Source organism: Pandoraea cepalis, assembly GCF_902459665.1.
GTDB classification, from domain to species: Bacteria; Pseudomonadota; Gammaproteobacteria; order Burkholderiales; family Burkholderiaceae; genus Pandoraea; species Pandoraea cepalis.
This window is the reverse complement of sequence record NZ_CABPSL010000006.1, coordinates 1-115343: the sequence shown is the minus strand read 5'-3', so window position 1 is coordinate 115343 and position 115343 is coordinate 1. Positions and strand designations below refer to the sequence as shown.

The 115343-nt window shown below is 64.1% G+C and carries 105 protein-coding genes and 1 tRNA gene (1 of these 106 running past the window's edge); 73 read left to right on the top strand and 33 right to left on the bottom strand.

Going from position 1 to position 115343, the window contains the following annotated elements:
* Positions 1-1660, bottom strand: the 5' portion of a protein-coding gene (gene edd, locus PCE31106_RS10195; RefSeq protein WP_150563182.1) for a phosphogluconate dehydratase. Its footprint begins 188 nt before the window's first position; 1660 of the gene's 1848 nt are visible here — the first part of the coding sequence; the start codon lies at positions 1658-1660; its stop codon lies beyond the left edge, outside the window.
* Positions 1661-1892: 232 nt separating this feature from the next.
* On the opposite strand from edd, the gene zwf reads away from it, so the two are divergent.
* From zwf to PCE31106_RS10175, 4 genes are all read left to right on the top strand, one after another.
* Positions 1893-3380 (top strand): glucose-6-phosphate dehydrogenase, encoded by a 1488-nt coding sequence (gene zwf, locus PCE31106_RS10190; protein WP_150563181.1) that lies wholly within the window; start codon positions 1893-1895, stop codon positions 3378-3380.
* A gap of 64 nt (positions 3381-3444) precedes the next feature.
* Positions 3445-4122, top strand: coding sequence for a 6-phosphogluconolactonase (gene pgl, locus PCE31106_RS10185; protein ID WP_017235311.1), 678 nt, complete (start codon positions 3445-3447; stop codon positions 4120-4122).
* A complete protein-coding gene (locus PCE31106_RS10180; RefSeq protein WP_174975086.1) occupies positions 4100-5998 on the top strand; it encodes a bifunctional transcriptional regulator/glucokinase in 1899 nt (632 codons plus the stop codon). The genes pgl and PCE31106_RS10180 overlap by 23 nt, the downstream gene beginning before the upstream one ends.
* A gap of 22 nt (positions 5999-6020) precedes the next feature.
* Positions 6021-7520: an AMP nucleosidase gene (locus PCE31106_RS10175; protein WP_017235313.1), complete on the top strand. Its 1500-nt coding sequence runs from the start codon at positions 6021-6023 to the stop codon at positions 7518-7520.
* Positions 7521-7537: 17 nt separating this feature from the next.
* Here PCE31106_RS10175 and PCE31106_RS10170 read toward each other — a convergent pair whose 3' ends face one another.
* The 3 genes from PCE31106_RS10170 to PCE31106_RS10160 form a co-directional block, all read right to left on the bottom strand.
* Complete coding sequence (locus PCE31106_RS10170) at positions 7538-8791, bottom strand: Hsp70 family protein (protein WP_017235314.1); 1254 nt, start codon at positions 8789-8791, stop codon at positions 7538-7540.
* A gap of 100 nt (positions 8792-8891) precedes the next feature.
* Positions 8892-10280 (bottom strand): MFS transporter, encoded by a 1389-nt coding sequence (locus tag PCE31106_RS10165; RefSeq protein WP_130025141.1) that lies wholly within the window; start codon positions 10278-10280, stop codon positions 8892-8894.
* 213 nt (positions 10281-10493) lie between these two features.
* Positions 10494-11723 (bottom strand): cytochrome P450 family protein, encoded by a 1230-nt coding sequence (locus tag PCE31106_RS10160; RefSeq protein WP_150563180.1) that lies wholly within the window; start codon positions 11721-11723, stop codon positions 10494-10496.
* A 213-nt stretch (positions 11724-11936) separates the two neighbouring features.
* Here PCE31106_RS10160 and PCE31106_RS10155 point away from each other — a divergent pair, with 213 nt between their 5' ends.
* Positions 11937-12569 carry an ArsR/SmtB family transcription factor gene (locus tag PCE31106_RS10155; protein WP_174975104.1) on the top strand — a complete coding sequence of 211 codons (633 nt, stop codon included), beginning with the start codon at positions 11937-11939 and terminating at the stop codon, positions 12567-12569.
* A 31-nt stretch (positions 12570-12600) separates the two neighbouring features.
* On the opposite strand, the gene PCE31106_RS10150 is transcribed toward PCE31106_RS10155, so the two are convergent.
* Both PCE31106_RS10150 and PCE31106_RS10145 read right to left on the bottom strand, forming a co-directional pair.
* Positions 12601-13446: an IclR family transcriptional regulator gene (locus PCE31106_RS10150; RefSeq protein ID WP_150563178.1), complete on the bottom strand. Its 846-nt coding sequence runs from the start codon at positions 13444-13446 to the stop codon at positions 12601-12603.
* Between the two features lie 82 nt (positions 13447-13528).
* A complete protein-coding gene (locus PCE31106_RS10145; protein WP_150563177.1) occupies positions 13529-14686 on the bottom strand; it encodes an FAD-dependent monooxygenase in 1158 nt (385 codons plus the stop codon).
* Positions 14687-15178: 492 nt separating this feature from the next.
* On the opposite strand from PCE31106_RS10145, the gene PCE31106_RS10140 reads away from it, so the two are divergent.
* The 18 genes from PCE31106_RS10140 (at position 15179) to PCE31106_RS10055 (ending at position 31643) form a co-directional block, all read left to right on the top strand.
* Positions 15179-16255 carry a porin gene (locus PCE31106_RS10140; protein WP_174975102.1) on the top strand — a complete coding sequence of 359 codons (1077 nt, stop codon included), beginning with the start codon at positions 15179-15181 and terminating at the stop codon, positions 16253-16255.
* Positions 16256-16568: 313 nt separating this feature from the next.
* Positions 16569-17438: an ABC transporter ATP-binding protein gene (locus tag PCE31106_RS10135; RefSeq protein ID WP_017235321.1), complete on the top strand. Its 870-nt coding sequence runs from the start codon at positions 16569-16571 to the stop codon at positions 17436-17438.
* Between the two features lie 39 nt (positions 17439-17477).
* Entirely contained in the window at positions 17478-18260 is a 783-nt protein-coding gene (locus tag PCE31106_RS10130) for an ABC transporter permease (RefSeq protein ID WP_150563175.1), read from the top strand.
* A gap of 18 nt (positions 18261-18278) precedes the next feature.
* Entirely contained in the window at positions 18279-19070 is a 792-nt protein-coding gene (locus PCE31106_RS10125) for an SDR family oxidoreductase (protein WP_150563174.1), read from the top strand.
* 40 nt (positions 19071-19110) lie between these two features.
* Positions 19111-19668 (top strand): cupin domain-containing protein, encoded by a 558-nt coding sequence (locus tag PCE31106_RS10120; RefSeq protein ID WP_017235324.1) that lies wholly within the window; start codon positions 19111-19113, stop codon positions 19666-19668.
* A 101-nt stretch (positions 19669-19769) separates the two neighbouring features.
* Positions 19770-20678, top strand: coding sequence for an alpha/beta fold hydrolase (locus PCE31106_RS10115; RefSeq protein WP_150563173.1), 909 nt, complete (start codon positions 19770-19772; stop codon positions 20676-20678).
* Between the two features lie 79 nt (positions 20679-20757).
* Positions 20758-21627 (top strand): IclR family transcriptional regulator, encoded by an 870-nt coding sequence (locus PCE31106_RS10110; protein ID WP_150563265.1) that lies wholly within the window; start codon positions 20758-20760, stop codon positions 21625-21627.
* Positions 21624-22430, top strand: coding sequence for an SDR family oxidoreductase (locus tag PCE31106_RS10105; protein WP_017235327.1), 807 nt, complete (start codon positions 21624-21626; stop codon positions 22428-22430). The genes PCE31106_RS10110 and PCE31106_RS10105 overlap by 4 nt, the downstream gene beginning before the upstream one ends.
* Positions 22423-24075 carry a thiamine pyrophosphate-binding protein gene (locus PCE31106_RS10100; RefSeq protein WP_017235328.1) on the top strand — a complete coding sequence of 551 codons (1653 nt, stop codon included), beginning with the start codon at positions 22423-22425 and terminating at the stop codon, positions 24073-24075. Before PCE31106_RS10105 ends, PCE31106_RS10100 begins: the two co-directional genes overlap by 8 nt.
* A complete protein-coding gene (locus PCE31106_RS10095) occupies positions 24068-24886 on the top strand; it encodes an aspartate dehydrogenase (protein ID WP_150563172.1) in 819 nt (272 codons plus the stop codon). The genes PCE31106_RS10100 and PCE31106_RS10095 overlap by 8 nt, the downstream gene beginning before the upstream one ends.
* A gap of 13 nt (positions 24887-24899) precedes the next feature.
* Positions 24900-26396, top strand: a complete 1497-nt coding sequence (locus tag PCE31106_RS10090) for an aldehyde dehydrogenase (protein WP_150563171.1) — start codon at positions 24900-24902, stop codon at positions 26394-26396.
* A gap of 74 nt (positions 26397-26470) precedes the next feature.
* A complete protein-coding gene (locus PCE31106_RS10085) occupies positions 26471-27481 on the top strand; it encodes an ABC transporter substrate-binding protein (protein WP_017235331.1) in 1011 nt (336 codons plus the stop codon).
* A gap of 13 nt (positions 27482-27494) precedes the next feature.
* Entirely contained in the window at positions 27495-27848 is a 354-nt protein-coding gene (locus PCE31106_RS10080; protein ID WP_150563170.1) for a hypothetical protein, read from the top strand.
* On the top strand, positions 27848-28066 hold the full coding sequence (locus PCE31106_RS10075) for a recombinase-like helix-turn-helix domain-containing protein (protein ID WP_017235333.1): 219 nt from the start codon (positions 27848-27850) through the stop codon (positions 28064-28066). The genes PCE31106_RS10080 and PCE31106_RS10075 overlap by 1 nt, the downstream gene beginning before the upstream one ends.
* 65 nt (positions 28067-28131) lie before the next feature.
* A complete protein-coding gene (locus PCE31106_RS10070) occupies positions 28132-29163 on the top strand; it encodes a Rieske 2Fe-2S domain-containing protein (protein ID WP_017235334.1) in 1032 nt (343 codons plus the stop codon).
* A 17-nt stretch (positions 29164-29180) separates the two neighbouring features.
* Positions 29181-29627 (top strand): RidA family protein, encoded by a 447-nt coding sequence (locus PCE31106_RS10065; RefSeq protein ID WP_150563169.1) that lies wholly within the window; start codon positions 29181-29183, stop codon positions 29625-29627.
* 44 nt (positions 29628-29671) lie between these two features.
* Positions 29672-30637 carry a PDR/VanB family oxidoreductase gene (locus tag PCE31106_RS10060; protein ID WP_150563168.1) on the top strand — a complete coding sequence of 322 codons (966 nt, stop codon included), beginning with the start codon at positions 29672-29674 and terminating at the stop codon, positions 30635-30637.
* A 34-nt stretch (positions 30638-30671) separates the two neighbouring features.
* Positions 30672-31643, top strand: coding sequence for a VOC family protein (locus PCE31106_RS10055; RefSeq protein WP_017235337.1), 972 nt, complete (start codon positions 30672-30674; stop codon positions 31641-31643).
* A gap of 228 nt (positions 31644-31871) precedes the next feature.
* Here PCE31106_RS10055 and PCE31106_RS10050 read toward each other — a convergent pair whose 3' ends face one another.
* Positions 31872-32417 carry a glutathione peroxidase gene (locus PCE31106_RS10050; RefSeq protein ID WP_017235338.1) on the bottom strand — a complete coding sequence of 182 codons (546 nt, stop codon included), beginning with the start codon at positions 32415-32417 and terminating at the stop codon, positions 31872-31874.
* Between the two features lie 434 nt (positions 32418-32851).
* On the opposite strand from PCE31106_RS10050, the gene PCE31106_RS10045 reads away from it, so the two are divergent.
* The 4 genes from PCE31106_RS10045 (at position 32852) to PCE31106_RS10030 (ending at position 38727) form a co-directional block, all read left to right on the top strand.
* A complete protein-coding gene (locus tag PCE31106_RS10045; RefSeq protein ID WP_150563167.1) occupies positions 32852-34120 on the top strand; it encodes an ESPR-type extended signal peptide-containing protein in 1269 nt (422 codons plus the stop codon).
* An 11-nt stretch (positions 34121-34131) separates the two neighbouring features.
* Positions 34132-35592 (top strand): autotransporter outer membrane beta-barrel domain-containing protein, encoded by a 1461-nt coding sequence (locus tag PCE31106_RS10040; protein ID WP_174975084.1) that lies wholly within the window; start codon positions 34132-34134, stop codon positions 35590-35592.
* 140 nt (positions 35593-35732) lie between these two features.
* The gene (locus tag PCE31106_RS10035) at positions 35733-37835 is read left to right on the top strand and encodes a tetratricopeptide repeat protein (protein ID WP_150563165.1); all 2103 of its coding nucleotides are present in this window, start codon (positions 35733-35735) and stop codon (positions 37833-37835) included.
* A 22-nt stretch (positions 37836-37857) separates the two neighbouring features.
* Positions 37858-38727: an alpha/beta fold hydrolase gene (locus PCE31106_RS10030; RefSeq protein WP_150563164.1), complete on the top strand. Its 870-nt coding sequence runs from the start codon at positions 37858-37860 to the stop codon at positions 38725-38727.
* A gap of 34 nt (positions 38728-38761) precedes the next feature.
* Here PCE31106_RS10030 and PCE31106_RS10025 read toward each other — a convergent pair whose 3' ends face one another.
* The 7 genes from PCE31106_RS10025 to PCE31106_RS09995 form a co-directional block, all read right to left on the bottom strand.
* Positions 38762-39625, bottom strand: a complete 864-nt coding sequence (locus tag PCE31106_RS10025) for an NAD(P)H-binding protein (protein WP_150563163.1) — start codon at positions 39623-39625, stop codon at positions 38762-38764.
* A gap of 108 nt (positions 39626-39733) precedes the next feature.
* A complete protein-coding gene (locus PCE31106_RS10020) occupies positions 39734-40054 on the bottom strand; it encodes a hypothetical protein (RefSeq protein ID WP_017235342.1) in 321 nt (106 codons plus the stop codon).
* A 172-nt stretch (positions 40055-40226) separates the two neighbouring features.
* On the bottom strand, positions 40227-42401 hold the full coding sequence (locus PCE31106_RS10015) for a TonB-dependent siderophore receptor (protein ID WP_150563162.1): 2175 nt from the start codon (positions 42399-42401) through the stop codon (positions 40227-40229).
* A gap of 188 nt (positions 42402-42589) precedes the next feature.
* On the bottom strand, positions 42590-43834 hold the full coding sequence (locus PCE31106_RS10010; RefSeq protein ID WP_150563161.1) for a citrate synthase: 1245 nt from the start codon (positions 43832-43834) through the stop codon (positions 42590-42592).
* Positions 43835-43933: 99 nt separating this feature from the next.
* Entirely contained in the window at positions 43934-44326 is a 393-nt protein-coding gene (locus PCE31106_RS10005) for a VOC family protein (protein ID WP_150563160.1), read from the bottom strand.
* A gap of 26 nt (positions 44327-44352) precedes the next feature.
* Complete coding sequence (locus tag PCE31106_RS10000) at positions 44353-45675, bottom strand: MFS transporter (protein ID WP_017235346.1); 1323 nt, start codon at positions 45673-45675, stop codon at positions 44353-44355.
* 57 nt (positions 45676-45732) lie between these two features.
* Entirely contained in the window at positions 45733-46491 is a 759-nt protein-coding gene (locus PCE31106_RS09995) for an SDR family oxidoreductase (protein ID WP_150563159.1), read from the bottom strand.
* 274 nt (positions 46492-46765) lie between these two features.
* Between PCE31106_RS09995 and PCE31106_RS09990 the strand changes: the two genes are divergently transcribed.
* Positions 46766-47728, top strand: a complete 963-nt coding sequence (locus PCE31106_RS09990) for a 2-hydroxyacid dehydrogenase (RefSeq protein ID WP_150563158.1) — start codon at positions 46766-46768, stop codon at positions 47726-47728.
* Positions 47729-48028: 300 nt separating this feature from the next.
* Here the strand turns inward: PCE31106_RS09990 and PCE31106_RS09985 are convergent, their stop codons facing one another.
* Positions 48029-48538, bottom strand: a complete 510-nt coding sequence (locus PCE31106_RS09985; protein WP_150563157.1) for a DUF2726 domain-containing protein — start codon at positions 48536-48538, stop codon at positions 48029-48031.
* A 414-nt stretch (positions 48539-48952) separates the two neighbouring features.
* Between PCE31106_RS09985 and PCE31106_RS09980 the strand changes: the two genes are divergently transcribed.
* Together PCE31106_RS09980 and PCE31106_RS09975 are read left to right on the top strand one after the other, a co-directional pair.
* The gene (locus PCE31106_RS09980) at positions 48953-49261 is read left to right on the top strand and encodes a hypothetical protein (RefSeq protein WP_150563156.1); all 309 of its coding nucleotides are present in this window, start codon (positions 48953-48955) and stop codon (positions 49259-49261) included.
* Positions 49262-49286: 25 nt separating this feature from the next.
* A complete protein-coding gene (locus PCE31106_RS09975) occupies positions 49287-49448 on the top strand; it encodes an integrase core domain-containing protein (RefSeq protein WP_254440974.1) in 162 nt (53 codons plus the stop codon).
* 140 nt (positions 49449-49588) lie between these two features.
* Here PCE31106_RS09975 and PCE31106_RS09970 read toward each other — a convergent pair.
* From PCE31106_RS09970 to PCE31106_RS09955, 4 genes are all read right to left on the bottom strand, one after another.
* Positions 49589-49673 (bottom strand) — tRNA-Leu (locus PCE31106_RS09970).
* 120 nt (positions 49674-49793) lie between these two features.
* Positions 49794-50678, bottom strand: coding sequence for an NAD(P)-dependent oxidoreductase (locus tag PCE31106_RS09965; RefSeq protein ID WP_150563155.1), 885 nt, complete (start codon positions 50676-50678; stop codon positions 49794-49796).
* A 7-nt stretch (positions 50679-50685) separates the two neighbouring features.
* Positions 50686-51855 (bottom strand): ABC transporter substrate-binding protein, encoded by a 1170-nt coding sequence (locus PCE31106_RS09960; protein WP_150563154.1) that lies wholly within the window; start codon positions 51853-51855, stop codon positions 50686-50688.
* A gap of 155 nt (positions 51856-52010) precedes the next feature.
* Positions 52011-52952: a CysB family HTH-type transcriptional regulator gene (locus PCE31106_RS09955; protein ID WP_017235589.1), complete on the bottom strand. Its 942-nt coding sequence runs from the start codon at positions 52950-52952 to the stop codon at positions 52011-52013.
* A 132-nt stretch (positions 52953-53084) separates the two neighbouring features.
* Here PCE31106_RS09955 and PCE31106_RS09950 point away from each other — a divergent pair, with 132 nt between their 5' ends.
* The 5 genes from PCE31106_RS09950 to cobA all read left to right on the top strand — a co-directional run bounded on the left by PCE31106_RS09950 (position 53085) and on the right by cobA (position 58032).
* Positions 53085-53861, top strand: a complete 777-nt coding sequence (locus tag PCE31106_RS09950) for a sulfite exporter TauE/SafE family protein (protein WP_150563153.1) — start codon at positions 53085-53087, stop codon at positions 53859-53861.
* A gap of 103 nt (positions 53862-53964) precedes the next feature.
* The gene (locus tag PCE31106_RS09945; protein WP_150563262.1) at positions 53965-54681 is read left to right on the top strand and encodes a phosphoadenylyl-sulfate reductase; all 717 of its coding nucleotides are present in this window, start codon (positions 53965-53967) and stop codon (positions 54679-54681) included.
* A gap of 129 nt (positions 54682-54810) precedes the next feature.
* Entirely contained in the window at positions 54811-55758 is a 948-nt protein-coding gene (gene cysD, locus PCE31106_RS09940) for a sulfate adenylyltransferase subunit CysD (RefSeq protein WP_017235586.1), read from the top strand.
* Between the two features lie 99 nt (positions 55759-55857).
* Positions 55858-57159, top strand: a complete 1302-nt coding sequence (locus PCE31106_RS09935; RefSeq protein ID WP_150563152.1) for a sulfate adenylyltransferase subunit 1 — start codon at positions 55858-55860, stop codon at positions 57157-57159.
* Between the two features lie 84 nt (positions 57160-57243).
* Positions 57244-58032: a uroporphyrinogen-III C-methyltransferase gene (cobA, locus tag PCE31106_RS09930; protein WP_150563151.1), complete on the top strand. Its 789-nt coding sequence runs from the start codon at positions 57244-57246 to the stop codon at positions 58030-58032.
* Positions 58033-58163: 131 nt separating this feature from the next.
* On the opposite strand, the gene PCE31106_RS09925 is transcribed toward cobA, so the two are convergent.
* Genes PCE31106_RS09925 through lptF form a run of 3 tightly spaced genes read right to left on the bottom strand, consistent with a single transcriptional unit; the run spans position 58164 to position 60821 of the window.
* Positions 58164-58544: a sirohydrochlorin chelatase gene (locus PCE31106_RS09925; protein ID WP_150563150.1), complete on the bottom strand. Its 381-nt coding sequence runs from the start codon at positions 58542-58544 to the stop codon at positions 58164-58166.
* 10 nt (positions 58545-58554) lie between these two features.
* Positions 58555-59694 carry an LPS export ABC transporter permease LptG gene (gene lptG / locus PCE31106_RS09920; protein ID WP_150563149.1) on the bottom strand — a complete coding sequence of 380 codons (1140 nt, stop codon included), beginning with the start codon at positions 59692-59694 and terminating at the stop codon, positions 58555-58557.
* Entirely contained in the window at positions 59694-60821 is a 1128-nt protein-coding gene (lptF, locus tag PCE31106_RS09915; RefSeq protein ID WP_017235581.1) for an LPS export ABC transporter permease LptF, read from the bottom strand. Before lptF ends, lptG begins: the two co-directional genes overlap by 1 nt.
* A 91-nt stretch (positions 60822-60912) precedes the next feature.
* Here lptF and PCE31106_RS09910 point away from each other — a divergent pair, with 91 nt between their 5' ends.
* Genes PCE31106_RS09910 through PCE31106_RS09900 form a run of 3 tightly spaced genes read left to right on the top strand, consistent with a single transcriptional unit; the run spans position 60913 to position 63193 of the window.
* The gene (locus tag PCE31106_RS09910; RefSeq protein WP_150563148.1) at positions 60913-62424 is read left to right on the top strand and encodes a leucyl aminopeptidase; all 1512 of its coding nucleotides are present in this window, start codon (positions 60913-60915) and stop codon (positions 62422-62424) included.
* A complete protein-coding gene (locus PCE31106_RS09905; protein WP_017235579.1) occupies positions 62421-62843 on the top strand; it encodes a DNA polymerase III subunit chi in 423 nt (140 codons plus the stop codon). The genes PCE31106_RS09910 and PCE31106_RS09905 overlap by 4 nt, the downstream gene beginning before the upstream one ends.
* Positions 62840-63193 carry a DUF2486 family protein gene (locus tag PCE31106_RS09900; RefSeq protein WP_174975082.1) on the top strand — a complete coding sequence of 118 codons (354 nt, stop codon included), beginning with the start codon at positions 62840-62842 and terminating at the stop codon, positions 63191-63193. Before PCE31106_RS09905 ends, PCE31106_RS09900 begins: the two co-directional genes overlap by 4 nt.
* Positions 63194-63282: 89 nt before the next feature.
* Here PCE31106_RS09900 and PCE31106_RS24625 read toward each other — a convergent pair whose 3' ends face one another.
* From PCE31106_RS24625 to ilvD (PCE31106_RS09885), 3 genes are all read right to left on the bottom strand, one after another.
* Positions 63283-63531, bottom strand: coding sequence for a c-type cytochrome (locus PCE31106_RS24625; protein WP_437343806.1), 249 nt, complete (start codon positions 63529-63531; stop codon positions 63283-63285).
* A gap of 338 nt (positions 63532-63869) precedes the next feature.
* Complete coding sequence (ilvD, locus tag PCE31106_RS09890) at positions 63870-65543, bottom strand: dihydroxy-acid dehydratase (RefSeq protein WP_150563146.1); 1674 nt, start codon at positions 65541-65543, stop codon at positions 63870-63872.
* 257 nt (positions 65544-65800) lie between these two features.
* Positions 65801-67669, bottom strand: coding sequence for a dihydroxy-acid dehydratase (gene ilvD, locus PCE31106_RS09885; RefSeq protein ID WP_026132292.1), 1869 nt, complete (start codon positions 67667-67669; stop codon positions 65801-65803).
* Positions 67670-67889: 220 nt separating this feature from the next.
* Between ilvD (PCE31106_RS09885) and PCE31106_RS09880 the strand changes: the two genes are divergently transcribed.
* Positions 67890-68837: a LysR family transcriptional regulator gene (locus PCE31106_RS09880; protein ID WP_017235574.1), complete on the top strand. Its 948-nt coding sequence runs from the start codon at positions 67890-67892 to the stop codon at positions 68835-68837.
* Between the two features lie 201 nt (positions 68838-69038).
* Positions 69039-69929 (top strand): prolipoprotein diacylglyceryl transferase, encoded by an 891-nt coding sequence (gene lgt, locus PCE31106_RS09875; RefSeq protein WP_017235573.1) that lies wholly within the window; start codon positions 69039-69041, stop codon positions 69927-69929.
* Between the two features lie 89 nt (positions 69930-70018).
* Here the strand turns inward: lgt and PCE31106_RS09870 are convergent, their stop codons facing one another.
* Positions 70019-70690: a GntR family transcriptional regulator gene (locus PCE31106_RS09870; protein WP_150563145.1), complete on the bottom strand. Its 672-nt coding sequence runs from the start codon at positions 70688-70690 to the stop codon at positions 70019-70021.
* 340 nt (positions 70691-71030) lie between these two features.
* Here PCE31106_RS09870 and dctP point away from each other — a divergent pair, with 340 nt between their 5' ends.
* Genes dctP through PCE31106_RS09855 form a run of 3 tightly spaced genes read left to right on the top strand, consistent with a single transcriptional unit; the run spans position 71031 to position 74004 of the window.
* On the top strand, positions 71031-72077 hold the full coding sequence (dctP, locus tag PCE31106_RS09865) for a TRAP transporter substrate-binding protein DctP (RefSeq protein WP_017235571.1): 1047 nt from the start codon (positions 71031-71033) through the stop codon (positions 72075-72077).
* Entirely contained in the window at positions 72074-72664 is a 591-nt protein-coding gene (locus PCE31106_RS09860; RefSeq protein WP_017235570.1) for a TRAP transporter small permease, read from the top strand. The genes dctP and PCE31106_RS09860 overlap by 4 nt, the downstream gene beginning before the upstream one ends.
* Positions 72661-74004, top strand: coding sequence for a TRAP transporter large permease (locus tag PCE31106_RS09855; protein WP_017235569.1), 1344 nt, complete (start codon positions 72661-72663; stop codon positions 74002-74004). Before PCE31106_RS09860 ends, PCE31106_RS09855 begins: the two co-directional genes overlap by 4 nt.
* Positions 74005-74089: 85 nt before the next feature.
* On the opposite strand, the gene PCE31106_RS23985 is transcribed toward PCE31106_RS09855, so the two are convergent.
* On the bottom strand, positions 74090-74290 hold the full coding sequence (locus PCE31106_RS23985; RefSeq protein WP_174975078.1) for a hypothetical protein: 201 nt from the start codon (positions 74288-74290) through the stop codon (positions 74090-74092).
* Between PCE31106_RS23985 and PCE31106_RS09850 the strand changes: the two genes are divergently transcribed.
* The 3 genes from PCE31106_RS09850 to PCE31106_RS09840 all read left to right on the top strand — a co-directional run bounded on the left by PCE31106_RS09850 (position 74265) and on the right by PCE31106_RS09840 (position 78145).
* Positions 74265-75695 (top strand): malonyl-CoA decarboxylase domain-containing protein, encoded by a 1431-nt coding sequence (locus PCE31106_RS09850; RefSeq protein WP_254440972.1) that lies wholly within the window; start codon positions 74265-74267, stop codon positions 75693-75695. The genes PCE31106_RS23985 and PCE31106_RS09850 overlap by 26 nt on opposite strands.
* Positions 75696-75744: 49 nt before the next feature.
* Positions 75745-76545, top strand: coding sequence for an enoyl-CoA hydratase/isomerase family protein (locus tag PCE31106_RS09845; RefSeq protein WP_017232109.1), 801 nt, complete (start codon positions 75745-75747; stop codon positions 76543-76545).
* Between the two features lie 67 nt (positions 76546-76612).
* Positions 76613-78145: a malonate--CoA ligase gene (locus PCE31106_RS09840; RefSeq protein WP_150563144.1), complete on the top strand. Its 1533-nt coding sequence runs from the start codon at positions 76613-76615 to the stop codon at positions 78143-78145.
* 107 nt (positions 78146-78252) lie between these two features.
* Here the strand turns inward: PCE31106_RS09840 and PCE31106_RS09835 are convergent, their stop codons facing one another.
* Positions 78253-78960, bottom strand: a complete 708-nt coding sequence (locus PCE31106_RS09835) for an SIMPL domain-containing protein (protein ID WP_017232107.1) — start codon at positions 78958-78960, stop codon at positions 78253-78255.
* 186 nt (positions 78961-79146) lie between these two features.
* Complete coding sequence (locus PCE31106_RS09830) at positions 79147-79617, bottom strand: EVE domain-containing protein (RefSeq protein ID WP_017232106.1); 471 nt, start codon at positions 79615-79617, stop codon at positions 79147-79149.
* A 286-nt stretch (positions 79618-79903) separates the two neighbouring features.
* Between PCE31106_RS09830 and PCE31106_RS09825 the strand changes: the two genes are divergently transcribed.
* A complete protein-coding gene (locus tag PCE31106_RS09825) occupies positions 79904-80692 on the top strand; it encodes a hypothetical protein (protein WP_017232105.1) in 789 nt (262 codons plus the stop codon).
* A 109-nt stretch (positions 80693-80801) separates the two neighbouring features.
* Here the strand turns inward: PCE31106_RS09825 and ompA are convergent, their stop codons facing one another.
* On the bottom strand, positions 80802-81467 hold the full coding sequence (gene ompA / locus PCE31106_RS09820; RefSeq protein ID WP_017232104.1) for an outer membrane protein OmpA: 666 nt from the start codon (positions 81465-81467) through the stop codon (positions 80802-80804).
* A 411-nt stretch (positions 81468-81878) separates the two neighbouring features.
* Between ompA and gyrA the strand changes: the two genes are divergently transcribed.
* From gyrA to cysM, 23 genes are all read left to right on the top strand, one after another.
* The gene (gene gyrA / locus PCE31106_RS09815) at positions 81879-84506 is read left to right on the top strand and encodes a DNA gyrase subunit A (protein ID WP_150563143.1); all 2628 of its coding nucleotides are present in this window, start codon (positions 81879-81881) and stop codon (positions 84504-84506) included.
* Positions 84507-84645: 139 nt separating this feature from the next.
* Entirely contained in the window at positions 84646-85233 is a 588-nt protein-coding gene (locus PCE31106_RS09810; RefSeq protein ID WP_017232102.1) for a DUF2059 domain-containing protein, read from the top strand.
* Positions 85234-85515: 282 nt separating this feature from the next.
* Positions 85516-86628: a 3-phosphoserine/phosphohydroxythreonine transaminase gene (gene serC, locus PCE31106_RS09805; protein WP_150563142.1), complete on the top strand. Its 1113-nt coding sequence runs from the start codon at positions 85516-85518 to the stop codon at positions 86626-86628.
* 110 nt (positions 86629-86738) lie between these two features.
* A complete protein-coding gene (gene pheA / locus PCE31106_RS09800) occupies positions 86739-87821 on the top strand; it encodes a prephenate dehydratase (protein ID WP_017232100.1) in 1083 nt (360 codons plus the stop codon).
* Positions 87822-87842: 21 nt separating this feature from the next.
* Positions 87843-88715, top strand: coding sequence for a prephenate dehydrogenase (locus PCE31106_RS09795; protein WP_150563141.1), 873 nt, complete (start codon positions 87843-87845; stop codon positions 88713-88715).
* Positions 88715-90037 carry a 3-phosphoshikimate 1-carboxyvinyltransferase gene (gene aroA, locus PCE31106_RS09790; protein ID WP_150563140.1) on the top strand — a complete coding sequence of 441 codons (1323 nt, stop codon included), beginning with the start codon at positions 88715-88717 and terminating at the stop codon, positions 90035-90037. Before PCE31106_RS09795 ends, aroA begins: the two co-directional genes overlap by 1 nt.
* Before the next feature lie 749 nt (positions 90038-90786).
* Positions 90787-92046 (top strand): amino acid ABC transporter substrate-binding protein, encoded by a 1260-nt coding sequence (locus PCE31106_RS09785; RefSeq protein ID WP_017232096.1) that lies wholly within the window; start codon positions 90787-90789, stop codon positions 92044-92046.
* A gap of 85 nt (positions 92047-92131) precedes the next feature.
* The gene (locus PCE31106_RS09780; protein WP_026131626.1) at positions 92132-93013 is read left to right on the top strand and encodes a branched-chain amino acid ABC transporter permease; all 882 of its coding nucleotides are present in this window, start codon (positions 92132-92134) and stop codon (positions 93011-93013) included.
* Positions 93006-93962, top strand: coding sequence for a branched-chain amino acid ABC transporter permease (locus PCE31106_RS09775; protein ID WP_254440971.1), 957 nt, complete (start codon positions 93006-93008; stop codon positions 93960-93962). Before PCE31106_RS09780 ends, PCE31106_RS09775 begins: the two co-directional genes overlap by 8 nt.
* Positions 93952-94659: an ABC transporter ATP-binding protein gene (locus PCE31106_RS09770; RefSeq protein ID WP_017232093.1), complete on the top strand. Its 708-nt coding sequence runs from the start codon at positions 93952-93954 to the stop codon at positions 94657-94659. The genes PCE31106_RS09775 and PCE31106_RS09770 overlap by 11 nt, the downstream gene beginning before the upstream one ends.
* Positions 94656-95363: an ABC transporter ATP-binding protein gene (locus PCE31106_RS09765; protein WP_254440970.1), complete on the top strand. Its 708-nt coding sequence runs from the start codon at positions 94656-94658 to the stop codon at positions 95361-95363. The genes PCE31106_RS09770 and PCE31106_RS09765 overlap by 4 nt, the downstream gene beginning before the upstream one ends.
* 253 nt (positions 95364-95616) lie before the next feature.
* Positions 95617-97512 (top strand): sensor histidine kinase, encoded by a 1896-nt coding sequence (locus PCE31106_RS09760; protein WP_174975080.1) that lies wholly within the window; start codon positions 95617-95619, stop codon positions 97510-97512.
* Entirely contained in the window at positions 97509-98849 is a 1341-nt protein-coding gene (locus PCE31106_RS09755) for a sigma-54-dependent transcriptional regulator (RefSeq protein WP_150563138.1), read from the top strand. Before PCE31106_RS09760 ends, PCE31106_RS09755 begins: the two co-directional genes overlap by 4 nt.
* Before the next feature lie 506 nt (positions 98850-99355).
* Positions 99356-100051 carry a (d)CMP kinase gene (gene cmk / locus PCE31106_RS09750; RefSeq protein ID WP_017232089.1) on the top strand — a complete coding sequence of 232 codons (696 nt, stop codon included), beginning with the start codon at positions 99356-99358 and terminating at the stop codon, positions 100049-100051.
* Positions 100052-100165: 114 nt separating this feature from the next.
* Positions 100166-101869, top strand: coding sequence for a 30S ribosomal protein S1 (rpsA, locus tag PCE31106_RS09745; RefSeq protein ID WP_017232088.1), 1704 nt, complete (start codon positions 100166-100168; stop codon positions 101867-101869).
* Between the two features lie 12 nt (positions 101870-101881).
* Positions 101882-102175 (top strand): integration host factor subunit beta, encoded by a 294-nt coding sequence (locus PCE31106_RS09740; RefSeq protein ID WP_017232087.1) that lies wholly within the window; start codon positions 101882-101884, stop codon positions 102173-102175.
* A 240-nt stretch (positions 102176-102415) separates the two neighbouring features.
* Positions 102416-102709, top strand: coding sequence for a LapA family protein (locus PCE31106_RS09735; RefSeq protein WP_017232086.1), 294 nt, complete (start codon positions 102416-102418; stop codon positions 102707-102709).
* 64 nt (positions 102710-102773) lie between these two features.
* Entirely contained in the window at positions 102774-103949 is a 1176-nt protein-coding gene (gene lapB / locus PCE31106_RS09730; RefSeq protein ID WP_150563137.1) for a lipopolysaccharide assembly protein LapB, read from the top strand.
* Positions 103950-103970: 21 nt separating this feature from the next.
* Positions 103971-105344, top strand: a complete 1374-nt coding sequence (locus PCE31106_RS09725; protein ID WP_150563136.1) for a UDP-glucose dehydrogenase family protein — start codon at positions 103971-103973, stop codon at positions 105342-105344.
* A gap of 17 nt (positions 105345-105361) precedes the next feature.
* Positions 105362-106351 (top strand): D-glycero-beta-D-manno-heptose-7-phosphate kinase, encoded by a 990-nt coding sequence (gene rfaE1, locus PCE31106_RS09720; RefSeq protein WP_150563135.1) that lies wholly within the window; start codon positions 105362-105364, stop codon positions 106349-106351.
* The gene (rfaD, locus tag PCE31106_RS09715) at positions 106348-107352 is read left to right on the top strand and encodes an ADP-glyceromanno-heptose 6-epimerase (RefSeq protein ID WP_150563134.1); all 1005 of its coding nucleotides are present in this window, start codon (positions 106348-106350) and stop codon (positions 107350-107352) included. The genes rfaE1 and rfaD overlap by 4 nt, the downstream gene beginning before the upstream one ends.
* A 175-nt stretch (positions 107353-107527) precedes the next feature.
* The gene (locus tag PCE31106_RS09710; protein ID WP_150563133.1) at positions 107528-108235 is read left to right on the top strand and encodes a ComEA family DNA-binding protein; all 708 of its coding nucleotides are present in this window, start codon (positions 107528-107530) and stop codon (positions 108233-108235) included.
* Positions 108236-108353: 118 nt separating this feature from the next.
* Positions 108354-109256, top strand: a complete 903-nt coding sequence (gene cysM, locus PCE31106_RS09705) for a cysteine synthase CysM (RefSeq protein WP_130025203.1) — start codon at positions 108354-108356, stop codon at positions 109254-109256.
* A 106-nt stretch (positions 109257-109362) separates the two neighbouring features.
* Here cysM and mltB read toward each other — a convergent pair whose 3' ends face one another.
* Positions 109363-110592, bottom strand: coding sequence for a lytic murein transglycosylase B (mltB, locus tag PCE31106_RS09700; protein ID WP_254440969.1), 1230 nt, complete (start codon positions 110590-110592; stop codon positions 109363-109365).
* A 430-nt stretch (positions 110593-111022) separates the two neighbouring features.
* On the opposite strand from mltB, the gene PCE31106_RS09695 reads away from it, so the two are divergent.
* Positions 111023-111946, top strand: coding sequence for a histone deacetylase family protein (locus PCE31106_RS09695; RefSeq protein WP_017232007.1), 924 nt, complete (start codon positions 111023-111025; stop codon positions 111944-111946).
* 60 nt (positions 111947-112006) lie between these two features.
* Positions 112007-112840, top strand: coding sequence for an enoyl-CoA hydratase (locus PCE31106_RS09690; protein WP_150563132.1), 834 nt, complete (start codon positions 112007-112009; stop codon positions 112838-112840).
* Positions 112841-112918: 78 nt separating this feature from the next.
* On the opposite strand, the gene PCE31106_RS09685 is transcribed toward PCE31106_RS09690, so the two are convergent.
* Together PCE31106_RS09685 and PCE31106_RS09680 are read right to left on the bottom strand one after the other, a co-directional pair.
* Complete coding sequence (locus tag PCE31106_RS09685) at positions 112919-113701, bottom strand: ferredoxin--NADP reductase (protein ID WP_150563131.1); 783 nt, start codon at positions 113699-113701, stop codon at positions 112919-112921.
* 122 nt (positions 113702-113823) lie between these two features.
* On the bottom strand, positions 113824-114729 hold the full coding sequence (locus tag PCE31106_RS09680; RefSeq protein ID WP_150563130.1) for an alpha/beta hydrolase: 906 nt from the start codon (positions 114727-114729) through the stop codon (positions 113824-113826).
* Between the two features lie 369 nt (positions 114730-115098).
* On the opposite strand from PCE31106_RS09680, the gene PCE31106_RS09675 reads away from it, so the two are divergent.
* Positions 115099-115343, top strand: a 245-nt coding sequence (locus tag PCE31106_RS09675; protein WP_437343805.1) for an electron transfer flavoprotein subunit beta/FixA family protein, incomplete at its 3' end; no start/stop codon positions are given.

The window sequence follows — 115343 nt, the reverse complement described above, 5'->3', positions numbered from 1 at the left end:
AATCGATCGTGATGATGTCGCCATCCTGCACGCGCGCGAGCAGGCCGCCTTGCTCCGCTTCCGGCGACAGGTGAATGGCGGCGGGCACTTTGCCCGACGCACCGGACATTCGCCCGTCAGTCACGAGCGCCACATGATGGCCTTCGTCCTGCAGGAGGCCGAGCATCGGCATGAGCTTGTGCAACTCCGGCATGCCGTTGGCCTGCGGGCCCTGGAAACGCACCACGACGACGACATCGCGCGTCAGTTCTCCCGCCTTGAACGCCGCTTGCGCACTTTCCTGATCGGAGAACACGCGTGCCGGAGCGCGAACCGTCTGATGTTCCGGCTTGACGGCGGATGACTTGATGACCGCGCGCCCCAGGTTGCCCGCGAGCATGCGCAACCCGCCTTCGCGCGCAAACGGCCGCGATGCCGGGCGCACGATGCCCTCGTCGAGACTGTTGTTGGGGGCGTCCTGCCAGGAGAGCACGTCGTCGTGCAGCACGGCTTCCTGCGTGTATGGGCGCAGACCGTGCCCCATGACGGTGGTCACGTCATCTTGCAGGAATCCGGCGTCGAGCAACTCGCGAATCAGGAAGTTCAGGCCACCCGCCGCATGGAACTGGTTCACATCCGCCTTGCCGTTCGGATAGACGTGAGCGAGCAGCGGTGTAACGTCCGACAGTTCGGCGAAGTCCTGCCAGTCCAACAGAATGCCGCCCGCATGTGCCATCGCCACCAGATGCAGCGTGTGGTTGGTCGAGCCGCCCGTGGCCAGCAGGCCGACGACGCCGTTGATGAACGCTCGCTCATCGAGGATATGCGACGTGTTGATACCGGTCTTCGCCAGCGCCACGGCGCGCGCCGTGGCCGCCTGCGTGAGCGCATGACGCAGCGGCGTATGCGGATTGACGAACGACGCGCCGGGCAAGTGCAGCCCCATGAATTCCATGAGCATCTGATTGCTGTTGGCGGTACCGTAGAACGTGCAGGTGCCTTCGGTGTGGTACGCGGCGAGTTCGGAGTCGAGCAGCGCCGCGCGCGTGACGCGGCCCGCCGCATACTCCTGCCGGATGCGCGATTTCTCGTCGTTGGGCAGCCCGGAGGGCATCGGGCCCGCCGGGGTGAAAACGGCGGGCAGATGGCCGAACGCCTGGGCGGCGATGACCAGTCCCGGCACGATCTTGTCACACACGCCGAGGAACATGGCGGCGTCGAACATCTGGTGAGAGAGCGCCACGACCGAGGCCATCGCGATCACATCGCGCGAGAACAGCGAGAGTTCCATGCCCGCATAACCCTGCGTGACGCCATCGCACATTGCGGGCACGCCACCGGCCACCTGTGCGCTGGCACCATGCGCCCGTGCTGCGGACTTGATGACGTCGGGGAACTCAACGAACGGGGCGTGCGCCGACAACATGTCGTTGTAGGCCGTGACGATGCCGATATTCGGCGTGCGCTCGGTGCGGATCTTGATGCGGTCGTCGGCGGGGGCGGCGGCCAGCGCGTGCGCGAGATTGGCGCAGCCGATCGACTCGCGACCGGGCTGCCCCTGCGTGGCGCGGGCCACGCCCTCCAGATAGGCCTGGCGGCTTGAACGGCTGCGCTCGATCAGTCGCTGGGTCACGCGCTCAACCACCGGATGCAGCGGTACATTTTGCGAAGACTGGGTCATGGAGTGTCCGGAACGTTGTGGGTCGCTCGACGTGGGTGATGTAGTCAAAGAACGAAACTTAGTTGATTAAAAGTGTAGTTAAACTACAATGCAGTGTCAAAGTTGCGCTTCTTCGGTGACATTCGGACATTTGCCGTGTCCGGCGGCCCATTCGCCGCTTGCTGGCTCGCCAGTTGGCGCGCCGAGCGGAGCCTGGGAGAAGCGTTCGGCCGCACGGGAGTCCACGCTGTCTATGACCACGCCTTCACCCTATACCTTTGTCTTGTTCGGCGCCACCGGCGATTTGTCACTGCGCAAGGTGCTGCCCGCGCTGTTCCGGGCGTTCCGCACGGGGCAATTGGGCGCCGATGCCGACGCTGGCGCCGGTGCGAGTACCGGCCGCATTTTGGCGATTGCCCGCAAGCCGATGGAGGCCGCCGCGTATCACAAGTGGTGCGAGGAACACGTGCGCGGGCACATCAAGTCCGATGTCTGGGACGAGGGCGCATGGTCGCGGTTTCTCGCCACCATCGACTACATGCCGCTCGATCTCGGGCGTGAAGCCGAATTCGGCGTACTGGCCGAGCGCCTCGCCCAACGGCAGGGCGTGCGCATCTTCTATCTGGCCACCGGCCCGTCGCTGTTCATCCCCATCTGCGAAGGGTTGCGCAGCGCCAAACTCAACGAGAACAGCCGGATCGTGCTGGAAAAGCCGCTCGGGCACGATCTGGCTTCGTCGGAGGCGATCAACGATGCGGTGGGCGCGAGTTTTCGCGAAGACCAGATTTACCGCATCGACCACTACCTCGGGAAAGAGGCGGTACAAAACCTGCTGGCGCTGCGCTTCGGCAACGCGATCTTCGAGCCGTTGTGGCGACGCGAGTTGATCGACAGCATTCAGATCACGATTGCCGAGGAAATCGGCGTCGAAGGGCGTGGCGAGTTCTACGAACAGACTGGCGCGCTGCGCGACATGGTGCAAAACCATCTGCTGCAACTGCTCGCCATCGTCGCGATGGAGCCGCCGCTGTCGATGGACGCCGACGCCGTGCGCGACGAGAAGCTGCGTGTGTTGCGCTCGCTGCGTCAGCTCGACGACGACACGGTCGCGCGCAACGTGGTGCGGGGCCAATACGGCGGTGGCGCGATCGGCAAGTCGGCGGTGCCGGCCTATGTCGACGAGCCGGGCGTGCCGCCGTCCAGCCAGACGGAGACGTTCGTGGCCCTCAAGGCCGAGATCGACAACTGGCGCTGGGCCGGCGTGCCGTTCTACCTGCGCACGGGCAAGCGGCTGGGCGAGCGCGTGGCGGAGATCGTTGTCAACTACCGCGCAACGCCCTATCCGTTGCTCGGCGAAGCCACGGCGCAGGCCGGCGCCAATCGTCTCGTCATCCGTTTGCAACCGAACGAATCGATCCGCCTCTACTGTCTTGCGAAGCAGCCGGGCGACGGCATGACCCTGCAAACCGTTCACCTCGACCTGGCGTTCGACCAGTTCTTCAAGGGACACCGGATGGATGCGTACGAGCGCCTGCTGCTCGATGTCATCAACGGGCGTCTCGCGCTCTTTGTCCGTCGAGACGAGCAAGAGGCGGCCTGGCGCTGGGTCGCGCCGATCCAGGCGTACTGGTCGCGTCAGCACAAAGGGCCAAAGCGTTACGCCGCCGGCACCTGGGGGCCGCCCGCCGCAAGCGCGCTGCTGGCACAGTCCGGTACGAGCTGGGTCGAAGAAGACAACTGAGGCGGATCGCCGGGCGAGGCCCGGCGCGTCGGTCCGACGTCATGTCAACCGGAGGCAAACACCCATGATCCACTGGCGCACCTTCCCCACCCGGCAGACACAGGCGCTGGCGCTCGCCAACGCCGTCGTTGCACGGCTCGACGAAGCCTTGACGATTCGTCCGCGCGCGTTGCTGGCTGTATCGGGCGGCACGAGTCCGAAGGCATTTCTCTTGCAACTGGCCCGGCTTCCCGTGGCGTGGCGCGACATTGACATCACGCTCGTGGACGATCGCTGGCTGCCGCCCACGCACGCCGAGAGCAATGCCCGGCTGGTGGCCGAGACACTGCTGCCCGGTGCGACGGGTGCGCACTGGTTGCCGCTGGTGGACACCGCGACGTCCGCCGCGCTGCAGGTGAGAACGCTCAACGACACGTGGAGGCATGGCGTGCCGCAAGTGGCCGTGCTCGGCATGGGCGAGGACGGCCATACGGCGTCGCTCTTCGCCGACGCGGCGCAATGGCACGACGCCATCGCCACACACGACAAATTCGTGCTCGTGCAGCCGCAGCACGCGCCGCACCTGCGCGTGTCATGGTCGCTCGCCGCGCTCGCGTCCTGCGAGCGCCTCTTGCTGCAAATTCAAGGCCCGGCCAAACGCGCCGTCTTCGAAGCGGCGCAGGCCGAGGTGCAGGACAACGCCATCTCCCGGCTGATCCACTGTGAAGGAGTGAACATCGATGTCTTCTGGAGTGAGGAATAATCCTCCACACGTAAGCGGTCCCCGACTGCTGGCCGACATCGGCGGTACCAACGCCCGGTTCGCGCTGGAAGTCGCACCCGGCGATCTCGTCGAGATCCGCGACTATGCTTGCGACGATTTCTCCGGCGTTCCCGAAGTCATCCGTGCGTATCTTGACGAGGCCGATCACGCTGAGCCGGTGCGGCATGCCGCGATCGCGATTGCGAATCCGATTGCCGGTGACGAGGTGCGCATGACGAATCGCGACTGGCACTTCTCGATTGAAGCGACACGCCGTGCGCTGCGCTTCGAGACGCTGCTGGTCGTCAACGATTTCACCGCACTGGCGATGGCGCTGCCTTACCTGTCCGAGGCACAGCGGCGTCAGGTGGGCGGCGGCGAACCGCAGCCGGGCGGTGTGATCGGCTTGCTCGGTCCGGGCACCGGCGTTGGGGTGTCCGGCCTGATTCCGGCGGCAGACCGCTGGATCGCGCTCGGCAGCGAAGGCGGGCACACGACGTTCGCGCCGGCGGACGAGCGCGAAATCGAGGTGCTGCGCTACGCATGGAAGCAGTTCCCGCATGTGTCGTTCGAGCGTCTGGTGGCCGGTCCCGGCATGGCGCTCGTCTATCAAGCCTTGGCGGCGCGAGACGGCCGCCCGGCGCCATCGCTGGAGACGCCTGCCATCGTAAAGCTCGCCCAGGCGGGCGATCCGCTCGCGCGTGAGACCGTCGATTGCTTTTGCGCGATGCTGGGCACGCTCGCGGGCAATGTCGCGGTGTCGCTGGGCGCGGTGGGCGGCGTGTACTTGGGGGGCGGCGTGATTCCGAAGCTCGGCACGTTGTTCGAGGACTCACCGTTTCGTCAGCGTTTCGAGGCGAAGGGGCGATTCGAGGCGTATTTGAAGGCGATTCCGACTTACGTCATTACGGCCGACCATCCGGCGTTCCTGGGCACGTCCGCCATCCTTGCCGAACAGCTCGGCACGCATGCGGCGGGCGCGGGCGCGCTGATCGACCGTCTGCATCGGTTGCGTGACCGGTTGAGCCCGGCCGAGCAGCGCGTGGCCGAACTCGCGCTCAAGCAACCGCGTGCGCTGCTCGCGGAGCCGGTGTCGGAAATCGCGCGTCTGGCGCGGGTGAGCCAGCCCACGGTCATTCGCTTTTGCCGCAAGCTCGGCTGTCAGGGACTGTCGGACTTCAAACTCAAACTCGCGAGTGCGCTGACCGGCACGCTGCCGGTGCGTCATGGACAGGTGCACGTGGGCGACTCGGCGGCGGAATTCAGCGCCAAGGTGCTCGACAACACCGTGTCGTCGATTCTGCAGATGCGCGAGCATCTCGACGCGCGCACGCTCGAGGCGGCCGTCACCTTGCTCGATGGTGCCCGCCGCATCGAGTTCTACGGGCTGGGCAACTCCGGCGTGATCGCGCAGGACGCGCACTACAAGTTCTTCCGCTTCGGCATGCCGACCATCGCGTACGGCGACCCGTATCTGTTGCAGGCGTCGGCAGCGCTGTTGGGAGACGGCGATGTGGTGGTCGCCATTTCCGCGTCGGGCCGCTCGGCGGATCTGAACCGCGCGGTCGACATCGCCGTGGCGCGCGGTGCGAAAGTGATTGCGCTAACGGCGCGCAACTCGCCGCTGGCGCGCAAGGCGACGCTCGTGCTGCCCAACGATCACGTCGAGACGATGGGCGCTCACGTGACGATGATCGCGAGAATTCTGCACCTCGCGGCGATCGACGTGCTCGCCGTGGGCGTGGCGATACGGCGCGCCGGGCCAGGGGCGGAGACGGCCGGCGAGGGCGCGCTCGACTGGCTTGGCCACGGCAGCGGACGGGACGCGGAGACGCCTGCCGGTCGTGTCACAATGGGCGCATACTCCCCCTCATGATTAAGACAGAAGAGGTTTGCGCATGTCCGAACAAGAACCGGTCCATGCCACCCGATCGATCGCGGATCCGGTGGAAGCCGTCGCCTACCTGAAGACGATTTACGATGCCAACACGGCGTACCTCCGCGCCGCTTTCGACCGCTTCGCCACGCAGAAGGAGGCGGCGCGGCGCGTGAGTGCGCACTATCCGTTCATTCGCATCACCACCGAAGACATTACCCAGTTGGACAAGCGCCTGTCCTATGGCTTTGTATCGGGGCCGGGCAGCTATCAGACGACGGTCACGCGACCGGATCTGTTCGAAAACTACTACGTCGAGCAGCTTCGCCGTCTGGCGCACAATCACGGCGTGGCCTTCGAAGTGGGCGTCTCCGACGAGCCGATCCCTGTGCACTTCGCCTATCAGGACGGCGTGTACCTCGAAGGCGATCTCGATCAGACACACCTGCGCGCCATGCGCACCGCGTTCGACGTGCCCGATCTGGCAACGATGGACGACAGCATCGTGAACGGCACGCGCGATCCCATGCCCGGCGAGATCTTGCCGCTCGCTCTGTTCACGGCGCCGCGCGTGGATTATTCGCTGCATCGCCTGCGCCATTACACAGCGACCTCGCCCGAAAATTTTCAGAACTACGTGCTCTTCACGAACTACCAGTTCTATATCGACGAGTTCGTCGAACTGGGACGCGAGCTGATGAGCGCGACCGACGATCCGGCCTTGCGCGAATACCGCAGTCAGTACACGGCGTTCGTCGAACCGGGCAACGTCACGCACTGGAACCAGAACATTGCCGCGCTCGACGCGCGGGGCACGCCGCCGCCGCGCCTGCCACAGATGCCGGCATATCACCTCGTGCGCCCGGACAACACGGGCATCACGATGGTCAATATCGGCGTGGGGCCTTCCAACGCGAAGACCATCACCGATCACATCGCCGTGCTGCGCCCGCATGCCTGGGTCATGCTGGGTCACTGCGCAGGGCTGCGCAACTCGCAGCGCTTGGGCGACTACTGCCTGGCGCACGGGTACGTGCGCGAGGATCACGTGCTCGACGACGATCTGCCGCTATGGGTGCCGGTGCCGCCGCTGGCCGAGGTGCAGGTCGCGCTTGAGCGTGCCGTGGCCGACGTCACGCAACTCGACGACTTTGAACTCAAGCGCGTGATGCGCACGGGCACGGTCGTCACTGTCGACAATCGCAACTGGGAATTGCGCGATCACCGCGAGCCGGTGCAGCGCATGAGTCAAAGCCGGGCGATTGCGCTCGACATGGAGAGTGCGACGATTGCGGCGAACGGCTTCCGTTTCCGGGTGCCGTATGGCACCTTGCTCTGCGTGAGCGACAAGCCGCTGCACGGGGAGCTGAAGCTGCCCGGCATGGCGGACCGGTTCTATCGCGAGCGCGTCGACCAGCATCTGAAGATCGGCGTGAAGGCGATGGAACTGCTGCGCAATAACGGTCTGGATCGTCTGCACAGTCGCAAGCTGCGCAGTTTCAACGAAGTCGCGTTTCAGTAACGGACGCCGGCGACCGCTCAGGAAAACACGCGCCTGGCGTGAATGCCCAGACCCAGCGCCACGCTGGCGAGACGGTCGCCGAATACCGGTGTTGCTTTCGGAAAGGCCGCGCACATGGCACCGGAAAGGCTGCGCAGCCCCGTGGAGCCGCCGGTGAAGTAGAGCGCATCGACATCCTCGGCGCGCAGGCCGGCCAACGCCGCCGTATGCACGGCGCCTGCCGTGATGCTCGCGATTTCGTCGCTGACCGCTTCCACCAGGCCCGCTTCCGAGAACGCGACCGCGAGATCGCGTTCGATCACCGACAGATCGATGCGCGTCTCGCCGCCTGAGGCGACGTTGATCTTCGCGTCTTCGGCATGACCGACGAGCGCGTGTCCAAGGCGTTGCTCGACCGTGCGCATCAGGCGCCGGTGATGGGCAGGGTCGGCGTACAGATGCGCCGTGAGCGCCAGTTCGCCAACGCGCTTCGGCGTGTAGACCGTGTTGATCAGATGCCAGGTTGCCAGATCGAAATAGATCCGGTTCGGCACTTCCTTGCCGTCGGGACCGAGCGCCTTGTAACCGAGTTCGCGCAGGATCGTGGCCAACTCGATGCGGCGGTCGAAGTCCGTGCCGGCGATATGCACGCCGTGGTGGGCAAGCACGTCGTCCTTGCGATCGAGATGGCGTGCCCGTTCCGGTCCGACACGCACCAGCGAGAAGTCCGAGGTGCCGCCGCCAATATCGATGACGAGCACCTGCTGTTCATCGCTCAGACGCGATTCGTAATCGAACGCGGCTGCAATCGGCTCGAACTGGAAATGCACGTCATGGAACCCTACGTCGCGTGCGCTTTGTTCGAGCGAGCGTTGCGCGGCTGCGTCGGCGCGCGGATCGTCGTCGACGAAAAACACGGGGCGACCCATGACCACATGACGCAGATCGCCGCCGCTGGCCTTCAGCGCGTGCGTGCGCAGATGGCGCAGGAACGTGGCGATGATGTCGATATAGCGCATCGCCGACCCGTTACCGAGGTCGGTCGTGCTTTCGATCAGGGAGGAGCCGAGCAGGCTTTTGAGCGAGCGCATGAGGCGCCCGTCGTAACCATCGACGTAATCGGCGACGGCTTGACGGCCAAACGACACGCGGCCACCTTCATCGGCGTTGAAGAATACGGCGGTCGGCAGCGTGCCGTAGCCGGCTTCCAGCTCGACCAGACGCATGGCGGCGCCGTCTTGCACGGCGACGGCAGAATTCGAAGTGCCGAAATCGATGGCGCAGAAGCTCATGGCATTTGCGGCCCGCACAGGCGAGCCGTAAAAGGTCGGCAGTGTAGCACGGCCGGACGGTCGGCCGGATGGAGGCGCTCGGGCGAGCGCTGCACGACGCTCATCCGCGTGCCGAATTCGCGTCGGGCTGGGCCGCGGGCAGCGTACGCAGGCTGCTCACCACGGCCGCGACTGCAGCGAACGCCGCCGCGACATAGAGCGAGGCGCGCGTGCCGAAGCCCGACGGGGCGACGCTGAAGATGAGGGCCACGAGCGCCGCACCCGTCGTCTGCCCGGTCAGGCGCGCAGTGCCCAGCATGCCACTCGCGCCGCCGCTGCGATGGGCGGGCGCGGCCATGAGCATCGCGTAGTTGTTGGGCGACTGGAACAGTCCGAAGCCGAAGCCGCACAGGGCCATGCGCCAGACGATGTCGGCCGATTGCGGGTGCGCGGGCAGCAGGCCGAGCGCGAGCAGGCCGAGGGCGAACGCCGCCAGACCAATCGCACCGAGCAGGCCGGGCTTGTAATACTCCAGCAGGCGCCCGGCCAGCGGCGCGACGACAACGATGGTGAGCGGCCAGGCCGTCATCAGCAAGCCGGTCTGCACACGATCAAAGCCCAGCGAATCCTGCAGGAAGAAGGGCAGCGCGACATACGCGAGCATTTGCGCGCAGAACGACGCCATCGACGTGCAGATCGACAGCCCGAAAATCGGAATGCGGAGCAGGTCCAGCGGCAACAGTGGCACCGGCTGGGTGCGTTGGCGTCGCACGAAGACCGTGCCGATGACGATCGCGGCGGCGACTTCGAGCGCCACCAGCCAGCGTGCCTGACCATGCCCGAAGGCGTCGATGCCGGAGATGAGCAAGCCGAAGGTGAGCGCACTCAACAGGGCCCCAGTCCAGTCGAAGGGGTGCGAGGCGCGGGCCGTGTCGGGCAGCGAGCGCACGGCGATGACAAAGGCGACGACGCCGAGCGGCACGTTGATGGCAAAGAGCCACGGCCAGTGCGCGATGGACAGCACGCCGGCGGCAATCGTCGGGCCCGCAGCGGATGAGATGGCAACGATGAGCGCGTTGAGCGAGACGCCGCGCCCGAGCCAGCGCGACGGGTAGATGGCTTTCACCAGCGCGGTGTTCACACTCATGATGCCTGCCGCCCCGAAGCCCTGCACCACGCGTGCGAGCGTGAGCGTGACGAGCGAATCCGAGAGCGCGCAGCCAAGCGAGGCGACGGTGAACAGCGCGAGCCCGACGGTATAGACGCGGCGGTAACTCACAATCTCGCCGAGTGCGGCGAGCGGCAGCAGCGAGATGGTGATGGCGAGCTGGTAAGCGTTGACGATCCAGATCGACGTGGCGGGACTGGCGTTGAGGTCGCGCGCGATCGTGGGGAGCGCGACATTGGCAATCGCCCCATCGAGCACCGCGAGCGAGATCGCGAGCATGACGGTCGCAACGGCCCATACCCGGGCGGGCATGGGCATACCGTCGGTGTGTGTGTCGGACATGTGGGCAGCGGAAGACGGGACGGGCGCGCACCGGGACGCCACGGCGGGCGGTACGCACAACGAAAGCGTCATCCTGCCCGAAATTCCTGGACCACGCGGGGCCCTGGTGCAGAGCCTTATGTTTACAAGGGTTTCATTTGCCTCACTGTGTTTTGTAGGGTGGAATCCATGTTCCGCTGGTTAAAACGAGTTCGCCGAAAGCAGTCACTTGCCTCAAGCCATCTTGGCGCCATCGTGGAAGCGCGCGATCCGGATGTTGCCGAGCGGGTGATACGTCGAGCCGGTCGCGATGGCGGCGAGATCGGCATCGCTGTCGAGTATCGTCTGGACCCCGATGGCGGCGATCGTGCTGGCCGGCGAGCGTCCCGGGCAGGTGTGGGCGCCGTGCCCGAAGGTCCAGGCCACGTCGTCCGGTGCGGCGCCGGCGGGCGCGGCGGCAAGCACCACCAGGATGGCATCGCCGCGTGCGAGCGTTCGTTCATGGATGATGGCGGGCGCGTGCAGGAATCGACGGGTGTTTTGCACGGGGGGATCCTGACGGATCACCTCGCCGATGGCGGTGATGGCGACGGCAAGGTTGGCCGGTAGTGATTGAGCACCGTTGACGGCGGGCTCAGCGCCGCGCGACGCGTGCTGCGCGAGCCGGCGCAGGCTGTTGGCCACGAGTCCGGCGCAGGCGTCATGCGTTTGCGTAAAGAGGCCCACGACATTGGCCGTGAGCGCCCCGTAGTCGACGGCCTCGTCGCGTGCCGCGCTTCGGGCCGTGTCGCGCAACCAAGATCCTGGGGCGGCGTCGTGGTCGAGCCAGCGCATGGCGCGATGGCGAAGCGTCGTGGCGGCGCTGTGTCCGCGTGCGAGCCTCTCGGCGCGCGGAGACGACTGGGTGGACTCGGCCATCGCCGCGACCAGCGTGCGGACGTCGTCGTACACGTCGACCCACTGTGAGGGAGGAACGCCCAGCCACGCCGCGAGGGCATAGATCGGCTGACGGAAGACAAAGTCGTCGAGGCGCGCGCAGGGCGTCTCCCCTTGGGCGAGATAGGCGTCTGCACAGGCGGCCTGGCTGGCGTTGCGCAGCCTGTCGAGGGTGGCGCCGTCGGCATGCAGCGTGGCGAGTCGAGTCTTGAGCCAGGGCTTCATTGCCGCATGCGCGGCGCCGTCGTTCATCCTGACGAGTGTGCCGAACCAGTCGCCGGCGGCGCCATTGGCCAATGCCGCGGGGACGGTCGCGCCAGCCGGCCGAACACCGCACGCCGGATGACGCAGCACGGCGGCCATGGCTTGCGGGCTGGCGGCGACCCACATACCGAGCGAGGCATCGAAATCGAACGGGCGTCGCGCGGCGAGCGACTGGTAGTACGGATACGGGTTGGGGTGCACGACGGCGGCCAGCGCACTGGCGGGCGGCGGCACGGTGAGGAGATCGGCGGTGGCGGCAAGCATGGCGGGCATCTCGATTTGAGGGGAACGGGACTCATCATGGCGCATCGGCCGACCGGCACGTTTCATCCCATGCTGAAGTGTTGAACGCATCCCCCAGCCTATACTGCCGATGCTGTGCTTCATCATCCTTACAGGAGTCCTGCTGTGGACATCGCAAGAGATCACGCCCCCGGCGTCAGTTCACTCGCCGCGTTGCTCGCCGATGCTGGGCGCATGACCATGCTGTGGGCGTTGATGGACGGTTCCGCCCGTCCGGCGGGGGAGTTGGCGTTGGTGGCCGGGCTGTCGCCGTCCAGTGCAAGCGGCCATCTGGCCCGACTGGTCGACGGCGGCGTGCTGGCGCAGGAAGCACGCGGACGCCATCGTTATTTCCGCATCGCCACGCCCGAGACCGCGGCGGCCATCGAAGCGCTTGCCAGCGCCGTGCTTGCCACGCGCGACCTGCGGCCGCGCTCTGTCCCTGTCAGTCGTTCCACGCCGATACCGCTTCGCCACGCGCGGACCTGTTACGACCATCTCGCTGGGGAAGTTGCGGTCGATCTCTTCTCGCGGATGCATGCGCACCGTTGGCTTCGGATCGACGGTAGCGACGTGGTGCTCACCGATATGGGCGTGGAGGGACTCACGGCCGTTGGCGTCAACCTCGCCACGGCTCGCGCCCATCGACGCCGCTTCGCCTGCACCTGCCCCGACTGGAGCGAGCGCAAGCCGCATCTGGGGGGCGCGTTGGGGGCGGCGCTGCTCAGCACCTGCCTCGACGCCAAGTGGCTCGAACCCACCCGGGCGCCGCGCGCGTTGCGCGTCACGCCGCTCGGGGAACGCAAGCTCGCGGCCATCGCCCTCTGAAGCGAGGTGATGGCGGTGCAGTCGCGAAGGCTCAGCCGCGTTCGGCAGCGGCGAGAAACGCGGGTGCGTCGGCCAGCAGGATGGCGAGATCGGCCGCGCCCGACTTCACCACGCGCGCGGTGCGCTCGCGCGTCAATGTATCGGTGCCCACCAGCGAGCGCGGACCGGCAACGCTCAGGGCTGCCAACGGTCTGCCGCGAGCGTCCAGCACAGCGGCGGCGCAGGCGTCGATGCCCGCTTCGAAGCCGTCCTGACTCCAGGCGCATCCGGCGTCGCGATCACGTTCGAGCTGGGCGTCGAGCGCAGCATGCGTTCGTGCGCTTTGTGCCGTGGCGGCAGCGAGCGGTTCCGGCCCGAGCAACGCACGGCGGCGCTCGGTGCTCAGATGCGCGAGCAGCGACCGGCCCGGTGCCGTCAAATGCGCCGTGACACGACTGCCCGCGCGGATATTGCTGACGAGCGGTAACGCCGGCGTTTCGCACAGCAGATAGCGAACCTGGGCGCCGTCGAGCACGGTGAGATAGCTTGATAGTCCGGTCTCGGTCGTCACGCGCGTGAGTACGCGCCGCGCTGTCGCCAGGTGATCCTCGCCGGCGAGTGCGCTGGCCGCCAGCGTCAGGAAATTCAAGCCGAGCCGATGGCCACCCTGCGGCAACGGCTCCAGCACGCCCTCGAATTGGAGCGTCTCGATCAAACGCATGACGGTCACCCGATTTACCCCAATGCGGCGGCCGACGTCGCTGACATTGGCCGTCGACCCGCCGTCCGCCACGAAGCGCAGCAGCTTGAGCGCACGTATGACCGGCGTCACCAGGCCCGCTTGTCCGGTGTCTTGCGCGTCGGTCGTGGACTCAATGTCTTGCGTAGCTTTGTTCATGCGGTCGATTCCAGTCATCGGGGGCATCGGGAGCATCGGTATAGGGCGGCGCAGCGATCGCACTTGCGCCGCCGCAGGTCACTCAGGCCGCGAGCGGGACTTGCCACGCGTCGTACTCGTAGACCCAGTCGGCATTGCCGCCTTCCTTGAGCCACTGGTTGCCGCGCGAGCCGATCTGCACGCGTGCCGTGCGTTCGCGTCGCGATACCTCGTAGCGCGCGAGCGCGGCGGCGAGCGTGGAAAGCTCGGCGCTCGGGCCCACGGCCGCCAAGTGGCGAGACAGTACCACAGCATCTTCGATCGCCATGCCGGCGCCCTGTGCCATGAACGGCATCATCGGATGGCTCGCATCGCCCAGCAGCGACACCCGATCGCGCGACCATTGCGGTAACGGATCGCGCACATACAGCGCCGACTTCAGCACGCTGTCGCACGCGTCGAGCAGGGCGCGCGCTTCGGGGTGATAGTCGGCGTACATCGCGCGCAACTCGTGCACGTCGCCGGGTGCCGTCCACGATTCCAGCGTCCAGCTGTCCTGCGGCGTCGTGGCGAAGACAAAGATGTCGCGGCCGAGATTGAGCGGGAACGTCACGATCTGGCTCGACGGGTTCGGTCCCCACCACTTCGTGAACGCGCCGAGATTCGGCACGCCGTCGAGTCTGTCCGCGGGCACGACCGCGCGATACGCCACCACGCCGGTGAACTCCGGCGATTCCGGCCCGAACAGGCCGGTTCGCACGACCGAGTGGATGCCGTCCGCGCCGATGAGCACATCGACGTCGTCGTGCGTGCCGTCCGCGAACGCCAGTCGAATGGGGCCGGGCTGCGCGTTGCCCGGCGCTTCGAACGATACGAGTTTCTTGCCCAGCGCAATCGATGTCGCGGGCACGGCCCGCTCCAACGCCTGCAACAGGTCGGCGCGGTGCATCGTGAGTTGCGGCGCGCCGTATTTCGTCTGCGCCGTGCGGGCCATCTCCAGCCGCGAGGTCTCCTCGCCCGAATCCCAGGTGCGGCTGATGCGATGACTCGGTTGCGCGGCCGATTGGCGCAAGGCGTCGCCGACCCCGAGGCCGTCGAGCGCGCGCACGGCGTTGGGTGTCAGGTTGATGTCCGCGCCGACCCGGGCGAACTGCGCTGCCTGCTCATACACGCGCACACGGAAACCTGCGCGCAGTAAGCCGATGGCGGCGGCCAGACCGCCGATGCCGGCACCGTTGATGCCGATGAGAGGAGCTTGCATGGGAACATCCTTTGACGAAAGTGACGACGAACCAGAAAAATAATAAGTTCAAATATGAACATAATGTTCAAATATTATTGTTTTTGATTCGATCAAAGGCAAGGCATCCTCGGGTAAATCCCGAGGAAACGGACAGGCCCTGACGGGAGGCGAGCCAGGACGCCCGGCAGCGCTCGCGGGACGAACGGTGCCGCTCGCTGCGCAGCTGGGGCGGAGATCTTCGTCGCTGTACCGGCGCGTTAGCACGCCAATTTATTCTTATCAATTCGTGAATCTCCGCTGCGGGACTCATGCGTCACCTGGCCTAAGCTTCGCTCAGTTGGTTTCATAAGTAATCCAACGTTTCATAGGTGGAACGTCGAAAAAGCAAATGCGGGACGAGGCGACTGGCTTGGGTTGCCGCGCATCGCATCCGGCGTCGTCACCGTTCTCGAATCATCGAACGACAGGAGTACACAGATGAAGCGGTTTCCGATGGGGCGGATCCCTGGCATGACGGCGCTGGCGGCGGCAATGCTGCTGGCGGCGGGGGTGCCGGTCGCTGCGCAGGCGCAGAGCAACGTCACGATCTACGGCAGCCTGGATGCCGGCATGGCGTACGTGAACAATCAGGGCGGCAACGCTAACTGGATCGCCCAGCAGGGCGCGACGCAGCCGGATCGCTGGGGCTTTCGCGGGGTCGAGGATCTGGGCGGTGGCAATCGTGCCATCTTCCAGCTGGAAAACGGCTTCTCGACGCTCTCGGGCAACACGGTCAAGGCGGGCGCGATGTTCAACCGCCAGTCGTGGGTTGGCCTGCAGTCGGACAAGATGGGCACGTTGACCATCGGTCACATGACCACGTTCAACTTCGACTGGCTCGGGCCGATGAGCACGGCCTACCTGGGCATGAACTGGTACATGTTCCACCCGGGTAACCTCGACGAGCTGGCGAACACGTCCGTCGTGCAGGTCGACAACTCCGTGCGCTACGTCACGCCGGACTTTGCCGGCTTCAAGGCGGGCAGCATGATCTCGTTCGGCAACAACACGAACTTCGCCAACGGGCGCAAGTGGAGTGTGGCCGCGAACTATACGAACGGCGGCTTCAAGGCGTCGGCAGTCTACTCGAACGAGAACAACCGCACGCCGAACGTTGCCGTGCTCGGCGGCGCGACCTTCCAGGGACAGGCGGTTGGCAGCTATGCGGCGTCGAACGTCGAGAACATGGGCGCCGGCGTGTCGTATGGCTTCGGGCCGTGGCTGCTGCATGCGTTGTATACGCGCGTGAAACTGCAATCGCCGGGCTTCAGCGACACTTACCAGTCGTTCGACGGCGGTGCCAACTATGCGACGGGCGTGGCCAACACGATCACCTTCGGCGCGGCCACGACTTCGCTGACGGGCAAGCGCTGGACGCAGGTCAGCCTGGGCGACGTCTACGCGTTCTCCAAGCGCACGCAGGTGTATCTGAGCGGTGTGTATCAACACGCGAGCGGCAATGGGGCGGTGACGGCCATCAACACGATCGGCGCGTCGTCGACGGGCAATCAGTTCATCATCCTGTCGGGCGTGCACCACTCGTTCTGACGCCTCGCAACGCCAACGCATTGCGAGACGCCCCTGGTGGTCTCACTTCCCACGCCGGCCGGCCTTTGCCCGCCGGCGTTTTTTTCGTCCCGGCTGTTGTGTTGGCTGTACAACGCCTGCGGGTGCGGGTTTCCCCTAGTCAAAAAACAATTTTGAACGGGCAAATCCCTCCCTATAATTGATCCATAAGTAAATCAACGTTTCACATATGAAACGTATCCCGCAAGGGAAGACAGGTGGCAAGCCATGCAGGCGAAACGACGCGGCAGGCTGCCCGAGGCAAGTTGAACATCCAGAAACACGGTGGTTTCCCATGCTCAGGTCGATTCAATTGAAGGACGCGAACGTAGCCGAGGCGAATGCCGAGGCACGTCAGGCGCAGCCGGCGGCGGCACCCCTGCCGTTCGCCATCGAATACCGCGGCGTCACGCGTCGGTTCAAAAATCGCCAGGGCAAGGGCGAGATGACGGCCGTCTCGGACGTCTCCATCGGCATCAAGGCCGGTGAGTTCGTCTCGCTGATCGGCCCGAGCGGCTGCGGCAAGAGCACGCTGCTCAACATGGGCGCCGGTCTCTACGCGCCGAGCGAAGGGCAGGTGACGCTCGCGGGCAAGCCGGTGCGCGGCCCGTCGCAGCAAGTCGCGTTCATGTTGCAGAAAGACCTGCTCATGCCGTGGCGCTCGATTCAGAAGAACGTCGAGCTGGGCATGCAGATCCGTGGGCGCAGCAAGGCCGAGCGGGCGGAAGTGGCCAAGGCGCTGCTCGCGCGTTGCCACCTGAAGGGTTTCGAGAATCACTATCCGCACCAGCTCTCGGGCGGCATGCGTCAGCGCGCCGCGCTGGCCCGCACGCTGGCCGTCGAGCCGGACGTGCTGCTCATGGACGAGCCGTTCTCGGCGCTCGATGCGCAGACCAAGATGGTGCTCCAGCAGGATCTCGCGCAGATGCTCGCCGACGAGGGCAAGACCGCGCTGATGATCACCCACGACCTCGCCGAAGCCATTGCGCTCTCGGATCGCGTGTTCGTGATGAGCGAGCGCCCGGGCACGATCATCGAGGAGATCACGATCGATCTGCCGCATCGCGACAACCCGATCGAGCGCCGCAAGCAGGCGGGCATGAACGAATACGTGGCCCATCTGATGGAACTGCTCAAGGTGGGTCGCGACGACCACCTTGGTTGATCCTCGTCCCCGACACTGCAAGACACTGGAATCCTCGCTATGAAATCCCTTTCCAAAACGCAACTGACCGTTGGCAGCTTCATGTTGCTGCTGATCTTCGCGGCCATCTGGCAATGGGGCCCGACGGCGTTCGGCGTACCCGAGTTCGTGCTGCCCAAGCTGTCGTCGACCGTGATCGAAGGCGCCCGCATGTTCCAGGTCGAGAACCTGTGGCTGCACATCGGCGTGACGGCCATCGAAGTGATCGCGGGCTTCGTGATCGGCTCGGCGCTGGGCGTGGTGATCGGCGTGGTCCTCGGTTTGTCGCCGTCGACCGAAGCCATGCTCTCGCCGTACATCCTCGCGCTGCAGATTGCGCCGAAGGTCGCGTTTGCGCCGCTGTTCGTCATGTGGATGGGCTACACGATCTACCCGAAGATTCTCGTGGCCGTGCTGATCGTCTTCTTCCCCGTGATGATCAATGTGCTCGGCGCCGTGCGCGCCGTCGACCCGGACATGGTCAACCTGGTGCGCGCCCTGTGCGGCCGCCGCTGGCAGATCTTCCGCTTCGTTGAATTCCCGTCGGCCATGCAGGCGCTCTTCGCGGGCTTGCGTATCGCGTCGACGCTGGCCGTGATCGGCGTGACCGTGGGTGAGCTGGTCGGTGGCGACCGTGGCCTGGGCTATCTGCTGGTGTATGGCGAAGGTCAGGGCAACACCGCGATGGTGTTCGTCTCCATCGCCGGGCTCACCGTCATCGGTATCGCGGCGTACGCCGCCGTGGTCTGGCTGGAACGCCGCGCGTTGCATTACGTGCCGCGTGCCGCCATGAACATCGCCTGAACGACGAGGAATTTCACCGTGAACGAACTGCCCATCCCCCCGCTCGACGCCAACACGCTGGCGCCGCTCGACGGCAAGAAGCTGCTGATCACCGGTGGCGCGCGTGGCCTTGGCGAAGGGTTCGTCCGTGCCGCCGTGACACGCGGCGCGCAAGTGACGATTGCCGATATCGCGTCGCAGGACGGCGAGGCCCTCGCGGCCGAACTGAGCGGTGCGGGACATGCCGTGTCGTTCGTGCGTGTCGACCTGTCCGATCCGGCCTCGGTGGACGCGGCCGCCAAGGGGGCTGCCGAGCGCATGGGCGGCATCGACGGGCTGGTCAACAACGGCGCGATCACCAACTCGGGCGGCAAGCTGGCCGCCGAGCTGAGCATCGAGACGTGGGACGCGGTCATGAACGTCAACGTGCGTGGCACCTGGCTCATGACGATGGCGGCGCTGCCGTTTCTGCGTGCATCGGGGCAGGGGCGCGTCGTGAACATCGCGTCGGATACCGCGCTGTGGGGCGCGCCGCGCCTGCTCGCTTACACCGCCAGCAAGGGCGCCGTCATGGCGATGACACGTTCGCTCGCCCGCGAACTCGGCCCGGACGGCATCACCGTCAACGCGATCGCGCCGGGACTCGTCGAGGTGGAAGCCACGGCCTACGTGCCTGCCGAGCGTCATCGTCATTACCTGGAGGGACGTGCGCTGCCGCGCGCCCAGGTGCCCGACGACGTGATCGGCCCCGTGCTGTTCCTGCTCTCCGATGGTTCCCGTTTCGTGACCGGGCAGGTGCTGCCGGTCAACGGCGGCTTCGTGATGCCCTGACGAGCCGTTCTTATTCGCAACGCCTTCAAGGAGTTAGACCATGGCGCAAGCCGACGCTAAAAACACCGCGACGCCACAGGCCGTCGAGAGCTGGACGCAGGCCGAAGGCCAGGCGTTCGGCGACTGGCTGGACACGCGCGTAGCCCGTTTCTCGACGCGCAAGTACGACTGGGACGCGCTGAAGTTCCAGGCCGACTACGACCCGAAGTACCGCCGCGCGCAAATGCGCTACGTCGGCACCGGCGGCACGGGCGTGGCCAAGGATGTCAACACGGTCCCTGCCGGTCACTTCACGTTCTCGACGATGGTAATCCCGGCCGGCAACATCGGCCCGAGCCACATCCATATGGATGTCGAAGAGATCTTCTTCGTGATGCGCGGCAAGATGAAGGTGATCTGCGAGCGCGATGGCGAAACCTGGGAAGCCATTCTCGGTGAGCGCGACCTGATCTCGGTGCCGCCTGGCGTGTATCGAACGGAAATCAACATTGGTGACGAAGACGCGCTCATGTGCGTGATGCTCGGCTCGCAAAAGCCGGTCACGCCGACGTACCCGCCGGATTCGCCGCTCGCGCAGATCAAGCGCGACCTGAAGTAAGCCTGCCGGGGGCCGTTGTCCCGGAAAGTCCGGTGAGGGGCTTGCCCGTCGCAAGCACCACACCGGCAGGAATTCACAAAGCAAGACATTCAGTCCAAGCCATGCAAGCCGAAGCCTTTCAGTCCGAAGTACCCGAAGATGCCGCCGTCGCGCCGCTATGCGCGCGTCTGGACGCCTTCCCGTACCGCACCGTCGCCACGCGCGCGGGCACCGTGGGCTATCGCAGCGCTGGAACGCAAGCCGAAGGTGCCATGCCGGTCGTGATGCTGCACGGCATCGGGTCCGGTGCGGCGTCATGGCTCGCGCAATTCGAAGCCACGAACCTGCATGCCGCGCTTTACGCATGGGACGCGCCGGGTTACGGGCAGACGACGAATGTCGCCGACGCCGAGCCGCACGCCGACGCCTATGCCGATGCGCTCGCGGCGTGGCTCGATGCGCTGGGGCTGACACGCGTCGCGCTCGTCGGTCATTCGCTGGGCGCGATCATGGCAACCCAGTTCGCGAGCCGTGCGCCGCAGCGCGTGAGCGGGCTCTTTCTCTGCTCGCCGGCCGGCGGTTACGGCAAGGCCGATGCGCAGGTGCGTCTGAGCAAGCGCGACGGTCGTCTGGCGATGCTCGACAAGCTCGGCCCGACCGGCATGGCGCGCGAGCGCAGCGACAACCTCGTCGCCCCGAACGCGGCGGCCCTGCCGCGCGCGTGGGTGAAATGGAACATGGCACGCGTGCTGCCCGCGGGCTATCGTCAGGCAACGCATCTGCTCTCGAATGGCGACGCCGCCGGCGCGCTGGCGCAATACGTGGCGGCGAATGCGGGCCCGGTCGCGGTGGCGGTCGGCGCACAGGATGCCGTGACGCCCCCGGCGGCTTGCCAAGCGATCGCCGAGGCGGCCGGTGTGCCGCTGCAAATCATCGAAGGCGCTGGGCACGCGTCATATATCGAAACGCCAGACGTTCTGAATGCCGCGCTCGCCGCGTGGCTCGAACGTATCGAGGCAGGAGAACGTTGAGATGGCATCCGTAACGCCCAAGCGCATGACGGCAATGGCCGGGGCGCTCACCGAAGACGACACGCTGCGCGAGTCCGCGATGCAAGGCGAGGGCGAGAGCGACGATCTCGTCGACGGCGCGGCCACCGAGACGCGCTACCTGGTGCCGGGCCTTGAGCGCGGCCTGCGCATCCTCACGCAATTCTCGCCGCGCGAGCCCGTGTTCAGCGCACCGGAGCTCTCGCAGCGACTGGGGATTCCGCGCACCACGGTCTTCCGCTTGTTGCAAACGCTCGAAGCGATGGGTTTCCTGGAGCGTGCGGGCGGTGAAAAGAATTTCCGTCTGGGTGTGGCCGTGCTGCGTCTGGGCTTCGAATACCTCAGCTCGCTGGAGCTGACCGATCTGGGCATCCCGATCATCGAGCGGCTGCGCGACGCCACGCAGCTCACGTCGCACATCGTGATCCGCGACGGGCGCGACATCGTGTTCGTGGCGAAGGCGCAGAGCGTGGCGAGCGTGTTCAACTCGATCAAGGTCAACGTCGGCACGCGCCTGCCGGCGCATGCGACCGTACACGGCCATGTGCTGATGGGCGACCTGACGCTGGCCGAGCTTCGCGCGCTGTACCCCGAAAAGACGCTCGAAAAATACACGCCGCAGACACCCGAAACGATCACCGAGCTGTTCGAGCGCGTGCGCGAAGACGCCGAGCGCGGCTACGCCGTGTCGGCCTCGTCGTTCGAGCGCGGCATCAGCGTGGTGAGCGCGCCGGTGCGCAACGACGCGGGACGCATCTGCGCCGCGATCACCGTCACCATTCCGCGCGCCACGCTCGACGCTTCGGTGCTCGACGCGGGGCTGATCGCACAGGTGCGCGAGGCGGCCGACGCGCTGTCGCACCGCCTGAACTACCGGCCGGGCAGCGACGACCGGGCCACCCCCTACATGAAGTCACTGGGATTGAAATGATCAAGATCGACCTCACCCAACGCGCGGCGCTGGTCACAGGCGGCTCGTCCGGCATCGGCCTCGCCACGGCCGAACGCCTGCTCGACGCCGGTGCCGCTGTCGCGATCTGCGGCCGCAACCCCGAGCGCTTGGCGCAAGCCGAAGCCCGTCTGCGCGAGCGTCATGCCGAGGCGCGCGTGATTGCCGCACAGTGCGACGTGCTCGATGCCAACGATGTCGCCGCGCTGGCCGAGCGCATTCGTGGCGAGTTCGGGCGTCTCGACATGCTGGTCAACAACGCGGGCCAGGGCCGCGTGTCGACGTTTGCCGACACGACCGACGACGCCTGGCGCGAAGAGTTGGAGCTGAAGTATTTCAGCGTCATTCGCACCACGCGCGCCTGCCTGCCGATGCTGCGCGAAGCCGCCCGCGAGACCGGGGACGCCGCCATCGTCTGCGTCAACTCGCTGCTCGCGCTCCAACCGGAGCCGCACATGGTGGCGACGTCGTCGGCGCGCGCGGGGATCCAGAGCCTGGTGCGTTCGATGGCGAGCGAATTCGCGCCCGACGGCGTGCGCGTCAACAGCATTCTGATCGGACTGGTGGAGTCGGGCCAGTGGCGCCGTCGCTTTGCCGCGCAAGGCGAAGGCAAGACCTGGGAGGAATGGACCGGCGAGTTGGCCCGCAAGAAGCAAATTCAGTTGCAACGTCTGGGCAGGCCTGAAGAGGCGGCCGCAGCGATCTTTTTCCTGGCAAGCCCGCAGTCGTCCTATACGACGGGCAGCCACATCGATGTTTCCGGAGGCTTGGCAAGACATGTCTAACACAACCACCGTCGGCGAAGTCATCGCGGCGTTTCTCGAGCAGTGCGGTGTGAAGACCGCATTCGGCGTGATCTCGATTCACAACATGCCAATCCTCGACGCCATCGCGCGTCGCGAAAAGATCCGTTACGTCGGCGCGCGCGGCGAAGCCGGTGCGCTGAACATGGCCGATGGCCTTGCCCGTGTTTCGGGTGGTCTCGGCGTGGCCTTCACGAGCACGGGCACCGCCGCGGGCAATGCGGCCGGCGCCATGGTCGAAGCCCTCACCGCCGGCACGCCGGTGCTGCACATTACCGGCCAGATCGAAACCGAGTTCCTCGATCGCGATCTCGCGTATATCCACGAAGCGCCCGATCAGCTCAGCATGCTGCACGCGATCTCGAAGGCCGCCTATCGTGTGCGTTGCGTCGACACCGCGCTCTCGACCGTGCGCGAAGCCGTGCGCGCCGCGCTCACGGCGCCGGCCGGCCCGGTGAGCGTCGAGATTCCCATCGACATCCAGGCGGCGGAAATTGAATGGCCCGCGGATCTGGCCGCGCCGCACATCACGGTGCCGACGCACGACGACGCCCGCGTGGCCGAACTCGCCGACAAGCTGGCCGCCGCGCATCGTCCGATGCTGTGGCTGGGCGGTGGGGCGCGCGGGGCGGAAGCCGCCGTCAAGCGTCTGGTCGACATGGGCTTCGGCGTGGTCACCAGTGTGCAGGGTCGCGGCATCGTGCCGGAAGATCATGCCGCCACGCTCGGTGCGTTCAACATCCACCCGACGGTCGAGACGTTCTACAAGTCGTGCGACGCCGTGCTCGTGGTCGGCTCGCGTCTGCGTGGCAACGAAACGCTGAAGTACAAGCTCGCGCTGCCGCGCCCGCTCTATCGCGTCGACGCCGATGGCCTGGCGGACGGCCGTGGCTACCGCAACGACCTGTTCATCCAGGGCGACGCCGCACGCGTGCTGAACGCGCTGGCTGACCGTCTGCAAGGGCGCCTGTCGATCGATCCGGCGTTCCACGCCGATCTTGCGGCCGCTCGCGAGGTGGCCGTCAAGCAGGTCGCGGAAGGTCTCGGCCCGTACCGTCAACTCGTCTCCGCACTGCAAAGTGCGCTGGGCCGCGACTTCAACTGGGTGCGCGACGTCACGATCTCGAACAGCACGTGGGGCAACCGTCTGCTGAAGCTCTTCTCGCCGCGCGCCGGTGTGCACGCGCTGGGGGGCGGGATCGGTCAGGGCATGCAGATGGGTATCGGCGCGGCGCTCGCGGGCAACGCGAAGAAGACCGTGGCGCTGTGCGGCGACGGCGGCCTGATGGTCAACGTGGGCGAACTCGCCACCGCCGTGCAGGAAAAGGCGCCGGTCGTGATCCTGCTGATGAACGATCAGTGCTACGGCGTGATCCGCAACATTCAGGATGCGCAGTACGGCGGTCGCCGTCACTACGTGCAACTGCACCAACCGGACTTCGCCGCCTTCTGCGCGAGCCTGCAGCTCAAGCACGAGCGCATCACGGCCATCGATCAGGCGGAGGCGGCGGTCGCACGCGCCGTGGCGCACGACGGCCCGGTGCTGCTCGAAGTGGACATGCTGTCGGTCGGCAGCTTCGCTTCGCACTTTGCCGGTCCGCCGGTCCGGGAGCCTGCGAATGCATGAATTGAACCACCGTCCCGTTGACGTCGCGCTGATCGGCTTCGGCGCGATCGGCTCGAAGGTCTATGAGGCGTGCGCGAGCGATCCGTATCTGCGCGTGGGCCACGTGATCGTGCCGGAAGACGCCGCCGCCCGCGTGCGCGAGAGCGTGCGCGCCGACACCGAAGTGGTGTGTTCGGCGCAGGCGCTCTCCCGCCGCCCGGACTTCGTGCTCGAGTGCGCGGGTCACAGCGCGCTGTCGGGGCACGTGGTGCCGCTGCTCAAGTCGGGGGTGGATTGCGCGGTGGCATCGATCGGTGCGCTGTCCGATACCGATCTGCTCGCTGCACTGGAACAAGCCGCCAAGGACGGCGCGTCGACGGTTACGTTGCTCTCGGGTGCCATCGGCGGTATCGATGCGATTTCCGCGGCGCGCGAAGGCGGTCTGGACGAAGTGCTGTACACCGGTCGCAAGCCGCCGACGGGCTGGCTCGGCACGCCGGCCGAGCAGGTCTGCGATCTGGCAACGCTTACCACCGCGACCGTGATCTTCGAGGGCAGCGCCCGCGACGCGGCGCGTCTGTATCCGAAGAATGCGAACGTGGCGGCGACCGTGGCCATCGCCGGTCTGGGGCTCGACGCGACGCGCGTGCGCCTGATCGCTGACCCGACGAGCACACGCAACGTGCATCACATCATCGCCCGCGGGGCGTTCGGCGAGATGTCGCTGGAGATGTGCGGCAAGCCGCTGCCGGACAACCCCAAGACGTCGGCACTGACCGCGTATTCGGCCATTCGCGCGCTACGCAATCGCGTTGCGAACTGTGTGATTTAGCAGGAAGAGCATCATGAGCCATCAAGATTTGCTGCAAGGGTTTTCGAGCGACATTCTGGTCGGCGGCGAATGGCGCGCCGGCACCGGCAAGCGCTATCAGAGCCTGTATCCGGCCGACGAGAGCGTGAATGCCGAGATCGCGGCGGCGGGCGCCGAAGATGCGATCGACGCCGTCGAGGCGGCCGATGCGGCCTGGCGTCGCGCGGACTGGGCGGGCTTGAAGCCGCATCAACGCGCCGCCGTGCTGCATCGCGTGGCCGACGGCATCACGCAACGCGCCGAAGCGCTGGCCCATCTGCAGCGGCGCGACAACGGCAAGCCGATCAGCGAGACGCGCGCGCTCGTCGCGAGCGCATCGAGCACGTTCCGCTACTTCGCCTCGTGCCTCGAGACGCTGGAGGAAACGCTGACGCCGTCGCGCGGTGATTACCTGACGATGAGCGTGCACGAGCCGCTTGGCGTCGTTGCCGCCATCACGCCGTGGAATTCGCCGATTGCCTCGGACGCGCAGAAGCTGGCCCCGGCGCTTGCCGCCGGTAACGCCGTGGTGCTCAAGCCGGCGGAAGTCACGCCGCTCGCCTCGCTCGAACTGGGCCGCATCTGCGAAGCGGCCGGTGTGCCGCGCGGCGTGCTCTCGGTGTTGCCGGGCAAGGGCTCGGTCATCGGCGACATCCTGGTGCGCCATCCCAAGGTCAAGAAAGTCGCCTTCACCGGCGGTACCGAAGTCGGTCGTGGCATTGCGCGGCTGGCGGCGGAAAAGCTCATGCCGGTCTCGCTCGAACTCGGCGGCAAGTCGCCGACCGTCGTGTTCGAAGACGCCGACATCGATCATGCGGTGGCCGGTGTGCTCTACGGCATCTTCAGTTCGTCGGGCGAATCGTGCATCGCGGGCTCGCGTCTTTTCGTGCACAAGGCCATCTTCGACACCTTCGTCGAGCGGCTGGTGGCCGGCGCGAAGCAACTTCGCGTGGGCGATCCGCTGCGCGAAGACACGCAGATGGGGCCGCTGGTGACGTCATCGCATCGCGAGTCGATCGAGCGCTATGTCGCCATCGGGCTGGAAGAGGGCGGCCGCCTGTTGTGCGGCGGCGAGCGTCCGGCGGGCGATGGCCGCGAGAAGGGCTACTTCTATCAGCCGACCATTATCGCGGGCCTGACGAACCAGGCACGCATGGTGCAGGAAGAAATCTTCGGCCCGGTGCTGGCGGTCTTGCCATTCGAGAACGAAGACGACCTGCTGGCCGAGGCCAACGACAGCGTCTACGGTCTCGCGGCCGGGATCTGGACACGCGACTTCAAGCGCGCCTGGCGCATCGGGCGTGCGCTCGAGACCGGCACAGTCTGGATCAACACCTACAAGCAGTTTTCGATCTCGACGCCGTTCGGCGGCTGGAAAGAGAGTGGCATGGGGCGTGAGAAGGGGCGTCTGGGGTTGCTGGAGTACACGAACCAGAAGAGTCTCTATTGGGGCATCAACGACAGCCCGCTCGCGTGGGCGGGCAAGGTCTGAACGTCAGTCAGTGGCAGAACACGCCGCAATGCACAGGGTATTGCGGTCATCCGATACTTGAGCGAGGCAGAGATATGTTGTCGATTTTCCGTGGATCGTTGGCGCGCCGCGCGCGTCGTGCTGTTGGCCTGTGCGCCGTGGCGGGACTCACGAGCCTGGCGGCGCCGGTGATGGCGCAGCCGGCTACCCAGCAGATTACCTATCTGCTCCCGGCGCCGGCCAACCTGCCGGCCTTCGCGCCGCTGATGCTGGCCGAGAAGAAGGGCTACTACGCGGCGGAAGGGTTGTCGGTGCGCTGGCTGACCGTGCAAGGCGGTGCCGACGTCGGCAAGCAGCTCGCCTCCGGGAATGGCGATCTGGGCGGCGGCCTGGGCGACACCCCGATCGTGCTGCGTCCGAACGGCATTCCCATCAAGGGCGTGGCGCTGCTGGGCGGGCGCACGCTGCACCAGTTGGTCGTGCGCAACGATGCGAACATCAAATCGCCGGCCGACCTGAAGGGCAAGACGATCACGGTGTTGTCGTATCAAGACACCGGCTTCTATGCGACGCTGGGTCTGCTCGCCTCCGCGGGTCTCACGCGGACCGACGCGCGCATCCAGGGCGCTGGCCCGGCGGGCGTGTGGCAGCAGGTCGCCACGGGCAAGGCCGACGCGATGGTGGGCACGCCGGAGTGGGCGCAGAATATTGAAGATGCCGGCGTGAAGGTCACGATGACCTCGACCGACAAGTACTTCCCGGGCATGGCGCAAGCGGTTCTGGCGTCGGACAAGACCATTGCCGAGAAGCCGGAGATGGTCCGCAAGTTCGTTCGTGCCACGATCAAGTCGGTGGCCGAGATCATGCGCGACCCGGCGGCCGCGGCCAAGGAATACTGCGCGACCGTGCCCGGCTACAAGGGCAAGGAAGCCGAGATCGAGAAGATCCTGACGTATTACGCCCGCAACGTGTATCCGGGCCAGGAGCGTCTCGGTGCGTTCGATCCGGCGCGTGTGACGAAGCTGCAGGATTTCTATATGCAGGAGAAGATCATTCGCGAAAAGTCGAACCTGGCCGACCTGTTCACCAACCAGTTCGTGCAATAACGCGAGACGACACATGAACGAAGATGCCCCGGGCGCCGCTGCGGCCACTCAGCCCGACACGATGTTGCTGACGGTGTTCCTGCGTCACGATCAGTCGAACAATCTCGACGATTTTCAGGAGCGCCTGAAGGCAGCCGAATGGTGGGAGCGTTTCCCGCCGGCCGGTGTGAGGGTGGTGTCGTGGACGGTGGCGATGGGCTTTGGCCAGATCGTCACGCTCGAACTGCCACCGCACCTGCTGCCTGCGGTCAACGTCGAGCTGGAGCGCTCGGCCTGGGGTGTGTTTCGCACCGAATGCTATCCGACTTACGATTTTGTACCCGTGCACGCGCGCATTCGCGAACGGGTTCGCCATGGAGGGAAATGATGGACCGCTATCTCGAACCGCACCAAGCGCGTCGCCATGAGCCGACGCAATACGAAAGCCTGCTGGGCGACGCCATCGAGCGCGCCTATGCCGCCGGCACACACGATCTGGCTGGGCTGGTGGCCTATCTGAATCGCACGGGCCCCGGCCCGCAAGCGGGCGACGTGTGGACCGAAGCGGTGTACACCGCGCAGATCGCCCGAATGGCCGAAGAGTAACAACATCACAGAGTTCGATCGCTGCGCGCCGCGGGTGCGTAGCGATCGCGATGGAGACGTCCCCCATGACTACGCAACAGCCTATCCTCACTGCCGACGCGATCCTCGAGCGCGGCCTGAAGAACCTCTGGTATCCGATTTGCCCGTCGCACATGGTTGGCCGCGAGCCGGTCTCGCTGCGCCGCCTGGGCAAGAAGCTGGTGTTCTGGCGCGACCAGGACAACCAGGTGCATGCCCTCGATGATCATTGCCCGCACCGTGGTGCCCCGCTGTCCAAGGGCATCGTGATGGGCGATCGCATCGCCTGCGGCTATCACGGCGTGCAAGTGCGCTGCGACGGCACCGTGATGCGTGTGCCGGGCAGCCCGGGCTGCAAGCTCGAAGGTTCGCGTCCGACGCAGGCGTACCACATTGTCGAGCGCAACGACGCGATCTGGCTGTACAACGCCACAGAGAACATCGACACGCCGCCGCCGCTCGTGTTGCCCGAGGAACTCGATGCCGACGGCGAGTACTCGTCGTTCCTGTGCTACACCGAGTGGAAGGGCGACTACCGGTACGTGCTCGACAACGTGATGGATCCGATGCACGGCACGTATCTGCACAAGCAGTCGCACTCGATGGCCGAGGGTGACAACACGGCGGCCTTCCGCATTCGCGACACCGACCGTGGCTTTGTCTTCGAGAAGGAAGGCCAGCGTGACGTGAACTTCGACTGGACCGAGTGGGCCGATACCGGCACGCACTGGATGCGTCTGGAGATTCCGTACCCGAAGACGGGCGGCCCCGGCGGCAACTTCGTGATCGTGGGCAGCTACACGCCGGTCTCCCCGACGCTGGCCGCCGTGTTCCACTGGCGCTGCCGCAAGCTCGACGGCTGGCAACGCGATACGTGGCGCTTCCTGTATCGCAACCGTCTAGAAGCGCGCCACTGGGCGGTGCTCGAACAGGATCGCGTCATGCTCGAAGACATGGAGCCGGATGCCAACCAGAGCGAGCATCTGTATCAACATGACATGGGTATCGTGCGTCTGCGTCGCCATCTGAAGAACCTGGCGAAGGCGGAACTCGAGCGCATTGCGCAGGGCAAGGCGTAAGCCGCGCGAGACGCTTCATGCCCATCGACCCACCTCTCAAGGCCGAGCGGATCCGTGCCCAGGCCGTGCCCGATCTGGGCGCGGCGACCTGGAGCAACGGCATTCGCGTCGGCAACGACATCGTGCTCTCGGGCATGACCGCGCACCCAGCCACGCGCGCCGCCGTCGAGCCGCTCACGACTTACGAGCAGACGCGGGTGGTGCTGGGCAAGATCCGCGCGCTGGTCGAGGCGGGTGGCGGGCGTCTGGCCAACATCTACAAGCTCGTGGTGTACGTGACCGACATTGCCGACAAGGACGAGGTCGGCCGGGCCCGGCGAGAGTTTTTTGCGGACGTGGCGGCGAACGGCGGGGCGTATCCGTGTTCGACGCTCGTGGAAGTGAGCGGCCTGGTGTTTCCGGAGCTGCGCGTGGAGATCGAGGCGTTCGCGCGTCTCGACATCGATTTGTCCGCCGCGGGCTGAGCCGGCGGACGTCAAGAGTATCAGCAACATCTGAGAGCGGCGTTATGAGCAAGTCAACTCTGTCGGCCATGGTGCGCACGCTTCGCTTCGAAGCGGCGGGCATCATGAGCATCGAACTCGTGCCGGTGGCGGGCAGCGGCACCCCGTTTCCCGACTTCACGCCGGGCGCGCACATCGATCTGCATCTGCCGAGCGGGCTGGTGCGCAGCTATTCGCTCGTCAATGCGCCGGGCGAGCCGAACCGCTACGTGCTCGGCATTCTTGCAGATCCGAAGAGCCGCGGCGGCTCGCGCTTCATCCACGACAATTTCCGCGTGGGGATGACGCTGGAGATTTCCGCGCCGCGCAATCACTTCGAACTTGACGACGCCGCCGAGCACACGGTGCTCGTCGCCGGCGGGATCGGCGTGACGCCGATTCTCTGCATGTATCGACGCCTGCGTGCGCTCGGTCGCCACGTCAAGCTGATGTATTGCGCGCGCACGGCGCCGCAAGCCGCTTTCGTCGACGAGCTGAACGCGCTGGGCGGCGACATTACCTATCACTTCGACGACCAGCACGGCGGCAAGCCGGCGTCGCTCACGGCGTTTCTGTCCGGGCAGCCGGCGGGCACGCACGCATACTGCTGCGGACCCGGCGTGATGCTCGACGCCTTTGAAGCGGCGTGCGCCGAGGCTGGCATCGCCAACGTGCACATCGAGCGCTTCGCTGCGGCGCCGGATGCGCCGCCGCCCGCGACGTCCGAGGGCTATGTCGTGAAGCTCGCGAAGTCCGGCAAGGAGCTGAGCGTGCCGGCCGGGGCGACGCTGCTCGAGACGTTGCTCGCCGCGGGTATCGACGCGGAGCATAGCTGCATGGAAGGTGTTTGCGGCGCTTGCGAGACACGTGTGCTCGAAGGCTGTCCCGATCACCGTGATTCGGTGCTGAGCGCGGCTGAGCGCGCCGGGAACAAGGTCATGATGATTTGCGTGTCCGGTTGCAAGGGCGACCGTCTGACGCTGGATCTGTGACCGCGCCCACTTTGAACCCCTACCCGAGACTGTCATGACGATTCTGGGCATCGAACAAATTACCTACGGGGTCACCGACCTCGACACCTGCCGTCGCTTTCTGGGCGACTGGGGCCTGACCGAGGTGTCCGTCGACGCAAACGGCGCGCGCTTCGAAACGCTGAACGGTTGCCGTGTGCTGGCCGTGCGTCACGACGATCCGTCGCTGCCGCCGGCGATGGAAGATGGACCGACGCTGCGCGAAGTGACGTGGGGCGTGACGACGGCCGAAGAAGTGGCCGCCATCGCCGACCGCTTCGCTGACCAGCCGGGCTATTACTTCAAGGACGGTGCGACAGGTTGCGTTGACCCCAACGGTCTGGCCGTGCGAGTGGAAGTGACTGCCAAGCGGGCCGTGGACGTGAAGGGCGCATTGAGCAATCCGTGGGGGATCGCGGCGCAGCGCGTGAACACGCCGAGCCCGGTGTATGAGCGTGCCCAGCCGATCGAAGTGGGGCATGTCGTGTTCTTCACCAACGCGCTCGCGGCCACGCAGACGTTCTATGAAACGAAGCTCGGCTTCGAGCTGTCGGATCGCTATCCGGATCGTGGCGCGTTCATGCGCTGCGCGCCGCACGGCGGGCATCACGATCTGTTCCTGCTGGCGTTGCCGAACGGCAAGCGCGGGCTGAACCATGTGGCGTTCACCGTGCGAGATATCCACGAAGTATTCGGCGGCGGCATGCATATCGACCGCTGCGGATGGGAAACCCAGTTGGGCCCGGGCCGTCACCCGATTTCGTCGGCGTATTTCTGGTACTTCAAGAATCCGTGCGGCGCGCTCATCGAGTATTACGCCGACGAGGACATCCTTACGCCGGAATGGCAGCCGCGCGACTTCGAGCCGGGGCCGACGGTATTTGCCGAATGGGCGGTGGACGGCGGACTCGACGGCAACACGCGCCGTCAGAAAAAGGGGAGCGAAGCGCCAACCGGCAAGTTCATGACTGACACGGCCAAGCGCTGAGTCGAGTCATCGCGGAAGCGTCAATCCCAGGGGGGATGACGCGCCGCATTTCACGAGTTGTCGCGAGAAGCGGGAACCGGCGCGCGATGTGGCGTCATGAGGCCCGGATCGACCTTGCCAGACGTGAGGTCGTTTCGGAAGGCGTTCATGGCGCGCCGGCAACCGTCCTGCCGACGCTTGTGGCACGAGGGGGCACGCGTTTGCGCTGCCCCTTTTTGCATGGTGCGATTACTTCGCCAACTCCGCGTCGATGGCGGCGACCAGCCGCGGGTCGTCGGCCTTGACGTCCGGTGAGAAGCGGGCCACGACCTGCCCGTTGCGTCCGATCAGAAACTTCTCGAAATTCCACAACACGTCGGCCGGGTTCTCGCGGACTACGCCGAAGCCTTTGAGACGCTCGCGGAACGGGCCTTCGCCGATCGCTGCGGGCTGTGCTTCGACAAGCGCCGTGTAGAGCGGGTGACGGTCGTCGCCCAGTGCCGAGAGCTTGGCGAACAGCGGGAACGTGACGTTGTATTGCGTGGTGCAGAAGTCGAGGATCTCGGCATCGGTGCCCGGCTCCTGACCCTTGAAATTGTTGGCGGGGAAGGCGAGGACTTCGAGGCCGGCGGCGCGCTTTTCTTCGTACAGGCGTTCAAGGCCCTCGTACTGCGGTGTGAGGCCGCACTTCGACGCGACGTTGACCACCAGACGCACGCGTCCCGTATAGTCGCCCAAGGTTGCGGCGCCGCCGTCGTTGCGCGTCACCGCGATGTTTTCGATAGGGGTGCTCATGCGTATTTCCTTTCTTGGTTCGGTCAGCCGAGTGTAGCGCAAGCCTGTGGGCGCCTGCCGACCGGCGAAAAAAATGCCGATTGACAGTCGGTAAATGGTATGGAAGGATTCGCCGAACAAAAAATGACGAGCGCTGTCAAGCGCGTCGTACAGGTGAACAAACACGGGGTCGTTCGAATGTTTCATGCCGCTTCTCGCACCATCGGTGATCCTGCCCCAGAGGCAGGCCACGTCATCGCCTTGAATCAGACCGCGCTCATGCCGTAGCGAGCGTGTGCCGCGACGCTCACGCATCCCATCCTTCTGACCGATACGGCCGGACTTCCCTGCCATGACGGAGGTCTTGCGCCTACGTGTCGGTCGCTGCGCGCGAGCCCGTTCTGAATCCACGAGTCAACGCGTTGTAATAAGAAAGCCGTATTCCGGGAAATCGAATGAATCGCATCTATCGTGTGGTATGGAGCGCCAGTCTGGGCATGCATCAGGTCGCGTCCGAAGTGGCCGGCGGTCATGGCGGAACGTCGCGCGCGGCGGACCACCGCCGTGTCCGCAAAGCGGCGGTCGCCGCCGTCGTTGCGGCGGCTTCGCTGAACACAGGACCGGTGTGGGCATTCCCGCCGGCGGCCGCCATCATGGACGGCCGCCGGCTTCTCTTTGTCGGTCTGGCCGACACCGCCTCGTCGACGAATTGGCGCTATGACGGTACGACCCTGTCGATCACGGGCGCGACCTTCGCCCAAATCGTGAACACGTTCGGGACAATTTCGAACGCTGGCACGCTGGTCGGCAATATCGCATTGCAGATTTCGTTGCGGGGCAGTGTGGCGCGTCTCGAGAACAGCGGGTTGATTTTCTCGCCGAGCAACGCGGGCATCGACAACGCCGGCACACTGACGTCTGCATCCAATTCCGGCTCGATCTCCGCCGCCAACGGGTATGGTGTGGAGAACACGTCGTATCTCGGTCAGTTGACCAACACGGGGACTATCTCGGGCCGTTATGGCGTGGCCTCGTTCAAGAGCAGTGCACCGACGCAGTTGGGCACGCTGACGAACAGCGGCACCATTACGGGCACGCAAAGCGCGGTGATGAACCGAAGCGCGACCCTCACGACGATCGACAACCTGCCCCTTGGCCTGATCGATGGCACCAGTGGGCTCGGCTCCGGCACCGGCATCGACAACCGCGGTACCGTGGTCGGTGGCACGACCTATCACGGCATCATTGGCACGATCAACAACGCTGGAACGATTTCGGGCGGGAGCTACGGTATTTACAACGAGGACTCGATCGGTACCCTCAACAATCTCGCGGGCGGGCTCATTTCCAGCGCCGGCGAGGCCATCGCGAATGCCTCCGCAGCGGCCACGATCGGACAGATCAATAACGCCGGCATCATTGCGGGCAACATTTCCCATTCCGGCACGCACGCCTTGTCCATCGCGGGGGCGTCAGGCGCAGCGCAGGGCACCCTCACGGGTTTCGGCAGTGCTATCCCCGGAACCCTTTCAAGCTCGCTCGCCGATATACACTTCAACGGCGGCAATCTCCTGCTTAACGACGACCTGAACCTCGCTGGCACACGAACGGCGTTCAACGACGCGTCGGTATTGCAAGTCAACAATGCCATCCAGGTCTCCGGGGATTACGCGCAGGCGGCAGGCGCCACGCTTCAGATCGGTGTTGTGCGGGCAATGCGGTGACGACCGGCGACTTGACGACCGACAGCGGCTACGGACGCCTGGTTGTGAGCGGCAACACGACACTGGCCGCGGGTTCGAGCATCGCCTTGCAGTCGCTCGGCTATTCGTTTGCGGCGGGTCAGCGCTATGTCGTGATCGACACGGCAGGCTCGGCCACCTACAACGAAGGTTCGCTGGTTTATCGCGTCAACGGTTCGTCGACGCTCGGCGCGACCGGCGCCACGGTCGCTAACGGCAGTCGGCAGGATCTGGTCGTGACGTTGATTTCGGATACGAATGCCGGTTCCGACAACGGCGGCGGCACCGGTACGACACCGCCCGCCGACCCTCGCACCAACGCCTTGCTTGCGTCGGCACCCAACGCGCAGTCGTCGCTGCGGGGCTTGCTGGGCTACACCGGCGTGAGCGACGCCCAACTGCTGAATCTGTACAACGCGGCACTCGGGTCGCTGAGCGGCGGTTCGACGGACTCGGCCAATCGGGTCGGCAAGCAACTCGCCCCGGCGCAGAATACGCGTGCCGCCGGCGCGGCCACCTTCGAATCGCTGGGCGTGGTCGGTGCGCACGTCAACAGCCTGCGCGTAGCGCAGGCCGGGGGCACCGGGATTGCGACGGGCGACAGCGCAGCCAACTGGGGCGTCTGGGGACAGGCCTTCGGCGGTCACGCCAGCCAGTCGGTGCGTAACGACGTCGACGGCTACAGCGCCAACTACGGTGGACTGGTCGTCGGTGCAGACAGAGCGTTCGGCGAGCGCTGGCGTGCGGGGGGAGCGATCCAGTTCTCGCGCACGGCGATCGACAATGACGGTAGCACGTCGGGCAATACGACCGGCGTGAACGGGTATGGCCTCATTGGGTACGCCGCGTACACCGGCGAGCCGTGGTACGTGAACCTGTCAGGCTCGGCGGTGCTGCAACACTACGATACGACGCGATCGGTGTCGATGCCGGGATTCAACGGCGTGGCCCATGGCAACTTCAACGGTCAACAATTCGTGTTCGGCGCCGAATTCGGCTGGCCACTGGCGCTGGGACGTGCCATCGTCACGCCGCTGGCGGGCGTCACATATGGCTATCTGAACCAGAACGGCTATACCGAAACGGGTGGCAATGGCTCGGCGCTTACGGTCGGCAGTGTCGGCGCTAGTTCGGTGCGTAGCGCGCTGGGGGCGAAGGTCGCCTTGCCATTCGAAACGGCGAGGGGGATGTGGGTGCCCGAACTGAGCGTGCGTTGGCTGCATGAGTACAACCGTACGCGTCAAACGACGGGCGCGAGCTTCGCTGCGGATCCGTCCGGCCAGACGGCGTTCACGACCGTGGGCGCTACGCCGGTGTCGGACCTGGCCGATATCTCGCTGGGCCTGACCCTGATGAAAGCGAACAACCTGAGTGCCTCGATTCGCTACGACCTGCAAGCGGGGGCGGGCTTTGTGTCGCACACGGGGATTGTGCGCGTACAACAGCGTTTCTGAGCGTCGCGCGTGTTCGGAAACGTTCGTACGCGTCCGGCGGTCGCAACGATTGACATGGCAGCGACCGCCGTGGAAGTATCGCGCAGTGCCTACCGTCTCCCGACCGCCTCTCGATGTCTGCCGCTGCTTCGACTCCCGGAATGCTGACCTTCGCTCAGGCGATTGCGTTAGCCCATTCGCATTGGCAGGCGGGACAGGCGCCCCAGGCAGAAGTCCTGTGCCGGCGCGTGCTGGAAGCGTCGCCCGAGCACCCGGACGCGCATTATCTCCTCGGCCTCATGGCCCATGCCTATGGCAAGCGCGACATGGCGATCGACCATCTGCGCACCGCCTGCCGGGCGCCCGGTGCGCTGGCGTCCAGTTGGTCCGATCTGGCCGAGATGTGCCGACAGGCGGGCCGGCTCGATGAGGCGCTGGCGGCGGCGCGCCGGTCCGTCAAAATCGATCCGGCGTTTGCTGCCGGGTGGAACAACCTCGGAATAGTGTTGCAGGAGGTCGGACAGCTCGATCAGAGCTTGGCATGCCTCACCCGCGTGAGCGAACTGCTGCCCGCGTCGGCCGATGCGCACAACAATCTCGGGAATACCGCGCGTCTGCTGGGGCGTCAGGAGTCTGCCGAGACGCACTATCTCCGGGCCCTTGAAATCGACCCGCTACGCGCGGACGTGCACAGCAATCTGGCGTCGCTGCTGAGCGCACAGCAGCGCTTTACCGAAGCGCGAACTCTGGCGCGCCGCGCCATTGAGCTGGATCCGTCGTTCGTCGACGCCTACCGTAATCTTGCCGACATTGAAGTTTCCAGTGGAGACGTGGCGGCGGGGTTGCAGGTCGTGGAGATCATGTCGGCGTTCGCCCCCCAGCATTTCTCCACGCTCGTGACTCGTGCCCGGATTCTGCCGCTGGTGGGACGGTTGGACGAGGCACTCGATTGTGCTCGCGATGCGCTCGCCCTCCACCCGGAGAGTCACGATGCGCGGGCTGCGCTTGCGCTTGTCGAGGCGCAGAGGGTGACGCGCCATCGCCCGGCACTCGTCGACGGTGTCCCGCCCTCGGTGCCGCAGTTGCTCGCCACACCGCCGGATATGACCTCGGTTCACGACGCCATCGTGGCGTGCGTCCATGCGCAGGCGTACGAAAGGGCTGAGTCGATGCTGCGCGAGGTCGTGGGCGCCGAGACCGCGCCCGTGGTGATGTGGCGATTGCTTGCGATGGTCTTGCGCGCGCAAGGCAAGGTGCACGAGGCACGAGACATACTCGACAGGCTTGCCCGTCAGGTGCCTGGCGACCTGTCCAACCGCTTCGATCTCGCCGAGACGTTGCTCCTGCTCGGCGACTTCGAGCGTGGTTGGCGCGAGTATCGCCACCGCTACCGCCTCGAACATACGCAGTCCATTGAGCGCAAGGTGCAACGCCCGCGTTGGGACGGCAGACCGATTCCCGGCCAGACGCTCCTCATCCACGACGAGCAGGGCTACGGAGACACGTTCCAGTTCCTGCGCATGGCGCGCTGGGCGCGTGAGCGCAGTCAGGCGCGCGTGATCCTGGAGATCAATCCGGAAGCATTGCCGATCGCCAGGCGCATGTGGGGCGATGACGATATCGTCGCTCGCGGCACGTTGCCGGTGACGTTCGATCAGCATTGCGAACTGATGAGCCTGCCAATGGCGATGGGCTTGACGCTCGCCGATCTGCCGGGCGACGTATCGTACCTGAGCGCCGACCCCGAGCGCGTCGCCCATTGGCGCGAAAAATTGGCCGACGTGCCGCGCCCGTGGGTCGCCGTGGTGTGGGCGGGGCGCCCGGAACACGTCAACGACGGCAACCGGTCCATGTCGCTCGCACAACTCGGCCCGTTGGGGGCGAGTGGCGCGACATTCCTTTCGATTCAGAAGGGGCCGGCGGCCCCGCAGGCAAGCACGCCTCCCGACGGCATGTCGATGGTGTCGCTCAGCGACGGGATTCGCGATTTCGAGGACACTGCGGCGATTTTGCATCTCGCGGATTTGTTGGTGTCGGTCGATTCGTCGCCCGTTCATCTGGCAGGCGCGATGGGACGTCCGGTATGGGTGCTGTTGCCGTTTGTTCCCGATTGGCGCTGGCTGCTCGATCGCGACGACTCGCCCTGGTATCCGGGGATGCGTCTGTTTCGCCAGGAGGCCCGCGCACACTGGCAACCTGTGGTCGAACGCATGGCGCAGGCACTCAAGCACTTCGTGGTGGAGTGGCGTGATGGCGCAATTTGACCGAAGGGCGCGGCGCAGCGCCATGAACGCCATGCTTGCAGGGTGGCAGCGCGGGAAGCGTTGCGTTGCCGCACTGGCTGCCCTATTGCTGGCGACCGGGTGTGCCAGTGTGGATCGCGACGCGCATGCCGATGCGTTGGCCGGACCGGCGGGACTGCACCGGGAAGTGCTGACGGCGGGCGATTTCCGCCTTACCGTGTTCTCGCGCATTACCCGCCCTGACAAGCCTCTGCGCATCTACATCGAAGGCGATGGATTGGCCTGGGTTTCGCGCAGTGAGCCATCGCTGGACCCCACGCCGGTCGCGGCAACGGGGCTGGCGCTCGCTGCCGCAGATTCGTCCGCGAAGGCTGCCGACAACGTCGCCTATCTGGCGCGACCCTGCCAATTTACGCCGATGCAGGACAATCCCCGTTGCGCCGTCGCGTATTGGACCGGCAAGCGGTTCGCCCCCGAAGTGATCGATTCAATGAACGCGGCAGTCGATCAACTCGTGGCCCGTACCCCTGGGCAGCCCGTGGAGCTTGTCGGCTACTCGGGCGGTGGCGCCATTGCCGTGCTGATCGCTGCGCGCCGCCACGACGTCGCCGCGCTGCGCACGGTCGCGGGCAACCTCGACACCGAGTACATCAATCGGCTGCATCACGTCTCGCCGATGCCGGCGTCTCGTAATCCTATCGACGTGGCGCGGCGAATCGCAGGCATTGCGCAGATCCATTTCAGCAGCGCGCAGGATACGATCGTGCCGCCGGACGTCGCGCGTCGCTTCGCGGCGGCGGCGGGGGGATCCTGTGTGACGACGGTCACGGTGCGCGGGGTCGCGCACGATGGCGATTGGGCGCAACATTGGCGTGAACTGCTCGCACAAGTGCCGGTTTGCAGAGACCGCTAGCGGATTGGGGATGGCCTGACGCCCGTCACCGGTGTCAGCTTTCGCGCACCAATGCGGCGATTGCCTCGACGAGTGTGACGCCGCCACGCAGCGCGTGTTTGCCGTCGTCGCGGAAGCGGAAGTCGCCGTTGTTGAATCCGTCGAGCATCTGGATACGTGGCAGCGGATTGCGCATGCCTTGCGCGCGAAAAAGGGGATCCCAGCCCGCTCGGGGCACCGCCTCGGCGCAGACGTCGCGAACGAGCGCACGGGCGAGTGCGGCGGCGATGTCGTCGGGCGAGTAACGCTCGGGGCCTTCGATTTCCCAGATTGGGTTGTCGCTGAACGGCGCCTGCATGGCGCGCGCCGCGAAATGGGCGACGTCGCTCACCGAGACCATCGGAAGCGCCCGATCCACCGGCTGCAAATAGCTCGGCAGCTCCCCGCGTTCGCGAGCGGGCTCGATGTCCCACGCGAAGTTCTCCATCAGCCAGGCCGGGCGCAGGAACGTCACCGGCAGCGATAACGACAGCATCGCCGCCTCGAACAAGCGCAGCGCGGTGAGCAGGCTGGGCATTTCGCAGTCGGCGCCGATGCTCGACAGGCACACCACGCGTTTCGGGCGAGTGGCGGCCAGCGCTTGCCGAATCGCGTCGATCAGGTGCCGCGCATGCGAGAAGTCCGGCTCGGGGTCTGCGTTCGGTGGGAGCATCACGAACACGGCTTCGCTGCCGCGAAACGCGTGGGTGAGGGCGTCGACATCGTTGTTTTCCGCGACGGCAATCTCACCGCCCAGTGCGGCCCATCGGCTCGATTTGACGGCATCGGGGACGACGACCCGCAACGGTAGACCTGCCGCGAGAAGGTCGTGCCCCAGCACGCTGCCCACTCGCCCCGTGATGCCCATTACGGTGTACATGGTCACACCTCACACGCAGTAACGTTGCCGTAAAAGTAACACGGGAACCGGCGGCGCATAAATCGCAAGCGTGACGGCCCGACAACGGTGACGGACCGTCACGTTGTTCTAGGGCATAAGCTTGGGTCGTTTGCCGGGCCCGGGGGAATGGATCACCCGACAGGGGCTGATGAACTTGTCGCTGGCGACGGCCGCCTGCGCAAAGGTCTCGAAGTAGATCGCGTGGTCGGCATTTGCCACGTGCGCTCGTTCAATTTCTTCCGCCGACGCGTTCCATGCGAGTCCCAGATACTCGCCATGGTCGTGGAACCAGACGACATAGCCCTTTCTCGACAGCGGTTTCGGCAGGTCCGGTGCTCCGCTCGTCCCGAATCGCCTCGTCATGCCTGCACCTCGGGATTTCACGTTCTCATCGTTCGAATCGCGCATGGGTTGCTCCCAGAAGTTGCCCCCACCGATGTGGGGGACGTTTCCATCATCCCAGCCGTGAAGTCACTTGAGTTTCAGCAACGTCCGAATTGTCGGCTCGGGACGTCGCCATGCGAAAGCCTCGACGTATTTCCCAAATCGATGCGTGGGGGCGGTTGGCGCTTCGCAAGCCTCAATAGCGGTATCCCAGTGTGAGCATCACCGAGCGATCGTCGCTCAGTGCCACGGCGTTGCTCAGGCCTCCTGTGTAGTAATGCTTGTTGAAGATGTTCTTCAGATTCAGCGCGGCGTGCCAGCTCGGTGCCGTGTAGCGCACGCCCACGTCGCTGACCACGAAGCCCGGAATCGTGTAGCCATACGCATAGAGGTTGCTCTGACCACGTACACCCCCGTTGATCTCCCAGCGCCGCAGTTCGCCCGGCAACTGGTAGCGCGCGAACACATTGAAACTGTGCCGTGGCACGTTGTTGATGCGCACGCCATTGGTCGACGGTGCCTGGCCGCCATCGTCGGCGATCACGGCCGACGTGTAGGCGTAGCCGCCGGTCACGCTCAACTGATTCGTCGGCGCGGTGTTGAAGCTGAATTCGACGCCGCGCGAATGCTCTTCGCCCACGGCAATGCTGTAGCCGTCGTTGTTCGGATCGCTCTCCAGCACGTTGCGGCGGCGCAGGTCGAATGCCGCGAGCGTCACACTCGTGTGGCCCTTCTGGAGGTCGAACTTCACCCCCGCTTCCCACTGCTTGCCGGTTTCCGGATCGAAGGCGTTGCCGCTCACGTCCGCGCCGCTGTTCGGGTAGAACGAGGTCGCGTAGCTCACATAAGGGCGCACGCCGGGGAACAGTTCGTACATCAGCGCAAGCGAGCCCGTGGTGGCGTTCGACGGGTTGCCGCTCGTGGTGTCGGTCAGCTTGTTGAGTACGTTGCTCGACGCACTGTCGTAGCGCATGCCCGCCAGCACGCGCCAGCGTTGGCCGAGTGCGATCTGATCGCGCGCGTAGACGCCCAGATCGCGGATCGTAGTGTACGCGCGCGTTCGTGGTGTGGATGGGCATGTGATCGCACCCGTGTAGACCGGGGCGTACATGTTGATCGAACCGACCGAGCACGTGGTGGTGGTGACGTCCTCGCGCCCGCGCATGTAGTCCATGCCGACGGTGATCTCGTGGCGGCCGAACGCGGTGTCAAAGGTCTTCTGCGCGTTATTGTCCAGCGAGAGCGTGTCGCCGGACCATTGCGAATCGGTGGCCGTGCGGCTCAGCGTGTAGCCGTTCGAGGCGACCTTTCCATTGGCGACGAGCTGACCGCCCAGCGCGAACTGTTGCCAGCGAGCATTCTGGTTCACGGTCCAGCCCGAGTCGAAATGGTGGGCGAAGCGGTAGCCGATACGTGCCTCGTGCCCCGAGTAGGGCCGCTCACCGGGCTCGCCCGTGAAGGTACTGCGCGACAGGCTGCCGTTCTTGTTCGGGATCAGCGTGCCGGACCACGGCAGGCCTTGCTGGCGGAGGTAGTTGCGTTCCTGATAGCTCGTCAGGATCGTCAATTCCGTGCGCGGACCGAGATCAAGCGATAGCGACGGCGCGATATAACGATTGCGCGACCAGACATAGTCGGTGGCGTCGTGGCTGTTCGTCGCCAGGGCGTTGATGCGAAATGCGGCCTTGCCGTTCTCCGAGAGCGGCGTACCCATGTCGACGGTGCTCTGGTAGAAGCCGTGACTGCCCACGGTGGCATCGACGTTGGCGAACGTGTCGGCTTCCGGCCGCTTGCTGACCATGTTGACCATGCCGCCCGGCAGCACGAGTCCGGAAAGCAACGTAGCCGGTCCCTTGATCACTTCGATCTGTTGCAGGCCGAAGGTTTCTTCGGCGAAGCGGTTGTTGATGGCCGTGCGCAGGCCGTCGAGATACACGGAATCCGACGCCGTTTGGCCGCGAATGATGAAGTCGTCCCAGCCCCGTCTGCCGTACGTGCCCGAGATCACCCCAGGCACGTCGTGCAGCGCGTCGTTGAGCGTCTGGACCTGTTGCGCGTCCATCAAATCGCGCGTGACGACGCTGATCGATTGCGGCGTCTCGCTCAAAGGCACCGACGACTTCGTGACCTGAGCGGCGGCGGGCGCGTCGAACGCGGTGCGGGGCGCGCCGCTCGCACTGACAGACACTGCGGGCAGCGCAACGGTGCCAGATGCACTCATCGGCGTGGCGTCGGGCGTGGCGGTGTAGGCGTTCGTTGCGCTCACGGCAGCCGAACTCGCCACGTCAGTCGACGTGGCCTGCGCGAAGGCGAGCGGCGACGCCGCGATGAAGACCAGCGGCAGTGCAGCGTAATTCTGGAGGCGGCGCATCGAGGATAATGAAAATAGAAATGAGAATTATTATTAATTAAGTTGCGTATGCTACTACGGGTCGTCCTCGGTAATCAATGCGCGCTGAAATATGGCCCATGTCCCGAGTGCTGGCGCGGGGTGGGTTCATCCAACCGAGTGTGAGACCGTATCCGCCAATACGACAGGGGGAACCAGCGGGATCTCAGCTAGCGGATGATCGTCTTGAATACGCGATTTCGGTCGACGGTCGCCGCGTCAGGCAGGCCATTGCCATCGTCGTTGGGGGGCACCGAATCCACATCCTCGAGAACGGGGCCGGTGTAACGTCCGCGGGGTCGGATCACCTTTCCGACCTTGAGCTGCTCCATGCTATGCGCAAGCAGGCCGACACTTCGTGCGGTGGCGAATAGGGCGAAGGAGGCGTCGCGAGGAAGCTTGAGTTGAGAAGCCAGAACGGCAAGCGCGACATCGATGTTCGGTTGAAGCCCCGTCAAACGGGTCACCTCCCCGATAAATGACGCCAGTTCATCGGGGGGATCGAGGCGTTCCAGCAACGCCTGGGCGCGCGGGTCGCCTTCGGGATAGAGATGATGGCTGAACCCAGGGATCGGGAGGGCCGACCGCAAGTGATGGGCCACCACACTTTCCGCCCCTACTCGCTCTACATGATCGAACACGGCACGGACACGACCTGAAGCGTCGCCGTGCAACGGGCCTGAGAAGGCCGCCAGCCCGGTGAGCAGGCATCCCGGCAGCGATGCGCCGGTGGATGCCGTGATTCTTGCGGCAAAGGCGGAACTGGTTAGCTCGTGGTCGGCAACGAGTACCAGGGCTCTGCGAATGAGGTCGGTGCCTTCGCTTCCTTGCCCCCATCCAAGCGCCAGTCGTTCATGCGTGAGCGTCGCCTTTTCGCTGCATTTCGCACCAAACGCTTGGGAGACGAGCGCGACCAGATGGCCCGCCTCGGTGTGCAGTGCTCGGTCGGTTCGGCCGTGTGTCGAGTGACCATTCGCGGCAAGCGCGGCCAAGGACATGAAAGCGCACTGTCTGCCGCGCTCTTCCCACTGCAGCGGGGTTCGGTCAATGTCGAAGGCAATTGGCGATCGTGCGTTCCACAGGATGGCGGCAACGTCTTCGAGCGTCGATGCCTGTGACAGGCGAATGCTATCGCGCCCGCGGTAGTACGCGCGCCCTTTGGAAAACGTAGTGATTGCGCTGTGGATGCAAGGCTCGGCGCCGAATATCGTGCCCGCGGCAAGGGCGGCGCGTTTGCGGCCGACCTGCTTCTTTCGGCAAAGGATCGCGACGTCCTCTGCGCGATACAAGCTCTTGCGCGGGTCGGCGGGGTCCGGCATGACGGCGATGTTGCCTCGGCTGACGTAGGCGTAGATCGTCTGCGCTTGCACGCCCAACTGTCGGGCCGCTTCGGTCAACGTGATCCAGGTTCGCATGGAATAGACGTTCGCTATAGGGCAGGGCGCTCAAAACGGGCAGCGGGACTCACTCGTTTCGAGTGAGTCCCGAGCCGGTGGCTCAATATTGACGTCTCTTCAAGTAAAAGTCATCTCGCTGGGCTTGCGCTCAAGGACTTCAATGAGGATCTCGCCCGGCGACTTCACAAAAAGTGCCCGGACGCCGGCACGGACCGACTTGATCGGCTCGACGATGTCGGCTTCGCAGGCCTTGAGGTGATTGAAGGCGGCATCGAGATCATCGACGGTCACGCCGAAATGATCGATGCCTTGCGTGCGCGTGCCACCTGAGATTTCGGTCGTATGCGCGCCGGACAGTTGGGTGATGAATAAGTTGATGGACCCGATGCGAAGATCCACACGCCCCGGACGTCGAACGACTTCCGCATTCAGGCACCGGGCAAACCACGCTGCCGTGGCTTCAGCGTCTGCCGAGCATAGCTGAAGGTGATCCCATTTGAATTCAATCATGTCGTTCGTGCGATAGGTGGGGGCGTTCAAAGCTCGATTCTGGAGAGCTTGCCGAGGAGAACGGAATACGAGAACGTACCGAGCAGGCAGATAGCGCCCATCAGATTCAGTGCCCAGTAAAACTGTCCCGTGCGTTGTATGACGTAACCGATCATCAGCGGCGTCGTCACGGCAGCAATGTTGGCGGCGAGGCTCGTGATACTGCTGGTGAGACCGACATACTGGCGCGGCGCGATCTCGGAGACGGCGGCCCAGGACATCGAGCCGACACCTTGCGCGAAGAAGGCGATGGTCAGAATGGCGATGACCATCGCGTTGGATTCGACAAAGTTCACCAGGACGATGGACGAGCCGAGCAGCGTTCCGATGACCAGCGGCGCTTTGCGTGCGGCGGAGAGGGAGACGCCACGGCGAATGAAGAAGTCCGAGAGACAACCGGCGACGAGAATGCCGAGCGTCGCGCCCAGGAAGGGGAGTGCCTGAAAGATTCCAACCTTGATCATCGACATATGGCGCGCCTCGGCCAGATACGTCATGAACCACGTGGTGAAAAAGACCAGAATCGTGTTGTTGCAGAACTTGCCGAGGCAAATGGCCAGGATCTGGCGATACCCGAGCAGTTTGAGTGCCATGCGCCAGTTGAATTTTTCCCGCGACTTCTGCGCGGACGGGGTGCGCGATTCGTTGATGTAGTCGAGTTCGGCCTTGTTCACCCAGCGATGTCGCGAGGGATCCCGGTAGGCACAGAACCAGATCACGCTGAAAAGAATGCCGAAGCCGCCCGTCACGAAGAACACGGAACGCCATCCCGCGGCGGCCGAGATCCACAGCAGAAGGCCCGTAAAAATGGGCGTTCCGATGTACTGTCCCATGACGTAGACGCTGGTCGCGAATCCGCGCTCCTGCGTGGGAAACCAAAGCGTCACCGCGCGTGCATTCGATGGAAACGCGGGGGCCTCGAGCGCACCCATCGTCAGGCGAGAGCCAAGCAACATGTGATAGCCATTGGCCAGCCCCTGCGTGAGCGTCGCGAGCGACCATCCCACCAGCGACAGCGCATAGGCGATGCGTGAGCCGAGCACGTCGGCAAGGATGCCGCTGGGTAGCAAGGCGAGGGAGTACGCGAGACCGAATGCGGCGAACAGCTCGCCCATCTGCATCTTGTTCAATGCGAGGTCTTTCGAAAGGCTTGGGGCGACGATGCCGAGGGCGGATCGGTCGACGTAGTTAAGAATCGTCGCGATCAGCAACATCGACAGCACGACGTATCTGACCTTCGATGGTCTTGCCGTGATATCGCGTGATGCCGTATCGAGTGCTGACAGGTGTTGTTCCTCTGCAAATTTCATCGATGTCTCCTGATCGGTGGCCTGCCCGTTGCTTTTTATGTGGGGCGGGCGAGGGGGTTATCCGCGGCCTACGAAAGGCATGGTGGTGGCCATGAGGGTCATGTTGAGGACGTTGGCTTCGAGCGGGAGGCTGGCGATGTGAACGACAGCGTTCGCGACATGAGCGACGTCGATTCGAGCTTCCGGGGCCATGCTGCCGTCGGCCTGAAGCACGCCACGTGTCATTCGCTCCGTGAGCGACGTTGCCGCATTGCCGATATCGATCTGGCTGCAGGCGATGCGATAGGGGCGCCCGTCCAGCGCCAACGATTTGGTGATGCCCGACACGGCGTGCTTGGTGGCGGTGTAGGCGATGGTGTTGGGGCGGGGGGAGTGCGCCGAGATGGATCCGTTGTTGATGATTCGACCGCCTTGCGGCGTTTGGTTCTTCATGATGCGCCAGGCCGCTCTCGCACACAGGAACACACCCGTCAGGTTGGTGGCGACGACGTCGTTCCAGAAGTCGAGCGGGTATTCGTCCAGCGGCACGGCGCCGGCGTTGCGTCCGGCGTTGTTGAAGAGGACGTCCAGACGTCCGAATTCGCGAAGGATTTGCGCAAATGCCGCGTCCACGGAGCGTTCATCGGCGACATCGGCCGCCGCGACATACGCGTTGCCGCCTGCGTCATCGATGGCCGCTTGGGTTTCCTGAAGGGGCGCATCCCGGCGTCCGATCAGCGCGACGGTGAATCCGGATGCGGCAAACGCGATGGCGGCCGCTCGACCGATGCCGGAACCGGCACCCGTGACGGCGGCGAACTGCTTCGAGGTCGACATGACATTACCTTTTCTCAGTGGGTCACGAACCGAGAATGGCATCGGCCGCGTCGGCCGGGCAATCTTGATTCGTTCAATCAACATCTGGAAGCGCACCCAGTCGGTGGCGTGTCAGGGTTTTCCTGATGAGCGAAAGGTGGAGGGCATCCCATGGTGGGATGCGACCGAAGGGCGCGCGTGGACGGCGGTCATAGGTTGATTGATTCAATCAACATTGACCTTGGGCTGGCGGGTTTCGTAGTCTTTGTGCGACCGTCTACTTGGAGAAAAGATCATGTCGGAAAGCACGCGCACCCAACTGTTGATCGCGCGAAAAGTGCCGCAAGCCGTGGCGAGCCGCGCAGTGTCGGAATTCAACGCCTACGTGACCGAATCGGATATGGATGCATGGGCGGTGGTGGAATTCTGCAAGGCGCGCGAGGTGCCAGCCGTTCTGGTCGGGAAGAAATCCGGCTTGCAGGAAGCGCACATTGCGGCGTTGCCATCCACGGTGAAGATCATTGCCAATGCCAGCGCGGGCGTTGATCACATGAACGTGGCGTTCGCCCGCGAGCGAGGCATTGTCGTGACGAACGCGCCCGATGCCTTGACCGAATGCACGGCGGACTTCACGATGTTGCTGGTGCTGGCGGCCAGTCGGCGTGCGGCGGAATACGAAAAAATCATGCGCGCCGGTTGGGGGAAATCGTTCGGCATGACGGACATGCTGGGCACGCGCGTCAACGGGAAAACGATTGGCATCGTGGGTTTCGGACGTATCGGGCGAGCGGTCGCAAAGCGCGCGCAGGCATTTGGCATGAAGGTGGCCTACACCGACATTCAGCGGGCATCGCCGGCGCTGGAGAACGGGGCGGTGTTTTATCCAAGCCTCACGGAACTGCTTCCGCATTGCCAGGTGCTCTCGCTGCATGTTCCCGGTGGCGGATCGCCGCTCATGACGAAGGCGCAGTTCGATCTCATGCCGAAGGGGGCCGTATTTGTGAATGCGGCGCGTGGCGATCTGGTAGATGAAGATGCGCTTTACGGCGCATTGACGTCGGGGCACCTTTTCGGCGCGGGTCTCGACGTGTATCGAAATGAGCCCAATGTCGATGCCCGCTTCGCATCGCTGGACAACGTATTTCTTACGCCTCACATGGCGAGCGCGACGAAAGAGACGCGCGACCAGATGGGGTTCACCGCGTTGGACAATGTGGCGGCTGTGCTAGCGGGGCGTAGCGTACTAAACCCGGTCTGATGGGGTTTGCCTTCGCAAGACGCTCATATGGCGTTTGCCCCGACGTGTGGCGGCGAAGCGGCGTAGCGGCGTAGCGGCGTAGCAGGGATGACGCCTGGCATTTTCAACGCCGCGGCAGGCCGGTGACGGTGAACTGACCCCGTAAAGTTGGACGGGGAAGTGATGGCGGTAAGGGCCGGGTTCTGTACCGCACGGAACTTAGCCCTTCTGGCTGGCTCGAGCCTGATGCGGCCGTGATCGTAGTCGTGGATGCCGTGGGCAAAGGCGGGGCGGATCTAGACGCCCCTTTCGGGTCGCGGGTCATGCGGCGAATTTCAGATCGCCGGCGCCGTTGGTGCTTCCCAGAATCGCTTGTCGAATGGCCGATTCTGAAGGATAGCGCCTGACGTCAAATCGCACGAGGCGCACATTGACTGCCTTCAACACGTCGTCCTTCTTTGCGTCCCGCGCTCGTTGTTGCTTTCCCTCATGCGACGGGTCATCCAGCTCAACTGCGGCAGCGATTGAAAAGTCAGGGGTGCAGACGAGGAAGTCCACCGATAGTTGCGCGATTCGGTTGAAGTGCGAATGGCTCTTGCCGCGCTTGGTTCGGACGATTCGCTTGATATCGACCTGTGCCAGAACGATGTATCCGGGCAAGCTGTTGACCAACAGCCGATAGAACGCTTGCTCGGTTTTCGTGAGCGGTTTCACGGCGTAGTACGCGGTCGAGTCGATGGCGATGCCCGCCCTGCGTTTGCGCGGTCGAACCGTCTCCAACATCAACACCATGACAACAAGCAGGGCAAGGGAAAGCAATGCCAACCCCATACGAAACCTCCGAAGTTCACGGATAAGTGGGGGGCACTTTTTGATTTTTCCTGCGGGAAACCTTTACGCCGGATGCTATCGATGGGCGGCGAGCTTGTCCCGCGCATTGTAGTCTTACATCCCTACGCAAGTTGTGCGCATATGCCGCCTCCATCGATGTGAGTGGCACAACTGTGGCATCGAATGATGTTGAAATTCGTGCCTTAGGGTCGTGGGTTCACCGTGATTCCGTCAGCCCGTCTTCGTTTCGCCGCTTATACGTCACAAACGTTTTCGCAGCGCGTCGAAACTTTTCGGGTGTCGACGTATAGGCTCGGATATTCGGAAGTTGCTGAAACGCAAGGTTTGGCACTCCTGCGATGATGAAGTCAGTCGTTAGCGCGGCTAAATTTATTCACATGTCAGGAGATTTTGATGAGTGATTCAAACAAGAGCGGCGGGAAGGACGAAGAAATCGGCGGTCAAGGCGATGGCGGGTTCGACCTCCCCAAGTCGTTGACGCGCGAGGGGCATGTTGTCTGGTTCCACGAATACAAGAAGTACCTCGGTTACGCGTGGGACGAGCGAGCAGGAGAAATCAGGCGAGCGCATGTGTCCGACCCCGAGCACGCGATTTACTTTGAGACGTTCGCAGAAGCGATGGTGGCGACGGATACGTTGATGGGCCCGCACGTCATTATTCACGCGGCGAGGCGGGGTGAGAAACCGCGATTGGTGAGATAGATTGGGTTGCGGCCCATCCAATGCGGTGGGCCGTTATCGGCAAATTCTGGATTCACCCTCGCGCTTTGCTACGCCGCAGCACGCCAGCCGTGTAATCGGCGACCGGATCCAGTTCTACAACCATCGGCGGCCGCGCCAAGCGCTGAAGACGATGACCCCGGCCGAGGCCTTTGCTTTAGCCGCCTGACCTGCGATGACCGAACACTACGTGCGTGACCGACTGGGCGACAAGGTTGAACCGACCCAATAACCGGTTTTGCGGAGCCAAATACGAATTGTGGAGCAGGGCAGAAATGGGCGGAATCGCCGAATGCCTTGAAATCACTGTGGTGCCCAGGGCCGGAATCGAACCGGCACGCCTTGCGGCGGGGGATTTTGAGTCCCCTGCGTCTACCAATTTCACCACCTGGGCAGGTGTGCGTTCACCGAGCGGTGTCGCAGCGTGACTCGTTCAATGAACCTAACGGCTCACCGGACGAAGGCGAGATTATGACCGAAATTCTTCGCGGCCACAAGCCCGCCCCGTCGGCGTTCAATGAACTTGCTGTTGACTCTCGAGCACGCGCAGCAGCGACGACGTGTCGTCATGCCCCCAGCCGCGCTCCATCAGCGCCGTCAGCTGGGCTTTCACCAGTGACAGTGCCGGCAGCGAGAGCCCTGCGTCGGCCACGGCGTCCAGGATCATCGCGAAATCCTTGTCGTGCAGGCGCGCTTCAATTCCCGCCGCAAAGTCGCGATGGGCCATCTTCGGCCCCATCATGTCGAGCATGCGACTGCCCGCCAGCCCCTGCGAAATCGCTTCGATGACCTTGTCCTGATCCACGCCGTTGCGCGCCGCGAACAGCATCGCCTCCGCAATGCCCTGGATATTGATCACCTGCACGATCTGATTGCACGCCTTCGCCACCTGACCCGCCCCCACGTCGCCCACATGCGTGATCGTCGTGCCCAACACGGACAACAGGGGCTTGACCTTCTCGAAGACGTCATTCGACGCGCCGACCATGATCGATAGCGAGGCGTCGGCCGCGCGAGATGGCCCGCCAGACACCGGCGCATCCACCAGCACAATCTCGTGAAGCGCCAGGCGCGCGGCCATACGCCGCGTCGCCTCCGCCGAAATCGTGCTGTGATCCACGCAGATCGCGCCCGCCCGCGCCCCATGCACCACGCCATCCGCCCCAAGCAGCACCGCCTCCACGTCCTGTGTCGTCGTGACGTTGGTCACGACGAAGTCCGCATCGGCGGCGGCCTGCGCGGGCGTTGCGAACACTTCTGCGCCCTGCGCGACGAACGGGGCCGCAGCCTCCGGCCGGCGCGCGTAGAGGTGCAACCGATGCCCCGCGGCCATCAAATGACGAACCATCTGGCCGCCCATGGCGCCCAGCCCGATAAACGCGATGGTGTATGTCGTCATGCCGGGATCAATTCGAGACGTAGACGAACTTTCCGTTCTTGATCTGCCCCATCACGCTGGCACGCTGATCGAGCCCCACGTGGTCCTTCGGGCTGAGATTCATGATGCCGTTCGGAATGGCGAGATTGTGCGTGGATTCGAGCGCATCGCGCAGCGCCACACGGAATGCCGGCGTGCCCGGTGCCGCCACCTTCACGGCGCGCGGTACGGCGTCGTTGAGCAGATCCCATACGCCATAGGCGTCGGCGGCGAACTGCGTGACCGTATCGGGGCCATATTTGGCCTCGTACTGCTTGGTGAACGCCAACGCCGCCATGCGCGCCGGATGCCCGGCCGGCAACGTCTTGGCAACCACACCCGGCTGCGTCGGGAACAGCGTGCCTTCCACGTCCTTGCCCCCCACGCGAACGAAGTCGTACGTGGCGATGCCGTGCGTCTGGTAGATCTTCCCGGCATACCCGCGCTCCTGCAACGTGCGCTGCGGCAACGCCGCCGGCGTGCCCGATCCGGCTACCAGGACAGCGTCAGGCTTGGCCGCCATCAGCTTCAGGATCTGGCCCGTGACACTCGTGTCCGTGCGGTTGAAACGCTCCTGGGCCACGACCTTGAGCTTGCGAAGTTCGGCAAACTTCGAGAACTCTTTCCACCAGCTCTCGCCGTAGGCATCGGCAAAGCCGATAAAGCCTACCGTCTTGATCCCGTGGTTGGCCATGTAGCGCGTCATCACGTCGGCCATCGCCGAATCGTTCGCGGCCATCTTGAAGGCCCACCGGCGCTTGGCATCCTGCGGCTCCACGGCGACGGCCGAACCGATCAGGGTGATCATCGGCGTCTCGGCCTCCGAAATCGGGTCGAGCATGGCCAGTGCGCTCGGCGTAATGTTCGGGCCAACGATGACGTCGACCTTGTTCTCACTGATGAATTTGCGCGCGTTCTTCACGGCCGTACCGGGGTCGGTGCCGTCGTCAAGGAAGAGGTAGTGCGCCTTCTGCCCGCCAATATGGTCAGGCCAAAGCTGCATGGCATTCTTGCTGGCGATACCGATGGCGGCCGCCGGGCCGGTCGACGACAGATCGATACCGACGGTGATATCGGCGCGAGCCGCCGTCACAACGCCGGCGAGGGTCAGGGCAAGCAGCACGCCCGACAGGCGGATGCCGCGAAGAGGTGAGCGCATGGGGTCTCCTGTTGATCGAATCGCGTAAGCATACCGCACCGCTTGCGTTCGGCCAGCGAAGAAAAATAGTGCCAGGCTCACCGCGGAATGCGAGGGGCGGCACGCCCGGTGACCGGGCGTCGGCGCGCTATGTTTCCCCAACGCCCCTGGAGGGCTTAAAGCTCGTAACTTTCGTGTTCGCCGCGCAAGGCTTGCTCGACCAGCTTGCGCGTCAGGATCGGCGAGAGCAGTTCGACCATCGTGAACACGTAGCCGCGCAGATAGGCGCCCTGTTTGAGGGCGACGCGCGTCACGTTCGTGCCGAAGAGGTGCCCGACCTGGAGCGCCCGGAGGTTACGGTCGCGCTCGGGATCGAACGCCACCCCCGCCAGAATCCCCACGCCAAGCCCCAATTCGACATAGGTCTTGATGACATCGGCGTCGATCGCCTCGAGCACGATGTCCGGCTGGACATGGCGCAGCGCGAAGGCCTGATCGATCTTGGCGCGGCCGGCGAATTGGGGGTCATAAGTAATCAGCGGATATTTCGCCAGATCCTCGATGCCGACGGACGGGAGTTGCAGCAGCGGGTGATCCGGCGGTACCACGGCCACGTGCTGCCATTGATAGCAAGGCAGCGACACCAGATCCTTATAGCCGGCAATCGCTTCGGTCGCGATGGCCAGATCCGCCTGGTCGTGCAGCACCATTTCTGCGATCTGCGTCGGGCTCCCCTGCAAGATCGAGAGCCGCACCTTCGGATACCGCTTCTTGAACTCGGCCACCGCGTGCGGCAGCGAATATCGCGCCTGCGTATGCGTCGTGGCGATCGCCAGACTGCCCTGATCCTGCGCGGCGTAGTCCTTGCCGATCCGCTTGAGGCTCTCCACCTCCAGCAGGATTCGCTCGACGGACTCGAAAATGATGCGCCCGGGCTCGGTCAGATTGCGGATGCGCTTGCCATGCCGGGCAAAGATGTCCACCCCAAGCTCTTCTTCCAGCTCGATGATGGCCTTCGAAACCCCCGGCTGGGAGGTAAACAGCGCCTTGGCGGCAGCGGTCAGGTTGAAATTCTGGCGAACGGCTTCGCGCACGAAGCGGAACTGGTGCAGGTTCATTTGTATAACTTTCGAAAATATACAAACAATTTTTAATTCGTTTGAAGTATATAGCGTTTTCATTACAGTGGGTGCCACTGTTTCGATAACGTTATTCCCGCCAGGCATTAAGCACCAACAGGAACGTCATACATGTCGCTGTGGCTCGAACCCCTCTCCGGATTTGGCGTCGGCCTGCTGGTCGGTCTGACCGGCGTCGGCGGGGGCTCGCTGATGACGCCGCTGCTCACGCTGCTGCTGGGCTACGCGGCGCCGGTCGCGGTCGGCACCGATCTGGCATTTGCGGCGGTGACCAAGAGCTTCGGCACTGTCGCGCATCGCTCACACGGCCACGTGAAGTGGCACGTCGTGCGCAGGCTCACGCTCGGCGCCTTGCCGGCGGCGCTGGTGACGATCGTTGTCCTGAAGCACCTGGGGGGCATCGACGACGCGGCGCTGCATGTCATCAAGCTGACGATCGCGGCCTCGGTGCTGCTTACGGTGCTCTCCTTGCTGTTCCGCGCCAAGCTGCTGGCGGCGCTGCGCACCCACCCGAACTGGCAGTTGACGGGCCGCAAGCAAGTCGTGGCCACCGTGCTGGTGGGCGCCGTGATCGGCGTGCTCGTCACGATTTCTTCGATTGGCGCCGGTGCCGTTGGCGCGACGCTGATTCTGATGCTGTACCCACAGTTGGAACCGGCCGAAGTCGCCGGAACCGATATCGCGTATGCGGTGCCGCTGACGGCCATTGCGGCGCTGGGTCATATTTGGCTCGGGACGGTGCACTGGGCACTGCTCGGCAGTCTGTTGATCGGCTCGCTGCCCGGGATCTGGCTGGGTGCGAAGCTCACCCGTCATCTGCCCGAGCGCGTGGTGCGCGGGGCGCTGGCGGCAACGCTCACGCTCGCGGCAGTGAAGCTGGTCGGCTGACCCCCACAGACAACAAGGAGTTCGCGACATGCGAAACGAATCCCGCTGGGAACCCACGCAAGCGACTACACCGTCGAACGGGGCCGATGCCGAGCATCAGGACATGGCGCTGCTCGACGAGATGGAAGCCGTGCTGGCCGAGCGCCTCGCGCGCATCGCGGGTTCGCATCGCAATGTGAAGTTTGCCAGCAGTCTGGCCGCTGAAGACATGCTCATTACGCACGTGATTCTGCGCCAGCAACTGCCGATCACCGTCTTCACGCTCAATACCGGGCGTTTGCATGCCGAGACGCTGGGCATGCTCGATCAGATCAAATCGCGCTATGGCTACGACGTCGCGCAGTACGCGCCGCAGGCCGATGCCGTCGAGACGTATGTGGCCGAGCACGGTGCGAATGCGTTCTACGAAAGTGTGGACCTGCGCAAGGCGTGCTGCCAGATTCGCAAGGTCGAGCCGCTGGGCCGCGCGTTGGCCGACGCCGACGCCTGGCTCACCGGCCAGCGACGCGAGCAGTCGGTCACGCGCGAGGAACTGGCGTTCGCCGAGCACGACGATGCCCGCGGCATCGCCAAGTACAACCCGATCTTCGACTGGACCGAAGCGCAGGTGTGGGCCTATCTGACGGCGCGTGACGTGCCGGTCAACCCGCTGCATGCGCGCGGCTACCCGAGCATCGGCTGCGAGCCGTGTACGCGTGCCATCCGCCCGGGGGAAGACAGCCGCGCCGGGCGCTGGTGGTGGGAGTCGCGCGACAGCAAGGAATGCGGATTGCATGCAAGCAACCTGAGCCAGATCCCGGTGTCCGTGCAGTCGAGCTGAGGCATCGGGCGCGGCGCAGGCGGATCGGGCGAACCCGCAAGACATATAACGATGTGACGAGCTCAAGCGGCGACGCATCGTGACGAATCGAATCACGGAAATTTCGGAATCATCAAGGAAGGGAACACTATGGGTGCGATGCACGAAGTCGCGCAAGCCAACGGCTCGCGTATGGATCATCTGGACTGGCTCGAAGCCGAATCGATGTACATCCTGCGCGAGGTCGTGGCGGAGTGCCGCAAACCCGCACTGCTGTTCTCGGGCGGCAAGGATTCGGTCGTGGTGCTGCACCTGGCGCTCAAGGCCTTTGGTCTTGGCCCGAACCGCAAGACGGTACTGCCGTTCCCGCTCGTCCATATCGACACCGGTCACAACTATCCGGAAGTGATCGAGTTCCGCGATCGTCACGCAAAGGCGCTCGGCGCCGAACTGGTCGTAGGTCACGTGGAAGATTCGATCGAGCGCGGCACGGTCCGCCTGCGTCGCGAGAACGATTCACGCAACGCGGCGCAGGCCGTGACGCTGCTCGAAACCATCGCCGAACACGGCTACGACGCCATGATCGGCGGTGCGCGCCGCGACGAAGAGAAGGCTCGCGCAAAAGAGCGCATCTTCTCGTTCCGCGACGAATTCGGTCAGTGGGATCCGAAGGCGCAGCGTCCGGAACTGTGGCACCTGTTCAATGCGCGTCTGCACAAAGGCGAGCACCTGCGCGTGTTCCCGATCTCGAATTGGACCGAACTGGACGTGTGGCAATACATCGCCCGCGAGAACCTCGACCTGCCGTCGATCTACTACGCGCATGAGCGCGAAATCGTGCGTCGCAACGGGTTGCTCGTGCCGGTCACGCCGCTCACGCCGAAGCAGGACGACGAGTCGAGCGAACTGGCGTCGGTGCGCTTCCGTACCGTCGGAGACATCAGTTGCACGTGCCCGGTTGCCAGCGTGGCCGCCAGCCCGGTGGAGATCATTGCCGAGACGGCCGTGACCGACATCACCGAGCGCGGCGCCACCCGCATGGACGATCAGGCATCGGAAGCCGCGATGGAACAGCGCAAAAAGCAGGGCTATTTCTAAGGCGCCGAACCGCCGCCATCCGCCCTAAGTACAGACACATCGGCCCGCCGGGCGCGCAGAGTCGCCGCGCCAGGGGCCACGCAATCGAGTCAAGACATCATGAGCCTCACCCCGCATCTGGAAGACCTCGGCGTGCTGCGTTTCATCACGGCAGGCAGCGTTGACGACGGCAAAAGCACGTTGATCGGCCGTCTGCTGTACGACAGCAAGTCGGTGTTGACCGACCAGCTCTCCGCCATCGCACGCGCCAAGCACAAACGTACCGCCGGCGAAGACATCGACTTCTCGCTGCTCACCGACGGCCTTGAAGCCGAGCGCGAGCAGGGCATTACCATCGACGTCGCCTATCGCTACTTCACGACCGCGCGTCGCAAGTTCATCATCGCCGACACGCCGGGCCACGAGCAGTACACGCGCAACATGGTCACGGGCGCATCGACGGCGCATGCCGCGATCATTCTGGTCGATGCCACGCGCGTGACCGAAGTCGACGGCCACACGGAGTTGCTTGCGCAGACGAAGCGCCACAGTGCCATCGTCAAACTGCTGGGCCTTCAGCACGTCATTGTCGCCATCAACAAGATGGACCTGATCGACTACAGCGAGACAGCGTTCAACGCCATTCGCGCCGCCTATCTGGATCTGGCGCAGCGCCTGGGGCTGGCGGACGTGCGCTTCGTGCCCGTGTCCGCGCTCAAGGGCGACAACATCGTGTACGCGAGCGAGCGCATGCCGTGGTATCAGGACGAACCGTTGCTCGACATGCTCGAATCGCTGCCGGTCGCGCAGTCGGGCGGCGAACTGCGCTTCCCGGTGCAACTGGTGGCGCGTCAGGACGGCGCTCATGCCGACGACTTCCGCGGCTACATGGGGCGCGTGGAATCGGGTTCGGTGCGTGTCGGACAGGCGCTGCGCGTGTTGCCGGCAGGCCGCACGGCGAGCGTCGCCGAGATCATCGGGCCGCGCGGCTTGCTCGAGGAAGCGTTTGCGGGGCAGTGCGTGACGATTCGTCTGACGGAAGACGTGGATGTGTCGCGCGGCGACACGTTGGTGGCGAGCGCCTCCACGCTGGCGCCGTCGCGCAAACTGGCGGCCGACGTGTGCTGGTTCGATGAGGATGCCCTCGCGCCGCAGCGCAAATACCTGCTCAAGCAGGCGACCAGCACGGTGTACGTGAAGATCGGCAGCGTGGACACGGTGCTCGACGTCAGCACGCTCTTGCACGGCACGGACAAGGCGACCCTCGCCATGAACGACATCGGCCGTGTGCAGTTGAGCTTGCAGAAGCCGGTGGCCGCCGACACCTATGACGCGAACCCGGCTACGGGCGCGTTCGTGTTGATCGACGAAGCCACGCACCACACGGTGGCAGCGGGCATGATCCGCAGCCTCGCGGCGTAATTATTGCGTATTGCATATTGCGTTACCCGGCGCACGGTCCCCCGGATGGGGCCGGCGCCAATCCTCACGAACCATGGCGACATCATGACGGTGACTTCCTCGCAAACCGGTACGGCGCCGGGCAAGGTCTATCTCGTTGGGGCGGGCCCCGGCGCGGCCGATCTGATCACGGTGCGCGGCGCACGACTGTTGGCTCAGGCCGACGTGGTGCTGCACGACGCGCTGGTCGAACCCGAGATGCTGGCGTTGTGCCCGCAGGCCAAGCGCATTGCTGTCGGGAAGCGTTGCGGGAGGCAATCGAGTGCGCAGCACTTCATCAACAAGCAGTTGATTGATCACGCGCGGACCCACGCGCTGGTGGTGCGCTTGAAGGGCGGCGATCCGATGCTGTTCGGTCGCGCCGACGAGGAGTTGCGCGCGCTGGAGGCGGCAGGCATTGCAGTGGAAGTCGTGCCTGGCATTACGGCGGCGCTGGCCAGTGCGGCGGCGCTGGGGCGTTCGCTGACGCTGCGCGGCGTGTCCCGCAGTGTGGCCTTCGCCACGCAAAGCCGTGCGCCCGAGTCGGCCGAGATCGCGGCGCAGGCGTCGGCCGATTCGCTCGTCTATTACATGGGACGAGACAGTGCCCAGCGCATTGCAGTGGAATTGATCGCGGCAGGCAAGCCCGCAGCGACACCCGTGGCGATCGTGGAGGCCGCAACGACATCGCGCGAGCGACGCGTGCGCCTTACGCTGGACGATGTTCGCCAAGGGTTGGCGGCGTCGTGGTTCGACGCGTCGCAGCCGAGTGTCCTGCTCATCGGCGAGGCGTTCGCACATGCGGATGCCGCGTCGTTGCACGAGTGGGCGACCCAGGCGGCGATGGCGGCCTGACGGCGATCGCCCCCGAGCGTCAGTCAGCGTCATTGGTGCCGGTCACGGTTTACGCAAAACGGCGTCACAGTTCACCCTGTGACGCCGTTTTCTCATTCTGGCGATGCCCTGCCGAGATGAGGCGATTTCCCTCAGCTGCCGTCCATCATCCTGCCGCAATAGTCGGCGAGGGCGTCGAGCACTGTGTCGTCCTCGCCGATGGCGGCGCTCACGCGCAAGTCGAGCTGGGGATGGGCGGCGCGGCAAGCGTCGGCGAGCGCCGGAAGATCACGCCTCACGTGGCCACCCTGGCCCAAAAAGACCGGCACCAACGTGATATCGAACGTTCCCTGCGATGTCATGGTCGCCACGGCGTCGCCGAGGTTCGGTGTCATCAGTTCAAGAAAGGCTAGCTGAACGTCGGCGTCGGGACGCCGGGCGCTCAGCTTGTCGCGCAGACGCTCGAACGGTTCGGCCCAGCGCGGGTCGCGGGATCCGTGGGCGAACAGGACGATGCCGGGTTTGCTGGACATGATCGGCGGCTCAGTGTTTATCGACCCAGCGCAACGCCGCGATGGCGAGCACCAGATAGAGTAACGACGGTAACGCGGCGGTGAACCACGCCGGCCAGGTGTTGAGCAAGCCCAGGTGCGAGAACAGGTTGTTGATCAACTGGAAGCTCATGCCGAGCATGATCCCGCCGAACACCTTCAGGCCGATGGCCCCGGCGCGCGCGTGCAAGTAAGCGAACGGCAGCGCCAGCGCCATCATCACAAAGACGGCGAACGGGTACAGCAGCTTCTGCCAGAGCGCGAGATTGTAGCGGTCGGTGTTCTGCTGGTTTTCCTTCAGATGGCCGATGTAGCTGTAAAGACTGCCGATGGCCATGTTGTCGGGCGAGACCATCAACACGGACAGGATCTGCGGTGTGAGTTCCGAGCGCATCTGCACCGTGGCGATATGCACCTGCTTGCTCTGCACCAGGGCGCGCAGCGGATCGGTGCCGGCCGCGGCGTCGTTCGTCGCGCTGAAGACCGTTTCGGACACGTCTGTCAGCTTCCAGAAGTTTGGCGCTTCGAACTGCCCCAGCTTGGCCAGTCGCACGCTGTCGAGACGCAACTTGTCGTCGAATTCGTAAATGCGAACGTTGGCAATGGTGTTGTCGGGATTGAGCGTGCCGACATTGATGAAGCGGGTGAGGCGCGAGCCGTCCTGATCGACGGTGTCCTTGACCCAGACACCCGAGCGAAACCCTGCCGAGACCGAACTGCCCAGCGCTTCGAGACGAATCTTCTGCGCGAGTTGCTCGGCATTCGGTGCGACGTACTCGCCAATGACGAAGGTGATCAGCACGATCGGGAAACCGATTTTCAGCAACGAGCGCAACGCCTGACCGGTCGAGAGCCCCGAGACGCGGAAGATCGTGAACTCCGAGTTGCCCGCCAGTTGTGCGCAGACATAGATGGCGGCAATGAGCGCGGCGACCGGAATGATTTCGTACATGCGCTGCGGCGCGAACAGCAGCACGTAGGCGAGGGCATGCTGGAAGCGGTATCCCCCACGGCCGACGTCGCCCAGTTCGCTCACCAGGTCGAAGAAGACGAACAGACCGACGAACGCGAGCAGCACGAACAGGAACGCCAGATAGATCTGGCGAGCAAAGTATTTCTCATAGATGCGCATCAGCGAATCCCTCCCGATGCAGGCATCCCGCCGGACCGGCTGAGACGACGACGTCCGAACAGCCCACGGAAGCGCACGCGGCGCAGGTAAAGCAGCACGATGACAACCATGGCGAGCGCGTGCAACAACCACACGCCGATGGCGAGCGGCATGCGCTCTTGCGCCACCCACGCCTGCGAGAGGCTCAGCAGGTTGGTGTACGCGAGGTAAATGAGCACGGCCATGATCAGGTTGACGGTGCGGCCGTGGCGCGGGTTTTGATAGGCCAGCGGCACGGCGAGCAACACCAGCGCGAGCGCGAGCAGCGGCAGGCCGATACGCCAGACGATCTCGCCGCGGAAGATCGGGTTCTGGATCTCACGGAACAGGCGCAGGGTCGGCACCCCCTTGGTCGGGGTGTTGTCGGTTGGCGCGGCTGCCGGGTTGTCGATCTTCACGCCATAGCGCTCGAACTCCATCACACGGTAATCGGGCTGGCCGGGCACGCCATCGTAGCGACGGCCCTTTTCCAGCACGATGTAGCGATTGCCGTCCTTGGCCGTTTCGATATGCCCCTCTTTCGAGACGACTACGCTGACCTTGCCGTTCTCGGTGCCGGAGACGAAAACGTTGTGCACCTTGGTCGCGTCCGGCGAAACGGTCTCGACAAAGAACACCCGGTGGCTCGCGGCGCTTTCGCGGAACTGGCCCGGCGCGATCATCGAGACGTCGTCGCGTTGGGCGAAGCGGGCTTCGAGCGCGGAGATCTGCTGGTTCGCCCACGGCCAGGCCACGAGTGCGCAGAATGTGATCACGGCCAGATAGGGCGTGGCAAAGCGCAGCACCGGCTTGACGAAGTGGGTGATCGACAGGCCCGAGGCGAACCACACGACCATTTCCGAGTCGCGGTACCAGCGGGTGAGCACGAACAGAATCGAGACGAACAGCGTCACGATCAGAATGATGGCCAGGTAGCCGATCACGGCCAGGCCGATGAGCACGAGGACGTCGCGCGGGTCGGCTTTCCCGGACGCGGCGAAGCCCAGGATGCGGATCATCATCGTGGTGAGCATGACGGTGATCAGCACCATGAAGACGGCCCCGGCGGTGTAGTTCAGCTCGCGCTGCAGGGAACGCTGAAAAATCATGTGATGGCGATTGGGGTGCTCTCGCGGTTGGGCGAGCGGGGAAAAAAGCGGATAATTGCGGATCGTACGAATTTTACCCGAGGAAAGCGCGATGGACTTTAGCACAAAAGCCTTCGATTCGACCAAGGCCGGTCAGGCCGGCCTTGCCAACGCCAAGACGGAGTGTCTGGTGGTCGGTGTGTTCGAGCAACAGCCGCTCGCGGGGCTCGCCAAGGCGCTGGACGTCGTCAGCAAGGGCCTGCTCGCCCGCATGGTCAAGCGTGGCGAACTCGATGGCAAGCTCGGCAGCACGCTGATGCTGCATGAGGTCGCCGGATGGAGCCAGGCACGTGTGCTGTTCGTCGGTCTGGGCCGCGAAGACCAGTTCTCGCCCAAGGGCTTCAACGAAGCCGCGCGCGCCGCCGCGCGCGCGGTGCTGGCGTCGCGTGCGTCCGATGCCATCTGGACACTGCCGCAAGCCGCGGTGGCCAAGCGGGACACCGCCTGGGCCGTGTGCGCCTCGATCCTCGCCCTGCGCGAGGCGACCTACCGTTTCACACAGATGAAGAGCAAGGCCGAGCCGTCCAACACGGCGCTGCGCAAGGTGCTCTTCGCGGTGGCGCCCGAGGACCTGAAGGCGGCCAAGGTCGCGGCCAAGCATGGCGAGGCGATCGCCAACGGCATGGCGCTCACCAAGGACCTGGGCAACCTGCCGGGCAACGTCTGCACGCCGACCTATCTGGCCGATACGGCCCGCAAGCTCGCGCGCGAGTTCAAGCTCAAGGCCGACATCCTCGGGCCGAAGCAGATCGAAGCGCTCAAGATGGGCTCGTTCCTGTCGGTCGCCCGGGGGTCGGTGCAGCCGCCGCAGTTCATCGTGCTCAAGTACGAAGGCGGCGCCGCCAAGCAGGCTCCGATCGTGCTGGTCGGCAAGGGCGTGACGTTCGACTCGGGCGGCATCTCGATCAAGCCCGGTGAGGGCATGGACGAGATGAAGTACGACATGTGCGGCGCGGCCTCTGTGCTCGGAACGATGCGTGCCGTCGCCGAGATGGGCCTCAAGCTCAACGTCATCGCCATCGTGCCGGCCACGGAGAACATGCCGGGCGGGCGTGCGACGAAGCCGGGCGACGTGGTGACCAGCATGTCCGGCCAGACGATCGAAGTGCTCAACACCGATGCCGAAGGCCGCCTGATCCTGTGCGACGCGCTTACCTATGCCGAGCGTTTCAAGCCGGCCGCCGTGATCGACGTCGCCACGCTCACGGGCGCCTGCATCATCGCGCTGGGTCACGTGAACACGGGTCTCTTCTCGAAGAGCGACGCGCTCGCCGACGAACTGCTCGCGGCCGGTCGCACGGCGGGCGACACGGCTTGGCGTCTACCGGTCGAGGAGGAGTATCAGGAGCAGCTCAAGTCGAACTTCGCCGACATGGCGAACATCGGCGGGCGCCCGGCCGGCAGCGTGACGGCAGCCTGCTTCCTGTCGCGCTTTACCGAGAAGTATGAATGGGCCCACCTCGACATCGCCGGCACGGCATGGAAGAGCGGGGCGGCCAAGGGGGCGACGGGGCGTCCGGTGCCGTTGCTTACGCAATTCCTGATCGATCGCGAAGCCCGGTGACGCGCGTCGACTTCCACACGCACGTGGCGAACCGGCTCGATTACGCGTGCCGGTTCGCGCGCAAGGTGTACGGCGCCGGACAAACGCTCGTGGTCGTCGGTGAGCCCGACGTGCTGCGCGCGTTCGACCAGACGCTGTGGACGTTCTCGCCGCTCGAATTCGTGCCGCATTGCTTCACCCAGGACCCGCTTGCCCCGCAGACACCCGTCGTGCTGGCCGCCCTCGATGAAGAGGTGCAGCATCATCAGGTGCTGTTGAATCTGGCGGGCAGCGTGCCGACGCACTTCGCCCGCTTCGAACGCGTGGTGGAGATCGTGGGCGACACGCCGGACGAATTGTCCGGTGCGCGCGAACGCTATCGTTTCTACCGCGATCGCGGCTACACCCTCAACAATTACGACCAGAGAGGCGGATCGTGACGAACGAGCCCGAGCGCACGGACCCCGGCATTCCCACGCTGACCGAAGTGCTCGCCCCCGGGGAGGCAACGCCGGTGCCGGATACCGCATCGGCCGCACCGGCAGCCGAGTTAGGTGTGCCGGCCGATGTCGCGGTGTTTGCCGAGCGTGTGAGTGCCCGGCTCACGCTGCAACTGGCGGATGAAATCACGACGATGGTGGAGCGCCGCTGTCACGACGCACTGATCGACCAGACGTCCTGGCTGGTGCAACTGATCGGCAAGCAGGTCGCCGACGCTTTGCAAGCGCAATTGCCGGACCGAATTCGGCAGGCGGTGATCGAAGAGGTCGCGAAGCAGGTTCGTTCGTAGCGCTCGAGGGGCGGTGGTTGCCGACGGGCCTTGCTGTAACGCGCAGCAACGCTTACGGCCGTGCATCCGAGGCCTCGGTGTCCGACGGCTCAGTGTCCGAGGCCAAGAATCCAGTGTGCCAGACGGCCCGCCTCGCCCGGGGCGAGCTGAGGGCTGGCGGGCATCGGAATGCTTCCCCATTTACCGCGACTGCCGTCCGCAATGGTTCGTGCGAGATCGGCGGCGGCGCCAGGCTGCCCTTCGTAGCGTTTGGCAATATCCCGGTAGGACGGCGCGAGCAACGTCCGGTCGACGGCGTGGCAGGTCATGCAATTGCGCTCGCGGGCGAGCTTTTCCATGGCTTGGGCGTTTTGCGTGTACTGCGCCCCCGTGGCCGACGGCGACGGCGGGGTTGTCTGCGCGAGAGCAGCGCCCGCCGCGATCAACAGCCACGCACCGACCATGGCCCCGGCAGACTTGCCGTTGCTTGCCTTCATTCGATACTCCCCGATCGTTCACAGATCCCGATGCGGGGCTGCGTGAGTTGGACGTCCATGGGTGACGACGTTGGGCAGGCGCATCGATGCGCCATTATAAGGCGGCGCGCACAATGCGCGACTCGGCACAAAGGTGCATGAAAAAACGGCACCGTGGCCAGGGAGGCAAGCGGTGCCGTTCGTGCGTTCCAACGTCAAGGTCAGCCCGTGACCGCCCCCTTGTTGGCCGGTTGTGCCAGTGCGGCATACTTGGCCATGACGCCCCGGGTATAACGAGGCGCGGGCGCCTTCCACGCGGCGCGACGCCTTGCCAGTTCATCGCCCGGCACATTCAGTTGCAGCAGCAGCTTGTGCGCGTCGATGGTGATCGAGTCGCCTTCGTGCACGAGGGCAATCGTGCCGCCCACGAACGCTTCGGGCGCCACGTGCCCGACGACCATGCCCCACGTACCGCCCGAGAATCGACCATCGGTAATGAAGCCGACCGTCTCGCCGAGTCCCTTGCCGATGATTGCCGACGTCGGCGCGAGCATCTCCGGCATGCCCGGGCCACCCTTCGGACCGAGGTAGCGCAGCACGAGCACGTCGCCGGCCTGGATCTTGTCGGCAAGGATTGCGTCCATCGCACTTTGTTCGTCGTCGAACACGCGCGCCGGGCCGGTGATGACCGGATTCTTCAGGCCCGTGATCTTCGCGACGGCGCCATCTTCCGCCAGATTGCCCTTGAGGATCGCGAGATGCCCTTCCTTGTAGAGTGCCTTGTCGATGGGGAAGATCACATGCTGGTCGGCACGCGGCACCGACGGCACGTCCTTGAGTTCTTCCGCGAGGGTCCGGCCGGTGATCGTCATGCAATCGCCGTGCAGCAGGCCGGCGTCGAGCAGGATCTTGAGCACTTGCGGAATGCCACCGGCCTTGTGCAGGTCGGTCGCCACGTACTTGCCCGACGGCTTCAGGTCGCACAGGACCGGCACGCGCTCGCGAATGCGCTCGAAGTCGTCGATGCTCCAGTCGATGTCGGCCGCGTGCGCGATAGCGAGATAGTGCAGCACTGCGTTGGTGGAACCGCCCGTGGCCATGATGAGCGCCACTGCATTTTCGATGGACTTGCGCGTGATGATGTCGCGTGGCTTGAGATCTTTCTTGACCGCTTCGATCAGCACGCGCGCCGATTCGGCCGCCGAGTCGACCTTTTCCTGATCGGGGTTGGCCATCGTCGACGAATACAGCAACGACATGCCCAGCGCCTCGAACGACGAACTCATCGTGTTGGCCGTGTACATGCCCCCGCACGACCCGGTCGACGGACACGCATTCTTCTCGATGCCCTTGAAATCGGCCTCGGTCATGCGCCCGGCGGTGAATTCGCCCACGGCCTCGAACGACGAGACGATGGTGAGATCCTTGCCCTTCCAGTTGCCCGGCTTGATGGTGCCGCCGTAGACATAGATGCCCGGCACGTTGATGCGCGCCAGCGCGATCATGCCGCCCGGCATGTTCTTGTCGCAGCCGCCGATCACGACCACGCCGTCCATCCACTGCCCCTGCACGGCGGTCTCGATACAGTCGGCAATGACTTCGCGCGAGACGAGCGAGTACTTCATGCCCTCCGTGCCCATCGACATGCCGTCGGAAATGGTGGGAGTGCCGAACGTCTGCGGATTGGCCTGATGGGTCTTGATGGCATCGACGGCGGCGTCTGCCAGCCGCTGCAGCCCCGCGTTGCACGGGGTGATCGTCGAATGGCCGTTGGCCACGCCGATCATCGGATTGTCGAAGTCTTCTTCCTTGTAGCCCAGCGCATAGTACATCGAGCGGTTGGGCGAACGGGCCACGCCTTGCGTGACGTTTCGCGAACGACGGTTGAATGCCATGACGGTCTCCTGTGGGGATGCACCACGCCACAGGCTACCGCAGCGTCGCGCACAAGCGTTGTTGTATCACGCTGTCATGCTGGCGGTACGCCCGTCGTCCGGGTGCGCCGCTCAAGGGCATTGCTGCTTCACTACTGCGTCACTTTACGTCAAGTTCTGCGCGGGAGCCGCCGCACGCGACGGCTCCCGTGATTCACGCCGATCGCATCGATCGCACCGACCACTCCAATCGGCGCTTTCGTTGCGCATTCTTCGCGTTATCCGCGCTTGCCCAGCTTCAGTTGCGACAGGTCGCGCACCGCGCCGCGGTCGGCCGAGGTGGCCAGCGCGGCGTACGCTTGCAGCGCTTGCGACACCACACGCTCGCGATTCGCCGGCTGCCATGCCTGGTCGCCACGGGCTTGCATGGCGGCGCGGCGGCGCGCCAGTTCGTCGTCGGACACGGCCAGATGCATCTTGCGCTGGGTGATGTCGATCTCGATCACGTCACCGTCTTCCACCAGACCGATGATGCCGCCTTCGGCCGCTTCCGGCGAGGCGTGGCCGATCACCAGGCCCGACGAACCGCCCGAGAACCGGCCGTCCGTGAACAGGGCGCACGTCTTGCCCAGCCCCTTCGATTTCAGGTACGAGGTCGGGTACAGCATTTCCTGCATGCCCGGGCCGCCCTTCGGGCCTTCGTAGCGGATCACGACCACGTCACCCGGCTGGACCTGATCGCCCAGGATGCCGTCGACGGCATCGTCCTGGCTTTCGTACACGCGCGCACGGCCCGTGAACACCCACTGCGATTCGTCGACGCCGGCCGTCTTCACGATACAGCCCTTCTCGGCGAGGTTGCCGTACAGCACGGCCAGGCCGCCGTCCTTCGTATAGGCGTGTTCCTTGTCGCGGATACATCCGGTTTCCCGGTTCAGATCGAGCGACGGATAGATTGACGACTGGCTGAAGGCGATGGTCGTGGGCACACCGCCAGGGGCGGCGCTGTAGAACGTGTGCGCCTTGTCGCCCGCGTCGGCGGCCACATCCCACTGCGCGATGGCGTTGCCGAGCGTGCCGCTGTGTACGTTGCCGCAAGACGTATCGAGCAGCCCGCCGCGCGCGAGTTCACCCAGAATGCCGATGATGCCGCCCGCACGGTGCACGTCTTCGATGTGGTACTTGTCGGTCGCCGGGGCCGCCTTGCACAGGCAGGGAACCTTGCGCGAGATGCGGTCGATGTCGGCCATCTTGAAGTCGACGCCGGCTTCCTGCGCGGCGGCGAGCAGGTGCAGCACCGTGTTGGTCGAGCCGCCCATGGCCACGTCGAGCGCCATGGCGTTTTCGAACGCTGCCTTGGTCGCGATGTTGCGCGGCAGCACCGAGGCGTCGTCTTCCTGGTAATAGCGACGGCACAGGTCGACCACGAGACGGCCGGCCTGTTCGAACAGCCCGCGGCGCCAGGCGTGCGTGGCGACGATGGTGCCGTTGCCCGGCAACGCGAGACCAATGGCTTCGGTCAGGCAGTTCATCGAGTTGGCGGTGAACATGCCCGAGCACGAACCGCACGTCGGGCAGGCGCTGCGCTCGATTTCCGCGACTTCGGCGTCGCTCACTTTCGGGTCGGCTGCCTTGATCATGGCGTCGATCAGGTCGATCTTGGCGATGACCTGGCCGTCGCCATTCTTGACCTTGCCCGCTTCCATCGGGCCGCCCGAGACGAACACGACCGGAATGTTCAGGCGCATGGCGGCCATGAGCATGCCCGGGGTGATCTTGTCGCAGTTCGAGATGCAGACCATGGCATCGGCGCAGTGCGCGTTGACCATATATTCCACCGAGTCGGCGATCAGCTCGCGCGACGGCAGCGAGTACAGCATGCCGCCGTGACCCATGGCGATGCCGTCGTCCACGGCGATGGTATTGAATTCCTTGGCTACACCGCCGGCCGCTTCGATCTCCTTGGCGACCACAGCGCCCAGATCGCGCAGGTGCACGTGACCCGGCACGAATTGCGTGAAGGAGTTGACCACGGCGATGATCGGCTTGCCGAAGTCGTCGTCTTTCATGCCGGTGGCGCGCCACAGGGCGCGGGCGCCGGCCATGTTGCGGCCGTGGGTCGAGGTGCGGGAACGGTATTGAGGCATGGTCGTCTCTGGAACGCTGTGCTTGTGGGATGAACGAATACGGGGCCGCCAGGCGACATTCGGTCTGAATTCGCTCTGGATTCGGTCTGGACTTGCGCGTGGCTGGGCAAAGCTGCCATGGCCGCGCGGCACGCCAGCGTCGGCCGGACATCAAGATTCGTCTTTCCTTGAATGCTTGTCAAATATATTATTTGACTCGGATTGAGTCGAAAAACATATCATGGATCTACGTCAACTCAGGTACTTCGTTGCGGTGGCCGAAGAGCGGCATTTCGGCCGTGCGGCCCAGCGTCTGTCGATGACCCAGCCCCCGCTCTCGCAGCAGATCCGGGCGCTGGAGGCGTCGTTGGGGGCCCCGCTTTTCGTGCGGACCAACCGGTCGGTGGAGCTGACGGCCGTGGGCCGGCAACTACTGCCCGAGGTACGGCGCATTCTGGCGGACGCCGACGCGCTGCCCGCGTTCGCACAGGGGCTGGCGCATGGGGAGGTCGGCACGCTCTCGCTAGGCTTCGTCTCCACGGCGGACTATGGCATTCTGCCGCCGCTGCTGCGCGAGTTCGGCGAGCGCTATCCGCGCGTGCGTCTGCAACTGCTCGAAGCGACGAGCGACGTGCAAGTCGAGGCGCTCATGGATGGACGCATCGACGCCGGCCTCTTCATCCCGCCGGTGCCTGCTCGTTACGCCAACGAACTGTCCTATCTGCCGATCGTGCGCGAACCGCTGATGCTGGCGTTGCCGGCCGGGCGGGGCATGGCTGCCGGCGACGACACCGCTGCCGACGCCCAGCCGGGCGCCCCGGTCAGTCTGGCCGACTTTGCCGACGAACCGCTCGTCATCTTCCCACGGCGCGTGGCGCCGGCGTTCTACGACATCATCATGGGCTGCTACGCCGCACTTGGCCTCACGCCGCGCGTGGGGCAGGAGGCCATTCAAATGCAGACCATCGTGAGCCTGGTGTCGGCGGGCATGGGCGTGGCCCTGGTGCCGCAATCGCTGTGCCATCTGCGCCGCACCGGCGTGACCTATCGCGCGCTACGCGAGACGAGCACCCTCATCGAGACGGGCCTGCTCTGGCGCACGGCCGAAGTCACCCCTGTCCTCGAAGGATTTCTCGAAACGGCGCGCGCGGTGGCCCATACCCCACCGGGGGCAACGCTGACGAACTGAAGGTCGCTGTGATTGGCGGTGCCCGCCAGGCCGCCGCGATAGGGGGCGCTCGTGGTATTGTGCTGCCCATCCCAACGCCTGCCGGTTCAGTTGCCCAGGCGAGCTGTCGCTGGCGTGCCACTCGACGGCAGCAATGGGTTGCCTTGACAGCGCATCCGCCCTCCGACGGAACTTTTGTTCACGAATCGATTCTTCTGATCCATGCTGATTCATCCTCAATTCGACCCGGTCGCGATTCATCTCGGCCCGCTCGCCATCCGCTGGTACGGCCTGATGTACCTGGTCGGCTTCATTCTGTTCCTGGTCGTGGGGCGCGTGCGCGTGCGCCAGCCGTCCATCGCCGCGCAAGGCTGGAAGGTGCAGGATCTCGACGACATGCTGTTCTATGGCGTGCTCGGGGTGATTCTTGGCGGACGTCTCGGCTACGTGCTCTTCTATAAGCCGGCGTTTTATCTGGCGAATCCGATCGACATCTTCAAGGTGTGGGAAGGCGGCATGTCGTTCCACGGCGGCTTCCTTGGCGTGCTCGTCGCGATGTGGCTGTTCACTCGCCGTCGTGGCCATTCGCTGCTTGAAGGCACCGATCTCATCGCACCGATGATCCCGCTGGGGCTCGCTGCCGGTCGTCTGGGCAACTTCATCAACGGGGAATTGTGGGGACGCGTGACGTCACCCGATTCGCGCTTCGCAATGTTGTTCCCGCAATCGGCGGGCGAAGACGTTCAGTGGGCGATGGCGCATCCGCAGGCGATGGCCGATCAGGCGATGGCGGCGGTGTTCGCGCAATTCCACGGGCTGCCCCGCTATCCGTCGCAGTTGTTCGAATTCGCGCTCGAAGGCGTGGCGCTGTTCCTGCTGTTGTGGTTCTTCGCGCGACGCGCGCGGCCAGTGGGCGCGGTGTCCGCCATGTTCCTGGTGGGCTACGGCGTCTTCCGCTTTCTCGCGGAATTCACGCGTGAGCCCGATGCGTTCCTCGGCTTGCTCTCGTTCGGGCTGTCGATGGGCCAATGGCTGTCGATGCCGATGATCGTCGCGGGCATCATCATGCTCGTGTGGGCGTATCGCCGCCGGCCAGCGCGGTCTCGCGCCTAAGGCGTCGGCAGGCGCTGCGCCACAGAGATTCAGGCAACGGGCCGCCGGAGATGTTTCCTCCGGCGGCCCGTTGGCTTTTGGGGCAAGCTTCAGCTCGCCTTGCGCTCGAGCGCGCGCAATGAAGCCATCAGATCGGCGAAGCGCTCGCCCTGCACGGTGACGTGGCCGCGAAGCTGTTCCGACGCCGCGTCGGCATCGCCCGCTTCAATGGCGCGGAAGACGGCGTCATGTTCGGAGAACGATTGGTTAGGCCGGTCGCGTACGCGCAGTTGCAAGCGGCGATACACGCGCAGTCGTCGGTGCAACTGCAACGCCGTTTCCTGAAGATAGGTGTTGTGACTGGCCTGATAAATCAACGCGTGGAAATGCGCGTTGACTTCGTAATAAGTGTCGATGTCCCGCGCCTCGGCCGCCGCCCGGCTGGCCTCGTGCGTCTCGCGCAATTCGGCCAGTTCCTCGTCGGTGATGCGGCGCGCGGCGAGGCGCCCGCACATCGATTCGAGTTCCGCCATCACTTCGAACATCTCGCATAAGCGCTGCGGGTCGATCTGCGCGACCACGGCGCCCCGGCGAGGACGAATCTCGATGACCCCCGACGACGCCAATTGAATCAATGCCTCGCGCAGGGGCGTGCGCGACACGCCGAACGCGCTCGCCAGTTCGACCTCGTCGAGCCGCATGCCGGGCGGGTACTCGCCCACGGCAATCTTCTCCTCGATCGCCTGGCGCAGCGCTTCCGATCGCTTCGGTTTTACGGTCATGACGCTCTCGCTGGGTCGTGTTTCGGTCCCGTCGCACGGGGCTCAATCGGATTCATGGTTGTCAAAGTAACGCTTGAAGCCCGCCTTGAAGATCGGGGTATACGCCGAAAATGTATTTTTTTGACAGTCAGTTTGTATACACCATGCTGGATTGACTATACGATTTCATCCCGAGAGCGGCAACTCGCGCACTCGAAATACCAAAAATCAAAGCAGTCATCCGTACATGCAGTGCCGGCGAACCGGTGGTGCACCCGCGGCGGGAAGCAAAACCCGCAGCGGGCGATGTCAGGCACCGGGCTTCGCTGGTTCACCACTGACAGAAGTGACAGGAGACGCCATGGAGACAAATCATTCCCCGCTGCGGCGGCAACTCATGCTCGGTGCCGCATCGGCACTCGCCACCGGCGGCCTGGCCAGCCCGTGGGGCAACGCGTTTGCGCAGTCCGGCCCGCTCAAGATTTCCCATCAATTCCCCGGCGGCACGCTCACCGAAGGCGACTTCCGCGATCGGCTCTGCCGCAAGTTCGCGCAGGAAGTCGAGAAGCGCACCCACGGCGCGCTGAAGTTTCAGGTCTATCCGGGCAGTTCGCTCATGAAGACCAATGCGCAGTTCTCGGCGCTGCGTCGCGGAGCCCTTGATCTTTCGCTCTATCCGCTGCCCTACGCCGGGGGCGAAGTCCGCGAACTCAACATCGGGCTGATGCCGGGGCTGGTGACGTCCTATGCGCAGGGCGCAGCGTGGCGCCACGGCGAAATTGGCAAGGTGCTCACCGATGTGCTGGCGGAGAAGAACGTCGTGATCGTGAGCTGGGTCTGGCAGGCAGGCGGCGTTGCGAGCCGCGCCAAGCCGCTCGTTTCGCCTGACGACGCCAAGGGGCTCAAGGTGCGCGGCGGCAGCCGCGAGATGGACATGATGCTCAAAGAGGCCGGCGCGGCCGTCATTTCCCTGCCGTCGAACGAACTCTACGCCGCCATGCAGACGGGCGCGATGGACGCGGCGATGACTTCATCGACGAGCCTGATGTCGTTCCGTCTCGAGGAGGTATCGAAGCATCTGACCACCGGGCGCAACAAGTCGTATTGGTTCATGCTCGAACCGCTGTTGATGTCGAAGCAGGTCTTCGACAAGCTGCCCAAGGACCAACAGCAGGCGATCCTGCAAGTGGGGGCGGAACTTGAGTCGTTCGGCACCGAAGCCGCCAAGGCCGACGATGCGCAGATCGCCAGCGTCTATACCAAGGCCGGCGCGAAGGTCTACGACCTCGACGAGGCAACGGTGATGAAGTGGCGCGACATCGCACGGCGCACCGCGTGGAAGGACTACGCGGGCCGATCCGACACCTGCGCGAAACTGCTCGCGCTCGCCCAGCAGGTGCCTGCATGAGTGGGGCCGCCGTGAGCGCGGAACCGGCGGCGGCACGCACTCGCTTGCTGCGGCGGCTCGACGCCCTGTTACAGGGCGTGAGTCGTCTGCTCATGGTCGTGTGCATGTTGGCGCTGGTCGGGGCCGCGCTCGTGCTCAGCTACAGCGTGTTCGCGCGGCACGTGCTCAAGCTCGCCACCGACTGGCAGGACGAAGCCGCTGTGTTCCTGCTGGTCGGCGCGACCTTCGTCTCAGCCGCGCATGTGCAGCATTTGCGTGGGCACATCGGCATCGAAGCGATCACGACCTTGCTCTCGCCGCGCGTGAACCGGGTGCGGCGCTGGTGCGTGGACATGGTCTCGTTCGCTTTCTGCGGCTTTTTCGCATGGAAGTCGTGGACGCTGTTCTGGGAAGCCTATGTCGATGGCCAGACGAGCAGTTCGACGTGGGGGCCGCCCCTGTCGATTCCGTATGGCCTGATGGCCTTCGGCATGACGTTGCTCACGGTGCAATTGCTGTTGCAAGTGGCGATTGGCGCCGGCGAAATGGGAAAACCTGCGGGCCATGACGCACCGCTCGGATCGGATCGTACGGGAGGGCATGCATGAGCGAACTCGGTATCGGATTGCTCTATGGTGGCGCGACGCTCGTCGCCATGTTCTCGGGCATGCCCATCGCATTTGCCCTGGGGGCCGTGGCGGTGGCGTTCATGCTCGGCTTCATGCCGGTCTCGTCGCTCGATACGATCACGCAGAACGTCTATGAGGAGATGGCGAGCATTACGCTGCTTTCGATTCCGCTGTTCATTCTGAAGGGGGCCGCCATCGGCAAGTCACGCGCGGGCCAGGACCTCTATCTGGCATTGCACGCGTGGATGCGCCGGATTCCGGGCGGTCTGGGCATCGCCAATGTGTTCGCCTGCGGGCTGTTCGCCGCGATGGCCGGATCGAGCCCGGCGACGTGCTCCGCGATCGGCAGTGCAGGGATTCCGGAGATGCGCCAGCGCGGCTATTCGCCGGGATTCGCCGCGGGGATCATCGCGGCGGGCGGAACGCTGGGCATTCTGCTTCCGCCGTCGATCACGATGATTCTCTACGCGGTGGCCGCAGAGCAGTCGCTCGGGCGGCTGTTCCTCGCCGGAATCGTGCCCGCGCTGCTGCTGGTGGGGCTTTTCTCTTGCTACGCGGCGTGGCGCTACCGACACGAGTATGCGCGCGCGCAAGTGGCCCTCGCCCGCGACGGCACGCCGTCGCCGTTCCCGAGCGAGCCGCCGGCCACGATGCGCGAGAAGCTGGCGCTGTTGCCGCGCGTGCTGCCGTTCGTGACGCTGCTCATCGGCGTGATGGCGGCGCTCTACGGCGGCTATGCCACGCCGTCGGAGACGGCTGGCCTCGGCGGCCTGCTCGCGATCGGGCTCATCGCCGTGATTTATCGGATGTGGAACCCGCGTCAGCTTGCGCCGATTCTGACCGGCACGTTGCGCGAGTCGACCATGCTCATGTTCATCATCGGCATGTCGCTGCTTTATTCGTACGTGATGAGCTATCTGCACATCAGCCAGTCGGCGGCGCAATGGATCGTGGGGCTGCATTTGTCGCGCTGGGTGCTGCTCACGGCCATTCTGCTGATGGTGGTCGTGCTCGGCTTCTTCCTGCCGCCGGTAAGCATCATCCTGATGACCGCGCCGATCATTCTGCCGCCGCTGCGGGCCGCCGGCTTCGACCTGGTGTGGTTCGGCGTGGTGATGACGATCGTCATGGAATTGGGGTTGATTCATCCGCCCGTAGGACTCAACATCTTCGTCATCAAGAATACGGCGCCCGACATCGCGTTGCGCGACATCGTGTGGGGCGTGATGCCGTTTGTGGTGTTGATGGTGCTGGCCGTGGTCCTCATCTGTGCGTTGCCCGGCTTGTCGCTGTGGTTGCCGGATCGACTGATGGGATGAGAGCGCTTTCACGAAATGCGGCAATATTCGCTGGAGGGTGCGTCATCGCGGTATAGCCGGTGTGCTTGCCTACCCGGGCGCAATGTCAGGAAGCCATGAAGGATGAGCCAATCATGTCAGCCATGTCCGTTCCCGTCTCGTTGAGTTCGTCGACGATGGACTCAACGATGGCCGCGTCGTCTACCGCGATGGCCTCGTCCTCGCCATCCTCGTCGTCGCCTTCCCAAGCGGGGCGGGGCACGTCCGAGACCGTGACTGACGTGAGCGCGCCGGTACCGTCGCCCAAGCCGTCGCTCGGGGCGCGTCTGGGACAGTGGTTCGGCCGCGGCGGCGGTAAATCGGGGGGGCACGGCGGCGGGCCGAAAGATGGCAAGGACGGTAAAGGGAGCGCCAAGATCACGCCGGCAACGCTGTCGCCGCGTGCGCAGAGCGCGCTGCGGCGGCAGTTGACGCTGTGCCTGGCGGCGCGGCTGACGGACTCCGCCGCCAACGACGCCGCGCGCGATTTCATGACGCGCTACACAGCGGCGTCGCCCGACACGCAACTGGCGCTGCTCGCGGTCGTCGCCGACGCTTGTGCGAGCGACGGCTCCCCGGGGGCCGAGGTCGGCAGGGACGGCGACGGTGCCAGTGCCAGACGCGCGGCCAGCGGTTTGGCCGGTGCGCTCGGCAGTGCGCGTGTGCGCTTTCTCAAGCGCTTCAATGCGCTGCCCGATGGCCTGCCGTTCCTCGTGCGCTGGCGCGCCGACATGCTGGAACACCGCGCGGTGTTGCCCGGACTCGCGGCGCTCGAAGAGGATCTCGGCAGTCTCTTTTCGACATGGTTCGACGTCGGACTGCTGGAGTTGCATCCGATCACGTGGGATTCGCCGGCGTCGCTGCTCGAAAAGCTCATGCGCTACGAAGCGGTGCATGAGATTTCGTCGTGGGCGGATCTGCGCAACCGGCTCGATTCCGATCGCCGTTGCTATGCGTTCTTTCATCCGCGCATGCCGCGCGAGCCGCTGATCTTCGTTGAAGTGGCGTTTGTGCCCGAGATGGCCGCCGACGTGCATTCGCTGCTCGACGAGAAGGCGCCGCTCGAGGATCTGCGTCGCGTGCGCTGGGCGATCTTCTATTCGATCTCGAACACGCAGCCCGGCCTGCGCGGGGTGAGCTTCGGTAACTTCCTGCTCAAGCGTGTGATCGACGAACTGCAAGTCGATTTTCCGAAGCTGCGCAATTTCGCGACGCTCTCGCCGATTCCGGGGTTCAACGACTGGCTCAAGTCGCTGTCGACCCAGGCGCTTGTGCAAGTGCTTGGCCCAAAGCGCGCGAAACTGCTGGGGCAGGAGGGGGCGCCGGCGCCCGATGTCTCCGGCGCACAGATGGTGGCGTGGTTGCAGGCCTCTGCCGAGCGCAAGGGCGCGCAAGCATCGCAGCGCAGTCTTGGCGAAGCGCTGGCCGCGTACTATCTGGCGCGCGAAACCGTGCGGGGACAGCCGCGCGATCCGGTTGCGCGGTTCCATCTGGGCAACGGCGCGCGCGTGGAGCGCATCAACTGGCATGCCGATCTTTCGAAGAAGGGCGCGAAGCAGTCGTGCGGCATGATGGTCAATTATCTTTACGAGCCCGACGAACTCGACGCCAACCTTCAACGTCTCATCGACGGCGAACCCGCGCTCGGGCGCGCCGTGGCGAGGCTGCTCTGAACATGACGACGCTTTGGTATGCAAACCAGTATCCACGCCCATCAACCGCATGGAGGAACGCGTGAGTGAAGTCCTGCGCGATGACCGTTCGCTTGACGACGGATGGGTCACGTTGACGCTGTCGAATCCCGGCAAGCTCAATGCGATTTCGGTCGCCATGTGGCGTGCCCTGCGCGCGCATCTGCAAGCGCTCGACGAGGACGCGCGCGTGCGCGCCATCGTTATTCGCGGGGCGAAAGGTCACTTCGCGGCCGGCGCCGATATCGAAGAGTTTCCGCTCGAGCGCGGCAGCTACGACGCGCTGCGGCGCTATCACGGCGAGGTCATCGGGCCGACGCTCGACGCCTTGGCACATTGCCGGCATCCGAGCGTCGCGCTGATCGAGGGGGTGTGCGTGGGCGGCGGCCTGGAGATCGCGGCGCATTGCGACTTGCGCATTGCCGGGGAGGGCGCTCGCTTCGGCGTGCCGATCAACAAGCTCGGCTTTCCAATGGCGCCCGGCGAACTGCGCGGCGTGCTCGCCCTGGCAGGCCGCGCGACAACGCTCGAAATCCTGCTGGAGGGGCGCGTCTTTGGCGCGGCGGAGGCGCGCGAGAAAGGCCTGCTCACGCGCGTGGTGGCCGACGACGCAGTGGAACACGAGGGCTATGCGTGCGCGCGGCGTCTCGCCGCCGGCGCGCCGTTGGCCGCCCAACTGAACAAATGGCTGATCGCCCGGTTGGCACCGACCGTGCCGCCGTTGTCCGAGGCCGAATGGCAAAATGCGTTTTCGTATTGGGATTCGCACGATCACCGCGAAGGGGTGGCGGCATTCCTCGAGAAGCGCCCGCCTGACTTTTTGGGGCGGTGAGCGACGCCACGTCGTCGCTGCTTTTTTTCCAGTCAACGCATCCACTGTTTCAAATCCGATTCTGTTTATGACGCAAGACACCAATCTCTACCGACTTTTTGCCGAGCGTTTTCCCGCCGATAAATCGGCGTGCGCGATCGAGACGCCCGAAGGGCTCTATTACAGTTGGGACGACATCGAGCGCGCGAGCGCCCGCATGGCGAACCTGCTCGCGAGTCTCGACCTGACACCTGGCGCACGTATTGCCGTGCAGGTCGAAAAGTCGCCGGAGGCGCTGCTGCTCTACCTCGCCACCTTGCGCGCGGGGTTCGTGTATCTGCCGCTGAATACGGCATATCGCGAGGGCGAGATCGCTTACTTCGTCGAGAACGCCGCGCCGGATGTCGTGGTGTGCAGTCCGGCAAATTTCGGCTGGGTGTCGAAGGTTGCGTTCACGAACGGTGCGAAGCATGTCTATACGCTCGGCGACGATCGTACGGGTTCGCTGCTGGAGCGCGCGGCGTGGTTCGACGACACCTTCGAGACGGTGCCGCGTGCGCCAGACGATCTCGCCGCCATTCTGTACACGTCGGGCACGACGGGGCGCAGCAAGGGGGCCATGCTCTCTCACGGCAACCTCGCGAGCAACGCGCGCGTGTTGCACGAGTTCTGGGGATGGGGCGAGCGCGAGGGCGGCGACGTGCTGCTGCACGCGCTGCCGATTTTCCACGTGCACGGGTTGTTCGTCGCGAGCCATGCGGCGCTGTATTCCGGCAGCAAGATGATCTGGATGACGAAGTTCGATGCACGTGAAGTGCTGCATCAACTTTCGCGTGCCACGGTGTTCATGGGCGTGCCGACGTATTACGTCCGGTTGCTGGCGGAGGCGGGGCTCGATCGCGAGGCGTGTCGCAACATGCGGCTGTTCATTTCTGGCTCGGCACCGCTGTTGAGCGAGACGTTCGACGCCTTCCGCGAGCGCACCGGCCATACGATTCTGGAGCGTTACGGCATGTCCGAGACGGTCATGCTCATCTCGAACCCGTATCGCGGCGATGCGGCGAGCGTGCGCCGCGCGGGTACGGTTGGCGTGCCGCTGCCGGGGGTGACGGTACGCGTGGTCGGTGACGACGCACAGCCATGCGGGTCGGGCGAGATCGGTCACATCCAGGTCAAGGGGCCGAACGTGTTTGCCGGCTACTGGCGCATGCCGGAGAAGACCGCAGAAGAGTTCACCGACGACGGCTTCTTCAAGACGGGCGACGTTGGCAAGTTCGATGAGCAGGGCTATGTGCACATCGTCGGTCGCTCGAAGGATCTCATCATCTCGGGCGGCTACAACGTTTATCCGAAGGAAATCGAGGGCTTCATCGACGAGATGGATGGCGTGGCCGAGTCGGCGGTGATTGGCGTTCCGCACCCGGACTTCGGTGAGGCGGTGGTGGCCGTCATCGTGCCGCGCGACGGTGCAAAGGCACCCGACGAACGAATGGTTATCGACACGCTCAAGCAGCGTATCGCCAACTTCAAGGTGCCCAAGCGTGTGCACGTCGTCGCCGAATTGCCGCGCAATACGATGGGCAAGGTGCAAAAGAACTTGCTGCGTGAGCGCTTCAAGTAAGCGCGATGCAGCATCGCGCGTCGGTCATCCAATATTGAACGTAAAAGAATGCCGCCCTCGACGGGGCGGCATGATAACTCACCTGACAACGTGCGGGCCCGCGCGGCTTACTTCATCTGCACCGTACCCGAGACCGTCACGGTCACCTGCGTTTTGCCGCCTTCGAGCTGCATCGGCGGCGCGGCGTCGGCGCCCGCACTCATGGCCATTGCCTTCATCGCGTACGGACGCGGCATCATCGGCGCGTTCGCACCAACCTGCACCTGACGGATCGTGTAGCTGCTGTAGCCGAAGGCCTTCGTGTTGTTCTGCGCCTGATCGCGGAACGCCTGAATGGCCTGATTCGTCAGCTCGGCCTGGGTCTTCTCCTGCGCTTCACGCGAGAGCGAGAACGACACGCCGTCCATCTGCATCTGGTTCGAGATCTGGCTGGCGAGACGCGATGCGGCACCGAAATCCTTCGAAGTCATCTGCAGTTCGGTGCGGCCTCGCCATGCGGTGATCTTGCCGTCGCGGTTGGTCGTCGGGTAGAGCGAGACGCTACCGGTCTGAACCTGCACGGCATTCTGGCCCTTGGCCACGGACATCGCGCTGTTGGCCTTCTGCGTGAGATTGCGCGACACGGTCGCGGCGTCGGCGCCTTGCTCCTGCGCGGACATCGTGATGTGAACGGTGTCCTGCTCGACTTCCTTCGTGGCGTGCGCTTCAAGGCCCAGTACACCCGAGACCTGACGGTTGGCATCTTCACCCGACTGGGCGTAGGCGACATTGGCGGCGGTGGCGATCAGCAGCGCGGCAGCGAGAGATTTGCGCATCGTATTGTCCTTTTTCGAGTGAGAGTTCGCCTGGGCGTGGCGAACGGTTGACCGGTCGTTCGCGCGGCCTTCGCGGCATGACGCTCGCCACATGATGGCGTGTCATGCGGTCATGGCCACAGGCTATGCCGGTGTCGGCAACCTGATACAGACGCTATCGCAACCGGGTTGGTTCCCCCGACACTTTCAGTCTTCAAGCAGATGCCGGGTGATGAACTTCCAGTGTTTGGGCGCCACGGGGGTGATCGAGAGACGGTTGCCGCGGGCGAGGACCAACATGCCGTCCAATTCCGGCGTCTGACGCATTTCCGTGAGCGGCATGAGGCGTGTCTTGCGATCCAGTTTGACGTCGACCAGCAGCCAACGTGGCGATTCCGGCGCCGACTTGGGATCGAAATAGGGACTCTTGGAGTCGAACTGGGTAGGGTCGGGATAGGGCGTCGACGCCACCGTTGCGAGTCCGGCGATACCGGGCACCGCACAGCTCGAATGATAGAAGAGCACGCCGTCGCCCACGCGCATCTCGTCGCGCATGAAGTTTCGTGCCTGATAGTTGCGCACGCCCGTCCACGCCAGGGTCTGGTGCTTCGCGCTGGCGAGATCGTCGATACTCGCCTCCTCGGGTTCGGACTTCATCAACCAGTAACGTTGTGTCATGCCGTTTCAGAGTTAAAGTTGTTGTAACGGTAGCAAACATCGCTCAAATTGACCAAAAATCGACGCATTTTGGATGGATGGGTTGCTGCGCTGCGATCCTTGGCCAAATCCTATACTATGCGTTTGTGATCTTCGTGTGACGATTGATGTGACCGGTTGGCCGAGTGCCCTGTCCGATCTCGCAACGGGCAGTGCTCGATGCGCTTGTCAACCCGCCATTTACACAGGTCGCGCGTACGTGCTTGAGCGATACATGTTCAACCCCCTATGCCGATAGGAGCGTGTCATGGCAGCAGAGCCGTCTGTTCGAACCAATGCGTTCATCTTTTATTCCCTCGCGACGGTGTCGTTCATCGAGACCAGCGTGCCGGAGTTCGTCTCCACGCTCAACCAGATGTATGGCGACGACGACGAGATGAGAACGTGGCTGCGCGATACCTGGCTGCCCGAGGAGGTCGAGCACGGGCGGCTCGCCAAGGACTACATCGCGCGCGTCTGGCCCGAGTTCGACTGGGCGCCGGCGTACGACGCGTTTCTGGAACGCTATAAGCCGCGGTGCGATGTGCAGCACATGCGGCCGTCGCTGGCCCTCGAGGCGCTTTCACGCTGCGTGACCGAGACGCAAACGGCCATGATCTACCGCTGCCTGGAATCCTATATGCCGGTCGAGGAACTCAAGCAGATGATGCACAAGCTGAGCAACGAGGAGGTCGGCCACTATCGCTATTTCCGCAAGACATTCGATCGGTACAACGCGGTGGAGCAGCGCGGGGTGATCCGGCGGCTGAGAACCATGGTCGAGCGCAGCGAACTGGTGCGCGACGAGGACATTGCGTTCGCGTTCGAGCCGCTCAATCGATTCTGGCGCACACCGCCGCCGTTCGAGACGATGACCTGGGACGCGTTCCTGGCGATGTCGGGCGATGTGATGAAGCAGTACATGCCTGTCGAGGCGGCCACGCGCATGATGTTCAAGCCGCTGGAGACGGGATCGTGGTGGCGCGACCGTCCGGTCAAGGCGCTGCTGAGCTTTATGGTGCGCCGGCAGTATCCGCAACTGGGCAGCGAGGCGTGAGGGTGCCGATTGTCGGAGCCTCGCGACGGTTCGGATGACGGATCCGATCGCGGCAGACGAAAAAAAACCCCGCCGAGGCGGGGTTTTTTCGTAGTCGGTGAGAACCGTATTACTTGTTCGTGCCGACGACTTCGACTTCCACGCGGCGATCCGGTGCCAGGCACTTGATCAGCTGACCGCGGTTCTTCTGGTTGCAACCGGTCGTGACCGGGTTGCGCTTGCCCTTGCCTTCCGTGTAGACGCGGTTGGCTTCAACGCCCTTGCTGACCAGGTAGGCCTTCACAGCTTGAGCGCGACGCAGCGACAGACGGTCGTTGTACTTGTCCGAACCGATGCGGTCGGTGTAGCCCGTGGCAACCACGACTTCCAGGTTCAGTGCTTGAACCTTGCCAGCCAGGTCGTCCAGCTTGGCCTTGCCTTCCGGCTTCAGGATGGCCTTGTCGAAATCGAACAGGGCGTCAGCTTGGTACGTCACCTTCTGCGAGACCGGAGCGACCGGAACCGGAGCCGGTGCCGGAGCCGGTGCCTGGGCGATGATCGAACCATCGCACTTGGCATTGGCCGTGGCCGGGGTCCAGTAGGCATCGCGCCAGCACAGTTCGTCCGAGCCGTTCTTCCAAACCCACTCGCCGCTGCCGTTAACCCAGTTGTCGTTGACAGCTTGTTTCGAGGCCGCGATCGGACCCGGAGCGGTCTGGACATAATTTTGAGCCATAGCCGAAGCAGCCATCACTGCGGTAGCTGCAACGATCGCGAGCTTAGCGAATTTATTCATATTTCTCCTCTCGAAATGAGATTACCGCAGGGTTACTGCGAGCCTAGACGACGGTACCAAAGTCTTACATCGCTCGAAGTATAACATCGGCCTTTGCGCCAAAGCATGGCCCATGCACTTCGAATAATGTCTAACTTATGCCACGGCATTTTGCCATAGCGCTTCCGCCACCCGTGAGCAAAACCCCAAGTTTGCCGCCCGTCGTGGCGCAGTTGTGGTGTGAGCGCAACACCTTTTGAGGCCCCTCGCCAACCGTTTCATTCTTCGTCGTCGCCGATCGTTTTGGCATGCCGGACATGTCTTGTGCGTCGCATCACGCTCGTTTCGGATGCCAATGACGGGCATGTTAGAATCTTAAGATCATATCGCCGGCAACCGCCTATCGCGATTAGGGTTTGATAGATACGAATAATGGATCAGTTCGCCAAAGAAACTCTCCCGATTTCGCTTGAAGAAGAAATGCGGCGGTCGTATCTCGATTACGCCATGAGCGTGATCGTCGGCCGCGCCCTGCCAGACGTGCGCGACGGCCTGAAGCCGGTGCACCGCCGTGCACTGTTTGCCATGCACGAGTTGAATAACGACTGGAACCGGGCATACAAGAAATCGGCACGTATCGTCGGTGACGTCATCGGTAAGTACCACCCGCACGGCGACGCCTCTGTATACGACACCATCGTTCGTATGGCGCAGCCGTTCTCGCTGCGCTACATGCTGGTCGACGGGCAGGGGAACTTCGGCTCGGTCGACGGCGACAACGCCGCGGCCATGCGATACACCGAAGTGCGCATGGCCAAGATCGGCCACGAGCTGCTCGCGGACATCGACAAGGAAACCGTCGACTTCGGTCCGAACTACGACGGCAGCGAGAAAGAGCCATTGATCTTGCCGGCCCGCATCCCGAACCTGCTGCTCAACGGTTCGTCGGGGATTGCGGTCGGCATGGCCACGAACATTCCGCCGCACAATCTCAACGAAGTCGTGGAAGGCTGTCTGCACGTGCTCAAGCACCCGGAAGCCACCATCGACGAACTCATCGAGATCATTCCGGCCCCGGACTTCCCGACGGCCGGCATCATCTACGGCATCTCCGGCGTGCGCGAAGGCTACCGCACCGGTCGCGGTCGTGTGGTGATGCGAGCGAAGACTCACTTCGAAGACATCGATCGCGGCCAGCGCGTGGCGATCATCGTCGACGAGCTGCCGTATCAGGTGAACAAGCGCTCACTGCTCGAGCGTATTGCCGAGCTGGTCAACGAGAAGCGTATTGAAGGGATTTCCGACATTCGCGACGAGTCCGACAAGAGCGGCATGCGCGTGGTGATCGAACTCAAGCGCGGCGAAGTGCCCGAGGTTGTGCTCAACAATCTCTATAAGCACACGCAGCTGCAAGACACGTTCGGCATGAACATGGTGGCGCTGGTCGACGGCCAGCCCAAGCTGCTGAACCTGCGCGAAATGCTGGTGCACTTCCTTGCGCACCGCCGCGAAGTGATTACTCGCCGCACGATCTACGAACTGCGTCGCGCCCGTGAGCGTGGGCATGTGCTCGAAGGTCTGGCGGTAGCGCTTGCTAACATCGACGACTTCATCGCGATCATCAAGGCGGCACCGACGCCGCCGATCGCGAAGGCCGCGTTGATGGAAAAGGCATGGGATTCGTCGGTCGTGCGCGACATGCTCGCGCGGGCCGAAAGCGATACGCAGGGCGGCCGTGCGGCCTACCGTCCGGAAGGGCTCGACGCCGCCGTGGGCATGCAGGCCGATGGACTCTACCGTCTGTCGGAGACGCAGGCGCAGGAAATTCTGCAGATGCGTCTGCAGCGCCTGACCGGTCTGGAACAGGACAAGATCGTTTCCGAGTACAAGGAAGTGATGGCCCAGATCGCCGACCTGCTCGACATCCTGGCGCGCCCTGAACGCGTGACGGCGATCATCGGCGACGAACTGACGGCCGTGCGCGCCGAGTTCGGCGACGAGCGTCGTTCGACCATCGAACACAACGCCACCGAACTCGACACCGAAGACCTGATCACGCCGCAGGACATGGTGGTTACGCTGTCGCACTCGGGCTACATCAAGTCGATGCCGTTGTCCGAATACCGCGCACAGAAGCGCGGTGGCCGAGGCAAGCAGGCCGCCGCGACCAAGGACGACGACTGGATCGACACGCTGTTCATTGCCAATACGCACGATACGATTCTGTGCTTCTCGAATCGCGGCCGTGTGTATTGGATCAAGGTCTATGAAGTGCCGCAGGGGTCGCGAACCTCGCGCGGGCGTCCGATCGTCAATATGTTCCCGTTGCAGGACGGCGAGAAGATCAACGTGGTGCTGCCGGTCAAGGCATACACGGAAGATCGCTTCGTGTTCATGGCCACGAGCCTGGGCACGGTCAAGAAGACGCCGCTGACGGCCTTCAGCCGTCCGCTCAAGAAGGGCATCATCGCGGTGAATCTCGATGACGGCGACGTGTTGATCGGCGCGGCCATCACCGACGGTGCTCACGACGTCATGTTGTTCTCGGACAGCGGCAAGGCGGTGCGTTTCGACGAAAACGATGTGCGTCCGATGGGACGCGAAGCGCGTGGCGTGCGCGGCATGCAGCTCGAAGACGGGCAGACGGTCATCGCGCTGCTGGTTGCCGAGAACGAGCAGCAGTCGGTGCTTACGGCGACTGAAAACGGCTACGGCAAACGCACGTCGATCACCGAATATACGCGCCACGGCCGTGGCACTAAGGGTATGATTGCGATCCAGACGAGCGAACGCAACGGCCGGGTGGTCGCGGCGACGTTGGTCGAGCCGGATGACGAGATCATGCTGATCACGACCGGCGGGGTGCTGATCCGTACGCGCGTGTCGGAAATTCGCGAAATGGGCCGGGCCACGCAGGGGGTGACGCTGATCAGCCTGGACGAAGGCACGACGCTTTCGGGCCTGCAACGCATCGTCGAGTCCGATGCCGAAATCGCGGAGAATGGCGGTGATGCTCAAGATGGCGACGAGACGCCGGAAGCGGATGTCACGGAATCATGACTGACGTAACGCGATGTAAGCTGCGGGCGCATTACCCCGAAAAGTCAGTAGAATCTGGCTCGATGCAGTGAAGTGCCCAGGCGAGGATGCATCTATTTATCGCCGGACAAAGCCGGCGAACTTTGGAGTGACTATTACTATGCAACATAACGTCAAGAAGTGGATGTGGCTGCTGCTCGCAGCGCCGGCAATGGCGATGGCTCAACAAAGCGCCCCGATCGATGCCGACAAGAAGGCCGCCATCAAGGACCTGCTCGACGCCATCGACGCGAACAAGCTCGTCGCCGCCATCGGTGACGGCGCGCAGCAACAGGCAAAGCAATTGGCGCCGCAAGTGCTCGAACGCCAACTGGTCGCCAACAAGACGATGAGCGATGCGCAGAAGCAGGCCATTGTGCCGACGCTGCAAGAGCGCTCGGTGCAAAAGCTCGTCGAGGGGGCAGGCAAGGTCTTCACTTCCGACGCGTTCAAGAACGATGCCGTGCAAGCGCAATACGCGGCTTATGGCAAGTTCTACACCACCGACGAAATCAAGGGTCTGACGGCGTTTTACAAGAGCGCGGTCGGCCAGAAGTACATCAAGGTGCAGGATCAGGTTGGCCAGGAAGTCGTTGGCGGTCTGATGCAGAAGTACATGCCGCAATCGATCGACGCGACCAGCAAGCAAGCGGACGCAGAGATTGCCGCGGCCGCCAAGTCGGCACCGAAGGCGCCGGCCAAGAAGTAAATTTCGGCCGGTCCCGCTGGGATTGACCGATAATGGCCGTTTGCGAGCGATCGCAAACGGCCATTTTGCATTGATGGTGTGAACTGCCGGGTTTTGCTCAGAATTTTCCGGCAAAGCCATCGTCCAGCGGCGGAATTGGGGCGGACACCCGCACGTCGAAGGCATCTGGCGGTATAGTGGGTCTTCGCCGCCTCGCAAACGAGTCATCGTCAGACGTGAAACGCAAGCCGCACGGGGCAGTGTCCGTCGGCTTGCGTTTCACTTTTACCGTGGCAAAACATTATGACGCGCGCTTTCAATTTTTCGGCCGGTCCGGCGGCGCTGCCGGCCGAGGTGCTGGCACAGGCTGCCGAGGAAATGCTCGACTGGCACGGCGCCGGTATGGGCGTGATGGAGATGAGCCATCGCGGACGTGAGTTCATGAGCATTCTGGCGCAGGCGCAGGCCGATCTGCGTGAGCTGCTCGCCGTGCCGGACAACTACCGGATTCTGTTCATGCAGGGCGGCGCGCTGGCCGAGAACGCGCTCATCCCGATGAACCTGTTGGGCGGCGAGCGTGCGGGAGAGCGTCGTACGGCGGACTACGTCGTCACCGGGTCGTGGTCGGTGAAGTCGCAGAAGGAGGCGCGCAAGTATTGCGACGTCAATATCGCCGCGAGCACCGAAGCCGAGAAGTTCACCCGCCTGCCGACAATGGACGAATGGCAGTTGTCCAAAGATCCGGCTTACGTGCATATCTGTACGAATGAAACCATTCATGGCGTCGAGTATTTCTGGACGCCCGATTTGGGCGCCGCCGGGCGGCCGAACGTGCCGCTCGTGGCGGACGTCTCGTCGCACATTCTTTCGCGTCCGATGGATGTGTCGAAGTTCGGCGTGATGTACGGCGGTGCGCAGAAGAATATCGGTCCGTCGGGGTTGACGGTGGTCATCGTGCGCGACGACCTGCTCGGCCGCGCGTTGCCGATCACGCCGAGTGCGTTCGATTGGAAGATCGTTGCCGAGAACGACTCGATGTTCAACACGCCGCCGACCTACGCGATCTACATCGCCGGTCTGGTGTTCCAGTGGCTCAAGCGCCAGGGGGGACTGGTGGCCATGGAGGCGCAGAACAAGGCCAAGGCCGATTGCCTCTATGGCTACCTGGACAGCAGCGAGTTTTACCGCACACCCGTCGCGAAGGATTGCCGCTCGCGCATGAACGTGCCGTTTTTCCTGCACGACGACGCATTGAACGAGTCTTTCCTGGCCGGCGCTCGCGAGCGCGGCCTGCTGCAACTCAAGGGCCACAAGTCCGTGGGAGGCATGCGCGCCTCGATTTACAACGCGATGCCGCTGGCCGGCGTCAAGGCGCTGGTCGATTATCTGCGCGAATTCGAGCGCAGCCACGGCTGACGAGGGCGAACGGCCGGCGCAAAAGGAATGTCCCGACGTGCTTCGGGACATCGCGCCAAGCACGGCCGAATCGCCCGCCCCTGTTCCACTGCATGACGACAATACGCTCCATGGAAGACGATCTGAACGCATTGCTGCGCCCCTTGCGGGAGAAAATCGATGACATCGACGCGCAGCTTCTGAAACTGCTCAACCAACGCGCCGCCGTCGCCCTGGAAGTGGGCGAAGTCAAGAAGCGGTTCGGCGCGCCGGTGTTCCGGCCTGAGCGCGAATTGCAGGTCATTTCGCGTCTGCAACAGACCAACGACGGCCCGTTGTATGGCGACAATCTGGCGTCGATCTGGCGCGAGATCATGTCGGCCAGCCGTGCGCTGGAGAAGGTCATGACGGTCGCTTACCTGGGGCCGGCCGGCACCTACAGCGAACAGGCGGCATTTGCCTACTTCGGACAAAGCGTGAAAGGCTTGCCGTGCCCGTCGCTCGACGAGGTGTTCCGCGCCGTCGAGGCAGGCAGCGCGGACTTCGGCGTCGTGCCGGTCGAGAATTCGACCGAGGGTGTCGTGTCGCGCACGCTGGACCTGCTGCTGCAAAGTCCGCTGACGATCAGCGGCGAAGTGGCTTTGCCGATTCATCACAATCTGATGTCGCTCTCGGGCACGCTCGACGGGGTCAAGCGCATCTGCTCGCATGCGCAGTCGCTCGCCCAATGTCAGCACTGGCTTACGGCGCATTTTCCGCTGCTGGAGCGGCAGGCGGTGTCGAGCAATGCTGAGGCTGCGCGTATGGCATCGGCCGATCCGACCATTGCGGCGATTGCCGGCGAGTCCGCGGCGACCCAGTACGGACTGCAGGTGGCCTACGCGCATGTGCAGGACGATCCGCACAACCGCACGCGATTCGTCGTTGTCGGCACGCAGGATCCGGCGCCGAGCGGCCACGATCAAACATCGCTGATTCTCTCGGTGCCGAATCGCGCCGGTGCCGTGGTCGCGTTACTCGAACCGCTGGCGAACAATGGCGTGTCGATGACGCGCTTCGAGTCGCGTCCGGCCAAAAGCGGCGCGTGGGAGTATTACTTCTACGTCGATTTCGAGGGCCATCGCGACGATCCCAATGTCGCCAAGGCGCTCGACGCGCTCCGTCAGAACGCGGCTTATTGCAAAGTGCTCGGGTCATACCCGCGCTCCGCATAACGCGGCGGCGGACGAAACACCATGAGTCTGAATAAACTCGTCATCTGCGGCGTCGGCCTGATTGGCGGTTCGCTCGCACGTGCGCTCAAGGCCGCGGGTGCCGTGAAGGAAGTCGTTGGCGTCGGGCGCAGCGAGGCGTCGCTGGCGCGCGCGCGCGAACTCGGTGTGATCGATCGGGCTGCCGTGTCAATGGCCGAGGCCGTGGCGGGGGCCGATGTCGTCGTGCTCGCGGCGCCGGTGGCGCAGACGCCCGCATTGCTCGCGGCGATCCGCCCGTTTCTCGGTGGCGATACGATCGTGACCGACGCGGGAAGTACCAAAACGGACGCCGTAACCGCCGCCAAGGCCGCACTGGGCGACGAGGTCTGGCGCTTCGTGCCGGGGCACCCTATCGCCGGGGCGGAATTGTCCGGTGTCGATGCAGCGAAAGCCGATTTGTATCTCGACCGGCGCGTCGTGCTGTGTCCGCAAGCGAACAATCGTCACGAGGACGTCGCGCGGGTGCGCGCGATGTGGGAGGCGACCGGGGCGCGTGTGTCGGAAATGTCCGAGACGCAGCACGATCGCGTATTCGCGTCGGTCAGTCACCTGCCGCATGTTCTCTCGTACGCGCTCATCGCGCAGATTCTCGAAGCCCCCGACGCTGCCTCGAAATTCGGTTTCGCGGGCGGTGGTTTTCGCGACTTTACGCGCATCGCGGCATCGAATCCGGAAATGTGGCGCGATATCTGTATGGCCAATCGCGAGGCACTGCTCGCCGAACTCGATGGCTACGTCGCGACGCTCGCGGGTTTGCGTCAATTGATCGATGCCGGTGACGGCGCCGGTCTCGAGGCCGTCTTCGCGCGCACCAGCCAGGCGCGCACGAACTGGGCCAAGCAACAGGAAAAGTAATGGAAACGCTCGATCTCGGTCCTTACGGACACGCCGAAGGCACGCTGCGCCTGCCCGGCTCGAAAAGTATCTCGAACCGCGTATTGCTGCTCGCCGCGTTGTCCCACGGCACAACCCGCGTGCGCGACCTGCTCGCGTCGGACGACACGAAGGTCATGCTCGACGCCTTGGCGACGCTTGGCGTCAAATGTACGCAGGTCGGTGACTCGCGCGATTTCATCGTTGAGGGCTGCGGCGGTGCATTTCCCGTCAAGACGGCCAAGCTGTTCATGGGCAACGCGGGCACGGCCATTCGTCCGCTGACGGCGGCGCTCGCGCTTAGCCACGGCGACTATGCGGTCTCAGGGGTGGCGCGTATGCACGAACGCCCGATCGGCGACCTGGTTGACGGCTTGCGTCAGCTCGGCGCGCATATCGATTACGTCGGTAACGCCGGCTATCCCCCGCTGCATATCCAGCCGGCCGATGTGGCCGCACCGTCGGCGCCCATTCGCGTGCGTGGCGATGTGTCGAGCCAGTTCCTTACCGCGTTGCTGCTCACGTTGCCGCTGTTGCCGTCGGCAACGGGCGAGATCGTCGTTGAAGTCGAGGGAGAGCTGATTTCCAAGCCGTACATCGACATCACGCTGCGACTGTTGCGGCGCTTCGGCATCGATGTCCGGCAAGACGGATGGTCGCGCTTCACGTTGCCGGCGGCGGATGCCAGCGGCGCGAAGTATCGGAGTCCAGGCGAGATCCGGGTCGAAGGCGATGCGTCGTCGGCGTCGTACTTCCTCGCCGCCGGGGCCATTGGGGGCGGGCCGCTGCGCGTGGAAGGCGTCGGCCGCGACAGCATTCAGGGCGATGTGCGTTTCGTGGACGCCCTTGCGGCGATGGGCGCGCGCGTCACACTGTTCGACGACGCCATTGAAGTGCACGGCGTCGACACGCCGAGCGGCAAGCTGCGTGCGCTCGACATGGACTTCAATCACATTCCCGACGCGGCAATGACGATCGCGGTCGCCGCCCTTTTCGCGGACGGCACCACCACGCTGCGCAATATCGCAAGCTGGCGCGTGAAGGAAACGGATCGTTTGGCCGCCATGGCCATCGAACTGCGCAAGGTGGGGGCAACGGTGGAGGAGGGCACGGACTATTTGCGTGTCACGCCGCCCGCCGCACTCACACCGAACGCAGCCATCGACACCTACGACGATCACCGTATGGCGATGTGCTTCTCGCTCGTGAGCCTGGGCGGCGTGCCGGTGACGATCAACGATCCGAAATGCGTTGCCAAGACGTTCCCGACGTATTTCACCGAGTTTGCTCGCGTTGCGTCCTAGCGCGTTGCACATGCTGGGTTGCACGCCGTTGTTGAAAGGGCAGAACTGACGGTACGTACGCGCATCGGCCCCTGATTGTCGGAAGACCACTCGGGGGCCGATCACGCGGGCCGTGTGCGTGGCCAGGCCCCTGGCACGAGATCGACCGCCCGGTGCACCTCAATTTCCCTCCCGTCTATCTGCATAGCCCCGCGTGCCGCGCGGCTCGGGATCGGCGTGCTCTGCCTGCCTCGCCCCGGCAAAGCATCCGCCAACGCGGTGATGCCGTTCGCCACCGCTTCGTTTGCGCTGGCTCGTCCTGACACGCCCTGACACGCCCCGGAAGCATCCGGCCTCTCCGGCGCTTTCGGCGTCTCCGGCACATCCGGCACATCCGGCACATCCGGCGCGAGCCAGCCGGACGTCACTTTTCCCAGCCACCCGTCGGCGCATTTGTGCGGATTTTCGCGCAATGCGCATGTCGCGACACGCGGGCACCGTGCTGCATCAAGGCATTGCGTTCGCCGATGTGATTGGCATGCGAATTGCATAACGTTCTCCAAACAATCGAATATCGATCATCAGGAGACATGTCATGACATTCACCCGCCTTCCCATTTACTGACCCGCCGGGCCCAACCGGCCCGGCCTCAGGCCGTCGGTTCCCATTCGCTTCCCACGTAGCAGAACCCTGACCACGGGCGTCATTGCGGCTTTCGCCGCGCGGCGTGGACAGGTCTTGATGTCAAAACGATCCAGAGGAGATTTCAATGCACGCGCGACTGACCCGTAAAACCGCCACTTCGCTGAAAATGACCGCCGCCGCGATCGCCTGCGCGTTCGCCAGCCTGGGGGCGCAAGCTGCACAGGCGCCAGCACAGATCAGTATTGGCACGCTCTACGCGAGCACTGGCCCGTTCGCGGTGGCTTCCCAGGGGCAATACGAAGGGCTGAAGTTCTGGGCCGACACCGTCAACAAGCAGGGCGGGGTGCTCGTCAAGGCATACGGCAAGAAGATTCCCGTGAAGATCGTGGCGTACGACGACCAGAGTTCGACGTCCACGGCCACCACGCTCTATAACCAGTTGATCACGCAGGACAAGGTCGACATCCTCGTGGCGGACTTTGGGTCGGTGCTGACGTCGGTCGCGGTGCCGCTCGCGGCTGAGCACCACATGCTGTTGATCGATCCGACCGGCTCGGGGGCGAACTTCTTCACTCAGAAGACCGATTACCTCGCCGATGTGAGTATTCCGTCGTCGACGGTCTGGCCGGTGCCGCTCGCCAACTTCCTCCTCAAGCAGAAGATCAAGCGCGTGGCGATTGTCTATGGCGCGAACGATTTCGATGCCTCGCAAGCCGAAACGATGAAGGCGGAACTCGCGAAGGGCGGCGTGACGCCGGTGTTCTACCACAGCGTGCCGACCACGGAATCGAACTACAACGTGCTGCTGCACACGGCGAAGGCCGCCAATCCCCAGGCGTTGCTTGAATTCGGCTACGCGCCGAACGACATCGCATTCCTGCGCGCGCTGTCGCAAAGCGGCCTGCATTTCGATATGACGTTCACGATCTTCCCGGGGCAACTGCTGCAACTGCTCACGAAGAATGCGGGGGTCGATGCGCTCGCCTACACGTACACGTACCCCACGCCGCCGCTGGTCAAGTACGACAAGGTCACTTACGGGATGAATACCGCGCAATTTGTGCAGGCGTTCCAGGCCGACCAACACAAGGATCCGACCTTCCTCGACTCGGCCGGTTACAACACGGGCATTGTCATGGAGAAGATGCTTGGCGACGCACCGACGTTTGCACAACCGGCCTTCCATCAGGCCTTGATGGACATGTCCGGAAAGACGACCACGCTGCTGGGGCCGTTCCAGATCAATGCGAACGGGGCGCAGCTCGGCCAACCGTTCCCGGTCGCCCAGATGGTGCCGGACGGCAACAAGGGGCTCAAGTTCGTCGTCGTGTATCCGGACTCGCATGCGACCGGCAAGCCGGTGTATCCGGCGCCGACGCACTGATCGTCAGTCGCATCGTCTGATCAGGAACCGGCCGGCGCCGAACGACGGCGCCGGCGACGACATCCTCGCTTGCGAAGGGACGAACGTGGAACTTCTTGCTTATGCCGTCATGGGCGGCATTCTGTACGGTATCTTCTTCACGCTGGTCGGCCTGGGACTCAATCTCGTGTTCGGCGTGATGCGTATCATCAATCTCGCGCACGGGCAGTTCATCGTGCTGGGCAGCTATGCGGCGTGGATGGTCTCGCATCATTTCGGCCTGAGTCCGTTGTGGGCCATTCCCGTGTCGGTGGCTGCGGCAACGATCATTGGCTGGCCGATGTATCGGGCCGTCGTGCCGCGACTGCAGCGCAGCGACGACCCGGAGATGCTGTCGTTCATCCTGTTCTTCGGCATTGGCCAGATGCTCGAGTCGTTGACGGTATTGATGTTCGGCGCCGACCAGCGCTCGTTGCCCGACGATGCGCTCGGCAGCGGCAATCTGGGGGCCTTCGGCCAGCAGTTTCCCGATAGTTGGTGGTGGGCCGCCGGCATCAGCGTTGCGGCGCTGGTCGTGCTGTGGCTGTATTTCTCGCGCACGCGGTTCGGCTATGCAACTCGCGCGGTGATGGCCAATCGGGAAGAGGCCGTTGCCACCGGAATCGACGTGCGCCGTGTGTCGACCATTGCGTTTGTCGCAGGTCTCGCGCTCGCGGGCATCGCGGGCGTGTTCGTGCCGTATCTCCTCGGCTCGGTGTCGCCCGATCTTGGCGACAACCTCACCACGACCGCGTTCGCGATCGTGGTCATCGGCTCACTTGGCAATCCGCTTGGCACGATTGCCGGCGGGCTCGTGTTCGGTCTCGGCACGATGCTGATGCAAACCTATTACTCGTCGTGGTCGAACGTAGTGCCGTATGCGCTGCTGTTGATCATTGTGCTCATTCGTCCCTCGGGCTTGCTCGGAAAGGCGGTGCGTCTTGCTTGATACCACTCTGAACCCCACCGGACAGACGACGCCGCGACGCTTGCGCGCACCGGCGATCACGCTTGCAGTGGTTGCCGCGATCTTTCTCGTGGCACCTCATGTGTACGCCAACCAGTCGCTGCTGTTCACGATCATGACGTTTATCGTGCTGGCACAGGGACTCAACCTGCTGTACGGCTTCACCGGCTATTTGCCGTTCGGCTATGTGGGCTTTTTCGGCAGTGGTGCCTATGCAACGTCGCTGCTCGTGCTTCATACGCACCTGCCCATACTCGCGTGCGTCGCGGGCGGCGGCCTCGCGGCCGCACTGCTCGGGCTGGTGCTCGGGCCGCTGTTGCGGCTCTCGGGCGCCTACTTCTCGATCGCGAATCTCGCGGCGTCGCAGATCATCTACTTCGTTGTGTCGAACCCGAACCTGTCCGACGTGACCGGCGGCCCCTACGGACTCAAGATCGAACAGGTCTACAGTCCGGGCGCAAGCTACGCTTGCATGCTCGGCGTTTTGCTCATCGCGTGCGCATTTGCGGCGTACTTCCGCACGTCCGGCTTTGGCATGTCGCTGCGTGCGGTCAAGCAGGATCCGGTGAGCGCGGCGATGGCGGGCGTCAACGTTGTGCAGGCGCGTCTCGTCGCGTGGCTGGTGTCGGCATTGATCGCCGGGCTCGCGGGCGGCACCTACGCATGGGGCATCTCGGTGTTCTATCCCGACGCGGTGTTCACGTTGCAGTTCTCGGTGTTCGCCATCGTGTTCGCACTCTTCGGCGGTGTCGGCACGGTCATCGGGCCGATTGTCGGCGCGGGGCTGCTCTACGTCCTGTACGCGGCGATCGGGATTTCCACGCCACAGTACTTCCAGTTCATCTATGGCGGTCTCATCGTGCTGCTCGTGCTGTTTCTGCCGGGTGGCCTCCTGTCGCTGCTGCAACGTCGGGGTATCCATGTCTTCTGAATTGTTGCAACTCGTGGGCGTTCACAAGCGCTTCGGCGCACAGGTCGTGCTCAACGATGTGAACTTTGCTGTCGTGCCCGGCGAGATCGTCGGTCTCGTCGGCCCGAATGGCTCCGGCAAGACGACGACCATCAACGTGATTTCGGGACTCCTGCAGGCGGACGAGGGCGCGATCGATTTCCTCGGGCAAACGATCAACCGCATGCCGATGCACCGGCGTGTACACCTTGGCATCAACCGTACGTTTCAGGTGCCGAAGGTGTTTCGCGACATGACTGTGCATGAGAACGTTGAAGTCGCGGCGCGCAGCGTGCGTCTGGATCCCCGCGAGATCGGACCGATTCTCGAAGACATCGGTCTCGCCAGTGTGGCGTCGCGTGTCGCGGGTTCGCTGACGGTAAATCAACAGAAGCTACTCGATCTCGGACGGGCGCTCGCCACGCGGCCGCAACTGCTGCTGGTCGACGAGATCGGCGCGGGGCTCAATCCCGCGGAATTGAATGTGATTGCCGAGTTGCTGCAACGACTGTCGGCACGTGGCATCGCGATGATCGTGGTCGAGCACTTGCTCGATTTTCTTAACCGCATCACCGAACGTGTGATCGTGCTCGGCGCCGGGCGCATGTTGTTCGAGGGACCGCTCGCGTCGGCCGCGCGCGACCCCGAGGTGATCGCTGCATTCATTGGAGCGGCATGATGACGGCATCCCTGGTAATCGAAGGCGTGGAGGCCGGCTATGGGGACATGCAGGTGCTGTGGGGCGTCGATATGCGGGTCGAGCCCGGGCAAACCGTGCTGTTGCTCGGTGCAAACAGCGCGGGCAAGACGACGCTGCTGCGCACGCTGATTGGACTATTGCCGTGCACGGGCGGGCGCATCACGCTCGACGGCGAGCGCATTGACATGCTGCGGCCTGATCAGCGGATTCGGCGCGGCATCGCATTCATGTCGGAGCTCGGTGTATTTCCGACGCTGTCGATCGACGAGAACATCGCGCTCGGCGGCTATTTCATGCCTGAAGCGAAAATCCGTCAGCGCAAGGAAGTGTTGTTCGCGCTTTTTCCCGCACTGGCGGCGAAGCGGCGTGCAGCCGCGGCAAGCCTGTCGGGGGGGCAACGCAAGATGCTCGGCATCGCGAAGGTGCTCATCGCCGAACCCCGCCTCCTGTTGATGGACGAGCCGTCCTCCGGTCTCGCGCCGGTGTTCGTCAAGCACGTGATCGACGCGTTGCGCACGGCTATTGGCGACGGAACCTCGTTGCTGATCGCGGAGCAGAATATCGCGTTCCTCGATCTTGCCGATCGCGGTTACTTGCTCGATCACGGCAAGGTTCGCGTGTCGGGCTCGCGCGCGGAGCTCGAAGCGAGCGACGCCGTGCGCGAGACTTACTTCGGGCTGTAAGGTTCGTTTGGCGAACGATGTCCGGGATGTCGACGCGTTGTCGTCGCGGACGCAGGACGCGGGCCTGATGAGGCCCCCTCCCGCGAGAGGATCGAGCGGAGCACGGGGATCGGGTACGCCGGACAAGCGCTTGTGCCGATGGTCGTCGGTCGCCGCACCGTTAGAATGATGGCTTCAGAGGAGACGGTGCGATGGGGCGGTGGGCAATGGACGTTCGCGGGCCTGCGGGGCGCGGGCTTGCGGGGAGGCGGTCGTGAAGTTCGTCAGCGCAACGTCGCGTCGCACGCGTGTTCTGCTCGCGCTCGTGGTCGCGTTCGCCTTGCTGACGGTGGTGGCCGCATGGGTGGCCTATCGTTACGCGGAGCAGGTGGAGATCCGCACGCTGCGAGACACCGCCGCGCACCGGCTCGACGGCTACGAGAATGCGCTGACCAGCGAGGTTCGACACTACAGTTATCTGCCGTCGCTCGCGAGCCTGAATGCCGACGTACTCTCGATGCTGCGCCATCCGACCGATCGCGATCTGGTCGCGCGGGTCAATGCTTATCTGCAGACCGTCAATGCAGACGCCGGCTCCAGCGCGTTCTACGTGATGGACAAGCAAGGCAACACACTCGCGGCGAGCAACTGGAACCAGCCGAAGACGTTCGTCGGGTCGAACTTTTCGTTCCGCCCGTACTTTATCGGCGCCATGCGTGACGGCCATGGCCGTTTCTACGGGTTGGGCACCGTGAGCAATGAGGCGGGCTATTTTCTGGCCGAACGGATCTATGACGACGCGCATCGCGTGCTTGGCGTCGTGACGCTCAAGGTCAATCTCGACCGGATCGAATCGGTCTGGCGACAGGGCGCCGAGCCCGTGCTCGCCGTCGATTCGCATGGCGTGATCATGCTGTCGTCGGTGCCGGGGCTCAAATACAGGACACTACGTCCGCTGTCGGCGGCCGCGCGCGCCGAGATCGTGAGTACGCACCAGTACGATGCGCCGGGGGCACTCATGCCCGCTGGCTTCACCATCGAGCGCACACTCGCACCCAATGCGTGGATCGAGTCGGTGGCGCGCGACAATCCGCTGGCCGCCAGCCTGCCGACCCCTCAGCCGTTTCCAACCGAGTTCCTGGTCGTTACCCGTCCCGTATCGGGCACCGACTGGCACATTGTCGTGCTGTCGAATCTCGCGCCTGCGCGAGCGGTGGCGCGTGCATTGGCCCGATCCGCCGCGCTCGGGCTCGCATTCGTCGTCGTACTGGCGCTCACGGTGTGGCAGCGACGGCGCATTGTCGCGCAACGGCTGGCACTGCGCGAGGCGCTGCAGCAACTGAACGAGGAGCTCGAGCGCAAGGTCGCGCGGCGCACTGCGGCGCTGAGCCGCGCAAATCGCAATCTGGAGCACGAGGTCGCGATGCACAGGGAAACCGAAGCGCAGCTCAAGGCGGCATTCGAGGAGCTAGTGCAGGCGGGCAAGATGGCGGCGCTCGGGCAGATGGCGGCGGGCGTCACCCACGAGCTCAATCAGCCGCTCGCGGCGCTACGTACGCTGTCGGACAACGCGCTGACATTCCTCGAACGGGGGCGGCCGAGTCACGCCGAGGCCAATCTTCGGATGATCGGCGAGTTGATAGAGCGAATGGGGCGGATCACGTCGCAACTGAAGCGCTTCGCCCGCAAGGCGCCGACGCAGCTCCAGCCTGTCGTTGCCGCCGAGGCGATCAATAACGCGTTGTTCCTCGTTGGACAGCGGCTGCGAAAGGAGCGGGTCGAGCTCATGTTCGACGCGCAATTGGCCGATGCCCGCGTGCTCGCCGATGCCAATCGGCTCGAGCAAGTGCTCGTGAACCTGTTCACGAACGCGCTCGACGCGATGGCCATCACCCCGGTGCGACGCCTTGAGGTGACGGTCGAGGCGGATGGCAATACGACCGTGATCCGGGTGCGCGATACCGGCATGGGGCTTTCCGAGGCTGTGCGCGCGCGGCTCTTCGAGCCGTTCTTCACGACGAAGGAGCAGGGCACGGGGCTGGGCCTCGGGTTGGCGATCTCCGAGGGCATCGTGCGTGAGTTCAGCGGTTCGCTGAAAGCCTCCGGCCGGCCGGAGGGCGGCGCCGAGTTCAGTATTTATCTACGTACGTACAGGGAGGGCAACCCGTGATCCCAGACAGCTTGCGCGTGCTGCTCGTGGAGGATGACGCGGCAGTGAGGCTCGGTACTGTCCAGGCGTTGCAGCTAGCGGACATCGAGGTCGACGCGTTTGGAAGCGCCGAGGAGGCGCTTGAGCACATCGACGGCGATTTTCCGGGTATTGTCGTCAGCGATGTGCGTCTGCCCGGCATGACGGGGCTCGAACTGCTCGAACGCGTGAAGGCAATGAGCGCGTCGATGCCGGTCATTCTCGTGACCGGGCACGGCGACATCGCGATGGCGGTACAGGCCATGCGCCTCGGCGCTTACGACTTCGTTGAAAAGCCGTTCGCGTCGGAGCGGATCGTCGAGCTTGCGCGACGTGCGCTCGAGCACCGACGGCTTACGCTCGAATTGACGGCCGTGCGCAGGCAGCTCGAGAGTCGTGATCGTATCGATGCGAGGATCCTCGGGAATTCGCGACCCGTGGAGCATTTGCGCAAGCTGATCCTCGAACTGGCCAATACCGATGCGAACGTGCTGGTATTCGGCGAGACGGGCACCGGCAAGGAGCTTGTTGCGCGCTGCCTGCACGACTTCGGCCCGCGCCGCGACAAACCCTTTGCCGCGCTGAACTGCGCGGGCCTTCCCGAATCGTTATTCGAAAGCGAAGTGTTCGGCCATGAGGCTGGCTCGTTTACGGGGGCGTTGAAACGTCGCATCGGCAAGCTGGAATATGCGCAGTCCGGCACGCTCTTTCTCGACGAGATCGAGACGATGCAGATGGCGCTTCAGGTCAAGTTCCTGCGTGTGCTTCAGGAGCGCCAGTTCGAGCGGATTGGCTCGAACGAACTGCTGCCGATGAATTGCCGGATCATTGCCGCGACGAAGGCGGATCTGCTCGAGCTCGCCCGCCAGCAGCGGTTTCGCGACGATCTCTACTATCGGCTCGGGGTGATCGTGCTCGAGATCCCCTCGCTACGGGAGCGTCGGGAAGACATTCCGCTGCTGTTCGAGCACTTTGTGCTGCGTGCGGCGGCGGCGTACGGTCGTCCGGTGCCGGAGATCGGCGCCGAGCGTCTGAATCGGCTGATGGCGCGCCCGTGGCCCGGAAACGTGCGCGAACTGTGCAACGTCGCCGAGCGCTTTACGCTCGGACTCGGGACCGGAGATCCGGACGACGGCCCGCAGGGGACGCCGCGCACGCTCGACGAGCAGATGAACCTGTTCGAGCGGCGTTTCATCGAAGAGGCGTTGCGCGCGTCCGGCGGACGCGCATCGCTCGCTTGCGAAAAGCTGGGCATTCCCCGAAAGACCTTGTACGACAAGATGCGGCGCCTCGGCATCGCGTCCGATGATTTCAAGTGAAATCAGGGCAAGGGAAGCGATCGGATCCATCGGCCGGTCGCGCCCCCTGCCGCCGCGAGACCGCGATTCCGGCGGCGCGTCAGTCGTGCGCGAGGCACGACGGCTATACTGGTCAGGTCAGCGTTGCTTGAGTTCGCTGCCGGTCGCCGAATCGATGGTCGCGATCCCCCATTGCCACCCTAACCCCGGGCAGTTCGAAGGCGGGACAACGTGCGGTAGCGAATTCGCATAGCGCCTCTCGTGGCCGCCGCGGCCCGGTGGTCGGGATCTATCTCACCCGTGCCCTTGAGCGCGCCCGGGCGCCCGATTCATCGGTGCGAGCCACGCCGCATGTCGCCCTGCCGTGCGTAGAGACCCCCATTCGGACTGGCTAAGGGATAATCGCGATCTTGCGCGGCGGCCGAGTTTTCGGGACGCGCCAATGGTGCCTGCGCAAAAATGGTAATCATGACTATTTGCGCACGAGATTTCATTTTTTGATGTTTTGAACACACAGAGACGAAGGGATGCCTGATTTCACGATGGTGGACGACTCGATTCCGGTCATTACGGTGGATGGCCCAACGGCATCCGGCAAAGGGACGGTGGCACACCGTGTGGCCGATGCATTGGGCTTTCACTATCTCGACAGTGGGGCGCTGTACCGGCTGACGGCGCTGGCGAGCGCCCGGCACGGGATCGATCCGGACGACGTCGGGGCGCTGACGGTGCTCGCCGAGACGCTCGATGTGCGGTTCAAGGAGCAGCGCATCTGGCTGGCCGGGGAGGACGTCACCGACGCGATACGCGCCGAGGCGATCGGCAACCGGGCATCGAGCATCGCCGTGCACAAGGCGGTCCGTCACGCGCTCGTGTCGCTTCAGCGGGCCTTCAAGACCGCGCCAGGCCTCGTTGCGGACGGTCGCGACATGGGCACGGTGATCTTCCCGGAGGCCGATCTGAAGGTGTTTTTGACGGCCACACCGCAGGCGCGCGCCGAGAGGCGTTATAAGCAATTGATAGAAAAAGGATTTTCTGCTAACATAGACAGTCTGATGCTGGATCTTGAGGCGCGCGATGCGCGGGATCGTACCCGTGCCGAAGCGCCCCTACGGCCAGCAGAGGGTGCGCGGGTACTCGACACGTCGGGGCTCAACGTCGATCAGGCGGTGGCCCAGGTGCTCGAATGGTTCGCGCAGGTGCAGTATCCGCAAGGCGCCTGACAGGGTGTTTCATGCAGTCACCCGTCGTGGCTTTGTCAACCTTTAACCCAACCGTTGTGCGTGATCGTCAACCCCCCCTTCGGGTGACGGACGTCAGCGGCGTAATCCACATTTATGTCCGACCTGCAAACCTCGACTAACGAATCATTCGCGGCACTCTTCGAAGAGTCGCTCTCCCGTCAAGACATGCGTGCTGGTGAAGTCATCAGCGCAGAAGTCGTTCGGGTTGACCACAACTTTGTGGTCGTCAACGCCGGGCTCAAGTCCGAAGCGTACATCCCTATCGAAGAATTCCTGAATGATCAGGGCGAGGTCGAAGTTCAGGCCGGCGATTTTGTTTCCGTGGCGATCGACGCCCTGGAAAACGGCTACGGCGACACCGTGCTGTCGCGCGACAAGGCCAAGCGTCTGGCCTCGTGGCTGCAACTGGAAAAGGCCCTCGAATCGGGCGAGCTCGTGACCGGCACGATTACCGGCAAGGTCAAGGGCGGCCTGACCGTCATGGTCAACGGCATCCGCGCATTCCTGCCGGGCTCGCTGGTGGACACGCGTCCGGTCAAGGACACGACCCCGTACGAAGGCAAGACCCTCGAATTCCGTGTGATCAAGCTCGATCGCAAGCGCAACAACGTTGTGCTCTCGCGTCGTGCCGTGATCGAAGCCACCCAGGGTGAAGAGCGCGCCAAGCTGCTCGAGACGCTCAAGGAAGGCGCGATCGTCAAGGGCGTGGTCAAGAACATCACCGACTACGGCGCATTCGTCGACCTCGGCGGTATCGACGGCCTGCTGCACATCACCGACATCGCCTGGCGTCGTGTGCGTCACCCGAGCGAAGTGCTGTCGGTTGGCCAGGAAGTCACCGCCAAGATCCTCAAGTTCGATCAAGAGAAGGGCCGTGTCTCGCTGGGCGTCAAGCAACTCGGCGACGATCCGTGGGAAGGCATTGCTCGCCGCTACCCGCAAGGCACCCGCCTGTTCGGCAAGGTCACCAACATTACCGACTACGGCGCATTCGTCGAAGTGGAATCGGGCATCGAAGGCCTGGTTCACGTGTCGGAAATGGACTGGACCAACAAGAACGTTGCACCGACCAAGGTTGTCCAGCTGGGCGACGAAGTCGAAGTCATGGTGCTCGAGATCGACGAAGACCGTCGTCGTATCAGCCTGGGCATGAAGCAGTGCAAGGCGAACCCGTGGGACGACTTCTCGCGCAACTTCAAGAAGGGCGACAAGATCAAGGGCGGCATCAAGTCGATCACCGACTTCGGCGTGTTCATTGGTCTGCCGGGCGGCATCGATGGCCTGGTTCACCTGTCGGACCTGTCGTGGAGCGAAACCGGCGAAGACGCCGTGCGCAAGTACAAGAAGGGCGACGAAGTCGAAGCCGTGGTTCTGGGCATCGACGTCGAGAAGGAACGCATCTCGTTGGGCATCAAGCAGCTCGAAGGCGATCCGTTCAACTCGTTCGTGGCCATTCACGACAAGGGCTCGATCGTTGACGGTACCATCAAGGCCGTCGACCCGAAGGGTGCCGTCGTGTCGCTGGGTGAAGACGTCGAAGGTTACCTGCGCGCTTCGGAAATTTCGCACGACCGTGTGGAAGATGCCCGCAACGTGCTCAAGGAAGGTGAAGCCGTCAATGCAATGATCGTCAACATCGATCGCAAATCGCGCAACATCAACCTGTCGATCAAGGCGAAGGATTCGGCTGAACAGCAAGAAGCGATCAGCAAGATGTCGTCGGATAGCTCGGCAGCGAGCGGCACCACGAATCTGGGTGCCCTGCTCAAAGCCAAGCTGGACAGCCAGAATCAGTAAGGTCCAAGGCCTATGACCAAGTCTGAATTGGTCAACCAGTTGGCGGCGCGGTTTCCCCAGTTGGTGCTCAAGGATGCCGATTTCGCGGTGAAGACCATTCTCGATGCGATGGCAGACGCGCTTGCGCGCGGTCATCGAATCGAGATCCGCGGTTTCGGTAGCTTCGGGCTCAACCGTCGGCCACCGCGTGTCGGCCGCAATCCGAAGTCGGGTGAGAAAGTGATGGTGCCGGAGAAATTCGTGCCGCACTTCAAGCCCGGCAAGGAGTTGCGAGAGCGGGTTGATCACAAGGCGTCGGACCAATAAGGCCCTTTGGGATCTACTACGCGAGAAAAGCGCCTTCGGGCGCTTTTTTTGCATTTGGCGGCAAGACGTGCGGGCCATTGGCGCCAATGTGAAGCTTGCTGCAGTAACGGCGCCTGACGGAGCACATCCGGTACAATACGGCCACGTGCCGGCCCGGGTGCGTCGGCGGCATCGACGCCGTGGCCCGGGGCCGCTCAAGTCGCAAAACATACGGCAACCCTGCCGCAGGAGCCTTTCGGCATGAAGCTGATTGTTTGGATCGTTCGTCTCATCGTGTTTGTGGTGTTGCTGTGTCTCGCGCTCGCCAACACGGGCGAAGTCACGTTGAACCTTTTCCTGGGGCATACGTGGACGGCACCGCTCATCATGATCGGCCTGGCGTTTTTCGTGGTCGGTGGCGTCATCGGCGTGCTCGCGACATTGCCGAGCCTGATGCGTCAGCGCCTGGAGCTACGCCGCACGCGGCGCGATCTGGCCCGTGCGCAACGCGACCCCGAGGCGGGGGATCAACCGCCGATGCTACCGCCGGTCTAATTCGGGCGACACGGCGCGCGACGCGCGCCCTCTTCATCGACTGTTTCAACGACAACACGCATTCATGGAATTCGAGGTCTGGTGGCTATTGGCCATCCCCGTGATTTTTGGCTGCGGCTGGGTGGCCGCACGCCTGGATCTGCGCAGCTTGCTCTCCGAGAGCCGTAATCTGCCGGCGTCCTACTTTCGCGGTCTGAACTTCCTGCTCAACGAGCAGCCCGACAAGGCGATCGATGCCTTCATCGAAGTCGCCAAGCTTGATCCCGAGACCACCGAGCTGCACTTCGCGCTGGGTAGTCTGTTCCGTCGTCGCGGCGAGACGGAGCGCGCCATTCGTGTGCACCAGAACCTGCTCTCGCGCCATGACCTGCCGTCAGCCGATCATGAGCACGCGCTCTACGAGCTTGGCCACGATTTTCTCAAGGCGGGGTTGCTGGACCGTGCCGAAGAGGCGTTCGGCCGATTGCACACCGGGGCTTACGCCAAGGCAGCGCAACATGCAAAGCTCACGATCTATCAGATCGAGAAGGAATGGCACAAGGCGCTGACCGAGGCCGAGGCGCTGAGTGACCTCGACCCTGCCGTGTCGTACCGCAAGGAGATCGCGCAGTTCCACTGCGAGCTGGCGCAGGAAGCGCTGCAACGCAAGGACGCCGACGCCGTTACGCAAGCGCTGGACGCTGCGCTCGCGGTCAATCCCGCCAACGTGCGTGCGCCGCTGCTGCGCGGCGACATGCTGCTCGCTGCGGGCGACGCCGAAGGCGCGTTGCGCGTGCTTCGCACCATCGAGCAGCAGAATCCGGTGTACCTCGGCCTGGCGGCCAAGCGCCTGATGCGGGCGTACGAGGCATTGGGTCGGGCGAAAGAAGGGCTCGCCGTGCTGAGCGATGCGCTGCGCAAGAATCCGTCGGACGATCTGCTGGAGATCGTCTATGAGCAGTCGATTGCCCTCGAAGGCCCGGAAGCGGCGCTCAAGCTCATGCGCGAACAGATGCACCGCGCGCCGAGCGCGCCCGGCATGGTGCGCCTGCTCGAAGCCCATGCCGCCACGGCGCACGGCGACACGCAGTCGGACCTGCAGCTCATGGGCAAGCTCATCACGCAGCGTACCAAGTCGTTGCCCCGGTATGTCTGCGACCAGTGCGGCTTCCGCGCGCGATTGTTTTATTGGCAATGCCCCGGCTGTAACGGCTGGGAGACCTATACGCCGCGACGTGTCGACGTGCCGGCGGCCTCCTAATTACTCTTAGTTCGCGCAATCATGAAAGTCACTATCATCGGCTCCGGATACGTCGGCCTCGTCACTGGGGCGTGCCTGGCGGACGTCGGCAACGACGTGTTCTGCCTCGACGTCGATCCGCGCAAGATCGAAATCCTGAACAACGGCGGCGTGCCGATTCACGAACCCGGCCTGCAGGAAGTCATCGCGCGCAATCGCGCCGCTGGCCGCCTTCAATTTTCGACCGATGTCGAGGCCTCGGTCGCCCATGGCGACGTTCAGTTCATCGCGGTGGGCACGCCCCCGGACGAAGATGGCTCGGCCGACCTTCAATATGTCGTGGCCGCGGCACGCAACATCGGCCGCTACGCCAAGAGCTTCAAGGTCATCGTCGATAAATCGACAGTGCCGGTCGGTACGGCCGACAAGGTGCGCGCCGCGGTGGCCGACGAACTCGGCAAGCGTGGCGAAAACGTGTCGTTCTCCGTCGTTTCGAACCCCGAATTCCTGAAGGAAGGCGCGGCCGTTGACGATTTCATGCGCCCGGATCGTATCGTGATCGGTGTGGACGACGACGCCGACGGCCAACAGGCGCGCGCGATGATGAAGCGCCTGTATTCGCCGTTCAACCGCAACCACGAGCGCACCCTGTACATGGACGTGCGCTCGGCGGAATTTACCAAGTACGCGGCAAACGCCATGCTCGCCACGCGTATCTCGTTCATGAACGAGATGGCCAATCTGGCTGATCGCGTCGGCGTGGATATCGAAGACGTGCGCAAGGGCATTGGCTCGGACCCGCGTATCGGCTACCACTTCCTGTACTCCGGCTGCGGCTACGGTGGCTCGTGCTTCCCGAAGGACGTCCAGGCGCTCGTGCGCACCGCCGAGGACTATGGCCTGCCGTTGCGAATTCTCAACGCAGTGGAAGCCGTCAATGAAACGCAAAAGGCCGTGCTGATCGACAAGATTGTCAACCGCCTCGGCGACGATCTGTCGGACAAGACGTTCGCGTTGTGGGGGCTGGCGTTCAAGCCGAATACCGACGACATGCGCGAAGCCCCGAGCCGCCGCGTCATCGCCGAGCTGGTGCGTCGTGGCGCCCGGGTGCGCGCTTACGATCCGGTGGCGCTCGACGAAGCGCGCCGCGTGGTCGCGCTCGACTTCGCAGACGATGCCGAGGCGCACGCCCGCATCGAATTCTGTGCGACGCAGAACGACACGCTGACGGGCGCCGACGCGCTCGTCATCGTCACGGAATGGAAGGCGTTCCGCAGCCCGGACTTCGCGCGCGTGAAGGCGGCGCTTTCGCTGCCGCTGATTTTCGACGGCCGGAATCTGTATGAACCGGACGCCATGAAGGAGCTGGGCATCGAGTACCACGGCATCGGCCGTGGGTTGCACGAGTCGGCCTGAGTTACGAGGAACGACAGATGACATTGACGGCAACTTCACTCACGCGCACGGTGCAGGCACCCGGCGTGCCCACCGTGCCTCGCGCGGCGTTTGGCCGCGCGCGCGTGCTGATCGTCGGCGACGTGATGCTCGATCGCTACTGGTTCGGCGACGTCAATCGCATTTCCCCGGAAGCGCCGGTGCCGGTGGTGCACGTCAAGCGCAACGAAGAGCGGCTGGGCGGTGCGGCGAACGTGGCGCTCAACGCCGCGTCGCTGGGGGCGCAGGCGGGTCTGCTTTGCGTGCTGGGGGAAGACGAACCGGGCGAGCGTGTCGTCGACCTGCTCGACGAGAGCGGCGTGACGGCCTTTGTGACTCGCGACGCCGATCTGGCGACGACGATCAAGCTGCGCATCGTGTCGCGTCAGCAGCAATTGCTGCGTATCGATTTTGAGAATCAGCCGGCGCGGGAAGTGCTGCTGGCGGTGCTCGATCAGTATCGTCAACTGCTCGACAGCTTCGACGTCGTGCTGCTCTCGGATTACGCCAAGGGCGGATTGACGCATGTGCAGCCGATGATCGAAGCGGCGCGCGCCGCAGGCAAAATGGTACTTGTCGACCCGAAGGGCAGTGATTACGAGCGATATCGCGGCGCCAGCATCCTGACGCCGAACCGCTCTGAATTGCAGCAAGTCGTGGGCGAATGGCGCTCGGAAGATGACCTGACGGCCCGCGCGCAGACCCTGCGTGAGTCGCTTGATCTCGAGGCGCTGTTGCTCACGCGTTCGGAAGAAGGCATGACGCTCTTCACCGCGAGCGGCGCGCTGCACGTGCCGGCGCAGGCACGCGAAGTGTATGATGTTTCAGGCGCGGGCGACACTGTGATCGCAACGCTCGCCGCATCGCTTTCTGCGGGCCTGCCGCTCGCGCAGGCCGTTGTGCTCGCCAATCGCGCGGGCAGTATTGTCGTCGGCAAGCTGGGTACGGCGACTGTGGACTACACCGAACTCTTTTCCGAACTGACATGACCATCATCGTGACCGGTGCCGCGGGCTTCATTGGCGCCAACCTCGTCAAAGCCCTCAACGAGCGCGGCGAAACCGACATCGTGGCAGTCGACAACCTCACGCGCGCCGACAAGTTCCGCAACCTGGTCGACTGTGAGATCAGCGATTACCTCGACAAGACCGACTTCGTCGCGCGCTTCCAGCGTCGTGAATTCGGCCGTGTGCGCGCGATTTTCCACGAAGGCGCCTGCTCCGACACCATGGAGACCGACGGCCGCTACATGATGGAGAACAACTTCCGTTATACGCGTGCGTTGTTCGAAGCGTGCCAGGCGCAGACCGTGCCGTTCCTCTACGCCTCGTCTGCGGCGACGTACGGTGCGTCGGAAACGTTTGTGGAAACGCGGGAATTCGAGAAACCGCTCAACGTCTACGGTTACTCGAAGTTTCTATTCGACCAGATCGTGCGTCGGGCGATGCGCGAGGCCGGCGGCAAGCTTCCGAGTCAGGTGGCCGGTTTTCGCTACTTCAACGTCTATGGCGCGCGTGAGGCGCACAAGGGGCGTATGGCCTCGGTCGCGTTCCACAACTTCAACGAATTCCGCGCCAATGGTCGGGTGAAGCTCTTCGGTGAATACAACGGCTACGCTGCCGGTACGCAAAGCCGCGACTTTGTGTCGGTGGAAGACGTGGTGAAGGTGAACCTGCACTTTTTCGACCATCCTGAGCGAAGCGGCATCTTCAACCTCGGCACGGGCCGTGCCCAGCCGTTCAACGATATCGCCGTTGCCGTGATCAACACGCTTCGCGCCGAAGCGGGTGAGTCGGCGCTGTCGCTCGACGAACTGGTCAAGCAGGGACTCGTGGAGTACATCCCGTTCCCCGACGCGCTGCGCGGCAAGTACCAATGCTTTACGCAGGCGAACATTGATCATCTTCGCCAATCGGGTGGTTATCAGCAGCCTTTCTACACGGTGGGTGAGGGCGTCTCGCGGTACGTGCGCTGGTTGCTCGCGCAGTAAATGGCGAATCACGGCGCAAGACGGACGGGGAGCCTACTGGCTCCCCGTGTTGTTTGATGTTGTGGGCGTGCGATGTCATCCGTAGCCGTTCCTGGACGTTAAGCCATAATCGGGGTGTCGAGGATGTCCACGATATCCTCGATATCGGCCCGAGTGACTTCATAAGGAACAGATCATGCTTCGCAAGTTCTTGCTGGCGGTTGTTGCCTTTTTCACCCTGTGCGGCCTGGCCATGGCTGCTGTCGACATCAATACCGCCGATCAGGCGCAGCTCGAATCGCTCAAGGGCATTGGGCCGGTCAAATCCAAAGCCATCATCGACGAGCGTAACGCCCACGGTCCTTACAAGGATGCGGCGGACGTTGCCAAACGCGTCAAGGGGCTGGGCGCCAAGTCCGTGACCACGCTTCAGTCCGAAGGCATGACGATCAACGGGCAGGGTGGGGCTGCGGCGCCTGCGGCACCGGCCAAACCGATGCCGCCTGCCGCGCAAACGCCTGTGGCACCTGCGACGACCGCCAAGCCCATGACGCCGGCGGCGCCTGTCCCATCGACGACGACGCAAAAGACGCCTGTGCCGACGCCTGCCGCCGGTTCGACGATGAAGCCTGCGGCGCCAAGTGCGGCGACTATGTCGGCCAAGCCTTCGACGCCGGCTCCGGTGGCGGCATCGGCCGCAGGCGCATCGGACGCGAAGGCGACCCGGTCGAAGAAGTCGAAGGATGCCAAGGCGGCCAAGGCGGCCAAGGCGGCCAAGGCGGGCGCGGCCCCTGCCGCGGCATCGGCGCCGGCGGCCGCGCCCGCGCCCGCCGCAGCCCCGGCAAAGCCCTCCAAATCAAAGAAGGCCAAGGCTCCGTCGGCGGCTAGCGCACCGAAGCTCTGACGCCCCGACGGGCGGCCGGGCATCGCCATTGCGATGTCTGGCCGAAATCCCTCCCCTGAGCGCGGACATGGCCGGTGGATTAGAATGTTCCGATTCCCGACCGAAACAGCTTAGCGCAATGGCCTACAAGACTATCGAAGACACCATCGGCAATACGCCGCTGGTACAACTGATGCGTTTGCCCGACGACGAAATCCGTCGCCGCAACAACGTGATTCTCGGCAAGCTCGAGGGCAACAACCCGGCGGGGTCGGTGAAAGACCGTCCGGCGCTGTCGATGATCAAGCACGCCGAATTGCGCGGTCGCATCAAGCCCGGCGATACGCTGATTGAAGCCACGTCCGGCAATACCGGCATTGCGCTGGCGATGGCTGCGGCCGTTCGCGGCTACAAGATGGTCCTCGTCATGCCGGAAGATCTCTCCATCGAGCGCCGTCAGAGCATGGGTGCGTATGGCGCCGAGATCATCCTGACGCCAGTCAAGGGGGGCATGGAATACGCCCGCGATCTCGCCGAGCAGATGCAGCGCGACGGACGCGGCATCATCCTCGACCAGTTCGCCAACCCGGACAACCCGCTTGCGCACTACGAGAGTACCGGTCCGGAGATCTGGCGCGATACTGAAGGGCGCGTCACGCACTTCGTTTCCGCGATGGGTACGACGGGCACGATCATGGGCGTATCGCAGTATCTGAAAGAGCAGAGCGACGCGGTGCAGATCATCGGCGCCGAGCCGGCCGAAGGCTCGCGCATCCCGGGCATTCGAAAGTGGCCGGAAGCCTACCTGCCGAAGATCTTCGATCGGGCACGTGTGGATCGCACCATCTCCGTGACGCAGGCGGAAGCGGAAATCATGGCGCGCCGTCTTGCGGCGGAAGAGGGGATTTTCTGCGGCATCTCGGCTGCGGGCGCCTGCCAGATTGCGTTGAATCTGGCGCATGAAGTCGAGAACGCCACTATCGTGTTCGTGGTGTGCGATCGCGGCGATCGTTATTTGTCGACCGGGGTGTTCCCGGCGTAATGCGCTGCGGTGCCGGTCACGCGCACGTGACGGGATGTCTCGCACCATGCAAAACGGGACCCAGTGGGTCCCGTTTTGCGTGGCGAGTGCAGCTCGGCATCCTGTCTTACGGAGCGCGCGCTGCCTTGATTGCGTCGGCAAGATCGTACACCGACATCGCGTAGAAGAAGCTGCGGTTGTAACGCGTGAGCACGTAGAAGTTCGTCAGACCCATGCGGTATTCGGTGGCTTGTCCCGGCGTAGGCAGATCGACGATGAGCACCGGCGTGTCGAGCGATGCCCCGACATCGAGCCGCGGCTCGTTCATCAGCATGCCTGCCTTGATGAAGTCGCCGAGCTTCCAATGCGGCTCAGGTTGCCCGTCTGCCCCGGCTTCGGCCAACCCCTGACTGCCGCGATCCCCGGCGATATTCCAGACGATCGGTTGTTTCGCCTGCCAGCCGTGCTGCTTGAGGAAATTGGCGACGCTGCCGATGGCGTCGGCCACATCGTTCGTGAGGTTGATCTTGCCGTCGCCGGTGTAATCGACGGCGTAGTTGCGGATCGATGACGGCATGAACTGCGGAATGCCGATGGCGCCCGCGTACGAACCGTAGATGCCGAACGGATCGACCCCGCGCTCGCGCGCGTAGAGCAACAGGTTTTCCAGCTCGTTGCGAAACAGCGCCATGCGCTCCGACCGGTTGCGGGCGGGCGGATAGTCGAACGCCAGCGTGGTGAGCGCATCGATGGTGCGGAAGTTGCCCATGTTGCGCCCGTAAATGGTCTCGACGCCGATGATCGCGACGATGATCTCCTCGGGCACCCCATATTGTTTCGCCGCGCGCGCGAGTGCCGCCGCGTTCTGGTTCCAGAAACGCACGCCGCCGTTGATGCGCGTGTTATCGAGAAAATTCCGCTCGTACCGTGTCCAGTTCTTCTGGCCGGGCGTGGCGGGCGGTGCCGCCAGACGCGCCGCCGTCTGCGAGAACACCACGCGCGAGAAGACATTTTGCAGCTCGGCGCGATCGAATCCGTCGCGCGCCACGAGGTCGTTGATGAACGCGTCGACCTCGGGGTTCGCCGCATAGCGTTGCGGTACGACCTCTTCCTCGAATTCCGCTTTTGCGATCGGCTTGGCGCGTGTTTGCGCGTGCACGCCGGCAGACGTCAGCGCGAACGTGCCGACGCAAAGCGCCACGCCGAACGCCTGCGCGAGCCGCAACAGTGGCGAGAGGGAGGGGGTGTCGGCACGTTTGCGCAGGGCAGCCGCGCGAGGGCGGTCAGTGTCCGGTCGATGGGGCGGGCGCGTGTGCGCCGGCGAGAGCGAATCGTACATCCGTACCGGTGATGTCATGCTGTCTGTCAGGCCTGTATGAAGTCCGAAGGCAACGCAGCCACCTTGGCCGCCGTCGCGTTAGTCGCGTTGACGCGTTCGTCAGGGCGTGCGTCAGTGATCCGATACGCGCCGATAACGAGAGCATCAACCATTCATGCCGGTTCCCGCCGTCCCGAAATTCAGGTGAACGGCCCTTGCCGGCTGACACGGGTCTGCTGGGAGACTGCTTGGCAGTATAACCGAGTGCACCTGTGATACCTTAAGGCCTGAGCACTGTCCGTGACAGGACTCATGGGGGATGCCGGCCATCGGCAAGCGAGCGCCAGTGTAGTGCGGCATCGCATGCCACGCGCTCCGCCCGGCCGCTACCGGACGCGAGGCGCACGGCACGGCGGGCGTCCCCCACCCGTCCCACCATAACGATTCGAAGCGATAGGCGACACACCGAATGGCTACCGGGTTTTATACGCACCCCGATTGCATCCGTCACGAAATGGGCGAGTGGCATCCGGAATGTCCCGAACGGCTGCGTGCCATCGAGGACCAATTGATCGCAGGACGCATCGACGGCCTGCTCGAGCGCCGTGAAGCCCCAGCCGCCGACGAGGCCAGCCTGCGGCTCGTGCACACGCAGGATCACATCGACTTCATTCGCGACAACATCCCCGAGTCCGGCTATTTCCCGATCGATCCCGACACGTTGCTCAACCCGTATTCGTGGCGTGCGGCCACGCGTGCGGCCGGTGCGGCGATTGCGGCGACCGATGCCGTGCTGCGCGGCGAGCTCGACAACGCGTTTTGCAGCGTTCGCCCGCCGGGCCATCACGCCACGCCTACGCGCGCCATGGGTTTTTGTCTGTTCAATAACGTGGCGATCGCTGCGGCGCACGCGCTCGAAGTGCACGGACTCTCGCGGGTGGCGATCGTCGACTTCGACGTGCATCACGGCAACGGCACGGAAGCCGCGTTCGGCAACGATGAACGCGTGCTGATGTGCGGCATTTTTCAGCACCCTTTCTACCCGTTTTCGGGCGCGGTCGATCCGGCACCGAACATGCTCAACATTCCGATCGCCGCGCGTACCTCGGGCATGCAGGTCCGTGAGGCGATCGACTACGGCTGGCTGGGTCAACTCGACGCGTTCCGTCCGGAGATGATCTTCTTCTCGGCGGGCTTCGACGCGCACCGCGAAGATGACCTCGGCAATCTCGGTCTGACCGAGGCGGACTTCGCGTGGATCACCGAACGCGTGAAAGCGGTGGCGGATCGTCATGCGAAGGGGCGCATTGTGAGCTGCCTGGAGGGCGGCTACAACCTTTCGGCGCTCGGACGCAGTGTCGTGGCGCATCTGAAAGTGCTCGCCGACGTTTGATAATTCGCGCTTGACGACTGTGCGATGCCGCGCGAGACGACGCGGTACGGGAGAGAGACCATGACCGCATCCGAAGCGACAACAGCGACGACAGCGACGCCTGAGCCGCTTGTTCTCGTCACGCGAGGTGAAGGCGAGCTGGCCGGTGTGGTCACGCTGACGCTGAATCGCCCGCGTCAATTCAACGCCCTCTCGATAGCGATGCTCGACGCGCTGCAACGTGCGCTCGACGACACGCAGCGCGATGCCAGCGCGCGCGTGGTTGTGCTGGCGGCCGCCGGTCCGGCGTTCTGTGCCGGACACGATCTCAAGGAAATGCGCGCCGAACCGTCGCTCGACAGCTACCGCGCGCTGTTCAATCAATGCACGCGTGTGATGCTGACGATGCAGCGCATGCCGCAGCCGGTCATTGCCCGCGTGCATGGCATTGCAACGGCGGCGGGATGTCAACTGGTTGCGATGTGCGATCTGGCGGTGGCGACGTCGGCGGCGCGCTTCGCTGTCTCCGGCATCAACGTCGGCCTTTTCTGCGCGACGCCGGGTGTGGCCCTCTCGCGCAATCTCTCGCGCAAGCAGGCGATGGAGATGCTGCTCACGGGCGATTTCATCGACGCGCAGACGGCCCGCGAGCGCGGTCTCGTCAATCGTGTGGTGGCAATGGAGCGGCTTGACGCGGAAGTGGCGGCGCTATGCCGTTCGATCCTGGCGAAGCCCGCCGCGGCGGTGGCAGCGGGCAAGGGGTTGTTCTACCGGCAGGTCGAGACCGGCATCGAGGCCGCTTATCAGATGGCCGGGCAGACGATGGCCTGCAACATGATGGACGAATGTGCGCTGGAAGGGGTGCAAGCGTTCATCGAGAAGCGCGCCCCCGACTGGGCGAAGCGGCCCGACTGACGGGGACGGCGGCCCGAAGCGCCCGATGCGTTTTGGGCGCCGAACGTGCTTATCGAATCGTTTCGCGATTCTCGCGCCTTACCACTGCTTTTCCAGCACGAGCGGCCCGGGCATCGCCGTACGGCTCACGGCGTATCCCTTGTCGGTGAACCAGGCGCGCAGCGCCTTGATCATGTCCGGATTGCCGCAAACCATGATGCGCGACGTGGCCGGGTCGAGCGTCGCCCCCATCGCCTTCTCCAGCTCGCCTGACGCCAGCAGCGACGTCACACGTCCGTTCAGCGCGCCTGGCGCTTGCTCGCGCGTCACGCACGCGGCGTAATTCAGTTTATCGACCAGCGACGGATCGACGTCGGGGTGCGAGAAATGCTTCAGCTCGTCGTAATAGGCGAGGTCGTGCGCCCATCGCACGCTGTGCACGACGAAGAGGCGTTTGAAGCGGTGCCATACCGCGGGGTCGCGCAGGATCGACACAAAGGGTGCCAGACCAGTACCGGTGGCGAGCAGCCAGAGGTCTTCGCCGCCGGTGAATCGGTCGAGCGTCAGGAAGCCATAGGCGGTGTGATCGACGAAGAGCGTGTCGCCGACCTTGAGTTGCGCCAGACGGGGCGTGAGTTTCCCCTCGGGAATCGTGATCAGGTAGAACTCCAATGTATCTTCATTGGGCGAGTTCACCAATGAATAGGGGCGCCAGATCATCTCGCCGCTTTCGCTGTCGTCGTCGGGAAGTCCGAGCCGCACGAACTGTCCCGCTGTAAATTGCAGGCCGGGCGGTCGCGTGGTCTTGATACTGAAGATCGTCGGCGTCCAGAAATGCATGCCGGTGACCGTTTGCGGCGAGTATTTCGTCTGCGCTTGCATGCCGGAGGCTCCTCGCAGTTCCACACGTCTTCAGTGTAGCGCGCAGCAGGGCAGCGCGTGACGAGACCCTGCTCGCGTGCGGGGTTCCGGGCGTGTGTCGGGTGCTTGGCCCACGCCAATGCTCAGACGCTGTCGTGTGCCCCGACGGTCGGTTGCGTCGGCTGCGCCACTGGCGTCTCGGGCAGGTGTTGCATCAGCCACTGTGTCAGTTCGTCGATGACCTTTTCGCGATCGAGATCGTTGAGCGTTTCGTGAAAGTGCCCGGGATAGAGGCGCAGTGTCTTGTCCTGCGAGCCCGCGTTGCCGTGGAATTGCTCGCTTGCCCATGGGGCGGTGAGTCGGTCGGCGGTGCCGTGGAAGACGTACAGCGGCAGACGTAGCGCGTCGGCGTTGGCGTGAATGCGCGCCATCGCGTCGAGCAGCTCGGCGGCGGTGCGCGCCGGCGTGCCGCGATAGGCGTTGAGTGGATCTTGCTTCGCGGCGGCCACCACGGCCTTGTCGCGCGCGATCATGGCAGGATCGATCTTGAAGACGGGCACCTTGGGCAGCCAGCGCGACACCCAGCGCCCGGCTTTCACCATCCATGGGGCGACGGGCTCACCGGGCGCGAGCGCCGGGCTGCTCAGCATCAGCGCGCGCACGTTCGCCGGTGCCCGAGTGATGGTGTACAAGGCTGCGATGGCGCCCCCCATGCTGTGGCCGAGCAGGAACAACGGTGCCGGACCGAACTGGGTGCGCACATGCGTGAGGAAGATTTCAGTGTCGTCGAGGTACTCGTCGAAATGCTTCACAAAGACGCGCGCGCCGCCCGAGCGGCCGTGCCCGCGAAGGTCGTAAGTGACGGTGGCGAGGCCTTGCGCGGCGAAGTGCTCCGCCAGGCGTGCGTAACGCCCGCCGTGCTCGCCCATCCCGTGGATGATGGCCACCACCGCGCGCAAGCGCGCGCCCCCGGTATCGGGCGTCCAGCAATGGACGTGCAGTGAAAGGCCGTCGCTCGCGTGCAGGCGCGATTCGGAATACGTAGTCATGTCTCCTCCTGACGCGTTGGCCGAGTGGCCGTCACGCGTGCGATGGCACAGCGATTATCGGGTGCGCCATTCGATCATAGGCGCCTGAGCGGCGGGGTGATTTCTCTAGAGGAAATGCACCACACGGGGACTGGCTGCCCGTCGAGATTTCCATAAAAGTAGCACGATCGTTCGGGGTTAATCGGTTGCGTGACAGCGCGTACCGGTCGCGTTATGGCGTCGCTGACTTGCGGATTGTGCATTTGCGGCAAATCAGACGGGCATCACGAATTAACGCCACAAAATGCATTGAATCGACAACAAATGCGTCATTCGCTGTGTGGTTATAATGACAGCGGATTGACGTTAACGTAACTTTGGAGCGAGTTCATGAAGATCCTGGTACCGGTCAAACGGGTAGTGGATTACAACGTAAAAGTTCGCGTGAAGAGCGACGGCAGTGGCGTCGACATCGCGAACGTGAAGATGTCGATGAATCCGTTCGACGAAATCGCGGTGGAGGAGGCGGTGCGCCTGAAGGAAGCGGGCGTGGCGACGGAAGTGATCGCGGTGTCGGCGGGCGTGGCGCAAGCGCAGGAGACGCTGCGCACGGCGCTGGCGATCGGCGCGGACCG

Coding starts and splice junctions, on each gene's coding strand:
- PCE31106_RS10175 (WP_017235313.1), top strand. CDS start 6,021: ATGTCCGAACAAGAACCGGTCCATGCCACCCGATCGATCGCGGATCCG.
- PCE31106_RS09740 (WP_017232087.1), top strand. CDS start 101,882: ATGACCAAGTCTGAATTGGTCAACCAGTTGGCGGCGCGGTTTCCCCAG.
- PCE31106_RS10030 (WP_150563164.1), top strand. CDS start 37,858: ATGAACGCCATGCTTGCAGGGTGGCAGCGCGGGAAGCGTTGCGTTGCC.
- dctP (WP_017235571.1), top strand. CDS start 71,031: ATGGAGACAAATCATTCCCCGCTGCGGCGGCAACTCATGCTCGGTGCC.
- PCE31106_RS10065 (WP_150563169.1), top strand. CDS start 29,181: ATGCCCATCGACCCACCTCTCAAGGCCGAGCGGATCCGTGCCCAGGCC.
- PCE31106_RS10095 (WP_150563172.1), top strand. CDS start 24,068: ATGCATGAATTGAACCACCGTCCCGTTGACGTCGCGCTGATCGGCTTC.
- cysM (WP_130025203.1), top strand. CDS start 108,354: ATGGCCTACAAGACTATCGAAGACACCATCGGCAATACGCCGCTGGTA.
- PCE31106_RS09765 (WP_254440970.1), top strand. CDS start 94,656: ATGATGACGGCATCCCTGGTAATCGAAGGCGTGGAGGCCGGCTATGGG.
- PCE31106_RS10120 (WP_017235324.1), top strand. CDS start 19,111: ATGGCGCAAGCCGACGCTAAAAACACCGCGACGCCACAGGCCGTCGAG.
- PCE31106_RS09725 (WP_150563136.1), top strand. CDS start 103,971: ATGAAAGTCACTATCATCGGCTCCGGATACGTCGGCCTCGTCACTGGG.
- PCE31106_RS09685 (WP_150563131.1), bottom strand. CDS start 113,701: ATGCAAGCGCAGACGAAATACTCGCCGCAAACGGTCACCGGCATGCAT.
- PCE31106_RS10145 (WP_150563177.1), bottom strand. CDS start 14,686: ATGCAAGCTCCTCTCATCGGCATCAACGGTGCCGGCATCGGCGGTCTG.
- PCE31106_RS09880 (WP_017235574.1), top strand. CDS start 67,890: ATGGATCTACGTCAACTCAGGTACTTCGTTGCGGTGGCCGAAGAGCGG.
- PCE31106_RS10080 (WP_150563170.1), top strand. CDS start 27,495: ATGAACGAAGATGCCCCGGGCGCCGCTGCGGCCACTCAGCCCGACACG.
- serC (WP_150563142.1), top strand. CDS start 85,516: ATGACGCGCGCTTTCAATTTTTCGGCCGGTCCGGCGGCGCTGCCGGCC.
- PCE31106_RS10005 (WP_150563160.1), bottom strand. CDS start 44,326: ATGATTGAATTCAAATGGGATCACCTTCAGCTATGCTCGGCAGACGCT.
- PCE31106_RS10035 (WP_150563165.1), top strand. CDS start 35,733: ATGCTGACCTTCGCTCAGGCGATTGCGTTAGCCCATTCGCATTGGCAG.
- PCE31106_RS10020 (WP_017235342.1), bottom strand. CDS start 40,054: ATGCGCGATTCGAACGATGAGAACGTGAAATCCCGAGGTGCAGGCATG.
- PCE31106_RS10140 (WP_174975102.1), top strand. CDS start 15,179: ATGACGGCGCTGGCGGCGGCAATGCTGCTGGCGGCGGGGGTGCCGGTC.
- PCE31106_RS10070 (WP_017235334.1), top strand. CDS start 28,132: ATGACTACGCAACAGCCTATCCTCACTGCCGACGCGATCCTCGAGCGC.
- PCE31106_RS10015 (WP_150563162.1), bottom strand. CDS start 42,401: ATGCGCCGCCTCCAGAATTACGCTGCACTGCCGCTGGTCTTCATCGCG.
- PCE31106_RS09980 (WP_150563156.1), top strand. CDS start 48,953: ATGAGTGATTCAAACAAGAGCGGCGGGAAGGACGAAGAAATCGGCGGT.
- PCE31106_RS09960 (WP_150563154.1), bottom strand. CDS start 51,855: ATGCGCTCACCTCTTCGCGGCATCCGCCTGTCGGGCGTGCTGCTTGCC.
- PCE31106_RS09830 (WP_017232106.1), bottom strand. CDS start 79,617: ATGACACAACGTTACTGGTTGATGAAGTCCGAACCCGAGGAGGCGAGT.
- PCE31106_RS09735 (WP_017232086.1), top strand. CDS start 102,416: ATGAAGCTGATTGTTTGGATCGTTCGTCTCATCGTGTTTGTGGTGTTG.
- rfaE1 (WP_150563135.1), top strand. CDS start 105,362: ATGACATTGACGGCAACTTCACTCACGCGCACGGTGCAGGCACCCGGC.
- PCE31106_RS09925 (WP_150563150.1), bottom strand. CDS start 58,544: ATGTCCAGCAAACCCGGCATCGTCCTGTTCGCCCACGGATCCCGCGAC.
- zwf (WP_150563181.1), top strand. CDS start 1,893: ATGACCACGCCTTCACCCTATACCTTTGTCTTGTTCGGCGCCACCGGC.
- aroA (WP_150563140.1), top strand. CDS start 88,715: ATGGAAACGCTCGATCTCGGTCCTTACGGACACGCCGAAGGCACGCTG.
- pgl (WP_017235311.1), top strand. CDS start 3,445: ATGATCCACTGGCGCACCTTCCCCACCCGGCAGACACAGGCGCTGGCG.
- PCE31106_RS10085 (WP_017235331.1), top strand. CDS start 26,471: ATGTTGTCGATTTTCCGTGGATCGTTGGCGCGCCGCGCGCGTCGTGCT.
- PCE31106_RS09985 (WP_150563157.1), bottom strand. CDS start 48,538: ATGGGGTTGGCATTGCTTTCCCTTGCCCTGCTTGTTGTCATGGTGTTG.
- PCE31106_RS09695 (WP_017232007.1), top strand. CDS start 111,023: ATGGCTACCGGGTTTTATACGCACCCCGATTGCATCCGTCACGAAATG.
- PCE31106_RS10130 (WP_150563175.1), top strand. CDS start 17,478: ATGAAATCCCTTTCCAAAACGCAACTGACCGTTGGCAGCTTCATGTTG.
- ilvD (WP_150563146.1), bottom strand. CDS start 65,543: ATGGCATTCAACCGTCGTTCGCGAAACGTCACGCAAGGCGTGGCCCGT.
- lapB (WP_150563137.1), top strand. CDS start 102,774: ATGGAATTCGAGGTCTGGTGGCTATTGGCCATCCCCGTGATTTTTGGC.
- PCE31106_RS10045 (WP_150563167.1), top strand. CDS start 32,852: ATGAATCGCATCTATCGTGTGGTATGGAGCGCCAGTCTGGGCATGCAT.
- PCE31106_RS09710 (WP_150563133.1), top strand. CDS start 107,528: ATGCTTCGCAAGTTCTTGCTGGCGGTTGTTGCCTTTTTCACCCTGTGC.
- gyrA (WP_150563143.1), top strand. CDS start 81,879: ATGGATCAGTTCGCCAAAGAAACTCTCCCGATTTCGCTTGAAGAAGAA.
- PCE31106_RS09855 (WP_017235569.1), top strand. CDS start 72,661: ATGAGCGAACTCGGTATCGGATTGCTCTATGGTGGCGCGACGCTCGTC.
- pheA (WP_017232100.1), top strand. CDS start 86,739: ATGGAAGACGATCTGAACGCATTGCTGCGCCCCTTGCGGGAGAAAATC.
- PCE31106_RS09785 (WP_017232096.1), top strand. CDS start 90,787: ATGCACGCGCGACTGACCCGTAAAACCGCCACTTCGCTGAAAATGACC.
- PCE31106_RS09825 (WP_017232105.1), top strand. CDS start 79,904: ATGGCAGCAGAGCCGTCTGTTCGAACCAATGCGTTCATCTTTTATTCC.
- ompA (WP_017232104.1), bottom strand. CDS start 81,467: ATGAATAAATTCGCTAAGCTCGCGATCGTTGCAGCTACCGCAGTGATG.
- PCE31106_RS09870 (WP_150563145.1), bottom strand. CDS start 70,690: ATGACCGTAAAACCGAAGCGATCGGAAGCGCTGCGCCAGGCGATCGAG.
- PCE31106_RS10090 (WP_150563171.1), top strand. CDS start 24,900: ATGAGCCATCAAGATTTGCTGCAAGGGTTTTCGAGCGACATTCTGGTC.
- PCE31106_RS09935 (WP_150563152.1), top strand. CDS start 55,858: ATGAGCCTCACCCCGCATCTGGAAGACCTCGGCGTGCTGCGTTTCATC.
- rpsA (WP_017232088.1), top strand. CDS start 100,166: ATGTCCGACCTGCAAACCTCGACTAACGAATCATTCGCGGCACTCTTC.
- lgt (WP_017235573.1), top strand. CDS start 69,039: ATGCTGATTCATCCTCAATTCGACCCGGTCGCGATTCATCTCGGCCCG.
- PCE31106_RS10010 (WP_150563161.1), bottom strand. CDS start 43,834: ATGCGAACCTGGATCACGTTGACCGAAGCGGCCCGACAGTTGGGCGTG.
- PCE31106_RS09845 (WP_017232109.1), top strand. CDS start 75,745: ATGGAGGAACGCGTGAGTGAAGTCCTGCGCGATGACCGTTCGCTTGAC.
- PCE31106_RS09840 (WP_150563144.1), top strand. CDS start 76,613: ATGACGCAAGACACCAATCTCTACCGACTTTTTGCCGAGCGTTTTCCC.
- PCE31106_RS10165 (WP_130025141.1), bottom strand. CDS start 10,280: ATGTCCGACACACACACCGACGGTATGCCCATGCCCGCCCGGGTATGG.
- PCE31106_RS10060 (WP_150563168.1), top strand. CDS start 29,672: ATGAGCAAGTCAACTCTGTCGGCCATGGTGCGCACGCTTCGCTTCGAA.
- rfaD (WP_150563134.1), top strand. CDS start 106,348: ATGACCATCATCGTGACCGGTGCCGCGGGCTTCATTGGCGCCAACCTC.
- PCE31106_RS10100 (WP_017235328.1), top strand. CDS start 22,423: ATGTCTAACACAACCACCGTCGGCGAAGTCATCGCGGCGTTTCTCGAG.
- ilvD (WP_026132292.1), bottom strand. CDS start 67,669: ATGCCTCAATACCGTTCCCGCACCTCGACCCACGGCCGCAACATGGCC.
- PCE31106_RS09965 (WP_150563155.1), bottom strand. CDS start 50,678: ATGACGACATACACCATCGCGTTTATCGGGCTGGGCGCCATGGGCGGC.
- cysD (WP_017235586.1), top strand. CDS start 54,811: ATGGGTGCGATGCACGAAGTCGCGCAAGCCAACGGCTCGCGTATGGAT.
- PCE31106_RS09835 (WP_017232107.1), bottom strand. CDS start 78,960: ATGCGCAAATCTCTCGCTGCCGCGCTGCTGATCGCCACCGCCGCCAAT.
- PCE31106_RS09950 (WP_150563153.1), top strand. CDS start 53,085: ATGTCGCTGTGGCTCGAACCCCTCTCCGGATTTGGCGTCGGCCTGCTG.
- PCE31106_RS09910 (WP_150563148.1), top strand. CDS start 60,913: ATGGACTTTAGCACAAAAGCCTTCGATTCGACCAAGGCCGGTCAGGCC.
- PCE31106_RS09990 (WP_150563158.1), top strand. CDS start 46,766: ATGTCGGAAAGCACGCGCACCCAACTGTTGATCGCGCGAAAAGTGCCG.
- PCE31106_RS10055 (WP_017235337.1), top strand. CDS start 30,672: ATGACGATTCTGGGCATCGAACAAATTACCTACGGGGTCACCGACCTC.
- lptG (WP_150563149.1), bottom strand. CDS start 59,694: ATGCGCATCTATGAGAAATACTTTGCTCGCCAGATCTATCTGGCGTTC.
- PCE31106_RS10180 (WP_174975086.1), top strand. CDS start 4,100: ATGTCTTCTGGAGTGAGGAATAATCCTCCACACGTAAGCGGTCCCCGA.
- cmk (WP_017232089.1), top strand. CDS start 99,356: ATGCCTGATTTCACGATGGTGGACGACTCGATTCCGGTCATTACGGTG.
- PCE31106_RS10000 (WP_017235346.1), bottom strand. CDS start 45,675: ATGAAATTTGCAGAGGAACAACACCTGTCAGCACTCGATACGGCATCA.
- PCE31106_RS24625 (WP_437343806.1), bottom strand. CDS start 63,531: ATGGAAAAGCTCGCCCGCGAGCGCAATTGCATGACCTGCCACGCCGTC.
- PCE31106_RS09680 (WP_150563130.1), bottom strand. CDS start 114,729: ATGACTACGTATTCCGAATCGCGCCTGCACGCGAGCGACGGCCTTTCA.
- PCE31106_RS10150 (WP_150563178.1), bottom strand. CDS start 13,446: ATGAACAAAGCTACGCAAGACATTGAGTCCACGACCGACGCGCAAGAC.
- PCE31106_RS09955 (WP_017235589.1), bottom strand. CDS start 52,952: ATGAACCTGCACCAGTTCCGCTTCGTGCGCGAAGCCGTTCGCCAGAAT.
- PCE31106_RS10115 (WP_150563173.1), top strand. CDS start 19,770: ATGCAAGCCGAAGCCTTTCAGTCCGAAGTACCCGAAGATGCCGCCGTC.
- PCE31106_RS10135 (WP_017235321.1), top strand. CDS start 16,569: ATGCTCAGGTCGATTCAATTGAAGGACGCGAACGTAGCCGAGGCGAAT.
- PCE31106_RS10105 (WP_017235327.1), top strand. CDS start 21,624: ATGATCAAGATCGACCTCACCCAACGCGCGGCGCTGGTCACAGGCGGC.
- PCE31106_RS09810 (WP_017232102.1), top strand. CDS start 84,646: ATGCAACATAACGTCAAGAAGTGGATGTGGCTGCTGCTCGCAGCGCCG.
- PCE31106_RS10155 (WP_174975104.1), top strand. CDS start 11,937: ATGACCATGCTGTGGGCGTTGATGGACGGTTCCGCCCGTCCGGCGGGG.
- PCE31106_RS10110 (WP_150563265.1), top strand. CDS start 20,758: ATGCAAGGCGAGGGCGAGAGCGACGATCTCGTCGACGGCGCGGCCACC.
- cobA (WP_150563151.1), top strand. CDS start 57,244: ATGACGGTGACTTCCTCGCAAACCGGTACGGCGCCGGGCAAGGTCTAT.
- PCE31106_RS10050 (WP_017235338.1), bottom strand. CDS start 32,417: ATGAGCACCCCTATCGAAAACATCGCGGTGACGCGCAACGACGGCGGC.
- PCE31106_RS10160 (WP_150563180.1), bottom strand. CDS start 11,723: ATGCTTGCCGCCACCGCCGATCTCCTCACCGTGCCGCCGCCCGCCAGT.
- PCE31106_RS09690 (WP_150563132.1), top strand. CDS start 112,007: ATGACCGCATCCGAAGCGACAACAGCGACGACAGCGACGCCTGAGCCG.
- PCE31106_RS09770 (WP_017232093.1), top strand. CDS start 93,952: ATGTCTTCTGAATTGTTGCAACTCGTGGGCGTTCACAAGCGCTTCGGC.
- PCE31106_RS10170 (WP_017235314.1), bottom strand. CDS start 8,791: ATGAGCTTCTGCGCCATCGATTTCGGCACTTCGAATTCTGCCGTCGCC.
- PCE31106_RS09860 (WP_017235570.1), top strand. CDS start 72,074: ATGAGTGGGGCCGCCGTGAGCGCGGAACCGGCGGCGGCACGCACTCGC.
- PCE31106_RS09795 (WP_150563141.1), top strand. CDS start 87,843: ATGAGTCTGAATAAACTCGTCATCTGCGGCGTCGGCCTGATTGGCGGT.
- PCE31106_RS09995 (WP_150563159.1), bottom strand. CDS start 46,491: ATGTCGACCTCGAAGCAGTTCGCCGCCGTCACGGGTGCCGGTTCCGGC.
- PCE31106_RS10075 (WP_017235333.1), top strand. CDS start 27,848: ATGGACCGCTATCTCGAACCGCACCAAGCGCGTCGCCATGAGCCGACG.
- mltB (WP_254440969.1), bottom strand. CDS start 110,592: ATGACATCACCGGTACGGATGTACGATTCGCTCTCGCCGGCGCACACG.
- PCE31106_RS10025 (WP_150563163.1), bottom strand. CDS start 39,625: ATGTACACCGTAATGGGCATCACGGGGCGAGTGGGCAGCGTGCTGGGG.
- PCE31106_RS09945 (WP_150563262.1), top strand. CDS start 53,965: ATGGCGCTGCTCGACGAGATGGAAGCCGTGCTGGCCGAGCGCCTCGCG.
- lptF (WP_017235581.1), bottom strand. CDS start 60,821: ATGATTTTTCAGCGTTCCCTGCAGCGCGAGCTGAACTACACCGCCGGG.